The 115,343-nt window shown below is 52.5% G+C and carries 98 protein-coding genes and 1 CRISPR repeat array (1 of these 99 running past the window's edge); of the genes, 52 read left to right on the forward strand and 46 right to left on the reverse strand.

What is annotated here, in order from left to right; all coding sequences use genetic code 11:
• The 5 genes from ON072_RS03210 to hemC all read right to left on the reverse strand — a co-directional run.
• A partial coding sequence (locus ON072_RS03210; RefSeq protein ID WP_274625944.1) for a retention module-containing protein occupies positions 1–4,282 on the reverse strand: 4,282 nt, incomplete at its 3' end.
• Positions 4,283–4,557: 275 nt separating this feature from the next.
• Positions 4,558–5,727: a heme biosynthesis HemY N-terminal domain-containing protein gene (locus ON072_RS03215; RefSeq protein ID WP_025011361.1), complete on the reverse strand. Its 1,170-nt coding sequence runs from the start codon at positions 5,725–5,727 to the stop codon at positions 4,558–4,560.
• Positions 5,724–6,833, reverse strand: coding sequence for a uroporphyrinogen-III C-methyltransferase (locus ON072_RS03220; RefSeq protein ID WP_144226281.1), 1,110 nt, complete (start codon positions 6,831–6,833; stop codon positions 5,724–5,726). The genes ON072_RS03215 and ON072_RS03220 overlap by 4 nt, the downstream gene beginning before the upstream one ends.
• 52 nt (positions 6,834–6,885) lie before the next feature.
• Positions 6,886–7,614 (reverse strand): uroporphyrinogen-III synthase, encoded by a 729-nt coding sequence (locus ON072_RS03225; protein WP_025889834.1) that lies wholly within the window; start codon positions 7,612–7,614, stop codon positions 6,886–6,888.
• A 12-nt stretch (positions 7,615–7,626) separates the two neighbouring features.
• Positions 7,627–8,556 (reverse strand): hydroxymethylbilane synthase, encoded by a 930-nt coding sequence (hemC, locus tag ON072_RS03230; RefSeq protein ID WP_025011358.1) that lies wholly within the window; start codon positions 8,554–8,556, stop codon positions 7,627–7,629.
• A gap of 202 nt (positions 8,557–8,758) precedes the next feature.
• Between hemC and ON072_RS03235 the strand changes: the two genes are divergently transcribed.
• Entirely contained in the window at positions 8,759–11,182 is a 2,424-nt protein-coding gene (locus ON072_RS03235) for a class I adenylate cyclase (protein WP_274625967.1), read from the forward strand.
• Between the two features lie 14 nt (positions 11,183–11,196).
• Here ON072_RS03235 and cyaY read toward each other — a convergent pair whose 3' ends face one another.
• On the reverse strand, positions 11,197–11,526 hold the full coding sequence (gene cyaY, locus ON072_RS03240) for an iron donor protein CyaY (protein WP_025011356.1): 330 nt from the start codon (positions 11,524–11,526) through the stop codon (positions 11,197–11,199).
• Positions 11,527–11,606: 80 nt separating this feature from the next.
• Between cyaY and lptM the strand changes: the two genes are divergently transcribed.
• From lptM to ON072_RS03280, 8 genes are all read left to right on the forward strand, one after another.
• Positions 11,607–11,756 (forward strand): LPS translocon maturation chaperone LptM, encoded by a 150-nt coding sequence (lptM, locus tag ON072_RS03245; RefSeq protein WP_162887842.1) that lies wholly within the window; start codon positions 11,607–11,609, stop codon positions 11,754–11,756.
• Entirely contained in the window at positions 11,757–13,001 is a 1,245-nt protein-coding gene (lysA, locus tag ON072_RS03250; RefSeq protein ID WP_071238619.1) for a diaminopimelate decarboxylase, read from the forward strand. It abuts the gene before it with no gap.
• A 49-nt stretch (positions 13,002–13,050) separates the two neighbouring features.
• The gene (gene dapF / locus ON072_RS03255; RefSeq protein ID WP_025889830.1) at positions 13,051–13,878 is read left to right on the forward strand and encodes a diaminopimelate epimerase; all 828 of its coding nucleotides are present in this window, start codon (positions 13,051–13,053) and stop codon (positions 13,876–13,878) included.
• On the forward strand, positions 13,875–14,510 hold the full coding sequence (locus ON072_RS03260) for a DUF484 family protein (RefSeq protein WP_025011355.1): 636 nt from the start codon (positions 13,875–13,877) through the stop codon (positions 14,508–14,510). Before dapF ends, ON072_RS03260 begins: the two co-directional genes overlap by 4 nt.
• A complete protein-coding gene (xerC, locus tag ON072_RS03265) occupies positions 14,510–15,406 on the forward strand; it encodes a tyrosine recombinase XerC (protein WP_025889829.1) in 897 nt (298 codons plus the stop codon). Before ON072_RS03260 ends, xerC begins: the two co-directional genes overlap by 1 nt.
• On the forward strand, positions 15,406–16,122 hold the full coding sequence (locus ON072_RS03270; RefSeq protein ID WP_274625945.1) for an HAD-IA family hydrolase: 717 nt from the start codon (positions 15,406–15,408) through the stop codon (positions 16,120–16,122). Before xerC ends, ON072_RS03270 begins: the two co-directional genes overlap by 1 nt.
• Positions 16,123–16,201: 79 nt before the next feature.
• On the forward strand, positions 16,202–16,672 hold the full coding sequence (locus ON072_RS03275) for an Sbal_3080 family lipoprotein (RefSeq protein WP_274625946.1): 471 nt from the start codon (positions 16,202–16,204) through the stop codon (positions 16,670–16,672).
• A 120-nt stretch (positions 16,673–16,792) separates the two neighbouring features.
• Positions 16,793–17,377, forward strand: coding sequence for a HupE/UreJ family protein (locus tag ON072_RS03280; protein ID WP_274625947.1), 585 nt, complete (start codon positions 16,793–16,795; stop codon positions 17,375–17,377).
• On the opposite strand, the gene ON072_RS03285 is transcribed toward ON072_RS03280, so the two are convergent.
• The 8 genes from ON072_RS03285 to ON072_RS03320 all read right to left on the reverse strand — a co-directional run bounded on the left by ON072_RS03285 (position 17,347) and on the right by ON072_RS03320 (position 23,531).
• On the reverse strand, positions 17,347–17,862 hold the full coding sequence (locus ON072_RS03285; RefSeq protein WP_028781403.1) for an AlbA family DNA-binding domain-containing protein: 516 nt from the start codon (positions 17,860–17,862) through the stop codon (positions 17,347–17,349). The genes ON072_RS03280 and ON072_RS03285 overlap by 31 nt on opposite strands.
• 64 nt (positions 17,863–17,926) lie before the next feature.
• Positions 17,927–18,628 (reverse strand): iron-sulfur cluster repair di-iron protein, encoded by a 702-nt coding sequence (ric, locus tag ON072_RS03290; RefSeq protein ID WP_044735343.1) that lies wholly within the window; start codon positions 18,626–18,628, stop codon positions 17,927–17,929.
• A 127-nt stretch (positions 18,629–18,755) separates the two neighbouring features.
• Positions 18,756–19,952, reverse strand: a complete 1,197-nt coding sequence (locus tag ON072_RS03295; RefSeq protein ID WP_144190956.1) for a hypothetical protein — start codon at positions 19,950–19,952, stop codon at positions 18,756–18,758.
• Entirely contained in the window at positions 19,936–20,595 is a 660-nt protein-coding gene (locus tag ON072_RS03300; protein WP_025889824.1) for an energy transducer TonB, read from the reverse strand. Before ON072_RS03300 ends, ON072_RS03295 begins: the two co-directional genes overlap by 17 nt.
• Complete coding sequence (locus tag ON072_RS03305; RefSeq protein ID WP_025011347.1) at positions 20,564–20,971, reverse strand: ExbD/TolR family protein; 408 nt, start codon at positions 20,969–20,971, stop codon at positions 20,564–20,566. Before ON072_RS03305 ends, ON072_RS03300 begins: the two co-directional genes overlap by 32 nt.
• Before the next feature lie 3 nt (positions 20,972–20,974).
• Entirely contained in the window at positions 20,975–21,469 is a 495-nt protein-coding gene (locus ON072_RS03310) for a MotA/TolQ/ExbB proton channel family protein (RefSeq protein WP_274625948.1), read from the reverse strand.
• Positions 21,466–22,794 (reverse strand): MotA/TolQ/ExbB proton channel family protein, encoded by a 1,329-nt coding sequence (locus tag ON072_RS03315; protein WP_274625949.1) that lies wholly within the window; start codon positions 22,792–22,794, stop codon positions 21,466–21,468. Before ON072_RS03315 ends, ON072_RS03310 begins: the two co-directional genes overlap by 4 nt.
• Entirely contained in the window at positions 22,791–23,531 is a 741-nt protein-coding gene (locus tag ON072_RS03320; RefSeq protein ID WP_208136245.1) for a DUF3450 domain-containing protein, read from the reverse strand. The genes ON072_RS03315 and ON072_RS03320 overlap by 4 nt, the downstream gene beginning before the upstream one ends.
• Before the next feature lie 205 nt (positions 23,532–23,736).
• On the opposite strand from ON072_RS03320, the gene ON072_RS03325 reads away from it, so the two are divergent.
• From ON072_RS03325 to cas6f, 10 genes are all read left to right on the forward strand, one after another.
• Complete coding sequence (locus tag ON072_RS03325; protein WP_274625950.1) at positions 23,737–26,199, forward strand: TonB-dependent receptor plug domain-containing protein; 2,463 nt, start codon at positions 23,737–23,739, stop codon at positions 26,197–26,199.
• 58 nt (positions 26,200–26,257) lie between these two features.
• A complete protein-coding gene (locus ON072_RS03330; protein ID WP_274625951.1) occupies positions 26,258–28,024 on the forward strand; it encodes an ABC transporter ATP-binding protein/permease in 1,767 nt (588 codons plus the stop codon).
• 1 nt (position 28,025) lies between these two features.
• Positions 28,026–30,875, forward strand: a complete 2,850-nt coding sequence (locus ON072_RS03335; protein WP_274625952.1) for a M16 family metallopeptidase — start codon at positions 28,026–28,028, stop codon at positions 30,873–30,875.
• 215 nt (positions 30,876–31,090) lie between these two features.
• A complete protein-coding gene (locus ON072_RS03340) occupies positions 31,091–31,927 on the forward strand; it encodes a WYL domain-containing protein (RefSeq protein ID WP_208243300.1) in 837 nt (278 codons plus the stop codon).
• 113 nt (positions 31,928–32,040) lie between these two features.
• Complete coding sequence (gene cas1f, locus ON072_RS03345) at positions 32,041–33,006, forward strand: type I-F CRISPR-associated endonuclease Cas1f (protein ID WP_101058356.1); 966 nt, start codon at positions 32,041–32,043, stop codon at positions 33,004–33,006.
• 382 nt (positions 33,007–33,388) lie between these two features.
• Positions 33,389–36,763 carry a type I-F CRISPR-associated helicase Cas3f gene (gene cas3f / locus ON072_RS03350; protein WP_274625953.1) on the forward strand — a complete coding sequence of 1,125 codons (3,375 nt, stop codon included), beginning with the start codon at positions 33,389–33,391 and terminating at the stop codon, positions 36,761–36,763.
• Between the two features lie 14 nt (positions 36,764–36,777).
• Positions 36,778–38,040 (forward strand): type I-F CRISPR-associated protein Csy1, encoded by a 1,263-nt coding sequence (csy1, locus tag ON072_RS03355; protein ID WP_198556922.1) that lies wholly within the window; start codon positions 36,778–36,780, stop codon positions 38,038–38,040.
• Complete coding sequence (gene csy2, locus ON072_RS03360; RefSeq protein ID WP_123117057.1) at positions 38,037–38,924, forward strand: type I-F CRISPR-associated protein Csy2; 888 nt, start codon at positions 38,037–38,039, stop codon at positions 38,922–38,924. Before csy1 ends, csy2 begins: the two co-directional genes overlap by 4 nt.
• Positions 38,925–38,935: 11 nt before the next feature.
• Positions 38,936–39,967 (forward strand): type I-F CRISPR-associated protein Csy3, encoded by a 1,032-nt coding sequence (gene csy3, locus ON072_RS03365; protein WP_071475679.1) that lies wholly within the window; start codon positions 38,936–38,938, stop codon positions 39,965–39,967.
• 9 nt (positions 39,968–39,976) lie between these two features.
• A complete protein-coding gene (cas6f, locus tag ON072_RS03370) occupies positions 39,977–40,615 on the forward strand; it encodes a type I-F CRISPR-associated endoribonuclease Cas6/Csy4 (RefSeq protein ID WP_274625954.1) in 639 nt (212 codons plus the stop codon).
• Positions 40,616–40,765: 150 nt separating this feature from the next.
• A CRISPR array of direct repeats spans positions 40,766–45,474; the repeat unit is 28 nt; unit sequence GTTCCCTGCCGCCCAGGCAGCTTAGAAA.
• Between the two features lie 142 nt (positions 45,475–45,616).
• Here the strand turns inward: cas6f and pbpC are convergent.
• Positions 45,617–47,902 carry a penicillin-binding protein 1C gene (gene pbpC, locus ON072_RS03375; RefSeq protein ID WP_274625955.1) on the reverse strand — a complete coding sequence of 762 codons (2,286 nt, stop codon included), beginning with the start codon at positions 47,900–47,902 and terminating at the stop codon, positions 45,617–45,619.
• Complete coding sequence (locus ON072_RS03380) at positions 47,899–53,424, reverse strand: MG2 domain-containing protein (protein WP_274625956.1); 5,526 nt, start codon at positions 53,422–53,424, stop codon at positions 47,899–47,901. The genes pbpC and ON072_RS03380 overlap by 4 nt, the downstream gene beginning before the upstream one ends.
• A 619-nt stretch (positions 53,425–54,043) precedes the next feature.
• On the opposite strand from ON072_RS03380, the gene ON072_RS03385 reads away from it, so the two are divergent.
• The 13 genes from ON072_RS03385 (at position 54,044) to ON072_RS03445 (ending at position 70,373) form a co-directional block, all read left to right on the forward strand.
• Entirely contained in the window at positions 54,044–55,255 is a 1,212-nt protein-coding gene (locus tag ON072_RS03385) for a tyrosine-type recombinase/integrase (protein ID WP_107005245.1), read from the forward strand.
• A gap of 161 nt (positions 55,256–55,416) precedes the next feature.
• Positions 55,417–56,754, forward strand: coding sequence for a type II toxin-antitoxin system HipA family toxin (locus ON072_RS03390; protein ID WP_274625957.1), 1,338 nt, complete (start codon positions 55,417–55,419; stop codon positions 56,752–56,754).
• Positions 56,751–57,206, forward strand: a complete 456-nt coding sequence (locus ON072_RS03395; RefSeq protein ID WP_107005243.1) for a helix-turn-helix transcriptional regulator — start codon at positions 56,751–56,753, stop codon at positions 57,204–57,206. The genes ON072_RS03390 and ON072_RS03395 overlap by 4 nt, the downstream gene beginning before the upstream one ends.
• A gap of 360 nt (positions 57,207–57,566) precedes the next feature.
• Positions 57,567–58,910, forward strand: a complete 1,344-nt coding sequence (locus tag ON072_RS03400; protein ID WP_274625958.1) for a hypothetical protein — start codon at positions 57,567–57,569, stop codon at positions 58,908–58,910.
• Between the two features lie 2 nt (positions 58,911–58,912).
• Positions 58,913–59,728, forward strand: coding sequence for a hypothetical protein (locus ON072_RS03405; protein WP_107005241.1), 816 nt, complete (start codon positions 58,913–58,915; stop codon positions 59,726–59,728).
• A gap of 248 nt (positions 59,729–59,976) precedes the next feature.
• Positions 59,977–60,252 (forward strand): hypothetical protein, encoded by a 276-nt coding sequence (locus ON072_RS03410; protein ID WP_181316330.1) that lies wholly within the window; start codon positions 59,977–59,979, stop codon positions 60,250–60,252.
• Between the two features lie 897 nt (positions 60,253–61,149).
• The gene (locus ON072_RS03415) at positions 61,150–62,874 is read left to right on the forward strand and encodes a type I restriction-modification system subunit M (protein ID WP_274625959.1); all 1,725 of its coding nucleotides are present in this window, start codon (positions 61,150–61,152) and stop codon (positions 62,872–62,874) included.
• Positions 62,867–64,114, forward strand: coding sequence for a restriction endonuclease subunit S (locus tag ON072_RS03420; RefSeq protein ID WP_274625960.1), 1,248 nt, complete (start codon positions 62,867–62,869; stop codon positions 64,112–64,114). The genes ON072_RS03415 and ON072_RS03420 overlap by 8 nt, the downstream gene beginning before the upstream one ends.
• Before the next feature lie 12 nt (positions 64,115–64,126).
• Positions 64,127–64,279, forward strand: a complete 153-nt coding sequence (locus ON072_RS03425; RefSeq protein WP_274625961.1) for a hypothetical protein — start codon at positions 64,127–64,129, stop codon at positions 64,277–64,279.
• A complete protein-coding gene (locus ON072_RS03430; RefSeq protein WP_274625962.1) occupies positions 64,276–67,437 on the forward strand; it encodes a type I restriction endonuclease subunit R in 3,162 nt (1,053 codons plus the stop codon). Before ON072_RS03425 ends, ON072_RS03430 begins: the two co-directional genes overlap by 4 nt.
• 11 nt (positions 67,438–67,448) lie before the next feature.
• Complete coding sequence (locus ON072_RS03435) at positions 67,449–68,156, forward strand: M48 family metallopeptidase (protein ID WP_274625963.1); 708 nt, start codon at positions 67,449–67,451, stop codon at positions 68,154–68,156.
• 118 nt (positions 68,157–68,274) lie between these two features.
• Positions 68,275–69,126 (forward strand): hypothetical protein, encoded by an 852-nt coding sequence (locus ON072_RS03440; protein ID WP_274625964.1) that lies wholly within the window; start codon positions 68,275–68,277, stop codon positions 69,124–69,126.
• A gap of 56 nt (positions 69,127–69,182) precedes the next feature.
• Complete coding sequence (locus ON072_RS03445) at positions 69,183–70,373, forward strand: hypothetical protein (protein ID WP_144128551.1); 1,191 nt, start codon at positions 69,183–69,185, stop codon at positions 70,371–70,373.
• 138 nt (positions 70,374–70,511) lie between these two features.
• On the opposite strand, the gene ON072_RS03450 is transcribed toward ON072_RS03445, so the two are convergent.
• The 8 genes from ON072_RS03450 to prmA form a co-directional block, all read right to left on the reverse strand.
• On the reverse strand, positions 70,512–70,667 hold the full coding sequence (locus tag ON072_RS03450; RefSeq protein ID WP_181316328.1) for a hypothetical protein: 156 nt from the start codon (positions 70,665–70,667) through the stop codon (positions 70,512–70,514).
• 451 nt (positions 70,668–71,118) lie between these two features.
• Positions 71,119–71,970: a YagK/YfjJ domain-containing protein gene (locus ON072_RS03455; protein WP_107005230.1), complete on the reverse strand. Its 852-nt coding sequence runs from the start codon at positions 71,968–71,970 to the stop codon at positions 71,119–71,121.
• Between the two features lie 189 nt (positions 71,971–72,159).
• On the reverse strand, positions 72,160–72,381 hold the full coding sequence (locus ON072_RS03460) for a helix-turn-helix transcriptional regulator (RefSeq protein ID WP_107005229.1): 222 nt from the start codon (positions 72,379–72,381) through the stop codon (positions 72,160–72,162).
• Between the two features lie 11 nt (positions 72,382–72,392).
• Complete coding sequence (locus ON072_RS03465; protein WP_107005228.1) at positions 72,393–72,596, reverse strand: AlpA family phage regulatory protein; 204 nt, start codon at positions 72,594–72,596, stop codon at positions 72,393–72,395.
• 102 nt (positions 72,597–72,698) lie between these two features.
• Positions 72,699–73,505 carry a DUF6387 family protein gene (locus tag ON072_RS03470; protein ID WP_274625968.1) on the reverse strand — a complete coding sequence of 269 codons (807 nt, stop codon included), beginning with the start codon at positions 73,503–73,505 and terminating at the stop codon, positions 72,699–72,701.
• Between the two features lie 124 nt (positions 73,506–73,629).
• On the reverse strand, positions 73,630–73,935 hold the full coding sequence (gene fis / locus ON072_RS03475; protein ID WP_025011339.1) for a DNA-binding transcriptional regulator Fis: 306 nt from the start codon (positions 73,933–73,935) through the stop codon (positions 73,630–73,632).
• A 14-nt stretch (positions 73,936–73,949) separates the two neighbouring features.
• The gene (gene dusB / locus ON072_RS03480; RefSeq protein WP_274625965.1) at positions 73,950–74,921 is read right to left on the reverse strand and encodes a tRNA dihydrouridine synthase DusB; all 972 of its coding nucleotides are present in this window, start codon (positions 74,919–74,921) and stop codon (positions 73,950–73,952) included.
• Positions 74,922–75,073: 152 nt separating this feature from the next.
• Complete coding sequence (prmA, locus tag ON072_RS03485; protein ID WP_274625966.1) at positions 75,074–75,955, reverse strand: 50S ribosomal protein L11 methyltransferase; 882 nt, start codon at positions 75,953–75,955, stop codon at positions 75,074–75,076.
• A 351-nt stretch (positions 75,956–76,306) separates the two neighbouring features.
• Between prmA and ON072_RS03490 the strand changes: the two genes are divergently transcribed.
• From ON072_RS03490 to ON072_RS03505, 4 genes are all read left to right on the forward strand, one after another.
• Entirely contained in the window at positions 76,307–77,032 is a 726-nt protein-coding gene (locus ON072_RS03490) for a fumarate reductase cytochrome b subunit (RefSeq protein WP_025889945.1), read from the forward strand.
• A 130-nt stretch (positions 77,033–77,162) separates the two neighbouring features.
• Positions 77,163–77,828: a fumarate reductase cytochrome b subunit gene (locus tag ON072_RS03495; protein WP_025011335.1), complete on the forward strand. Its 666-nt coding sequence runs from the start codon at positions 77,163–77,165 to the stop codon at positions 77,826–77,828.
• Positions 77,829–77,893: 65 nt separating this feature from the next.
• Positions 77,894–79,921 (forward strand): fumarate reductase flavoprotein subunit, encoded by a 2,028-nt coding sequence (locus ON072_RS03500; RefSeq protein WP_261752710.1) that lies wholly within the window; start codon positions 77,894–77,896, stop codon positions 79,919–79,921.
• The gene (locus tag ON072_RS03505; RefSeq protein ID WP_261752709.1) at positions 79,918–80,646 is read left to right on the forward strand and encodes a fumarate reductase iron-sulfur subunit; all 729 of its coding nucleotides are present in this window, start codon (positions 79,918–79,920) and stop codon (positions 80,644–80,646) included. The genes ON072_RS03500 and ON072_RS03505 overlap by 4 nt, the downstream gene beginning before the upstream one ends.
• 137 nt (positions 80,647–80,783) lie before the next feature.
• Here the strand turns inward: ON072_RS03505 and purD are convergent, their stop codons facing one another.
• Together purD and purH are read right to left on the reverse strand one after the other, a co-directional pair.
• Positions 80,784–82,079, reverse strand: a complete 1,296-nt coding sequence (gene purD / locus ON072_RS03510) for a phosphoribosylamine--glycine ligase (protein ID WP_261752708.1) — start codon at positions 82,077–82,079, stop codon at positions 80,784–80,786.
• Between the two features lie 134 nt (positions 82,080–82,213).
• On the reverse strand, positions 82,214–83,803 hold the full coding sequence (purH, locus tag ON072_RS03515; RefSeq protein WP_028781381.1) for a bifunctional phosphoribosylaminoimidazolecarboxamide formyltransferase/IMP cyclohydrolase: 1,590 nt from the start codon (positions 83,801–83,803) through the stop codon (positions 82,214–82,216).
• Positions 83,804–84,079: 276 nt separating this feature from the next.
• Here purH and zntR point away from each other — a divergent pair, with 276 nt between their 5' ends.
• Positions 84,080–84,571 (forward strand): Zn(2+)-responsive transcriptional regulator, encoded by a 492-nt coding sequence (zntR, locus tag ON072_RS03520; protein ID WP_028781380.1) that lies wholly within the window; start codon positions 84,080–84,082, stop codon positions 84,569–84,571.
• Entirely contained in the window at positions 84,565–85,899 is a 1,335-nt protein-coding gene (locus ON072_RS03525; protein ID WP_261752707.1) for an SO_0444 family Cu/Zn efflux transporter, read from the forward strand. The genes zntR and ON072_RS03525 overlap by 7 nt, the downstream gene beginning before the upstream one ends.
• Before the next feature lie 83 nt (positions 85,900–85,982).
• On the opposite strand, the gene ON072_RS03530 is transcribed toward ON072_RS03525, so the two are convergent.
• The gene (locus ON072_RS03530; protein ID WP_096141150.1) at positions 85,983–86,114 is read right to left on the reverse strand and encodes a hypothetical protein; all 132 of its coding nucleotides are present in this window, start codon (positions 86,112–86,114) and stop codon (positions 85,983–85,985) included.
• A gap of 427 nt (positions 86,115–86,541) precedes the next feature.
• A complete protein-coding gene (locus ON072_RS03535) occupies positions 86,542–87,429 on the reverse strand; it encodes a DMT family transporter (protein ID WP_261752706.1) in 888 nt (295 codons plus the stop codon).
• Between the two features lie 137 nt (positions 87,430–87,566).
• Here ON072_RS03535 and ON072_RS03540 point away from each other — a divergent pair, with 137 nt between their 5' ends.
• Positions 87,567–88,370 carry an AraC family transcriptional regulator gene (locus tag ON072_RS03540; RefSeq protein ID WP_107352849.1) on the forward strand — a complete coding sequence of 268 codons (804 nt, stop codon included), beginning with the start codon at positions 87,567–87,569 and terminating at the stop codon, positions 88,368–88,370.
• Positions 88,371–89,002: 632 nt separating this feature from the next.
• Here ON072_RS03540 and ON072_RS03545 read toward each other — a convergent pair.
• Positions 89,003–89,380: a GreA/GreB family elongation factor gene (locus ON072_RS03545; protein WP_028781376.1), complete on the reverse strand. Its 378-nt coding sequence runs from the start codon at positions 89,378–89,380 to the stop codon at positions 89,003–89,005.
• A gap of 243 nt (positions 89,381–89,623) precedes the next feature.
• Positions 89,624–90,598 (reverse strand): LysR family transcriptional regulator, encoded by a 975-nt coding sequence (locus tag ON072_RS03550; RefSeq protein ID WP_208128944.1) that lies wholly within the window; start codon positions 90,596–90,598, stop codon positions 89,624–89,626.
• A 100-nt stretch (positions 90,599–90,698) separates the two neighbouring features.
• On the opposite strand from ON072_RS03550, the gene ON072_RS03555 reads away from it, so the two are divergent.
• The 4 genes from ON072_RS03555 to ON072_RS03570 all read left to right on the forward strand — a co-directional run bounded on the left by ON072_RS03555 (position 90,699) and on the right by ON072_RS03570 (position 94,238).
• Positions 90,699–91,748 carry an HlyD family secretion protein gene (locus ON072_RS03555; RefSeq protein ID WP_109247134.1) on the forward strand — a complete coding sequence of 350 codons (1,050 nt, stop codon included), beginning with the start codon at positions 90,699–90,701 and terminating at the stop codon, positions 91,746–91,748.
• 13 nt (positions 91,749–91,761) lie between these two features.
• On the forward strand, positions 91,762–93,342 hold the full coding sequence (locus ON072_RS03560) for a DHA2 family efflux MFS transporter permease subunit (protein ID WP_261752705.1): 1,581 nt from the start codon (positions 91,762–91,764) through the stop codon (positions 93,340–93,342).
• A 110-nt stretch (positions 93,343–93,452) separates the two neighbouring features.
• A complete protein-coding gene (locus ON072_RS03565) occupies positions 93,453–93,920 on the forward strand; it encodes a GNAT family N-acetyltransferase (RefSeq protein ID WP_261752704.1) in 468 nt (155 codons plus the stop codon).
• On the forward strand, positions 93,921–94,238 hold the full coding sequence (locus ON072_RS03570; protein WP_025011549.1) for a putative quinol monooxygenase: 318 nt from the start codon (positions 93,921–93,923) through the stop codon (positions 94,236–94,238).
• Positions 94,239–94,296: 58 nt separating this feature from the next.
• On the opposite strand, the gene ON072_RS03575 is transcribed toward ON072_RS03570, so the two are convergent.
• Positions 94,297–94,548: a hypothetical protein gene (locus ON072_RS03575; protein ID WP_025888228.1), complete on the reverse strand. Its 252-nt coding sequence runs from the start codon at positions 94,546–94,548 to the stop codon at positions 94,297–94,299.
• 206 nt (positions 94,549–94,754) lie between these two features.
• Between ON072_RS03575 and ON072_RS03580 the strand changes: the two genes are divergently transcribed.
• On the forward strand, positions 94,755–95,633 hold the full coding sequence (locus ON072_RS03580) for a radical SAM protein (protein WP_261752703.1): 879 nt from the start codon (positions 94,755–94,757) through the stop codon (positions 95,631–95,633).
• On the opposite strand, the gene ON072_RS03585 is transcribed toward ON072_RS03580, so the two are convergent.
• Positions 95,634–96,479, reverse strand: a complete 846-nt coding sequence (locus ON072_RS03585) for a mechanosensitive ion channel family protein (protein WP_261752702.1) — start codon at positions 96,477–96,479, stop codon at positions 95,634–95,636.
• A gap of 123 nt (positions 96,480–96,602) precedes the next feature.
• Between ON072_RS03585 and ON072_RS03590 the strand changes: the two genes are divergently transcribed.
• Positions 96,603–97,094, forward strand: a complete 492-nt coding sequence (locus ON072_RS03590; protein WP_107005215.1) for a hypothetical protein — start codon at positions 96,603–96,605, stop codon at positions 97,092–97,094.
• A 19-nt stretch (positions 97,095–97,113) separates the two neighbouring features.
• Here the strand turns inward: ON072_RS03590 and ygiD are convergent, their stop codons facing one another.
• On the reverse strand, positions 97,114–97,893 hold the full coding sequence (gene ygiD / locus ON072_RS03595; protein WP_107005214.1) for a 4,5-DOPA-extradiol-dioxygenase: 780 nt from the start codon (positions 97,891–97,893) through the stop codon (positions 97,114–97,116).
• A 420-nt stretch (positions 97,894–98,313) separates the two neighbouring features.
• Here ygiD and ON072_RS03600 point away from each other — a divergent pair, with 420 nt between their 5' ends.
• On the forward strand, positions 98,314–99,489 hold the full coding sequence (locus ON072_RS03600) for a type III PLP-dependent enzyme (RefSeq protein WP_044735318.1): 1,176 nt from the start codon (positions 98,314–98,316) through the stop codon (positions 99,487–99,489).
• Positions 99,490–99,562: 73 nt separating this feature from the next.
• Here ON072_RS03600 and ON072_RS03605 read toward each other — a convergent pair whose 3' ends face one another.
• Positions 99,563–99,775, reverse strand: coding sequence for a YdcH family protein (locus ON072_RS03605; RefSeq protein WP_025011556.1), 213 nt, complete (start codon positions 99,773–99,775; stop codon positions 99,563–99,565).
• A 307-nt stretch (positions 99,776–100,082) separates the two neighbouring features.
• Here ON072_RS03605 and udp point away from each other — a divergent pair, with 307 nt between their 5' ends.
• Positions 100,083–100,841 (forward strand): uridine phosphorylase, encoded by a 759-nt coding sequence (gene udp / locus ON072_RS03610; RefSeq protein WP_025011557.1) that lies wholly within the window; start codon positions 100,083–100,085, stop codon positions 100,839–100,841.
• 59 nt (positions 100,842–100,900) lie between these two features.
• Here the strand turns inward: udp and ON072_RS03615 are convergent, their stop codons facing one another.
• Complete coding sequence (locus ON072_RS03615) at positions 100,901–101,653, reverse strand: outer membrane protein OmpK (protein ID WP_144190976.1); 753 nt, start codon at positions 101,651–101,653, stop codon at positions 100,901–100,903.
• Positions 101,654–102,065: 412 nt separating this feature from the next.
• On the opposite strand from ON072_RS03615, the gene ON072_RS03620 reads away from it, so the two are divergent.
• Genes ON072_RS03620 through ON072_RS03630 form a run of 3 tightly spaced genes read left to right on the forward strand, consistent with a single transcriptional unit; the run spans position 102,066 to position 104,420 of the window.
• The gene (locus ON072_RS03620; RefSeq protein WP_025888236.1) at positions 102,066–102,527 is read left to right on the forward strand and encodes an NfeD family protein; all 462 of its coding nucleotides are present in this window, start codon (positions 102,066–102,068) and stop codon (positions 102,525–102,527) included.
• A gap of 22 nt (positions 102,528–102,549) precedes the next feature.
• A complete protein-coding gene (locus tag ON072_RS03625; RefSeq protein ID WP_025011560.1) occupies positions 102,550–103,476 on the forward strand; it encodes an SPFH domain-containing protein in 927 nt (308 codons plus the stop codon).
• Entirely contained in the window at positions 103,473–104,420 is a 948-nt protein-coding gene (locus ON072_RS03630) for an SPFH domain-containing protein (protein ID WP_044735315.1), read from the forward strand. Before ON072_RS03625 ends, ON072_RS03630 begins: the two co-directional genes overlap by 4 nt.
• Positions 104,421–104,485: 65 nt before the next feature.
• Here ON072_RS03630 and rho read toward each other — a convergent pair whose 3' ends face one another.
• Both rho and trxA read right to left on the reverse strand, forming a co-directional pair.
• Positions 104,486–105,751 carry a transcription termination factor Rho gene (rho, locus tag ON072_RS03635; RefSeq protein WP_025011562.1) on the reverse strand — a complete coding sequence of 422 codons (1,266 nt, stop codon included), beginning with the start codon at positions 105,749–105,751 and terminating at the stop codon, positions 104,486–104,488.
• Positions 105,752–105,963: 212 nt separating this feature from the next.
• Positions 105,964–106,290: a thioredoxin TrxA gene (trxA, locus tag ON072_RS03640; RefSeq protein WP_025011563.1), complete on the reverse strand. Its 327-nt coding sequence runs from the start codon at positions 106,288–106,290 to the stop codon at positions 105,964–105,966.
• A 153-nt stretch (positions 106,291–106,443) separates the two neighbouring features.
• Here trxA and rhlB point away from each other — a divergent pair, with 153 nt between their 5' ends.
• Both rhlB and ON072_RS03650 read left to right on the forward strand, forming a co-directional pair.
• Positions 106,444–107,757, forward strand: a complete 1,314-nt coding sequence (gene rhlB, locus ON072_RS03645; RefSeq protein WP_025011564.1) for an ATP-dependent RNA helicase RhlB — start codon at positions 106,444–106,446, stop codon at positions 107,755–107,757.
• Positions 107,758–108,687, forward strand: a complete 930-nt coding sequence (locus ON072_RS03650; RefSeq protein WP_025888238.1) for a Ppx/GppA phosphatase family protein — start codon at positions 107,758–107,760, stop codon at positions 108,685–108,687.
• A gap of 86 nt (positions 108,688–108,773) precedes the next feature.
• On the opposite strand, the gene ON072_RS03655 is transcribed toward ON072_RS03650, so the two are convergent.
• The 9 genes from ON072_RS03655 to ubiB form a co-directional block, all read right to left on the reverse strand.
• Positions 108,774–109,310 (reverse strand): thioredoxin family protein, encoded by a 537-nt coding sequence (locus tag ON072_RS03655; RefSeq protein ID WP_028781367.1) that lies wholly within the window; start codon positions 109,308–109,310, stop codon positions 108,774–108,776.
• Between the two features lie 203 nt (positions 109,311–109,513).
• Entirely contained in the window at positions 109,514–110,524 is a 1,011-nt protein-coding gene (gene hemB, locus ON072_RS03660) for a porphobilinogen synthase (RefSeq protein ID WP_025011566.1), read from the reverse strand.
• Positions 110,521–112,422: a sensor domain-containing diguanylate cyclase gene (locus ON072_RS03665; protein ID WP_123117031.1), complete on the reverse strand. Its 1,902-nt coding sequence runs from the start codon at positions 112,420–112,422 to the stop codon at positions 110,521–110,523. The genes hemB and ON072_RS03665 overlap by 4 nt, the downstream gene beginning before the upstream one ends.
• Positions 112,415–113,218: a TatD family hydrolase gene (locus ON072_RS03670; protein WP_261752701.1), complete on the reverse strand. Its 804-nt coding sequence runs from the start codon at positions 113,216–113,218 to the stop codon at positions 112,415–112,417. The genes ON072_RS03665 and ON072_RS03670 overlap by 8 nt, the downstream gene beginning before the upstream one ends.
• Entirely contained in the window at positions 113,215–113,718 is a 504-nt protein-coding gene (locus ON072_RS03675) for a hypothetical protein (RefSeq protein WP_025011569.1), read from the reverse strand. Before ON072_RS03675 ends, ON072_RS03670 begins: the two co-directional genes overlap by 4 nt.
• A 48-nt stretch (positions 113,719–113,766) precedes the next feature.
• Complete coding sequence (gene tatC / locus ON072_RS03680) at positions 113,767–114,522, reverse strand: twin-arginine translocase subunit TatC (RefSeq protein WP_025011570.1); 756 nt, start codon at positions 114,520–114,522, stop codon at positions 113,767–113,769.
• Positions 114,523–114,532: 10 nt separating this feature from the next.
• Positions 114,533–114,940: a Sec-independent protein translocase protein TatB gene (tatB, locus tag ON072_RS03685; protein ID WP_028781365.1), complete on the reverse strand. Its 408-nt coding sequence runs from the start codon at positions 114,938–114,940 to the stop codon at positions 114,533–114,535.
• Positions 114,941–114,946: 6 nt separating this feature from the next.
• Complete coding sequence (gene tatA, locus ON072_RS03690) at positions 114,947–115,192, reverse strand: Sec-independent protein translocase subunit TatA (RefSeq protein ID WP_044735310.1); 246 nt, start codon at positions 115,190–115,192, stop codon at positions 114,947–114,949.
• A 59-nt stretch (positions 115,193–115,251) separates the two neighbouring features.
• Positions 115,252–115,343 carry the 3' end of a ubiquinone biosynthesis regulatory protein kinase UbiB gene (gene ubiB / locus ON072_RS03695; protein ID WP_107110731.1) on the reverse strand. The gene runs 1,558 nt beyond the window's last position, so 92 of the gene's 1,650 nt are visible here — the last part of the coding sequence; its start codon lies off the right edge, out of view — the gene reads right to left on this strand; the stop codon is at positions 115,252–115,254.

Genomic DNA, 115,343 nt, shown 5'->3' on the forward strand with positions numbered 1-115,343 from the left:
GGCCGTCGTTGATATCGACATCGGTGAAGCTCAAATCGCCGCTGTCGCTGAGCATGCCATTGATGACATCGGCATCCTCGGTCACCGCGCCGCTCATATCGATGCTCAGCACCGGCGCATCATTGGTGCCGGTGATAGTGACGGTGACGGTGTCGGTATCGGTGCCGCCGTTGCCGTCATCGACCGTGACATCAAAGCTCAGGGTGATGGTCTCGCCGACGGCGAGGAACTGCACCAGGCTGTTGGCAATGTCATAGCTCCAACCGGCGTTGTCGACACTGAAGCCGGCGGCCAGTGCATCCTGGGTGGCCTGATCCAGGGCGCCGCCGTTCCAGCTGGCATCGCCGTTATAGCTGCTGCCGACGCTGTGGCTGTCGTTGATATCGACATCGGTGAAGCTCAAATCGCCGCTGTCGCTGAGCATCCCGGCCACGACATCGACATCCTCGGTGACCGCGCCGCTCATATCGATGCTCAGCACAGGTGCGTCATTGGTGCCGGTGATGGTCACAGTGACGGTGTCGGTATCGGTGCCGCCGTTGCCGTCATCGACCGTGACATCAAAGCTTAAGGTGATGGTCTCGCCGACGGCGAGGAACTGCACCAGGCTGTTGGCAATGTCATAGCTCCAGCCGGCGTTGTCGACACTGAAGCCGGCCGCCAGCGCATCCTGGGTGGCTTGATCCAGGGCGCCGCCGCTCCAGAGTACATCGCCGTTATAGCTGCTGCCGACGCTGTGGCTGTCGTTGATGTCGACATCGGTGAAGCTCAAATCGCCGCTGTCGCTGAGCATCCCGGCTACGACATCGACATCCTCGGTGACCGCGCCGCTCATATCGATGCTCAGCACCGGTGCATCATTGGTGCCGGTGATGGTCACTGTGACGGTATCGGTATCAGTGCCGCCGTTGCCGTCATCGACCGTGACATCAAAGCTCAAGGTGATGGTCTCGCCAACGGCGAGGAACTGCACCAGGCTGTTGGCAATGTCATAGCTCCAGCCGGCGTTGTCGACACTGAAGCCGGCCGCCAGCGCATCCTGGGTGGCTTGATCCAGGGCGCCGCCGCTCCAGAGTACATCGCCGTTATAGCTGCTGCCGACGCTGTGGCTGTCGTTGATATCGACATCGGTGAAGCTCAAATCGCCGCTGTCGCTGAGCATCCCGGCCAGCACATCGACATCCTCGGTGACTGCGCCGCTCATGTCGATGCTCAGCACCGGCGCATCATTGGTGCCGGTGATGGTCACCGTCACGGTATCGGTATCAGTGCCGCCGTTGCCGTCATCGACCGTGACATCAAAGCTCAGGGTGATGGTCTCGCCGACGGCGAGGAACTGCACCAGGCTGTTGGCAATGTCATAGCTCCAGCCGGCGTTGTCGACACTGAAGCCGGCCGCCAGCGCATCCTGGGTGGCTTGATCCAGGGCGCCGCCGCTCCAGAGTACATCGCCGTTATAGCTGCTGCCGACGCTGTGGCTGTCGTTGATATCGACATCGGTGAAGCTCAAATCGCCGCTGTCGCTGAGCATCCCGGCCAGCACATCGACATCCTCGGTGACCGCGCCGCTCATGTCGATGCTCAGCACCGGCGCATCATTGGTGCCGGTGATGGTCAGAGTGACGGGTTGTGAATCACTGGCGCCAAAGGCATCGGTGACTGTCAGTGTGAAGCTCAAGGTGATGGTTTCGCCGACGGCGAGAAACTGCACCAGGCTGTTGGCGATATCATAGCTCCAGCCGGAGTTGTCGGCACTGAAGCCAGCAGCCAGGACATCCTGGGTGGCTTGATCCAGGGCGCCGCCGCTCCAGCTCGCATCGCCATTGTAGCTGCTGCTGACAACATGGCTGTCACCAATATCCACATCGGTGAAGCTCAAGCTGCCGCTGTCACTGAGCATACCATTGATGACATCAACATCTTCAGTAATGCTGCCGCTGCTATCAGCGCTGAGAATAGGTGCGTCATTGGTGCCTATGATGGTAATAGTGACCAGTTGTTCGGCGCTGGCGCCATACTCATCTGTCACTGTGACAGTGAAGGTTTCAGTGCGAATATCGCCTTCCAGTAAACCATCAACGGTGGCGTTATCGAGCTGATAATTCCAGGCGCCGGTGGCGGCATCAACACTGAAGCTGCCAAGTGGGCTGTCGGCACTGCCAGACCAAGTCAGATCTGCGCCGTTATCCACATCGCTGGCACTGAGCTGGCCACTGACACCCGGAGTTCCGGGATCGACGCTGCTATCGTCAAATTGACCGGCTTCACGCACAGTGCCGTCGGCATCGCCCTCGCCAGGAGGGTTAATTATCGGGCCATCGTTGGTGCCATTGATAGTCAGAGTGACTAGCTGTGAATCACTGGCGCCAAAGGCATCGGTGACTGTTAGTGTGAAGCTCAAGGTGATGGTTTCGCCGACTGCGAGGAACTGCACCAGGCTGTTGGCAATGTCATAGCTCCAACCAGAGTTGTCGGCACTGAAGCCGGCAGCCAGGGCATCCTGGGTGGCTTGATCCAGGGCGCCGCCGCTCCAGCTTACATCGCCATTGTAGCTGCTGCTGACAACATGGCTGTCACCAATATCCACATCGGTGAAGCTCAGGCTGCCGCTGTCGCTGAGCATGCCATTGATGACATCGGCATCCTCGGTGAGACTGCCGCTGCTATCGGCGCTGAGAATGGGGGCGTCATTGGTACCTATGATGGTAATAGTGACCAATTGCTCGGCGCTGGCGCCAAACTCATCAGTTACAGTAACAGAGAAGGTTTCGGTGCGAATTTCGCCTTCTAGCAGGCCGTCGGCTGCAGCGTTATCGAGCTGATAATTCCAGGCGCCGGTGGCGGCATCTATGCTGAAGCTGCCAAGTGGGCTGTCGGCACTGCCGGACCAAATAAGCACGGCACCGTTGTCCACATCGCTGGCGCTGAGTTGGCCACTGACACTAGGGGTGCCAGGGTCTATGCTGCCGTCATCGAACTGGCCGGCTTCTCGCACAGCACCATCGGCCTCACCCGGCTGGGGGGTGCTGATCACAGGCACATCGTTGGTGCCAGTGATAGTGATAGTCAAGGTCTGGACGCTGGTATCACCATCGGCATCGGTCAGCAGATAGGAGAAGACTTCCGCCAGGGATTCTCCCTGAGCGAGCGCCTGAACCGCTTGTGCTGCAGAATTGATTTGATAGTTGTAACTGCCATCGGCATTGAGGGTCAGCAGGCCGTAGCTGCCTGAAACCTGGCTTTGATTGGATACGGCATTATCAAGGTTGCCGCCACTGCCAGCGGCTGTTACCTGTGCGGTATCACCACCCTGAACATCGTTGTCGAGCAGATTGCCACTAATGGCCAGTAGTGAGTCTTCATCTACACTGTTGATGTCGTCCTGACCGCTTGGAGCGTCATCCAGTACCGAGATGGTAAGGGTATTACCGACACTGTTTCCTTCTAGATCGGTCAATATCAGGTTGAAAGCCTGGGAGAAGTCATCACTTGAGCTGTGGTCAACCGCGGAATTGAGGGTAAAGCTATAGCTGATATTGCCGTTTATCAGGTCAACGGCGTTGATGGTGAGCACGCTGTATTCGGTATTGATACTGACAGGGCCATTAAAAACTCCGCCCGAGACAATAGCAACCCCATCCAGGGTTAAGCTTGCAACGCCGGCCGCGGCACTAAAGCTCAAGTTACCGGTTTGGGTCAAGGCGGCGGGTGATGGAGTGGTTCCTGTTGGCAGGTTGGCATCTGAGAGTGTGGCAGCGCCGCTAGTGAGCGTGGGGCCTGTTAGGGGAAGGTCCTCAAGCAGTGTTTCTTCTTGAGTGGTAATGGCGGTTTGGTCAAAGCCACTGGTGTCGTAGCCTGCGCTGGCCAATAACTCAGACCCGTCCCTGTCTACGGCAACATAGCCGAAATCACCTTGGTTACCGGCTGTTCCGGCCCCGGCTGCGGTAGCAGGCAGATTTGCAGTAGGGTCGTCACCTGCAAGTATCTGAGCCTGCAGTGCGGCTATCTCGGCATCGACTCCACTGTTGGCGAATTGGGCGACATCTGCGGCCGCGCTATCCGGCTGAGGTTGAGCGCTGGGCTGTGCATTTTGCTCTGTCAGCCTTGTACCATCGGCATATTCGATAGTGAAGGTATCGTTTGCGGTGAAGATGATCTCTTCACCATTGCGGATGAGATCCCCGATACTCAAATCGCGGATATTGCCATTTTCGTCCTTGGCCTTGAGTTGCCCAACCAAATTGGTGACAACCGCGTCTTGCTTACTGATTGCGACGCCCATAACTCATACTCCTTTGCACGCAAATACTGACGGCAAGGTCACTCTGTGCTCACGAGCGTCAGCTAAAGGTATTAATTATTAAGTCTGGGGTTGAAACTGAGGCTGTCAAATATGTGACATTGATCGCGGTTGGAAGGTTGTTAAGAGACAATTTGTCCGCTTTGGAGAATCTATCTCGCATTCATGCGGTTACGGTATGTGTGCAGGTAATCTTGTGATGGCTAATAAAAAAGCCACTAAATAAGTGGCTTTTTTATTACGAAAAGGTCTAGCGATTAGTCGCTCTTGGCGGCTTGCTTGTAGCTATTGAAAGCCCCTTGATGATCGGCCAACTGCTCTTGAAGTCTGGCCAAGGCCAGCCAGTATTCTTTACGTGGCAGTAAGTGACACAAGCGTTCCCATGCGGCTCGGGCCAGACTGAATTCACGGCAGAGTTCATGAATTTGGGCCATGCAGTGTTGGTAATCGGCATGGTTCTCTAGCTTGGGTTCCAAGTTCTTCAGCAGTTTCAGGGTTTCACTGTCCTGGGCTTCAAAAACCTTCGGCAAAACTTCAAGTACAGAGGCGCAAGGTTCCTTCTTTAGCGCCTTGTTCAGTAGTTTCAGGGCTTCGTCACGGCGGTTGAAGCTGGCAAGCCCCAAGGCATATTGTGCCATATTGGCTTGTTGGCTGCGTTCTTGGCGGCTAAGCCAGTGCCAACACTTTTCCAGTTCCTGCTCGCTGCGAAGGGCTGCCTGGGCCAGCAAAGCATTATTTACCCTCTGGTTCAGGAGCTCGTATTCTTCATTATCCAGGATCTGCTTTTTGCGCAGCGCCGGCAGTAACAGTTTCAGAGCCTGCCAGTCAAGCTGGCTCTGGTAAAGCTCCAGTGCCAGTTGCAGTACCGGAGCCTTGCTCTTGCTGCTGGGTTGCAGTTTATCCAGCTGCTCGCGGGCCTTTTCCAGCTCGCCTTGCTGCATGTAGTAGCGCACTCTGGTGGTGGTTACCGCCTGGGTCGCCAGTGGCAACTGGGCAGCCTTATTCAGGTAGTCGTCCCGCTCTTCATTCTTGAACTGTCTTTGGGCCGCTCTGGCGGCAGCCAGATAATTGAGAGCCGGCAGTTCACCGGCTTCGGCGCCTTTTTGCATCGCTTTTTCGGCCGCAGGCCAATCCTCTTCTGCCAACGCCAGTGCGCCGGTGAGCGTGTACTTGCGGGCGGCATTGCGGCGCCAGCGCCGCGGCAGGTAACGACTGCTTAATACCAGATTCAGCACAGTGACCAGTAGCCATTCCAGCAACTGCAGTAGAGCAAAGAAGATGATGAGTGCCATAACGGCAAACAGCAGATTGGTTTCCAGCTGCCAGTCCAGAAAGGCGATATAGACATAGCCTGTTTTGCCGGCAAAAAGCGGACTCAGACAGGCACCAGCCAGAATAATCACCAGATAGATGAGTACTCTTATCATAGTTCAGCCCCCGGCATGAGTTCGCCATAGGTGACCAACTGTTTGAGTTGAGCACTGGATTCAAATTTTGTCAGATTGATGGGATCCAGTTGCAGACTGGACAAAGCATTGATTGCAGTCAGCACCTCTTCAGTGCGTGGATCGTCGAGATCGAAATATTGCTGGATCCACTTGCGGGCCATGGCCAATGACTGGCGGTAGTTGAGCTCATCATATTGATAGAGGGCCAGTTGCGACTGCAGCAGCTTATTGCGGATATTCTCGAATAAATACCATTCCTGCTGGGGAGACAGCAGCGGAGTGATATCCGAGCTTATCTTGCGGATAGTGAAGAAATCTTCCTTCAGTGCGCTCCAGGTCTTGGACAGGTTGCTCTGCCAATCACCTATGGAGTCAGACATCTTGTTTTCTGCTTCCGGCTCCATTTGCTGGCTACCGACACGATTGAGTGGCAACTTGTCCAGCTTGGTGATAATGCCATCGAGGGTGAACACTGTACCTGCGATATCGGTATTCTTGATGGCGCTGACCGCCGCCATATCGTTGGCGAGGGCGCGACGCAGAGGCATGAGTGAAGGCTCCTGCATGGCAGCAATACGCTCATCGGCAGCCTGTAACAGGCCGGTTGCCGTTTGCGGATCTTTCTCCAACCACAGTTTACGTCCCGCCATCCGCACCAGATATTCGGCTTCTGCCGCCATCCAATGGTTGGGGTTACGCTGTGCCAGAGTGGCGATACGGGTTTGCATCTGCTGCTGGGCATCGCTCAGTTGTTCTATGGCACCTTGCTGCTGTTGATTTTGCTGCCGGTCGCTTCTCAGTTGCTGCTCCAGTGCCTGCAATCTGGCCTCTGGAGCTTGTTTGACTTGTTCTAGAGTGGTTGCCAGTTGCGCATTGGCGGCTTGCTGTTGCTGCAGTTGCCAAAAGAGATAAGCACCCATGGCGCAGGCCAGCAGTGCCAGCAACAGGCTCAATAGCAGCGTCAGTCTCAGGGGCCATGAGCTGCGCTTGGCTGTCGCCGCTGGGGTTTCTTGCTCTGTGGTACCCAAGGGTTGGGTAGGCAGTGCGGGGGTATCGCTCCCGACTTCTGGCTTACTGTTATCCATTAATGCAGTCCTTTAACGCGACAATAGGGCTGGAAATCGGGAGGGGGGAAAACTAGAGCCTCAATGCCTTGAGTACGGCTTTACTGTTGGCTGCCGTGGCATCGGTCACTTGAGTTAATCCGGCGACCACTGCCTTATCTACCACCCGAATACTGGGAACTATAATATGACATGCTTGCAGCCAAGCAAAATACTCTTTTGGCAGCAGTCGGATAAGGTTCATCAGGCTCTCGGCGCTGCTGAGTACTATGGTATCTATTCCAAAGTCTTGCCATTCCTTGACCAGTTGTACTGCATCATAGGCAGGACAAGTGCGGCGGTAGACTTCCCAGAATTGAACCGACGCCCCATATTGCTGGAGTGTTTGTCCCAGTACTTCCCGGCCACCGTTGCCGCGAATAATAACCACTTTCTTGTGTTTTACCGCTTCGGGTTGCAAACCCGGCAGGGTTAACAGGCCTTCAGTCTGTTGATTGTCATCCGGCGCTTTATGGCCCCGGATGCCATACTGTGCAAAGGCCTCGAAAGTGGCTTCGCCGACGGCAAAATATTGAATATGTGACGGCCAGGGAGCATTGAGTGCCTGAGTACCGAAATGCACCGCATTGGTGCTGACAAACACAATAATGTCGGCATCAAGGACCTCGGCAGGGGAAATACCTTTATCCTCCATGGCCTCAACAGCCAAGAGAGGGGTCACCATAAAAGGTATGCCCCTTTCTGTCAGCGCCTGTTCCATGGCGTGATTGCGCCCCTCGGGGCGCGTCAACAACACTCTCATGGTGCCGCCTTGTTATTTGCCGTAAACGGCATCCAATATGGTTTTGGCGCCTTTGCTCAGCAGTTCTTCTGCCAGGGCGTTACCCAGGGCTACGGCCTCGTCTTGGTGACCGCTGACTTGACCTGTGATCACCTCGGAGCCATCCGGATTACCTACCAAGCCTCTGAGGCTCAGTTGTTCGCCCTGGATTTCGGCATAGGCACCAATGGGGACCTGGCAACCCCCTTCCAAACGAGTATTCATGGCCCGTTCTGCCAGTACGCGATAGCGGGTTTCTTTATGCTCAAGCGGTGCCAACAAGGCTTTTACCCGCTCATCGTCGGTGCGACATTCGATGCCCACAGCGCCCTGGCCGTTGGCCGGCAGTGATTCTTCGGCGCTGATAAAGCTGGCGATACGCTCTGATAATTTCAAGCGGATAAGCCCGGCAGCAGCCAGAATGATGGCATCATATTCACCGGCATCCAGTTTACCCAGACGGGTTCCCACGTTGCCGCGCAGATCTTTGATGATAAGGTCCGGGCGACGTGCTCTGAGCTGACATTGACGACGCAGGCTTGAAGTACCCACAACCGCGCCTTGAGGCAGTTCATCTATACTCTTGTAGCTGTTGGAAACGAAGGCATCACGGGGATCTTCACGTTCGCAGATCACTTCCAGCCCCAGCCCTTCGGGAAACTCAACCGGCACATCTTTCATGGAATGCACAGCGATATCCGCCTGGTCTTCCAGCATGGCGACTTCCAGCTCTTTAACGAACAGCCCCTTGCCGCCCACTTTGGCCAGAGGAGTATCCAGGATGACATCACCCTTGGTGCTCATTGGCAGCAGTTCTACTGTCAGCCCGGGGTGAATGCGTTCCAGCTCGGCTTTGACAAATTCTGCCTGCCACATGGCGAGAGGGCTTTTACGTGTTGCTATGCGAATGCGATTTTCTGACATGCCAATCTTTTCCGTGAGAGTACGTTAAATGCGCCAATGCTAACATTGCCCATTGGAGAATGGCACCGAACGCTGCTCAATCTTTGAAGTGGGCACGTTAAATTTTCGCCAAATAGTGTGATCTTGATCTCATTACTTGCCTGCTACCTTAAAAGTGTTAGCATGATCATCTAACTGGTTCAGGGATAGTGAAATTCGGATGATCGAGCGTCAGCGACAATACGCCGAATACGCCGAGCGCCTCAATCGAGTGCGTTTGGCCCGTGCTCAGGCGCTGTTTTCCCCACTGCAAAGGCATCTGTTTAACCTGATCCCTCTGTTGTTGCATCAGCATCACAACCGCTTGCCCGGATACAACGGCCCCATGACGCCCTGCGGTATCAAGGGGTTCCACCACTCTGTCGAGCTCAAAGAATCGCTCGCTACTCTCAAGTTGCCACTGCTCGAAGACTCACAGCATGCCAGTCCTGTACTGGAAGGGGTTTACGTAATGGGCAGCACCGCCAGTTTTGGCCAGAACCCCAAGAGTGATGTAGATGTCTGGTTGGTCTATGACGCCGGGCTAACCCAGGAGGAAGTGGAACTGCTGCGGGAGAAGAGCCTAAAACTCACCCGCTGGTTTGCCGGCTTTCAATTCGAGGTGAACTTTTATCTGGTACACCCGCGGCAGTTTTGCCGTGATGACACTTGCTATCAGGACGCCGAATGGGAGCTATTGGGGCATGAACACAGCGGCAGCGCCCAGCATTGGTTGCTGTTGGAAGAGTTCTATCGCAGTCATATCCGCCTGGCCGGCAAGACTGTCGCCTGGTGGCCCAATGCCCAGCCCTGTAATGACTTTCTGTTCCTTGGGGATGTGCACCAACTGCCGGCCAATGAGTATTTTGGTGCCTCTTTATGGCAGCTCTATAAAGGTCTGGACAAGCCACACAAGGCCCTGCTCAAGGTGCTGCTGCTGGAAGCCTATGCCAGTAATTATCCACAAACCAATCTGGTCAGCGAATGGGTGTGGTTGAGAACTCTGGCCGGTGACTTTTCCAATGCCAACGATGCCTATCTGCTCCTGTATCAATATATCGAATCTTATCTGCTTAAAGTGGGAGACGAGCGTCGGCTGGAGATAGTGCGCCGCTGCTTTTACCTCAAATGTGGTATCAGGCTCAGTGATGTCGAGCAGTGTCACGATTGGCGCTACCACAAGCTCAAGCAGTTGGTTGAACAGTGGGAATGGCCCCAGAGCCTGCTGACCACCCTGGATGATTGTGAACACTGGCACAGTGGCCAGTTGCAGTGGTTCAACGCCCAGCTCAACGAGTTGATGTTGGCCAGCTACCAGACCCTGCTGCATTTCGCTTCGACCCACAGGCTGAGCGAGTACTTTAAAGTGGAAGATTTGGGGCTGCTGACCCGTAAGCTGCACACCTATTTCAGTGAGGACAAGCAGCAGATCCTGCGGCTCAACCGGCTTTGGAGTCAGTCGCTGGCAGAGCCGAATCTGACTATAGTCCGCAGCGAGCAGGATGGTCGCTGTCATCTCTATCGTCTGTCACCTGAGCCGCGGCAGTTTATGGGCGAAGTGGCCATCTATCAGGCCGATAATGCCGCCTCCTTGATGATTTGGGCTTGTCTCAATGGGGTGGCCACTGTCAATAGCCGCTGGTTTGAATACGGCGCGGGTCGTCTGCGGTGCCGGCGTCTTAACCAGGTGGCTGAACGGCTACTGCCTTACACCGAAGACAAGAAGTGGCGGGTGTCGAAACTGGATCTGTGCCAGCCTTGGCATTATCGCAAATTGGTGTGGATCCTCAATCTGGAGCAGGATCCCAGCGAGCATTGGCAGGGCCAGACCTTGATGCTGGAACTCATGGGCAGCAACCTGCTGGCGACAGGAAAACCGGCAACCAGTTTACTGGGGTCGGTGCAACTGATGAGCCTCAACTCCTGGGGGGAATGGCATTGTCACAGCTTTGTCGGTGAGCAGGCGCTATTGGAGGCCATCGCCTTTGCCACTCCAGGCATGAGAAGGGCGCCACAACAGGTGGCCTTCGATGTCGTCAGTGCTTCGCAAAAGCTGCAGTCCCAGCTGGAACAAACTGTAGTGGATATTCTCAAGCAGGTGCACCGACTGATAAAAGATGCCTGTCCGTCAAAGACCCTGGTGCAGCCACTGCAACTGGGTGAAAAGAAATATGGCCTGTTTTTCGATGCCAAGGGCATGAGTTACCGGGATCTCAGCGATGTGAAGTCCCTCTATCGTCAGTTGGCCAGGGGCGAGTTACAGAGTTTGCCAAGGCCTGAGCTTGCCAATGACCCTTGGGTCAAGGTGCCTGAGGTTATCCAAAATTATGCGGTGAAAGGGGTGATACAGTATTTTCTGCGCAGCCGGGAAGACGAGTTGGATGTGTTCGTACTGGATGAAGGAAATGGCTTGAGCCACTATGTGCACAGCAATCCGGATGTCAGTGAATTGGTCAATACCGTTACCCAGCATTACGCCTTTGGCGAAGTCCTGAGCCTTAAAAATCACTTCAACTTTCCGCAGTTTTTCCGCCTGGTGCGCCAGAGTGGTAATCTGGATGTGGTGCCTTTCGGGGTCACGGCAAGGGCGGCGCAGACAGAGTTCTGACCGCCCCTAAATCATCAGAACGACAGTTCTATTCCGCCCTGGCGGCTGATGGACTCTCTGACGAAGGGCATAAATTCGCCGCCGTTGCGCTCATCTATCCATTTACCGTCGACATAGCCAAAGTGATAACCACCGAAACGGGTTGCTACCCAGATCTGGTGCAGCGGCTCCTGCTTGTTGATCACGATTTTGGAGCTGTCGGCGAACTCGAGTTGCAGCACGTTGCCTGAAGCGTCGATATCAACATCGGCATCCTGCTCATCGATTGCATTCTCAATTGCGGTTTCTATCCGGTCGAACATTTCATCGGCGAGCTGATGATATTCGGTATCTGTCATTGCCATGGAATATCTGTCCTTTGCTTTCATCAAGATGAATGCGATTATAAGGCTAATGTAATCCTGCTGCCCAGATGTTGAGTAAAATGAGACTGTTTTTATCCCTGATGCTTGCTAGCCTGTTGCTGCTTGGTTGTGGTCAAAAAGGCGCGCTATACAAGAGCCCGGATCTGCCGGACAACCAATCCCAGGCGGAACAAACCGAGCAACCCCAGCAATCGACAGAGGAAAACTAATTGGATCATTTTCAGTATCAAGCTCAGGCTCTGTATGCCGAAGACTGTGCCGTGGCCGATTTGGCGGCTCAATATGGTACGCCTTTGTATGTTTATTCGCGGGCGACACTGGAGCGCCATTGGCATGCCTTTGACAGAGCCGTGGCCTCTCATCCGCACCTTATCTGCTATGCGGTCAAGGCAAACTCCAATCTGGCGGTGCTCAATGTGTTGGCGCGTCTTGGAAGTGGCTTTGATATTGTCTCAGGCGGAGAACTGACCCGGGTAATCACCGCAGGTGGCGATCCGGCCAAGGTGGTGTTTTCCGGTGTTGGCAAGACAGCGGCGGAAATGAAACTGGCACTGGAGTTGGGCATATATTGCTTCAATGTTGAATCCCGCGCCGAGCTTGAACTGCTTAACGAAGTGGCAGGCTCTTTGGGTAAACAGGCGCCAGTTTCCTTGCGGATCAACCCGGATGTAGATGCCGGTACTCACCCCTATATCTCTACCGGCCTGAAAGAAAACAAGTTCGGTATCGCCATGGATGAAGCCGAGGAAGCCTTCCTGCAGGTGCAATCCTTGCCGCACCTGGCCATCAAGGGCGCCGACTGCCATATCGGCTCACAGCTTACTGAACTCAGGCCGTTTCTCGATGCTATGGATAGAATGCTGGCATTGATCGATAGACTGGCAGAAAAAGGCATAGTGATTGAGCATCTTGACGTGGGCGGTGGCCTGGGGGTCACTTATGATGAAGAAACCCCGCCACAACCGGACAAGTATGCCGCCGCATTGCTCGAGCGTCTGGGTGAACGACCACTGAAGCTAATTTTCGAACCGGGCAGGGCGATTGCCGCCAATGCCGGGATCTTTGTCACCCAGGTATTGTTCCAGAAAGAGAATGCGGGCAAGCATTTTGCGATAGTGGACGGTGCCATGAATGACCTTATCCGCCCGTCACTCTACAGTGCCTGGCAGCAGATTATCCCGGTGCAGCCAAGAGAGGGTGAAAGCCGGGAATACGACATAGTCGGCCCCGTGTGTGAAACCGGGGATTTTCTGGGTAAATCGCGCGCCTTGGTGCTGCAAGCCCACGACCTGCTGGCGGTGCGTTCCAGCGGTGCTTATGGCTTTGTGATGTCCTCCAACTACAACACCCGTCCGCGAGCGGCTGAAGTCATGGTCGATGGCAGTGAACATTATCTGGTGCGTGAACGGGAAAAGCTGGAACAACTGTGGCAAGGTGAGCACTTGCTGCCGTAAACTAGTGTGAGTACTTTCCCGCTGTAGGCGTTGGAACCTAGGAGTAATCTTGATCCACTTCACTAAGATGCATGGTCTGGGCAACGACTTTATGGTCGTCGATGGCGTGACTCAGAATGTGTACTTTTCGCCGGAGCAGATCCGGCGCCTGGCCGACCGCAACTTCGGTATCGGCTTCGATCAACTGCTGCTGGTCGAGCCGCCCTATGATCCGGATCTGGACTTTCATTATCGTATCTTCAATGCCGATGGCAGCGAGGTCGAACAGTGCGGCAACGGCGCCCGCTGCTTTGCCCGCTTTGTTCGCAACAAGGGCCTGACTCAGAAATACAAGATCAAGGTCAGCACCTCATCCGGCAAGATGACCCTGCGCCTGGAGCGCGATGGCAATGTCACCGTCAATATGGGCGTACCTATCTTGGATCCGGCGCGGATCCCCTTCAAGGCCAAAAAGGCCGAAAAGACCTACCTTTTGCCAACCGAAGGGCAAACCTTCCTCTGCGGTGCAGTCTCCATGGGTAACCCCCACTGCGTGCTGGAAGTCGAGGATGTGGCTGCCACAGATGTCGATGTTATTGGCGCGCAGCTGACCAATCACGAACGCTTCCCCAAAGGGGTCAATGTCGGCTTTATGCAGGTGCTCAACAAGGGCCATATCAAGCTCAGGGTTTATGAGCGCGGCGCCGCTGAAACCCTGGCCTGTGGCAGTGGTGCCTGTGCGGCTGCTGTGGTGGGCCAATTGCAGGGCAAGCTGGGCAACACTGTGCAGGTCGACCTGCCCGGCGGCACCCTGACAATCAAATGGGACGGTGAGGGCAAGCCGTTGTGGATGACAGGCCCGGCCGAACAGGTATACGACGGACAGATACAGATATGACAGACGCCAAAGCTAAGCTCAATCCACCTTTTGATGAGCAGATCATCCGTGAATATCTGTTGGATAACCCGGAGTTTTTCTGCCGTCACCCCGAGCTGCTGTTGGCTATGCGTCTGCCCCACGGCGAGCGTGGCACAGTTTCTCTGGTAGAGCGGCGGCAGGAACTGCTGCGCAGCCGGGTACAACAGCTGGAAGAGGAGATCACCGCGCTGCTTGGCATGGCCAGCCGCAATGAGAAAATCTTCCGCTTCAACACTCAGCTTTCATTGAAGTTACTCGATTGCGAAGATATGGGCGAACTGAGACAGGTGCTGTGCGCCGAGCTTAAAGAAGCCTTTAACTTTAGCCATGTCCGCCTGATTACCGTGCATGATATCGACTCAGAACTCTCGGCCATCTGGCGTAAGCGCCTGCAGCACGGCTATTACTTTGGTCGCCTGACCAAGGAGGAGTCCAAGCGTTTGTTCGGCTCTGAAGTCGGCTCAGTGTCCCTGGCACGGCTGTCGGAACAAAATGGCCAGGTGATCTTTGCTATCGCCAGTGCCGATGTAACTCACTTCCATCCGGAGATGGACAATATGCTGCTGGATCAGTTGCGGCAGCTGTTGGACCATCTGCTGCCCAAGCTCTGATGGCCGTTAAACAGGATTCTCCCTGGCTTAGCCGCTTCGAGCGCCATCTCAGTGCCGAGCGTCAGCTGTCTCCTTACACAGCCCGCAACTATCTGCGCGAACTGCAACGGGTTGCCGGGCTGTTGCCGCAGGATATTGATTGGGACCAGGTAACCGATCCCCAGTTGAGTGCTGTGTTGGCCAAGTTACATCGCCAGGGGCTTAGCCCCCGCTCTTTGTCTCTGTGCCTGTCGGCGGTCAAGCAGTTCTACGAATTTCTGCTGCTCGAAGAGCTGGTCAAGAGTAATCCCGCCCGGCAACTGAGCGCCCCAAAACAGAATAAGCCGCTGCCCAAAAATCTCGACGCCGATAGCATCAGTCATCTGCTGGATATTGAGGTGACAGATCCCCTCAGCGCCCGTGACAAGGCGATGATGGAGCTGTGTTACTCCTCAGGGCTGCGTCTGGCCGAGTTGGCCTCGCTGGATGTGCCGCAACTGGATTTCGCCCAGCAGCAAATCAAGGTGATGGGTAAAGGTGGCAAGGAACGGCTGCTGCCTGTGGGCTCGGTCGCCATTGCCGCATTGCAACAATGGCTGGATTACCGCCGGGATATTCCCTGTGAAGATCAGGCGCTATTCGTGACCGCCAAGGGCAAGCGCTTGGCGCATCGCAGTATTCAGGCGCGCATGGCGCGCTGGGGGCAGGAGCAGGTGTTATCCGCCAGGGTGCATCCCCACAAGCTCAGGCATTCCTTCGCGACCCATATGCTTGAGTCCAGCGGCGACTTGCGGGCGGTGCAGGAGCTGCTGGGACACGCCAATCTGGCGACCACCCAAATATATACCAGTCTGGACTTTCAGCATCTGGCCAAGGTGTATGACGGCGCTCACCCCAGAGCCAAAAAGGACAAGTGATGCAGGTGTTTCTTCGCCCCGGCGCTATCGAAGCCATCAGTTTTGATCTTGACGATACCCTCTATGATAACCGGCCAATTATCGCCGCCGCCGAAGGCGCATTGCTCGAGTGGCTGGCCAAAGAGTACCCCCGGAGCGGTAATTGGCAGGCCGCAGGCTGGCGGGCGTTGAAGCGCCAGCTCTTGCTGCAGCAAGCCGAGCTGACCCATGACACCAGTGCCGCGCGATTGGCGCTATTGCAAACCGGGCTGGAGATGCTGGGATATGATAAGCACAAGGCAAAGCTTGGCGCGAAAGCGGGTCTGGCCTTGTTCCTTGAGCGGCGCAGTGACTTTAAGGTGTCACAGGAAGTGCTCGCCTTACTTTCGCAATTGGCTGAGCGATTTCGCCTGGTCGGGATCACCAATGGCAATGTGGATGCCGGCAGAATTGGCCTGGGAGAGATGTTTGAGTTTGTGCTGCATCCGGGCAATGGTGTCAGACGTAAACCCTGGGGGGATATGTTCCAGTTGGCCGCCGAGCGCCTGGCTTTACCCTCTGAGGCGCTGCTGCATGTCGGCGACCACCCGCTGACAGATGTCGAAGGTGCCCGTAAGGCCGGCTGTCAGGCTGCCTGGCTCAATCCGGCGTTTGCCGGTGATAACTGCAGAGCAGCCAACACCCTGCTGCCTCACATTCGGCTCCATTCTCTGAGTGAATTGGCACTTCTATTGTGATTTTGTTGCGTTTTTGTGTTTTCTGAGTAGATTGGCTGCGCCCGGCCGGGCTGTAACCATCTCTATGGATAAGAAGAAAATGACAAAACGACTCGCCATACTACTGCTTACATCTTTTTTGGGGCTCAGTGCTTGCTCCATCAAACAACAGGTCGATCCTGTGGCACTGCATCAAGATGCAGGCCTCTGTATTCTGGAAAACCCACAGGTCAGGGAAGGTTTCTTGCAGGAAGTGGAGAAGGTGCTGCGTGAAAAACAGATACGCTATCGACTGGTTCAAGAGTTAAACGCCGCCGAACAATGTGATTGGACTGCAACCTACAGTGCGAATTGGGCATGGGACTTGGCGCTTTATATGGTATACGCCGAGATTAAGGTGTATCACCAGGGTAGACTCGATGGTCAGGCTATCTATGATGCTCGGATGGGTGTAGCCAATATGAACAAGTTCATTGATGCCGAACCTAAGATCCGTGAACTGATCAATCAATTGATCCAACAGAAACAGGCGCGTGTTTCCTGGGCACAGCCACTGACTCTGGCTCCCTGAAACAATTTCTCACCATTAAAGCGTGCATCAAAGCGCGCTTTTTTAGTTTCTTATCATTTTTTTAACATCGACTTGGTGCTAGTGTATAGCTCCTTGCCGTTGTGCTCTGAGGTTTAACCTATGCCATCCCGAATAATCATGCTGTTGTTGTTGCTGTTGAGCCTGCCGGTCTCAGCACACGAGCTGCATGCGGATGGTGGTTTCTGGGATGGTTTCAATCACCCTGTATTGGGGTTCGATCATCTGTTGGCCATGCTCAGTGTCGGTATTCTCAGTACCCAGTTGGGGCGCAGTGCCATCTGGTCTGTACCTTTGGCATTTCTGTTTTTCATGACCCTGGGCGCGGTTGCCGGTATGTCACTCATGCCGATCCCTTTTGTTGAATCGGGTATTGCCCTGTCGGTATTGCTGCTGGGGCTTGCCATTGCGCTCAACCGTGAGATGCCCATCTCTTTTGCCATGGCCTTTGTCGGCGTCTTTGCCTTGTTTCACGGTCATGCTCACGGCGTTGAAATGCCTGAGTTGGCCAGGCCAAGCATTTATGCCATGGGCTTTTTGTTGGGAACGGCGGCCATTCATGTTGCTGGGGTGATCATCGGCAGTTTGATAAACCCGGATGGCAAGCGCAAACGTGTGGTGCAACTCATGGGCTCAGTTATCGCTCTGGTGGGAAGCTATTTGACTCTGGAACTCTGGCTGGCTTGAACACTGTGTCTCTGTTTGCGTCTTAGCATGCGTTTCACCTGCGCCGGACTGGCGCGCATATCGGCATCTCCGACCCTGATATAGGTGCCACCAATTGCTTCTGTCCCCAGATAGACGGGCTGCTGACTGTAGTCGGCTTGGGGAACCCGAAAGCGGATCAACTGCTTACCGGCCAGTTCTATCAGCTGAATGTCGGCCGGGCCAAGAATATTGGCGCTGATCTTTTGTGAATTGTTGAGTATCTTCCAGGCTTCATCGATAAGGGGCCTGGGTTCGGCTATTCCTTCGATAAAAAACTCGCCCTTTTCCTCCCTGACACCAAGAATGATCTCGCCGCCATTGGTATTGGCAAAGGCGCTGTAGCTTTCCCACAGCGCCAGCGGTAGCGCACCCTTGCCATGGCGTCCGGCGGCGAGCTTGAACTCCACCGCGGCGGACTCACGCAGATTTTCAATATCGTCCAGAATGAAACCTGTAGCCGGCATGACTGACTCCTTGTTTACTGCTGTTACTGCAGTTGTAGCAAGTCAGCCAGGATTTGAACAGCCCTCAGTCCACCAGTGCCAGGGCTTTGGGAAACAAGAGGTTATTTTCCAGGTGGATGTGGCGGTGCAGATCGGCTTCAAACTCGGCCAGGGTGGCATAACATACCCGCCAGGTAGTGCAGGCATGCTCAGGGGCCTGGTAGTGATTGGTCAACTGCTGCAGCTTGGCCAGAATTTGCCCTGCCTCATCATGCTCATATTCCATTGCCCGGATAGGATTGCCTATATGGCCGAAACAGGCGTTGAACTCTTGCCCTTGACTCAGGGCACGAATGGCCGGAAACAGTATCTGTTCCTCTTTTTGCAGGTGGGGCAAGAGGTCATCCATCAGGGCGCGGATCCAACCGGCCAAGGGTTTGATCTCTTCATAATGCTCACCGTGGGCTCGCACCATCTTCTGGGCATATTCCAGCAGCAGCGGTGCGGTATCGCGTATGTACTTGTGGTGGGTCGCTTCGATATGGTCGATAAGCTCACCAAGTGGCAATTTGGCCAAGGCATCGTCCGGCGTGCCCTCTGCGGCCAGTTGGCTCAGGGCGTGCAACACCTCGGTGGGCTCGGCGCCGGCTCGCTCGCAGGCCGATGCCAGTGAACGGCCACCGCCACAGCAAAAGTCGATACCAAAACGGCTGAAAACATGGGCGTTACGGAAGTCTTCGGCGACCAGTTCGCCGACTCTGCGTTCGAGGGAGATTTGCGCTGACATAGGATGCTCTCTGTATTATCAATTTACATGCATAATAAAAGCATCTTTAATTTTAGCCAAGCTTAGGCTAATAAAACTTGACTGTTTTGCTTGGTTAATCACATTTTGCAGCAAACCTGATAGAGCCTCAGGGGGCGTCCGTGAGGTAGTTTATCTGATTCAGCCACTGAGCCGCCGTCGTCTGGTACTCTCCCTGGTTGATCGCTTTAAGCAAGGTTTTGGCTTGTTGTAACTGCCCGGCTTCGTAGTGGCTCAGGGCCAGCAACAGCTGCCAGTAGCGGTTATCTGCATCTTGCTGCCGTAGCTGTGACAACAGTTGTTGTGCCAGTGGCCATTGCCCCAGGCTGTAAGCCAATTGTGCCCGCAGCGGCAGGGATTTTTGTCCTTGGGTTTGGCTTGATTTCTGCAGCAGGCTCAGCGCCTTGTTTCTTTGACGCGACAACAAATAGGCCTGAGATAACAGCGGCTTATAGCTGGAGTGTTGTGCCAGTGCCTCGCTGTGTTGCTCCAGCAGATCTGCCGCTCGGCCGGGGGCCTGATGCAGCATCAATAACTGTGCCAGCAGTGGAATACTGCGAGTGGGCAACTGCCCGGCCTTATAGGCCGAGCTGAGGACATTGAGTGATTCCTGCTCTTGCCCCTGTTGCTGCAGGTTATGGCCCAGGCGTTCCCAATATAGGGGGCGATCCGGATAGGCGGCGATCATCTGTCTCAACAGTTGCTCTTCTTCCGGCAAACGCTGCTGCCTTTGATACAGGGACTGCAGAAAGTGTTGCCGGGTTTCGGTGACTTCCCAATCCAGTGCCAGACGCATCTGCTCAGTGGCCTTTGGTAGGTGCTGCAACTGAAATTCGGCGTAGGAGGCCAGCGAGTGCATGGTGGCAAATTCAGTGGCGCCGGGTTTGAGTTCTTGTTCCTGTTGTTGCTCTTGGAGATTGGCCGCCAGTTGCAGCCACTGCTTACTGTATTCGAGGCTTTGGCGGTATTCGCTTTGCTGATAGTTCAACTGGGCACCCAGCTTATAGAGATCCCGTTGCTGCAATGCCGTGACGGGTAAAGCCAGCAACAGCCGGGTTTGCTGCGCGGCGCACTGATAGTCCTTGAGACTGATGCAGGCCTGCAGATGCAGGTAGGCCGCCATCTGCTGTTCGTTGTCGCTGCCTTCGGCATACTGACGCTGAAAGCTTTCAATCGCCTTGAGCGCCGCAGCTGGATCCCGCTGCAATTGAAATTGCAGTTGTTGGTAACGTTGCAGTGCATTGCTCGCCAGCAGCGGCGTGCTGAACAGAATGCAGCAAAACAACAGGCTATTTTTCAAGTTCATATCTGATCACTATCCGTTGCCATTGGGTCTGCTTGGGCGCCGCGAAGCGCCACCTGAGCACGGCTCTGGAAGCCGAGCGGTAAAACACGCCGCTGGGGGTTTCATCCACCAACTTGATATCTTCCACTCTGCCCTCCGGGTTGATCGCCAAATCCAGGGTCACCTGTCCTTCAATGCCCCGCTGTTTGGCCTGCAGCGGGTATTCGGGCGGCATTTGAAATACCACCTGCGCCATGGCGATACTGGCCTGCATGGTACTGCCGGGGGCGCTGCCGCTTTGGCTGAAATTCAGCGTCGGTGGCTGGATTTGCTGAATATCATCCGGCGTCGGCCACAGGGGATCCGGCACAGGAATACCTGTGTTGGCATCCAGCGCGCTGAGATCCAGTGTCATGGGCGGAGGTGGTGGCGAGGAAGTCAGCGGCGCCGAGCTGAGGCGCACCTCAGGCAAGGGCTCTTGCGGTTTGCTATCCTGCCGCTCGGGAAAGTAGACTCCGCCTAATGTGACCCGTTTAACTGGTGCTGTGCTTTGGCTCAGAGTCAGGGCATAGATCAGGCTGGCCAACGCCAAATTGATCAGTATGGCACTGGTGAAAATCAGTCCTGTTTGGCTAGCTGGGGTCTTGGGTTGCGACGGCCACATTATTGACTCCTGCGATGCGTACTTTGTCGACCACTTCGATGAGCTTGCCGCTGGTGACATGCTTATCCACTTCGATAATGGCCGAACTCTGCTCTGAACTTGCCAGCGTGTGTTTCAGCCGGGCGGGTAGTTCAACCGCCTTGACGGCTTGCTGCTCCAGCCAGATCACATTGTGTTTGTCTATGCTGATTAAGATGGCGCGCTTATCCTGATTGTCTTGCACCTGAGCCGTGGGGCGTTCCAGCTCCAGCGACTGGGTCTTCTGAAATGACGCCGATAAAATAAAGAAGATCAACAGGATAAATACCACGTCGATCAAGGGAGTGAGATCGACATTGGCTTCTGTGCCTTGATCATCTGTGTGTTTGAATTGCATCAGTTACTCCGAAAGTATTCGGCGCAGCTCCGCCAGCAACCGCTGATTGCTCTGCTTGAGCTGATAGGCCAGATAGAGTCCGGACAGAGAGGTCACCAAACCGGCCAATGTGGTCAGCAGTGCCGAGCTGATCCCGGATGACAGCTGTTTTTGGACATCGAGTTGCCCAAGCTCGGCAAAACTGCTGATCATCCCATCGACAGTGCCCAAGAGCCCCAGCAGCGGCAGTATCCTTATCAATGAATCTATCCAGTCGAGTCCGCGGTTCAAATTCAGGGCGGCGCGGCTGAGAAAGGCCTGTTGCAGCTGTGCCTTTTGCCATAAGTCATAGTGCGTAAGCCTGACGCTCAGCTGATTTGCATCATCCAGCCAGCGGGGGCTCAGGCGGCGAATACGGCTAAAGCCCTTCAGCAGCAGATACCACATCAGACAAGAGAGCAGCAGTATCAGCCAAACAATGACGCCGGCCTGCAGCACAAAATCATAGAAGGCGCTCATTGACCGGGGTTACCTGTGTCGCCAAAGCGCTGTAATACCACCAGGGCAGCCGCTTCCTGCTCAAGCATCTGGGTCAGTTGCCGACTCTGGCTCTTGACCGCGCAGTGCAGTAACAGCAGCGGAATGGCTGTCATCAGTCCCAGCTGGGTGGTCAGCAGCGCCTCGGCAATACCACCCGAGAGCAGCTCTGTGTTGTTGCTGCCGAAACGGGTGATCACATCGAAGGTTTCAATCATGCCGCCAACCGTGCCCAGAAGCCCCAGCAGCGGCGGGATCCCCGCCAATACCGCCAGGGTGCCAGTGCCACGGGTCAGGCGGGGGACTTCGCTGAGTACGGCAGCGTTGAGCCGCGCTTCGAGTTGCTCCTCGGGGCAATCGGTTGCCGCCAACATCACCCGGCCGAGGGCATTGTCACTCTGCACTTGCTGGCTGGCCTGTTGTTGGGTCAGCCGCCGTTTTTCGCGGCGCAGTATCCACAGGCGGTTCAGGGCTATGCCTGAGGCTATCAGTGCTATCAGGCCGATAAAGATGCCGACTATCCCAGCCGGTTTGAGCTTGTCGAACCAGCCGTTACCGTTTGCCGCCTGTTGCAGCAACTTGCCAAACGAGGGGTCGAGCCAGACACTCCCCTGGGTGGGCGATAGCTTTGGCTGCTCTGCCAGCAGTTGCCAGCTTTGCTGCGCCGGCAAGTAGCGTACCCAGCCTTTGTCGCTGAGGGCATTGAAAGGCCCATATTCGGTGACATTCAATAGCACTGGGGTGCCATCGGCATTGAGGCCTTCGCTGCTTTGCACTATGGGTTTGGCAGCCAATACGCTTTGTTCTGTCAATGCGGTCCAAAGCGCCTGCAGTCGCTGCAGGCCAAGTTGGTCAGTGGGTATCTCAGCGAGGCCGCTGCTGTCGTGGCGCCATAGGCTGTGGGGTGCCACTGTGGTGAGCAGCAACTGCTCATGTTCCTGGATGGCGCGAAACACCCCGTCGAGACTGGCTTTCTCGGCGTTGAGCTGGGCCTGTTTGTCCTTGAGGCTTTGCTGCAGCGCCAGCAGTTGGTCTTCAAGTTCCAGGTTATTTGCCTGAGTCCGGGTGAGTTGCTGCTGCAGTTTCTTATGGTTGCTGCGCACCAGCTCCAGGCTCTGACGACTCAGGTTCTCTTGCCGCTCGGCGGCCGCTTGTTCCTGGCGACTGCCACTGCGAACCTGTTCCAACACCTGTTGCAGACTCTCGGCCTGGCAGGGGAGGGACAATGAGAGCGACAACAGCGATAGCGACCACAGTAATGCGGGACGCATCATGGTCTGGCGAGTGAGGGAAGACAAAAAGCTCATGATGCCTCCGCTATCAGAGGCAGTTGCAGCAGTGCCGGTATGCCATCTCCGGAGGCGACTCGGATGGCAGCGGCGACATTGCCAAGCTGCTCAGGCGCCAGCGCCTGCCAATTATCTCCCTGCCAGCGGCCACCGGCCTTGCCATCCAGGGTAAGGAAAAAGTACCCCAGGCGCCCGGCGCGCAGAAAATTCACCAGCCGACCGTCGCCGAGTTTGCCCTGCCAGCTCTCCACACTGTAGCCGTAGCTGAGCTCCACCTGGTAGGCATCCAACAGCCGGGTCAGTTTCTCGCCCTGGTTCAGCTCGGCGCTTTGCAGCAAGAGTTGCAAATTATCGAGACGCTGCTGCCGTTCCTGCTGCTGAAATGGCAGATCGGCCCGCACCAGTTGCGTGAGCGACAGCAGCATTTCGTCCATCATCGGGGCCAGCTGCATCCGGGTCTGGCGCAGTTGCCGGCGCTGCTCGCCCAGCTCCTCCAGAGAAGATTGCAGCTGCCCTATCTGCTGTTGCAACTGCTTTTGGTAATGGCTGGCCAGTTGGATTTCATGCTTGAGTTGGCGGCTTTCCTGGATCAGGGATTGCTGCTCATCATCGAGTTTTTCTATGGCTTGCTGGGCTTGTTGGCTGGCCTTTAATCCCTGATGGTCGGCCCTGTGGATCTCGTTGAGGTCACTCGGCGTGGCCGCCACCTGTAATACCCAGGCGGCCAAGACAGATACTGCTGTTTTAGTAAACATCTGAATGAAAATATTTTTTGTCTGGAATGCTGTGGTTTTGCGCACATCATCACCAGAATGTTGACATGATTTGAGACATTATCAGCAAATAGTAATGATAACAATTGTCATTTGTATTTGATCAAGTTATTTTGGCCAACCTCACACTTTAGTGGTGCGGGTTCAACTCCTGCATCGCTGTTTTTTAACAATAAAGGGATTGAGGATGAAGAAACACGCGGCTGTAGTCTGTGGTCTGGCATTGATGCCGGTAGCTCAGGCGCAACAGGTTGATGTGGCTGATCAACAGGAGATAATCGTCAGAGAGCAGGCCGACAATGGCCTGACCCAACATGAAACCCTGACCCGGGAAGATATCAAAAAACGCCCAACCGGTGACGGTAACCTGACCGACTTGCTCAGGTCCAATCCGGCGGTGCAGTTTTCCAACAGCGCCAACAGCAGTCTGAATCAGGGGGAGATCAAACCCGCCGACATTTCCATTCACGGCAGCAATGCCTATCAAAATGCCTTCCTGCTCGATGGCATGAGCATCAACAACGACCTGGATCCGGTCGATGGCAGCGTGGTCACCAATGCCCGTCTGTCCAGCGACGAGCAGGGCTTGTATGTCGACAGCCGCCTGATAGACAGCGTGACCCTTTATGATGCCAATATCCCGGTGGAATTCGGTGGCTTTACCGGCGGGGTAGTGGATGCAACAACCCGCAGTTGGCAAGGGGAAACTGCCGCCAGCGTCTATTTCCGCCAAACGGATGCCAGTTGGAACAAGGTGCATATAGATGACAAATTGCAGTTTGACTCGGCCAATAATGACCTGTCACAACCGGCCAGATTCCAGACAGATTACAGCAAGCGCAACTATGGCCTGAGCTTTGAAACCGGCATTACCGACGACTTGGGTTTTGTGGCTTCGGTTTCCCGGCGTGAGTCGAAAATCCCCATGATGAATGTACCTGCTACTGCAGTGGGACTGGATGCCAACGGTGAGCTGGTGGCCTTCAAGACCGGCGGCGGTCTCAAGCATCAACGGCGCACCTCAGACAATCTGTTCAGCAAGTTTACCTGGTACGCTTCACCACGCACCACGGCGCATCTGTCGCTGGCCTATTCGGCCTATGAGGCGGACATGTTCTTCAACGGGGTGGCCAATTCAGACTACCGCGATGAACACAAGGGCTACAGTTCTACCCTGGAGATAGAGCACGGCTTTGACGCTTCGACACTGGAGTTGTCGCTCAACTATAACCGCATGACAGACAAGCGTGCCGGCGAGCAGACTTACTGGGTGCAATTGATGGACTGGCAGAGCAATCGCTCCTACTCCTCCGGAGGCCCGGGCGATCTGGACTCTACCCAGGAAACCAGTACCGCCAAGTTGAAGTGGAAATGGGATCCCCTCAAATGGGCCGGTATGAGCCACACCTTTACCCTGGGGGGCGAAGCCAGTTACACCGACGCCGCATTCAACCGGGACAAGACTTACTACCGCAACAACTACGACGGCAGCCTGGAGATGATGGGCTGGTCACAACTGCGTCTCGATGCCTTCCTTGAAGGCCGATACAAGAGCACTCACAGCCAGTACGCCCTCTATGTTGAAGATGTGATCAACTGGGGCGATTTCAGCTTCAGGCCTGGTCTGCGACTGGATCACGACGGCTTTGTCAATCGCAATAATCTGGCTCCGAGACTCAGCAGCAGCTGGAACCTGTTTGGCGACGGCAACACCCTGCTGACCGCCGGGGCCAACCGTTACTATGGGCGCTCCATGTTGACTTACGCCCTCTACAGCGGCCAAAACGGTGGCCTGGTACATTGCTACTTTGACTGTAAACCCAACTCTGCCGACAACGACTGGATGCCGACCCGGGATTATGAGGGGATGGAAGAGCTGCAAACGTCCTATAACGACGAGTTTACCGCCGGTGTTCAACAGATTTGGGGCAACAGCATCTGGAAGCTGAACTATGTGCACCGTAACGGCCGTGATGAAGTGCGCAGTCGTTACAAGTATCCCGGCACTGATGACTATGAGCAGCGCGCCATTCGAACCTTCGATAACAGCGGCAGCACCAGCCATGACAGCGTGATCTTCACCCTGATGAATCGGGAAACCCTTCAATTCTTGGGCGCGAACCACCAGGCCAAGTTCTCTGTCGCCTGGCAGGAAACCAAGAGCAACACCCCAAAAGATCAGGGTTACAGCTATTTCGAATCCGGTCTCAATGTGGATGCCGACAAGGTTTGGTATGACGGCAAGGTCATTGCCGCGGCCGATTTACCGGCTACTGACTTCAATGCGCCCTGGAAGATAGATCTGGAACTGACCCACGAGTTCGATGACTACGGCCTCACCTGGTATAACCTGCTGCATTGGACCTCCAGCCGTGAGCAGGCCAGTCGCGATCAGAACGGTTATTTCCGCGATCCCGAGACCGGCAAGGATCTGGTTAAGTACGCCAAAGTGGATTACGCCTCAACCTTCCGTTGGGATACCAAGGTGCAATGGCAGCCCGAGTTTGCCAAGGGCGCCTCTGTGTCGGTGGAGATCTACAACCTGCTCAACCGCAAAAATGCCAACGACTCCTTTGTTTACCAGGATCAGCTCTATTTCAACTATGAGCCGGGACGTCAGTTCTGGTTGCAGTTGAACTACGAATACTAAGCTGACTCTTCGGCGGGCGGCCCAGCGGCCGCCCGTTGCTATTGATGGATTTTCCGATATGAAACATCTGGCCATGTTCTGGCATTTGATAAAACCCTTTTGGTGTAATCGGCAACGGCTGCCGGCGTTGGCATTGCTGCTGGTGGTGTTGACCTTAAGCCTCTCTTCGGTGTGGTTCAGCGTGCAGCTCAACCAGTGGAACGGCGACTTCTTCAACGCGCTGCAGCAGTTGGATGGCAGCCTGATTTACCCCCTGTTGCAGCAGTTTATGCTGATCATAGTCGCCTTGGTGCTGGTGTTGGTGTACGCCGACTACCTGAAGAAAAAGCTCATCATACAGTGGCGTGAATGGATGACCCGGGATCTCTGTAGCCGCTGGCTGTCGCCGGACAGTCGCCATTACCGAATCCAGCTGGGGCAGCAGGAGCCTGACAACCCGGATCAACGCATCGCCGAGGACGTTTTCCTGCTGGTGGACACTTCGCTGGATCTGCTGTTGTCCTTCCTGCGTTCTGTACTCACCATAGGTTCTTTTGTGGTGATCCTCTGGACGCTGTCCGGCGAGATCAGCATTCCCTTGGGCGATGCCGAGCTGACCATACCCGGCTACATGGTGTGGGTCTGCCTGCTCTACACCCTGATAGGCACCCTGATCACCCACAAGGTGGGTAAACCATTGCACCGGCTTAACTTTCAGCAGCAAAAGCGTGAGGCGGATTTCCGTATCGCCCTGGTGCAGCGCCGTAACCACAGTGAAGCCATTGCCGGTCAGCGAGGTGAGGACTGCGAGCAGCAGGTACTGGCGCAAAGCTTCTCCCGGGTAGCCGGTAACTGGTACGCCTTGATGTCGAAGGAGCGTAATCTTGCCTTCTTCACAACAGGGTACAGCCAGGTCACCATGCTGGCGCCGATATTCTTTGCTCTGCCCAAGTTTCTTGCCGGGGCAATTCAGCTCGGCGGTTTAATGCAGATAAAGATGGCCTTCACCCAGGTGGCCAGTGCCCTCAGCTGGTTTATCTACGCCTATAAAGACCTGGCGCGCTGGAGCGCTACGGTCGAGCGTCTGAGTCATTTTGAAGCCAGTCTGTTTGCCGATACGCCGCGGCCCGAGGCGGCAGTCGCCGCCAAGCCCTCAGCTGCAACCGATAGTGTCCCAGATAAAAGTGTCAATGTGCTTGAACCTCAGGCAGTGCCGCTGTTGCAGGCCAGTCTGGATCTCTTGTTGCCGGATGGTCGGCCGCTGCTGCAAAGACTGCGCCTTTCACTCACACCGGGAAAGCTGCTGGTACTGCACGGCCGCTCCGGTATCGGTAAAACCAGTTTACTGCGAACCCTGGCAGGCTTCTGGGATGGCTATTGCGGGGAGCTGGCGACTCGGGTCAGCCCCTGCTGGATATCCCAGCGCCTTTATCTGCCGGAGGGTTCACTCAAGTCGCTCATCTGTTATCCGGCTGCCACCCAGAGGTTTAGTGATGAGCGTTGCTGCCAAGTGTTGCAGCAGGTGGGGTTAGGGGAGCTGCAGGACATGCTCGAACACACAGACAACTGGCTGCAGCGGCTATCGGGTGGCGAGCAGCAAAGAGTGATGTTTGCCCGGTTGCTGCTCAACGCCCCTGAGCTGATCCTGCTGGATGAAACCACCTCGGCGCTGGACATTGCCGCCGCCACTTCACTGCTGCAACTCTTGCGTGCCGAGTTGCCCAAGGCCTGCATAGTGTTGGTCAGCCATCAATTGCCACTGCATCAGCTGGCCGATGAGATTATTTCCCTGGAGCAGGATGAACAATCTCAACCTGCCAACATCACCCGCCTGAGGGAGGTCTGAAATGAAACCCTTGATAGTATGTTTGCTGGCCGGTTTGCTGCTGGCTTGCCAAAGCACTACTGAGCCGAAACCAGAGTCACAACAACATTCAACTTCACAGCAACCACTCACCGAGGGCAGCTTGCCACTGAGGCCAGATCTGCAAACTTATACCTTGGCCAACGGTTTGCAGGTGATGCTGCTGCCCAGGAAAGATCCGCGGCAAAATGTGGAACTCAGGCTGCTGGTCAAGGCCGGCTCGCTGCAGGAAACCGACGCCCAGCAGGGCTTGGCCCATTTCGTTGAACACATGGCGTTTAAGGGCACAGAGGCGTTTGCGGATCAGCAAAGCTTTAAACAGTTGGAGCAGCAGGGGATCAGCCTTGGCAGTCATGTCAATGCGGTCACCAGCTTTGCTTCCACCGTCTATAAGTTGTCTTTACCCGCCGCCGATGAGCAGCAAGTGGCGTTGGGACTGAAAATCTTATCCCAGTGGGGCCATAAGCTGACATTCGATCCCCAGGCGTTTGAGCGCGAGCGGGAAGTGATCATCGAAGAGTGGCGTTTGCGTCAGGGGCTAGGGCAGAGGATCAATAGCGCCCTGGAGCAATTGCGTTATCAAGGCAGCGAACTGGCCGAGCGTAATCCCATAGGCCTGCCCGAAGTGATCCGCACTGCGCCTGTGACCCTGGCCAAGCAGTATTATCAGGACTGGTATCAGCCGCAGAATATGGTGCTGATGATGGCCGGTGAGTTCGATGTCGAAGACGCTCGGCAGCATATCGAGCACTTATTCGGGCCTATGGCTAAGGGCGACAGTAAAGTCGCCGCTGACTGGGGCAGTTTCGATTCCTCTGCTGCCGAGGTGCAACTGCAAACTGTGTTGGATCCCGAGCAATCGCAGCGTTTCATCCAACTCATGTTGCAACAGCCCTTGCCCGCGCCGCTCAATAGTGTCAACGGTCAATGGCGGGATCTGCTCGACAGGCTCTGGCTGGCGGTACTGAACCGTCGGCTTGGCCTGATGGTGGATGAACAGCTGTTTGCCAAGGCGCAGCTCGGCGATCAGAGCGCGGTGCTGTCGCCCTCGCGAATTCAGCATCTGGCGATTCTGCACCCGCTCGATGCCGACTATGGCACAGCGTTGCAGCGCTTTGCCACTGAGCTTAAACGTTTGGCGAGCCAAGGGGTGAGCCAAGCTGAGTTGGATGCCGTCAAGGCGCCCTTGTTGGCGCGCTTGCAACAGCAGGCGCTGAGCGAGTCGCGCTATGACAGCGATTATCTGCTCGAGCAACTGATCAATGCCGTCAGCTTTCAAATGCCTATGCTGAACAAGCAGCAAGAGTGGCAGATGACCCAGACCTTCCTCGCCGAGGTCACGCCCGAGCATCTGCAGGCGGCGGTACAGTCTTTGCTGCAACAGGCCGAGGTCAAAATTGCCCTGATAGGGCCGGACACAGACGCCGAAAAGCTGAATAAAAATAGCTTGCTAACCGCCTGGCAACAGGGGCTGGAGAGCGCGCCAGGCGCCTTTGCGATCAAACCCAGGCAACTGACACTGGACTTAACGCCACCGGCGATGAATAAGGTTGTGGATAGAGCATCACTGCCGGCGCTTGGCGCCTTGCCCAAGGTTCGCAGCGAGCGCTGGCAACTGGCCAATGGCCTGACCTTGCTGCTGCACAGCGATCCTATGCTGACCGATAACATTCAGCTGGATCTACGCCTTCCCGGTGGCCGCTCTCTGGAGAACCACAACACCAAGGGCTATGTCAGCCAGGCGCTTTACCTGCCATCCTCCTGCGGTATCGGCGAATATTCGGGTCGGGATCTGCTGGCCTTGCAGAAGCAATACGGCATCAGTATCACCCCCTATGCCGAGCTGCTGCATCATGGCCTGCGTGGTCAGGCATCCGCCGATACCCTGGCGCCGCTGCTCAAATTATTTGCCCTGCGTTTGACCCAGCCCAAGTATTGCCAGGAGGCTTTGAGCAGGCAGCGGCAGGCCATTCAGCAACAGCGGAATCATATGCCCGCCGAGCGGCGCTTTATGGATGCCATCACACAAGCCGCCTTTGAGAACGGAGAGCTGCTCTTGATGCAGGGCAGTGACCCTGCATCAGAGCTGGCAAAACTTGAGCAATTAGATAGGCAACTGCTGGGTGACCCGGGCGCCATGGTGCTGAGCATCAGCGGCAATCTGCCGCTCAAGCAATTGGGCGAGCAGGCCAACCTCTGGTTCGGTCATCTTGCCAAACAGGATGGCAAAACAGCGCAGAGCTGGACTGATCGCAACATTCGCCCCAAGGCCGAGTCCATGGAGCGCCGTTACCCCTGGAGCAGCAGCCCGAAAACCATGGTGCAAATCCAATACAGTCAGGATGCGAAGTGGAGTGCGGCAAACAGCATGGCGATGCAACTGATAGAGCAGGTGCTGAACCAAAGGCTGCGGCAGAAACTGCGCACCGAGGCTTCCGGTGTTTATGTAATCCAGATGTCGCAGCTATTGGCGCGTGACCCGGCGGCTTATTATCTGGGACGGCTCAATTTCACCGCGGCGCCTGAGCGGGCCGAGACGCTGGCCGCAGACGCCGACGCCGTAGTGCAGCATCTGGTGCGCGAAGGCATGAGTGTGGCCGAGTTCAAACAGGCCAAGCAAACCCTGGCCGTGTTGCAGCGTCAACAGCGCCAAAGCGCCGCCTTTTGGAGCGCCGCTCTGGCACAGACCATGGCCGATGACGGGCGACTTCAGGAGCTGGCCGAGACTGAGAACACGCTGAATAAGCTGACGCTGGAGCAGACCAATCAACTGCTGCAACAACTTTTGGGACAGCAGAAGAAGGTCTTTATGCTGGAGCCGGCAGAGGTTTAATACCCAAGAGCCGAGGTATCTAACAAGACGGCCATTCGGCCGTCTTCTTTTACTAAACAATATGTTGAGGGCATTTATCAGAGTGATTTTTACCGAATTATATATTGTATGAGCTGTGTCGAATATTTCGCCATCAGGTCTACTCGTTGACATGGGGCTATGGCAGACTGAATTTATGTTCAGGTGACGACAGCTAAATGTCCATGGAGGGGAAGGTGAGCAATTGTAAGTTGCCGATAGAGCGATTTGCTTTTCTCGAGATGTTGGCCTTTTGGAAAGGGAGAGTCCGCAATAAAGATATCGAACACCAATTTGCCATTACCCGTCAGCAAGCCCACAAAGATTTGGCCAAATACCGGGAACTGCACCCAGGCGCCTTGATAAAGCTCGATAAGGCCTGTTTCGGGTTTGCGGAGCACGCCAGTCTCAGCTACTCATCTGCTTCCCTAGATGATTTTTTCCTCTGGTACGAGACAGGTTACTTTGCTCAGCCCCGCCCCTTGAATGGCTCCTGTGCCACCCGAATGGCATTGCCGGAACGCAACATTTGCCGCCATGTCCTCGCCGGTTTGATTAATGCCATCGAGCAAAACCTCAGGCTTGAGGTGGAATATGTCTCTCTGTCCAATCCCGAAGATGAAGGCCGAATTTTTACCCCTCACACCTTAGTCAAAGCCGGCAGCCGCTACCATGTTCGGGGCTACTGCGAAAAGTCAGCGGCTTTCCGCGATCTTGTTCTGAGCCGCTTTCGGGGAATTCCTGTTGTGGAGGGCATCGCCCATCAAACTGTAAAAGAAGACTCTGCCTGGCAGACCATGCTGGCGGTAATTCTGGCTCCGGATCCCCGCCTGACAGCACAGCAACAACAAGTGCTGGCCAAGGATTATCAGATGGAAGGGGGACAACTCATTATTCAGTGCCGGGCAGCCTTGGTGGATTACCTGCTCAGGGAGATGCAGGTCAATACCAAGTATCTGGATGGCACTCCTGAGGCTCAGCAGTTGGTGCTGGTAAACCGAAATGACATCAAGCAGTGGTTATTCAATAGCTAGGACCGACATGGTTTGAGCCAAGGTAAACTCAGTTAACCTGAGTGTCTGTACAGTATTGGTGGCAATAGGAAAGTTGGGTAAAAGTAACTCATATCTGACGCCGAGGTATTTAAATGGACGATTTCTCACCCTCTGATCTTAAAGTGATTCTGCACTCAAAACGCGCCAACATGTATTACCTCGAATATTGCCGCGTAATGCAAAAAGATGGCCGAGTACTCTATTTAACCGAAGCTGATAAAGAAAACCTCTACTTCAATATCCCTATCGCCAACACCACAGTCTTGCTGCTTGGCAACGGTACATCAATTACTCAGGCCGCAATGCGTATGCTCTCGCAGGCAGGAGTACTGGTAGGGTTTTGTGGCGGTGGTGGCACACCGTTGCATATGGCGACTGAAGTGGAATGGTTTACACCGCAAAGTGAATATCGCCCTACCGAATACCTGCAAGGCTGGCTCTCATTTTGGTTTGATGATGAAAAGCGCTTAGCCGCTGCAAAACAATTTCAAAATGCCCGAATCGACTACTTACAAAAGGTGTGGCGCACTGACCGTGAACTCGCTCTGGAAAAGTTCAATGTTCAGGATCAGGTTATCCAACAATCACTTGAAACCTTCCACAAGCGCACAGTGGCAGCCAGTCAATCCTCAGAGCTGCTGCTTACCGAAGCGCAATTAACCAAAGTTCTATACAAATACGCGGCCAATAATACCGGCAAAGAGGGTTTTTCTCGCCAACAACAACCCGACAAAAAATGTACCGACAAAGCCAACGACTTTTTAAACCATGGCAACTACTTAGCTTATGGTTTGGCAGCAAGCTGTTTGTGGGTATTGGGTATACCCCATGGCTTTGCCGTGATGCATGGTAAAACCCGCCGCGGTGCTTTGGTGTTTGATGTGGCCGATTTAATCAAAGACGCCATTGTGCTGCCCTGGGCCTTTGTTTGTGCCAAAGAAAACGCAACCGAACAAGAGTTTCGCCAGCAAATATTGCAAGCCTTTATTGAACACAAAGCACTCGACTTTATGTTTGACACAGTAAAAAAGGTTGCGCTGGAAAAGAGAACAGAATAGTGCGGCTTAGCGCCGCACTTGCTACCTGCATGGCAGTGAACATGAATGTGAGTACATATTATTTCTAAGCTGCTATAACGCAGTGAAAGGATGGTAGCTACCTATTACGATAAAGACAAGTTTTTCTTGATTCTATGTAAGTACTTATTAGGTTGATCTTTCGTGGGGTTCATGTATTGTATGTTTTGTGAACTTTGAAACGTGTGGTGTTTTGATGAAAAGATTGATCAGTATTTATTGCTACATAAAGAATTGCTTATGGATATTATCTCTCCGGCTAAAGGACATGATGTCAAAGCCGGAGAACACTGCAACTTTTTTAATGCTACTAAAAATTATTAATGAAATTAAGCGATTGCTATATTGATTTTGGACTAACAATATGATGGTCACCTTTGTCTCTCAGTGTGAAAAAAACGCGCTTAAGAAAACCCGTCGCGTACTGGATGCTTTTGCCAACCGGATTGGCGATAACACCTGGCAAACCCTGATCACCGAAGAGGGATTGTTAACGGTGAAAAAAATGCTACGCCAAACCGCCAGTCGCAGAACTGCCGTCAGTTGCCATTGGATCCGCTCCCGTTCGCGTAGCCAGTTTTTATGGGTGGTGGGGAATAAAAAGAAATTTAATTTGGAAGGTGTGGTGCCAGTTAACAGTACTGAGAAAGATTTACTCAACAGCGACTATGAAAGTGATTGGAAATATTTACCCTTGGTTAAGGCGATCACTGGCATGGCTGCTTTGCTGCACGATTGGGGTAAGGCTTCTTTACTTTTTCAGGAAAAATTAAATCCAGAAATTAAAACCCAGCATAAAGGCGATCCGCTACGCCATGAGTGGATCTCTTGCCTGTTATTTCATCAGTTCGTTACAAGCCAGATGAGTGATAGTCACGATGAAGCATGGTTGAACTTTCTGATCAACCAAGGCATTGATGAGTCGCGATTGACTTACCAGAGGTTACAAACGGCAAAGCCACTAAGCGAACTGCCCAACGCAGCAGCATTGATTAGTTGGTTAATTGTTTCTCATCACAGATTACCGCTGCCCAAAAAAGAAGATATGTGTCGGGAGCAGCGAGAGAATCGTAATAGTTCGCTTGGTGATTTGTTGGCCAGAATCACTTCGGCATGGGGATATGAAAACCAATTTGAGGATTACAACAGGCTGTTACCCAAATGCTTTGAATTTCCTTTAGGGCTACTTTCTCAATCACAAACTTGGCTAACGGCATTGCAACGCCGTGCGAAGGATTTATTGCATCAGTTGCCTTTGTTAGATCAAGCGATGAATGACGGCAGCTGGCGCGTGGTTTTACATCATGCACGGTTGTGCTTGATGCTGGGCGACCATTATTACTCCTCGCAAGCCAATGATCCTAGTTGGAAGGTTTCAACCGAGCTGTACGCCAATACAGATCCAGAGACCAAAGAGCGTAAACAAAAGCTGGATGAACATTTGGTTAATGTCGCCAGGGTGGCGGTGAATACGGTGAAGTTACTGCCCTTTTTTGAATCTGAGCCGCTAAAAGCGACTGAACTCACCGAGCTGGCACCCAAGGCAAACACCCCCAAAGCGTTCCGTTGGCAAGATAAAGCGGTACGTAAAATTATCGAGTGGCGTGAGCATACTGAAGATAAAAGCCAAGGTTATTTTGTGGTCAACATGGCGAGTACTGGCTGTGGGAAAACCATGGCTAACGCCAAAATCATGCAGGCGCTCTCGGAGGATGGTGAAAGTCTGCGTTTTATTCTCGCGCTTGGTTTGCGCACCCTTACTTTGCAAACTGGTGATGAATACAAACAACGGCTCAAACTGCAAGATAAAGATCTCGCTGTGCTCATTGGCTCTAAGGCGATTTACGAGTTACATCACCAGACTGGTGCGCAAGTCGATAAGGAGGAAGTGGAACTTAATCAAGCTGAGCTTGGCTCTGAATCGATGGAAAGCTTGCAAGAAGAAACTGATGAACTGCATTGGCAGGGCGTATTGCCCGAAGAAGAGCTCACTACAGTTTTAATCAAGGAAAAAGATCGCAAGTTGCTTTATGCCCCGGTACTGGCTTGCACCATAGATCATATTATGGCGGCTACCGAAACCAAACGGGGTGGGCGTTATATATTGCCTTGCTTACGGTTAATGTCATCCGACTTGGTGATAGATGAAATCGATGATTTTACTGGCGACGATCTGATTGCGATTGGCAGACTCGTTCATTTGGCCGGTATGCTGGGGCGAAAAGTCATGATTTCCTCTGCCACCATCCCGCCGGATTTAGCACTCGGTTTGTATAATGCCTATCGCCAGGGGTGGGCAGTATTTGCCGCCAGTCGTGACCGAAACGCCAGCATTAATTGTATTTATATTGATGAATTTACGGCACATACTCAGTTGGTGGGGAGCAATGATTATGACTTGGAGGCTTACCGGGCCTTGCAACAAGGCTTTATCAATAAACGGGTCGAGAAGCTCAAACAGCAAACCGCCAAACGTAAAGCCGAAATTATCCCCTGCCTCAAACAACCTGATTTACCGCTTGATACTCAGTATTTTGCAACGGTAAAGCAAGCGGTGCTGGCTAAACACCGGCACCACTTTACCTTAGATCCCCAAAGCCAAATTCAAGTTTCCTTTGGTGTGGTGCGCCTTGCCAATATTCAACCCTGTGTCGAGCTAACCAAGTACTTGCTCAGTTGTGATTGGCCTGCAGATACCGAAGTACGTTGTATGGCTTACCACAGTCAGCAAGTGTTGTTGCTGCGCCACGAGCAAGAAAAGCATCTAGATGAGGTGCTTAAGCGCAAAGAGAAATCGGGAGAATTACCCAAAGCGTTTGCTCATCCCGTGATACGCGAACACCTAACCGCTTGCCAAGCAAAAAACCTGATTTTCATTCTGGTTGCCACCCCAGTTGAAGAAGTGGGGCGCGACCATGACTTTGATTGGGCGGTGATAGAGCCCTCTTCTTTTCGTTCGATTATTCAAATGGCAGGCCGTGTACGCAGGCACCGTGATGGAGAAATTCCTGTGCCCAATATTGGCTTGTTGCAGTACAACCTCAAAGGGTTCAAGGGGAGAGAAGAGCGAGTATTTAACCGTCCTGGCTATGAAACCGACCGAACTACTCAGCTCGTCACTCATGACTTAACCCAGTTGGTGGACGAAAAGCCATTGCTGCAATCGGTTAATGCAGTTGCTCGAATTCAGAAGCGAGCGACGTTGGAGCCACAAAAAAACTTGGCGGATTTAGAGCACTTTGCCACCGCCAAAACATGCGGCACGGATCAAATCGGCAAGCCAGAAGTAAGCGAAGTTAACCGCCGGGATAGATTCAGCCGCAACCGTCGGGAAAGCCAGCGCCAGTCTTGTTGGTGTGAGCATTTACACGGTCATATTCATGGCTACTGGTGGCTTACGGCATTGCCGCAATACTTCAAACGCTTTCGCAAAAGTGAACCCTCAGTACAGGTCTACTTAGTCAAAAAATCGCGCAGTATCGAGTTTTGTATCCCTAATGAGCGGCAATGGCCTGCGATTGAGCAAGTGTTAAATATTCAGCATCAACCGCTTGCGCCAGAACAACAGCAGAAACTCTGGCTGCAACGTGATTACGGTGAGTTAGTTAATCAATACAGCACAAGTGCTGAGCAGGAGTTTGCTACGTCAGTGCGATACGGAGAAATCAGTTTTATCTACCGGGAAGGAAGTCAGCAATACAGTTACAACGACCAATTAGGCTTGGTTAAGGTTAAATAGTGGAGGGATTTACCGTGTTAGATCCAGCAATAGTCAGCTTTTTTGCCGAGCGCAAAGAAGCCTGGCTTAAGAAAAATGTCAGTACCTCGATGCAAGAATCAGAAGTATTGGAAAAACAGCGGGAGTGTAAGCAAAACTTTCTGTTGGCAAATTGGTTACCCGATGCTGCTAAAAGGGCAGGGCAAATCTCAATAGCCTCACATCCCTGCACCTTTAGTCATCCGAGTGCGCGAAAGAACAAAAATGGCTATGTCTCATCGATAATTTCCAAGAATAAACCGAGTGCCGATGGCTTTCTGCGATCAGGCAATGTGGCGGTAGAGCCAGATGCACTAGGTAATGCAGCGGCATTGGACGTGTATAAGTTCCTGAGCTTGCCGATGAGCGATCAACGCTCTCTGCTCGTGCATATTGAACAAGAAAGTGAGTTGGCTCGCCAGTTGCTTGAGGTGCCAACCTGTGATTATCAGACGCTACGAGACGGTTTTTTAAAAATGATCGATAGCGATCAAGCTTCGGTATCCAGCTCGAAGATTAAGCAGGTCTATTTTCCGGTAGCCGAAGGTGAATATCATTTATTGTCGCTATTGACCCATTCAGGCCATCTTTTTGAATTACGCAAACGACTTGATGCAATGCGATTTGGGGAGCTTGTCAAAGAGGCCAGAGAGTGCAAAAAAGCCAATCGATTTCACCCAGAGGGTTATCAAGAAATATTTGGTCTAACGACCATTGGCTTTGGCGGTACAAAACCTCAAAACATCAGCGTGCTCAATAACCAAAATGCGGGAAAAGCCCATCTTCTTCCATCCATTCCGCCTAACTTAACACCCAGAGAAATCCGCTTGCCTAAGACGGACTTTTTCAAAGAGTGTTTTACCGCTTGGCAAGCCAAGGAGGTGTTGGAAGCGTTGCATCGACTGTTTAAGACTGACTATAACAACATCAATATCCGTGATGGACGTGATTACCGTATTCAGCAATACGTTGATTTGGTTATTGAAAAAATGTGGCAAGTGCGCCTGTTTCTCACTGGCCATCAAGGCGATCTACCAAGCGAATTGCCATTGGAGCAAAAAGTTTGGTTGTACCCTGAATTTGAGTCGCAGCGAGAACAAGAGAATGAGTGGCTCGATAAAATCACTCGTCAAATTGCCCGTGGTTTAATCAACCACTACAGCCGCAGCAAAGTCATCAGCAACCCCTTATTACTGGCCGATCAAGAACTCTTGGCCATTGAGACAGTGGTTGCCAGCAATAGGGAGAACTTTCGATGAGAGTGCTGATTTTGCCCCATATTAAAATTCACAACGCCAATGCACTCTCAAGCCCTTTTACCATAGGTTTTCCGGCCATGACAGCATGGTTAGGGTTTGTCCACGCTTTGGAGCGCAAATTGAACCAAGCCGGTCTGTCTGAGTTAATGCTGCACAGTGTCGCCGTTGTCAGTCATTGCTGTGATGTACAAACTCACAAAGGTGAGGGCGATTTTGTCCATTCAATTATTGGTACAGGTAACCCACTCGATAAGGACGGTTCGCGTTCGGCATTTATAGAAGAAGCACGCTGTCATTTAGACGTCTCTTTAGTGATTGAGTGGAGTGGCGATGAGGAACAGGTGCAAAATCCTGATTTTGCAGGGCAATTGCAAGCGGTCATCGCCACCATGAAAGTAGCGGGTGGTGATGTCATCTGTATAGGAAAGCCCGCAATCGGCTCAGTGGTGACAGAAGAGGATACGACGCGAGTTCTACGCCAACTGATGCCGGGCTATGTACTGCTAGAACGGCGCGATCTAATGATAGAGGCCATGCAGCAAGACAATGATGCATTAGATGCACTGCTTGGCTACCTCAGCGTTAACCACAATTGTGAACAGCTTGAAGATGGCAGTGTTGTTTGGCACAGCCAGCGCAAAACCCATGGTTGGATTGTACCCATAGCAACCGGGTTTCAGGGCATTTCACCATTAGGTGAGGCGAAAAATCAACGGGATCCCACTACGCCCCATCGTTTTGCCGAAAGCGTGGTCACGCTAGGTGAGTTTGTTATGGCGCACAAAATTAAAAACCTCGATGACGCCCTTTGGCAATACAACTCCGATTTAGAAAACGATCTTTACCTTTGTCAGCAAGTTAACGCTATCAACGAATATGAATAAGGAACAATCTCATGGCTAAAATTAACGACACCGCTTCAGTATTGGCATTTGAGAAGAAACTAGTCCCATCAGATGGCTATCTATTTGGCACTAGCTGGGACGCTAAAGAACAGGTCACTCCTTTATCGTTACAAGAAAAATCGGTACGTGGAACCATTTCTAACCGTTTAAAAGCGGCAGTAAAAAATGATCCACTTAAGTTAAATGCCGAAGTGGAGAAAGCAAACTTACAACGTGTCGATGCCTGTGCTCTGGGGCAAGATCAAGACACTCTTAAACTCCATTTCACCCTAAAAGTGTTGGGTGGTTTAGCTCAACCTTCGGCTTGTAATAATGCGCAATTCAAACAGAGCTATAGTGCCGCAGTTGAGCAGTACATTGCCAAGCATGGTTGTTTTGAATTGGCAAAACGCTACGCCACTAACCTGGCAAACGCGCGTTTCTTATGGCGTAACCGAGTGGGTGCTGAAGAAATCGAAGTGCAAGTTAAGGCGCTTAATAAAGGGGCGGAGCAAACTTGGACGTTTGACGCCAAAAAGTTCAGCACCCGTCATTTCGATCATAACGATGAACAAGTGAGTAGTTTGGCTGAACGCATTGCCAAGGCCTTGGCCAGTAAGTCCGAACACCTGATGCTGCAAATTGACTGCTATGCAAAAGTGGGTAAAGCGCAAGAAGTTTATCCAAGTGAAGAGCTAGTGTTGGATAAAGGCAATAGCAAAACCAAGAAAAGTAAAATTCTTTATGCCGTTAATGAACATGCAGCAATGCACTCACAAAAAATAGGTAATGCATTGCGTTCTATTGATACTTGGTATCCAGAATACGCTTTGGCAGAACAAAGTGCAGGGGCGATTGCCATAGAACCTTATGGCGCAGTGACCAATTTGGGTAAAGCATTCCGCACTCCGAAAGATAAGCAGGATTTTTACAGCTTCTTTGACAAGTGGGCTCGTGGAGAACCACTACCGCGTGAAGAAGATGAACATTATGTGGTGGCCGTGTTGGTGCGCGGTGGGGTATTCGGCGAAAGTGATAAATAGGTGGCGGTAATGAACTACTACCAAGAAATTACCTTACTACCGGATGTCGATATCTCGCTTGGTTTTCTTTGGCAAAATGTATTTCAACAAGTGCATATTGCACTTGTTGAACACAAAGTGGATGCAAATCAGTCTAGTGTTGCGGTTGGCTTTCCTGATTATCTCCGGGCTAAGTTTCCCCTGGGTGGTAAATTGCGCCTCTTTGCCAAAGAACAAGCGTCATTGGAAAAGCTAGCCATTCACCAATGGCTGAATCGGTTCGAAGACTATGCGCATATTAAAGGGATCAAACCCGTACCGAGTGATGTTTCCTACGTGAGCTTTGTACGCAAACAGGTGAAATCGCCTGAGCGGATTGAGCGGGCTATGCAGCAAAAGGCGGCATTATGGGCGGCAAAGTCGGGCAAGCCGCTGGCCGAGTGCTTAACCGATCTTGAAAAAAGCAAACCGACTGGGCAGTGTGATTTGCCATTTATCTTCTTGCACAGCCAGCAAACGAAACAACGTTCGCCGGACAAAAACAGCAAGTTCCCGCTGTTTATCGAAAGATATCCGCAAAGTACACCTGTGGATGGGCTTTTCGATTGCTACGGGCTGAGTCGTAAAGTTAATGGTATTGCATCGTTTGGAACAGTACCGCACTTTTAAGCATCAAAGGGTGAGTTTTACCCTTTATTTTTGCTCTTTAAAAATAAGCTTTATATACAATCAGTTACAACAGGTGGTATTCAACAGGGTAAAAATAGGTTTTTTATCCTAACCACCTGTTGTGACTTTCTTTTATTGCTTTATTCTATTGTTCCCTGCCGCCCAGGCAGCTTAGAAATGACGAGATGGCGATCATTACAGAATCCACTCGTTCCCTGCCGCCCAGGCAGCTTAGAAACCTTTCGGCTTGCGACGTTTCGGGGCGCTCAAGTTCCCTGCCGCCCAGGCAGCTTAGAAAGCGCCGGTGTATGCCGTTGTTGCGGACGTGCTGTTCCCTGCCGCCCAGGCAGCTTAGAAAGTCCAGCAGCGCCATCTGGATGCTTGACTTCAGTTCCCTGCCGCCCAGGCAGCTTAGAAAAGATAACCGTTGAACTATCCAAACTTGGTTGGGTTCCCTGCCGCCCAGGCAGCTTAGAAAATGGTTATACGCCGGAACAGATTGTCGAATACGTTCCCTGCCGCCCAGGCAGCTTAGAAACACAGCCGGGGCACGCCGGGCCGAACGTGTAAGTTCCCTGCCGCCCAGGCAGCTTAGAAAGACTTGGAGAGGGCGTTACGTATTTACGACGAGTTCCCTGCCGCCCAGGCAGCTTAGAAATGATCCGCTATTATTCACAAACGAGACGGTACGTTCCCTGCCGCCCAGGCAGCTTAGAAATGTATTGATGCGGCAGCGTTTAAAGGGTACAGGTTCCCTGCCGCCCAGGCAGCTTAGAAAAATACATCCTGGAATTTAACGTCTGGACAGCAGTTCCCTGCCGCCCAGGCAGCTTAGAAAGCCGACGAGTCGTGTGTCGAGTGCGGTTACATGTTCCCTGCCGCCCAGGCAGCTTAGAAACGTAAAATCTGCGACATTCCGGCTGAGGATATGTTCCCTGCCGCCCAGGCAGCTTAGAAATGTTAACCTACGCCGCCCGGCCAACTAGCGACGTTCCCTGCCGCCCAGGCAGCTTAGAAAATCAACAGCGTCCCTTTCTTCATCCAAAAAGAGTTCCCTGCCGCCCAGGCAGCTTAGAAAGTTAGGCTGTGGTGTATTAATTGGTTATGAAGGTTCCCTGCCGCCCAGGCAGCTTAGAAAAGCTCGAATGACTCGTTAATATCGACCCGGGTGTTCCCTGCCGCCCAGGCAGCTTAGAAAAAAACTTGAAGCCGGCGATTGATTTTTGATATGTTCCCTGCCGCCCAGGCAGCTTAGAAAGACAGTTGATGCAGTAATAACTGCACCAGTTTGTTCCCTGCCGCCCAGGCAGCTTAGAAACTTTTGGACGGCCAGCGCCGGGGCGTGAACCACGTTCCCTGCCGCCCAGGCAGCTTAGAAACACAAGGAACGCCAGCCCGCAACCCACTGAAAGTTCCCTGCCGCCCAGGCAGCTTAGAAATTTAAAATCAATATCCTAAGCACTTCGGTCTCGTTCCCTGCCGCCCAGGCAGCTTAGAAATCGCGTGACTCAACCGCCTAGACCGTCTGATTGTTCCCTGCCGCCCAGGCAGCTTAGAAATCATAAAGACTTTCAAGCCAAGGTAAATCCTTGTTCCCTGCCGCCCAGGCAGCTTAGAAAAAGAAGTTTAAGCAGTGGAATAAGGTCGCTGCGTTCCCTGCCGCCCAGGCAGCTTAGAAACGGCTCAATGTTCGGCTTGCGCGGCTTAACCCGTTCCCTGCCGCCCAGGCAGCTTAGAAATTGCCTGGGCTGATTCATCCATTCAGGCATCTGTTCCCTGCCGCCCAGGCAGCTTAGAAATTGATGCCGATAAGTGACATAAGGATTTTTATGTTCCCTGCCGCCCAGGCAGCTTAGAAAATTAGGGAATGTGTAGGCTGGCTGCTGTTCGAGTTCCCTGCCGCCCAGGCAGCTTAGAAAAAGCGTGAAAGCCTGGGCATGAGCCGGGGTGAGTTCCCTGCCGCCCAGGCAGCTTAGAAAATAAGAGTCAAGACACTTCCAAGTTTCATCCGGTTCCCTGCCGCCCAGGCAGCTTAGAAATCCAGAATTCCCTAGCTACACTTATGAAAAAGGTTCCCTGCCGCCCAGGCAGCTTAGAAATATGCCGCAACCTGAAACATGCACGAAAATGAGTTCCCTGCCGCCCAGGCAGCTTAGAAATATCAAAGTTTCAACCAGCGCTAGGCTTCGACGTTCCCTGCCGCCCAGGCAGCTTAGAAACGTTTCAGTGGGAGGTTGCGCAAAATTGCCTTGTTCCCTGCCGCCCAGGCAGCTTAGAAAAATAACAGGCTAATGTTGCAATGTTGGAAAATGTTCCCTGCCGCCCAGGCAGCTTAGAAATAATCCCTGGTCAACAAGCACAGAGACTTCACGTTCCCTGCCGCCCAGGCAGCTTAGAAAGTCAATCAGGCCGGAGTCAGGCCGTGCGATTGGTTCCCTGCCGCCCAGGCAGCTTAGAAAACAAGTGCAGGCGGTGGATTAAACGTGTACAAGTTCCCTGCCGCCCAGGCAGCTTAGAAAGACAGTCAGAATATACCCTGAAAGGTATAATAGTTCCCTGCCGCCCAGGCAGCTTAGAAATTCTGAGCGCAGACCCATATCACGACGATAGTGTTCCCTGCCGCCCAGGCAGCTTAGAAAGTCATAACAATAGCGCCATTAGGTTTGATAATGTTCCCTGCCGCCCAGGCAGCTTAGAAATCTTTGGGCGTTACTATTGACACCAGAATATAGTTCCCTGCCGCCCAGGCAGCTTAGAAATGCTCGCTGTCGCTTGCTGGCTTCGCGTTATTGTTCCCTGCCGCCCAGGCAGCTTAGAAACTGAAGATGTTGCCGAGTCAGCACTCGCCAAAGTTCCCTGCCGCCCAGGCAGCTTAGAAATCATGTAGCTCTGATTATGATACCAAGTAACCGTTCCCTGCCGCCCAGGCAGCTTAGAAAGTCTAGGTGAAGATGTGTCGCTCTGCCCTGCCGTTCCCTGCCGCCCAGGCAGCTTAGAAAGACCCAATCGGTTTGACCATCAGACTCGACAGGTTCCCTGCCGCCCAGGCAGCTTAGAAAGACAAAAAACCGCCGCCCGGGCGGTTTTTTACGTTCCCTGCCGCCCAGGCAGCTTAGAAAAGTTACGTGAAAGCGGAAATCAAGCGGCTCAAGTTCCCTGCCGCCCAGGCAGCTTAGAAATTTTCATCAGATAGCATTTTATCTGCAATGATGTTCCCTGCCGCCCAGGCAGCTTAGAAATGCAGAGAATGAGCGCTCAACCGCCTCATAAGGTTCCCTGCCGCCCAGGCAGCTTAGAAATTCTCCAGCGTTCTGAGGGCTTCCTCCATTTGGTTCCCTGCCGCCCAGGCAGCTTAGAAAAAAGCCAAAGGCGGCAAGCCGGTAGAAAAGAAGTTCCCTGCCGCCCAGGCAGCTTAGAAAGCCAGGTTCATTCGCAATGCAATCAATCAGTAGTTCCCTGCCGCCCAGGCAGCTTAGAAATTGCTTGTTGGGCGACCGTGGCGGGTTTTACTGTTCCCTGCCGCCCAGGCAGCTTAGAAACCTAAGCCTCCCGGTGAAAAAGTTTGTTTTACGTTCCCTGCCGCCCAGGCAGCTTAGAAAATTCGTAGAGCTGGCAACCGAGAAAACTTGTTGTTTCCTGCCGCCCAGGCAGCTTAGAAATTCAAGGCGTTGACTGAGTTGTAAAAGGTGCTGTTCCCTGCCGCCCAGGCAGCTTAGAAAGTTTTCAGGCACCAGCGTAGATAACTCACATCGTTCCCTGCCGCCCAGGCAGCTTAGAAAAAACAACGGTATGTCAAATACTCCTGTATACCGTTCCCTGCCGCCCAGGCAGCTTAGAAAGTTTGGATATCGTGCTACAGTCCACAATTGATGTTCCCTGCCGCCCAGGCAGCTTAGAAAAGTATTCAATACCGCCTTTTACGCGACTTGGTGTTCCCTGCCGCCCAGGCAGCTTAGAAAAGTCCGCCAGAGTGCGCGACAGGCTCTTGCATGTTCCCTGCCGCCCAGGCAGCTTAGAAAAGTCGTGATTGTTTTCTGGAACGCATGGGTAGGTTCCCTGCCGCCCAGGCAGCTTAGAAAATGCAGGTTTCTAACGCAAATGCGGTCATAGCGTTCCCTGCCGCCCAGGCAGCTTAGAAAACTGGGTCATTTCTTCCGGCACACAGCCTGTTGTTCCCTGCCGCCCAGGCAGCTTAGAAATGGCCAACTGGCAGAACGGCGCCATGCAACGGGTTCCCTGCCGCCCAGGCAGCTTAGAAAAAAGTGGTAGTTACGCCAGCTCCAGTTGTCACGTTCCCTGCCGCCCAGGCAGCTTAGAAAAAAGAACCGTGGAATGACTCATTCAATGAAGCGTTCCCTGCCGCCCAGGCAGCTTAGAAATCAGCAGGGCCGGGATGATTAAGCCGAACTTGGTTCACTGCCGCCCAGGCAGCTTAGAAAATTCCATGCGCTTGGCTCTGTCTTCATCAGTAGTTCACTGCCGCCCAGGCAGCTTAGAAATGAGTATCGACAATCAGCATGTTGCTGATATCGTTCACTGCCGCCCAGGCAGCTTAGAAAGTAGATCTCCCCCAGGAACACTGCAGCAGAAAGTTCACTGCCGCCCAGGCAGCTTAGAAAGTTTGGGGTTCCGGCGCCGTTGAGCATCCTGAGTTCACTGCCGCCCAGGCAGCTTAGAAAACTACACGGTTCCAGTTCAATTAACTGACAGTGTTCACTGCCGCCCAGGCAGCTTAGAAATCGACTCCATCCCTACTATGGTGCCTACCGCAGTTCACTGCCGCCTAGATAGCTTAGAAAAGCGAGGGATTTTAAATCCCTTTTTCAATACAGTTCACTGCCGCTCAGGCAGCGTAGAAAGGTTTTCTGGTGAATTACCCTTGAACCTTGCCGTGCTCCCTCCACAACGGGGATTTATCACTCGGCCCCAGCAAAATCCGAACGTCCTGCATTTGTGGGGCTGAAGAGGCCGAAACTGAGGTGATCTAAATAGCGGCCCGGCTCAAGGCAGCATATCTACTCGAAGTAGTCTGCTGGCGCTGCGGCCTTTGTCGTCGCTGACCGATAACTGGAAGCGTCCTGCTCTGGGCGGGCGCCATTCCAGGGTTTGGCCCGGCAGGCTCTGGCCGAGCAGGCTGTTACCGGCAAACCAGTAGAGTATTTGGCTGTCGGAGGCGGCGTCGGCCTTGAGGGCGATGTGTTCATTCGCCACGCTTTGGCGCAGGCTGTAGGTGACGCCCTTCAACGGGGAGCGGATAAGCGGGGCCGAGTAGCTGACCGCGACTCTTTGGCTGCAGGCGACCGGAAGCTCCGGCGGCCTCCTGCGGGGTAAACCTGCCTGTTCGAACAGGGCCGCCAAGTCTGATGGCCAGAAGGCAAACACCTCCTGGTGGTGAATTGCCGAGTCGTAGGGCGGGCAGACGGCGGCGCCGGTTTTGTTATCCAGCCACACGGGGCGATGCAAGTTGGAGATCTTGATGGGGGAAACTCCCGGGATATACCAGCCATCGACCAATTTGGGGCACCAAGGGTTGGGCAGCTCGCCGGAGGCGGCGCAGAAGGCTACCTTTTTCACCGTATCCGGTGGCGTATTGGCCATGTCGGCCGTGCCGGGCAGCGCGCCCTGCAAGGCATCGCTGAGGGCGAAGAACAGGGGCCCGGCGGTACGGACGCCGACAAAGGCCGGGTTGGGGGTGGCATCGAAGTTACCCACCCAGACCACCAACACATAGGGGCCTGTGATACCGGCGCTCCAGGCATCGCGATACCCCCAGGAGGTGCCTGTTTTCCAGGCCACTGTCCAGTTGCTGCCGGGCAGGCCGTCGGCGCGGGGGTTGTCCTTGAGTATGTCCCGCACCATAAAGGCGGCGGCAGGGCTCAGCAAGCTCTTTCCTTGCGGGCTGATGGGCTGGCTTTGTTGATCCCGCAGCGGGTAGTCATGGCCCTGGCTCGCCAGCATCAGGTACAGCCGCGCCAGCTCCGCCATGGTCAGCTCGCCGCCGCCCAGCGCGAGGGATAAACCATAATGACTTTCACCCCTGAGCCCCTGAATGCCGGCCTGGCGCAGAAAGCCGTAGAGATTGGGTTGGTTCACTTGTCCTGCCAGCCACACGGCCGGCAGATTGCGGCTCTTGACCAGGGCGTCGTGGGCGCTGATGGGGCCGGTAAACCTGTGGTCAAAGTTCTCCGGTTGGAAACTGCCAAAGGCGGTGGGCGCATCCTTGAGTATGCTCAGCGGGTGTATAAGCCCCTGATCTATGCCCAGGCCAAACAGAAATGGTTTCAGGGTTGAGCCCGGCGAGCGGCGGGCGGTGACGCCGTCCACCTGCCCTTGGATATCGGTATCGAAGAAGTCTGCCGAGCCTATCCAGGCCTTGATGCTCTGATCGCGGCTGTCCACCAAGATTGCGGCGGCATTCTTGACCCCCAGATGGCGCTGGCTTTCGATATACAGCCCAAGGCGCCGCTCCAGCAAGGTCTGCAGGCTGATGTCCAGGGTGCTGTGAATTAGGGTGTCACTATTATCCCGCAGCAGGCGGCGGCTGAAGTGCGGCGCCAGAAATGGCAGCTCAGTGCGGTCATGGCCGATGGCGGTGAGGGTCAACAGGCCGTTGTTGCGGGGATCGTCGCGATAGCTTTGTTGCCAGAGCAACGCCAGACGGTCGCGGGCATCCTGAAAGTCGGCACCGAAGCGGGCGCGGCGCGCCGGGCTTTGCGGCATGACCGCCAGGCTGAGGGCTTCACTGAGTGAAAGTTCACCGGCGTCTTTATGAAAGTAGATGCGGCTGGCAGCGCCAACACCTTCAATATTGCCGCCCATGGGCGCCAGATTGAGATAGGCCTCAAGAATATCATGCTTGGAGTAACGCAGCTCCAACCAGAGCGCCGCCAGCATCTGCTGCAATTTCCCGGCAACCTGGCGGCTGTTGATGTTGTAAACCCGCCGGGCCAGCTGCATGGTCAGGGTCGAAGCGCCCTGGCGATCATCCTTAAGATAGGTAGCGACTATCGCCCTGGCGGTGGCCGCCGGGTTGATGCCGGGGTGGAAGTAAAAATAGCGGTCTTCCTTGAGCAAGATGGCTTGCACCATGTTGTCTGAAACCCCTTCCAGGGGTTGCCAGAGCCGATACTGGCCATCACTGGCCAGCGTCAGCCGCAGCAGACTGCCATCGGCGGCCAACACCATGCGGGAGCTGGGCGCCAGCTTTGAAAAAGGTTGTGCCGGCCAGAGTCTCAGCCCCAGCAGCAAGGCTGCCAGGGCCAGCAGGCACAAATAGCGGCGTTTCATGGCGCTTCGATCACCAACTCACCACTTGGGCCCTGAGCCTGAACCAGGGGATCATACAGCCCCTCGGCGTAGGCGGGCGGCACCTGGAACTGGCCGACATTGGTGGCCCGTACCTTGTAGACAAAGGTTTTGGCATCGCGCCAGGCGGTACCGTAGAGCACCAGGCGGTCTTCACGTACATTGAGCCACTGTGGCGACCAGTCGCTGTGCTGAGCCATCCCCACAGGCGGCTGCCAGCCATCGAAGCTGTCATCCTTGTCACGATAAACCGGCTCCACGCCGCCGGGCAGCAGATCTATTACTACCACCTGCTGCAACTTGTCCATATCTGTGGCGCGCAGCCGCAGCCTGACCAGGAATTCATCCCCGACCTTGACCTTGCCAAGAGGTTGCTGCTCCAGGGTCAGATAGTCGCGGCTCACCTCCAGCCCCTGGCTGAAAGGCTTGGCCGGGCTTTGGTCAAATCCCTGCTGGCTGAGAAGATAGAAGGCATCATTAGTGCCGGTTTTCTGGTATTTCACCTCTTCACTGCCGAGGGGCAGCTTAGCCTTGGGTAGACTCAGTGCCTGCCAGGCCTTATCGACCAAGGCTTGCATGGCCAGCCCCTGATCGCCGCGGGAGTTATCCAGAGCGGTCAGCGCCCGCACCAGAGTACCGGCAGACAGCGAGCTGTAACGCTGCTCGCTGAGCCACTGGCCCATGCGCGGCAGCAACTGTTCCGGCAGGTCATCCAGGCGCTGTGGCGCCTGACGGGCGATGAGTGTCAGCAGCTGGGCATCGTGCACCATGGGATCCAGGTAGAGGCCGAGGCGCTGGGGCTTATCCTCAAGCAGCTGCCACTCCTGCGCTTGCCACAGCGGCTCGGCCAATTGTTGCTGCTGCATCAGGGTAAAGCTGGCGGCCAGCCAGGCACTGGCGATGTCTGCTTGCCAATCCTTGGGATAGTAGCGCTGCAAACGCTCGCGGATGTCGGCCAGGGCGCCGCTCACCTGCACCCCCTGGCGGGCCAGCAGATACGCGCCATAGGCACGCTCGCGCAGCTCATCCAGGCCGCTGCTGGGGCCGGAGCTCACGCTCGATAGATAGCTGTTGGCCTTGTCCAGTAGATCCTGGGGCACGGGGTAACCCTGGGCCTTGGCGTCCAGCAGCATGTCTACCACATACAAGGCCACCATAGGCTCGACTATCGGGTTGGCGGCCCAGAGACCGAAGCCGCCGCTGCTGTTCTGGCGGCTACGCAACTGGCCAATGAGTTGGTTAAAGTCATTGAGATTATCCTGGGGCTTGCCCAGCAGCAGCGCCGGTACGGCTTTGGATACCAACTGCTCGGTACAGGCGTGAGGATAGTTGTCCAGATAGTGGCTCAGCCCCTGAGCCCAAACCAGCGGGCTGTTGCCGAGGGCCGCTTCCACCTTGCTGAACGGCGTAAACAGCTGACGGTCAAGTTGGAGCTTGGCTTCGGCGCGGTCGAGCACAGCCGTGGCCAGGGTCAAACGGTGGGGCGTTAACGGCCGTACCGAGATGCTCTCACTGATCTTGAGCTCGCCTTCGCTGGTGGCGAGCTTCCAGTGGAGCTCCCCTTGACCCAGATTTTCGCCTGCCTTGACGGCAAAGTGCGCCGTGGTTTCACGGCCCGGTTCGATATGGAATTGCTGCGGTTGCAAGTCGCTGCGAAGGGCGCCGCTCAGGCTGAGGGTCAGGGTAACATCCTGCGCCTCGGCTTCTGTGTTATAGAGTCCCACAGTCACATCGGCGCTGTCGCCGGGTGCCAGGAAAGCCGGCACATTGGGGCTCATCACCACAGGCGCCTTGACCGCGACACTGGCCTCGCTGGTGCCTATGCCGCTCTCGGTGGCACTGACGGCAAAGAAGCGGATACTGCCGTTGAAGCTATCGGGCACTGTATATTGCAGCCGCTGCTCTCCGGCGGCCAACTCACGAATACCCGACCAGTAGACCACAGGCTTGGCGCGCTTGCGCTTGAAGGGGTTGAGGTTGGCTGCCAGCAGCGCTGCGGCGTCACCTCCGGGGGCGGCCTGGCGCATCAGCACCTTGAGATCCGGCAGCAGCAGGTCGAGAATTTGGCTCGAATCTACGCTGAGAGCCTTCTTGTCGAAGAAGTGCGCCAGTGGATCCGGCGTTTCATAGCGGGCCACCTGCAAAATACCGGCATCAACCCCGAATACCACGACTCTGGCTTTGCTTGGCAGCTTGAGGTCGATATCCAGTTGCGTCCCGGGTTTAACCTTTTCCGGCAGGCTCAGGGCGATGGCCTGACGTCGCTCCCCGAGATCCACCTTAAAGGGTTTCACGGCATAGGACAGCGGGCTCATAAAGACTTCTTCCGAGTCCGGTGCCCGCAGGAACTGCACATTGATATAGGCATTGCCCTCAATGCCTTGCGGCAGGGTAATGCTCTGCAACGAACGGGTGCTGTCGGCCTTGAACCATTTGAAGGCGTAAACCTTGTCTCTCTCTATGGTGATGAGTCCGGCGCCGCTGTAAGGGGCCTGAATCGCTACCTGAATGCTTTCACCCGGCAGATATTCTGCCTTGTTTAGCGTCAGTTCCAGCTCGGCGTTGCGCTCCAGCGTGCGACTGGCGTTGCCGCTGCCGGCAACGCTGTAATCTATTTGGTTCAACTGGCGGCCGTTTTCATCCAGCAGTCGCAGGCGGTAGTCACCCGGCTCCCTGGTGTCGAGTTCCAATTGGCCCCCGCTTGCGGCCAGACTCAGGGCAGTGCTGCCCAGCAGTTTGTCTTTGCGGCGCGATTCATAGCGGTAGGTGCCGTCATTCTGTTTCACCAACACAGACACCCAGCGCCGGGCGATACGCTCGACTTTGAGCTCGGTAACCACACCTTGAAGGTCCTGGCCAACGGCTTGCAGGTTGAGCACACGCTTGCCGTCTTTGCTGATGAAGTCCAGATCGCCATCGCTCTTGTAGCCCAGTAACCAGTCGGCATCGGATACCAGTAGCTGGTTTTGGGCGCTGACACCGTGGCCTGAACCGGCTTCAAATACCCGAGCCAGCAAGTGCAGCTTGTAAGTGCTGCCGGCAAAGCGGTCCAGCGCTAAGTCCAGGCTGACCTTGCCTTCGCCGTCTGTGGTGGTTTCGCTCAAGTCTTCGCGGAACGATTCCTTGAGCTTGCCCAATACCCCAAAGCGATAGCCGGGCCAGGCTTTGAAGCTGATATCGGTTGGTGACAGCACCATCTCGCCGCTGACTCGGCGATCGCTCGCCGGGCCACCGAAGAGTTGCTCGGCCAAGACCTCGGCCTTGAGTTGCTGCGGTTTGCGCCAGCCTTCAAACTGCTTGTCGGTGCCCAAGTCGGTGCCCAAATAGACTCGCACCTTGATGCGATCCGGCTCGAAGTCACGCACCTTGAAGGTGACATCACCGAGACGCGTGAGGCGGTATCTGTCTTTGATGAGGGACAGAGTGGCGAGATAGTCACCGGCAACCGCGGTTTCGCCGGCGCTGAAGTCCAGGGTGTCAAAGCCGCTGCCATCGAGTTTGAAGGTGCGATCCAGCACGGTTACCCCGCGGGGGTCGGTGATCTGCATTTTCACCGGCAGGCCACCCAGGGCGGTACTCCAGTCCTGCCCCCGCACCAAACTGGCGATATGGGCCGTCTCACCGGGGCGATACAGCCCGCGGTCGGTGAAGAGGTAGGCTCTCAGGGCGCCGGGATCGTCGCTCTCATAGCTGCCGCCGGTATCGAAACGGGACAGATTGAGCTGGCGACGCCAATCAGCCAGCGGCAAGAAGGAGAGATCGCCATCTTTTTCGACCCGATAGTAGAGCGGGGTCTTTTCCCGGCGCAGATCGCCAAGCTTGGCAAAGCTTGCGTGACCGCGTTCATCTGTTAAAGCCTCGGCTACCGGCAAACCGTTGCGGCCGATGACGGCCACCCGGGCGCCGGCCACCGGAGTCCCCTTACCGAGGGATTGCACGAACAGATCTTGGCTGCCATCACGGCTACGTTTGGCGAGTATGCCCAGATCTGTCACGACCACAAAGCGCAGATCGTGGGCCTCGGTTTGGTAATAGTCGAAGGTTTGGCTGTCTCTTTCATCGGCCGGAGTCAGCTTGACCACAAAGATGCCGCGCTTGTCCTTGAAGAAGGGCTTGAGGTCGACGCTGCCGTAGAGCGTCTTGCTGGGATCGCGCCCGGCAAGCTGTTGCTTGAACACCTGACGGGTAACCAAACGGTCGAAATCTGTGTTGTTGAGGTAGGGCTCGGCAAAGCTGCCCGAGCTTTGATCTATCAGGGCATTGAGCTGATCAGGCAGTAGCTGGGCGACCTCAATCTGCACCTTTTGCACCCCACGGGCCAAATAGCCGAGGCGTTGATCGTCGTCCAGAGTCAGCAAGGAGCCTTCGCCGAGGAAGTTGAGCGCCTTGGGATATTGCGGCATTCGCAGCACAGTCAGCACGGCATCGCGGGACAGATAACCCCCTTGGCCCTCGACTTCCTTATCCACCATTACCGCCACGTAGCGATCGACCGGAGCTTTCAGCTTGAAGCTGTGCAACTGGTTGAGGCCTTCGGCACCGGGGATCTGGGTCAAGGTCAGCTTGTCGGCCTTGGCCAGTACCTGTTCGGTGACATTTTCCTGATACCAGTGACGGCTTCCCTTGGGATTTTTCACTGGCAGCAACCAGGCATGTACCTTGCCTTGAAGCGCTTCGTCGTTGACCGGACGTGAGCTTTCCATTGTCAGTACCGGCTCGGGTTCATCCTTGTCGTTGTAGGCGAAGTTGACCTGAGCCTGTTTAAAGCTCAGCTGATAACGGCCGGGAACCTCTACTTGCCATTGGCTCTTGCCGGCCTTGTTGCCGCCGCTGGCCGCCTGGATCCCTTTGCTGACTTCCAGGGTTACAGTGCTCTGCTCCAGTGGCGTGGCGAGCGCAGGAGAATGTATGTAAGCGAACAGATGCTTGTCATCGAAGGTGACTTCGGTGTCGCCATTGCCACTGTAGGTCAAGCCGGGGCTCAGCAATATCGCCAGTTGAGGTTTGACCGAAGCCGTGTCCACCGGGTGGCTGAAGGCCAGGGTGGCGACCAGCTTTTGAATACTCGGCTGGGCCGGATCCTGGTACAGGCGCCCCTCAGAGATGGTGGCCGTGAAGGCGGCTGTGCTGAATTCGCTCTGGTATTTATCCAGTAAGATATGGTCTGCCAGCAGTTGTTTCTTATCCAGGCTGACCGCGAACTTTTCCGCAATCGGCCAGTCGTTATCCGGAGTAAATTGCAGATGTTTGTCACTGGCCCAGCGCCACTGTCCGGCGAGTTGGGGGCTGAGACTGACGCCCTTGGAGACAGGTTTGCCTATGACATCCAAAGGCGCGACCGAACCACTGAAGGTCAGGGTCAAGGGAGCGACCTGAGGTTTGGCCTGGTGGTAATCGGTCAGCCGCGGCGCCTTGAGCGTATAGTGCAGGGTATAGGGCTTGGGTAAATTCTGGTACCAATACCAGCCGCCCCAGCAAAGCACAGTCAGTACAGATAGCAGCATTAGGCTTCCCAAGGCTTTAAAGGGATGCTTTATGCACCAATGCATCCAGGGCGGAGCTTGCCAGTGGCCAAAAACGGCAGCGAGAACTCGCCAAACTACCGAGAAGAAATTTCCTATAAGCTGTCTCATCAGTCCATGTCCTTGCTGTGTCTCGTAGCGCTATCGCCAAGTTGGGTGACGTTTTAAAGATGTCAGTCGCCGATGTCAATCAGACCGGGCCGATGCTGTGATGCCTTATTCGATATCGCCTCTGCAACTGAGACTCCATGGTACAACAATCGGGCTGATTTTTATCCGTGTTACTTTGATAAGTCGGTGGCGATCAACAATATAGTGTCTTTATGGAGGGTAAAACAAAAAAGGCTTACCGTTTTATGGGTAAACCTTTTTAGTTACAGCATCTAGCGAACTGGTTATCAGTTCATGCCGTATGATATAAAACGACGTTTTGGCACGTTTTTTGTTGTCCTGGGTTGCATGTTTAACCTATTGAATTTATGTTATTTTATTTCTTTTCTTGTTCATGTTTGTATTGAGTTGTTTTGGTTCTTATGGTTAACTCGGGGTACATGTGGGGGTACATGGAATTGCTTCATGTACCCCAGAAAAAGAGGTCGACATGGGCAAGTTATACGACAAACATTTGAAGGTTCTTTTGAATAAACCTCAGGAGAGTATTAAGACCCTTTCTGATGGTGAAGGGCTGGGTGCTCGAGTCTCGTTGCAAGGAAAAATTCGTTGGCAGTTTCGCTATAAGGTTGATGGTAAGAATAAGCGAATAGATTTAGGTGATTACCCGGAAATTTCGTTAGTGAAAGCTAGGGACATCGCTATGCAATGTCGTATGTGGTTGGCCGACGGGTACGACCCAAAACTCCAACGACAGGTTGAACGACAAGCCACTTTACAACCTGTAACCGTTCAAGAGGCCATCGATTATTGGTTTGTTAACTATGCTAATGATAATCGTGTCAATGCCGCTCGCCATCGAGCTCAGTTTGAAAAGCATATTTATCCCTACATTGGCCATTTGCCGCTGGAGCAAACAGAAACCAGACATTGGCTAGAATGTTTTGACCGCATACGTCGTGGTGTACCAAAGCGTAAACAACGTCCGGCGCCAGTTGCTGCTGGCTATGTCTTCCAGAATGCCAAGCAAGCTTTAAGGTTTTGTCGAGTAAGACGATACGCGGTTAGTCGTGAGCTTGAAGATTTGACAATTCCTGATGTGGGTGCCAAGCAACGTAAGAAAGACCGGGTGTTATCTGAGGTTGAGCTCAACGACTTGATCGCTTTTATCCAAACACGTAAGTGCAATCGCTATTACGCTGATTTGATCTGGTTGTTGCTGGTCTTTGGTGCTCGAACGCAAGAAGTCCGTTTATCAACATGGGATGAGTGGGACTTTGATAAAGGGCTTTGGACTATTCCACGTGATAACAGTAAAAACTCAGAAATCATCCTTCGCCCCATCCCTGACGCATTGCGTCCGTGGTTGTTACAGCTTAAAGCTAAAAACCAGAAGAGTGGCTACTTGCTTGGTGAATTGAAGAAACCGGAGGCTGTCAGTATGTTAGGTAGCAATATTTGGAAGCGTCTAGACCATGATGAAAAGTGGACTCTGCATGATTTACGACGCACCTTGGCAACTCGTTTGAATGACCTTGGTATATTGCCTCATGTGGTTGAACACCTCTTGGGACACACGATAAGTGGGGTTGAGGGGATCTATAACCGCAGTCAGTACATGAACGAAAAGCGTGCCGCGCTGGATCTCTGGGTAAGCACAATCACGCCCGCCTCATGGGAAGGGTATCGGGCATTCGCTTAATGGCATTTGTCTATTGATTTAAGCTTATTGTTGTTTATTGCTTATAAAAGCTTTGTATATCTTCTAGGCTAAAGTAGAATTTGAGTAATTAGTTACTCATTATCTGTCTTTTTTTGGATTTAATGAGTACTTAGTTACTCATAATGTCTTTAGGAGCGCTCATGGAACATTTAACCATTCAGGCTTTTATCAATAGCCAATGGATAGATATTGCAAAGCTCTCTTTTCCAAACAGCGAACAAGGTCATTATCGGCTTACTTCATTAGATTACGAGCAAGATTATGCCCTGGCAGAGCTCAATAAAGACGACATGCATGCCGTTTCGATAAACCACCCTGTCAGCCTGTTTTTTGATGAGCCGGGGTGGCTTTGTTTCCTCGATGACATCATGCCTAGCGGTGCAAGTCGCCGCTACTGGCTTAAGTATCTCGATATCGCAGATCTGAGCTTAGATGAGCAAAATTTTATCCTGTTAAAGTTTGGCACTATCGCGCCGGTAGGTAATTTACGGGTCAAGGAATCATTGCCTGAGCGCTCAGTCATTGCTGACAGGCTGACATTCACCGTGGATGACGTTAAAAATCGCGCGGCTGATTTTCTGGATTACGCACAATACCGAGGCGCTGCTGCTGGTGGTGCAACAGGAGCTGGCGGGGAAGCGCCCAAGTTGCTGTTACGTTGTGACGATGAGCAAAACATCTGGATTGATAGCTATCAGGACGACCAACAAAACCGAGACCTGCATTATTTGGTGAAATACCCAAGAGGCTCACGTTCACCCGTTGATTGTGACATCTTGCGAGCAGAGTACCACTATTACCACGAGTTGGCAGAAATGGGCTTTGAGACTATTCCAACGGCCAATATGCGACTCGAGGAGGGCCATTCCTATCCATCATTGTGGCTGCCGCGTTTTGATATTTATTTCAATGAACTCGGCCAGCAGCGTTACGCGATGGAATCGGTTTACTCGATACTGGGTAAAGCTGCCGGAGTTACCTTAGATCATGAGCAAACCATAAGAACGCTCGTCCACAAGATCACTCATAGCCATATGGTCTTAGAGCAAGGTTATCAGTTTGATATTCAGGCTTTTGTGCTTGAGTGGGTTCAGAGAGACTTACTCAATATCCTATTTGGTAACAGCGATAACCACGGGCGTAATACCGCATTTCTTAAAGGTGATGGTTGGATAAAGCTTGCCCCTGTCTATGACTTTGCACCAATGAAGGCTGATCCTGAAGGGGTAGCCAGAACCACAAAGTGGCAAGCACCGCTCGAAGTTGGGGGTGAGTATGACTTTCAAGGTATTGCCGATTCGTTGGCCGATTTGGTGCCTGCTCAAGAGTTAATGGCAGCATTAAAGCTCTCCGCCCAGCAATGTTTTAACTTGAAGCAGCGCTTAATTGCGCGTGGTGTACCGGAACGGATTATCGATATGCCTGCGATTGGCTTTACTTATATCGAAGACAAGCTAACAAGGTGGGGATTGGTATGAGTGATAAAACATCTACCCTTGAGTCTGCTAAAGAGGCTATTGCTCGTCTTAGAGCTAATCGTCGGCAAGCTGGTGACGTTGTAATTGAAGCGTCACAATATCAGCTCTCACTAGACGCTGAAGAGACTCACGCAAAGCAAGCTCCCCCTCCCCAACGCGCTTCCAAGCATAGCGGGAGGGTGAGTACTGTTGAGAGACGTAAGGCCATCGAAGGCGTTACCCAAAGGCTATTACGCGGAGAACTTACTCAAGGGCAAGCTCTTAAAACTTTACGTATTGAGGTTTTAGGCCTAACCCAAGACGAGTATGCAAATTTGGCTAAAGTGTCACGCAAGACCCTCTCTGATGTTGAGAACGATCGGGGGAGCTATAAGACTGATATTCTCGACCGATTGTTTAAACCCTTTGGCCTGAGAGTGGGGATTGTGCCTATCTCTACCGGCATCAAATAGCGACTATGGTTGTGCCTTTGTGGGGAGAGTAAATACAGTATCATACTGTATTTTTTCTCGATTACCCGGTGGTTCCCTTGTTCAATCGTTATCGAAGCGGTCGTTAGCATCCAGCTACTGCATAGCCTTTAAATGGGCCTGATTGCTCCAGCTAGGTTCACTGTGCATGGTCATGAGCCGCCACCAAATTCAGGTTATCGTCGTCTAGCTCACCATTCGCCCAATGATGTGAGAATTTTCGTATTCGTCGCCAAAACTATCGCCTAATGAGCTTGCAGGCTTTAGTATGCGGAATGATTCTCCCGATTTGGCATGTCAAACGGGTCAGGGAAGAAAGATAAATGCTCAAGGAGTCGAAGCATGCGAATAGTGCATTTCCGTGACGCTTACCAGGAAGATATACCCAAAATCGTCAAACCGGATAAGGCGGCCAAATATATCCGCGAATATCTGAGCCGTCGTCCGGGATTTTATGAAACCGTCTTTGGTATTGATACCTTCCTACGAGATTCTGGTATCACATATTTCCAGGGGGTACACCAAATTGAGTCTATCGTTGAGCGGCTCTCTTGGCGGTTGGATTCTGGCGATTTTCTTCTATTGGGAGACTGGGAAGATGGATTTGACACTATTCTGTTTTTCGGTGATATAAGCCCTTTTGTATCGACCACTTTCAGGGAACGCGTCAAGCGTTTACCTCCCCGGCCTCAGTTCGGGCATGGCAACTATTCCAAAGCCTCTGAGCCCATTGTAGAGCCCTACATCACCCCAGCACTGGAAGCCCCGGCCGAGCTGAAAGAAACCGGGATAACCAAAGCTATTAACGCCATGATGGGCGGTGCTAAACAGGTCATTAATGATTACATTGACGAGCAACGCGCATCACAAGCCGAGTGGCTGGCCGATAAAGGGATCATTCAAGCCAAAGATGAAGCGACAGGCCAAATCCTGACTCCGGAAGAATTAGGGGAACGCTATCGGGGTAATCCAACTCTGCTACTTGCGGATAATGAGTTGGCCGGAGCGGAAGCAGTACAATCGTTTGTTGGTTATGAAGCCGCACTATTGGTGCTTGAGGCTGCCACCAATCGCAAGAAGCTTGTCACTGACTTGGCCGAGTTCAAAGAAGAAGCCGGTAAAATCCTATCCCAAATCAACACCAAATCCCCTAATGCCCTGAGTGAAGCCCTGGGACAATATGGTGCCGAGCAGGTATACAAGGACTTGGGACTAAAGCAAAATGAGGGCTTTATCCACCGTTATCACGGCTGCGACAATATGATGGATTGTAAAAAGCGCGGTCTGGTTGAGATTGAGCACAAAGGTTACAACAGCGATAGTACTAGCCTCAGCCGCAATCAATTTGGAGAGCGACAAGGATCCGATGACAAAAACAAGCGCTGGGCAAGAAGGATGAAGAGAAAAGCCCCCAAAGTCGGTCAAGCATCCAACCGTAAGGGCGGTCCCTATCAACAAAAAGAGCAGGCGCTGTGGCAAAGCATCCTTGACAAGAATGGTGAGAAGAATCACCTGGCGATATTCACCAACACTGAAAGCGGTCAGGTGCGTTATTTTTGGCAAGACGATAAAGGTAACCTGCTGCCGCCTAAAGACGGGGCGAAGCAAGAGTTCACCATCCCTGAATTTGATACGGTCAAGAGCACCTTTGCCGATGGATTAAAAGCATTGAAAGGAAACAAATAACCATGACAAAAAAAATCCCGCAACTCTCGGCAGAGCAGCTTGCCAGTGAACTAGAAATCGATTTGGAAACCATTGCTCGAGCCAAGGCATTGGATGAAGCTGGCTTTTATCAAGATTCTAAGAAAGAAGGTTATTACTGGGGCCGTGGTTTTGACTATGCCAGTCTGGCTATGTCCTACGCATTGAACCAAAAATTTGATGAAGCCAAGGCCGCTTTCAAAAAAGCCGCTGAGTATCAGTTACGACCACTTAAAATGGCTTTTGCTCCCCAAGACCCGGAGTTTATCGGCGAAAAGGTGTCTCGAGGAAATCAAGCTATCAATGTCGCCAGTTGTTTCAACTATGCCATGGCCGCCGGTGAGCTGGCTATCGCCAAAGAAGCCTGCTTGCTGTACCCGGAAGGGCACTTTCCCGGCAACCCCAAACCGGATACTGCAGATGATTTGGTGCATGCGCTAAAAGCCTGGTTTAACGGCGACCATGATAAAGCCAGTGCCCATTGCCAAAAACGTCTGGATGAATACACCGCCAAGCCCAGCAAAAAAATTACCTTCCGCAGCAATTACTTTACCCTGCATCTGGCGCTGTGGGGGATCATTCACAAAGATGCGCTGAGCTTTGAAGATGGTATTAAACGCAACTTGGCCATTTGGCACCATGGCGCCCGTTACGGCGAAGAAAGCGGCACTGTTCGTGGCCATTATGCCGAGTTTGCTGTTGCGCTGACCAACTTGGGGATCCATGCTGGAATGGAGCAGCCGGTCGTTGACCCATTCATCCCCCAAGGACTGGTGTGGAGCAAGTCGGTTCGGGACTGAGTAGTACAGTTAATATCAATGTTAAATTCAGATTGATGTTAACTACCCGCTTTTGTTGTTGGTATATCGTTTTTCATGTAGAGGTCTCCATTGCCCCCCAGTGTATTTGAAATTTCGTCAATGTCATGGTCTTAAATTCGGTGAAAGGTCACTGTATTCACTTTCAATCTTGCGTACTTGCTGAGCCAGTTATGGGGCGCTGAAAAAATCGTCAATGCCATAGTCTTAAATATGGAAAGGTGTTCGCTGTGAAGATGAAAATGAATGTTCAGGAAAAATTTGAACTACCGGGAGGAGTTACAATCTTGGCTTGCGCCGGTTATGAGAAGGATTTTGATGTTATTGGCAAGAAACTCAACCTGATTTGTGATGGTGAGGTTAGACAAACCCTAACTATATCCGGCGAAAAGAAAATGATTAATCAGAAGGCCAATTTTGAGCAAAAGGCATTCGAAACCCATGATAAGGTTTTGTTGTCACAGGAAGAAGCCCAGAGTGGCAAATGGCAGCTAGTCGGTGATTGACTCATAGGCTGATGAGCGCTCAAGGGCAAGCAGAGCTTTGAGGGTGGTATTAAACGCAACTTGGCCACTTGGCACCATGGCACCCGTTACGGCGAAGAAGGTGGCACGACACTAAACATAGAAAAGTGACCCAGCTAATACCTGGAGGCCAGGGAAACGTTATGCTCATTGAGTATGAGGCTTTATTCCTCTCCAACAGCCTCAGAAATCGAAAGAAAAATGGCCAAACATAGCCATTGGATCTAAGGGATAACAGTATGAATAAGTTAACAGAATCTCGATACAGGCTGTGGCGGTCACTCGAAGGAGTGGCCGCCCGATTTAGGTAATGCCAATCGGAGTTTATTCAATGAAAGATATGTCTCGTGCCTTAAGGCGTCATCATCAACAACGTTTGCAGTGTGTGCGTAAACGCTATTGGGGGAGCGTTGCAGGTAATTCTGTTAAGGCTTTAGGTATATGTGTCACAACACCTTGTCCCTGCTCATGTTATTTGTGTGGTCATCAGCGCAAAATATGCGGGCCTAAGGCCTCAGAAATAAGACAAAAAGCCAAATACAGTTAAACCATATTGGGGAGGGCTGTCTGCCCTCCACTCGTTTTTATGATGAGGATTTGCAGGTAAGTTAACGTAGCGCAACGTGGGGTGAATAAGTTATCGAATCGCCGTTAACCATAAGCAAAGCACGACCCTATTGCCAACATACTGCGCCAACGAGGCATAGATGATGAGGACATAAATAACCAATTAATTTAGCCAGTTATTGACTCCCTTCCTTGATGGCGTCATTTGTGACCATTGGCGTGCGAAGGTGTGAACGCACTGTGGTACATTCCAGTCTACTGACATGTTGATGTTAAGATACGCTCAGAATCATTTTAAGGTTGTATTGATTAATGACCCAGAAACTCACTCTCCAACAGCTTGAATCCTTCCTGTGGGAAGCCGCTGATATCCTGCGCGGCAATATGGACGCCTCAGAGTACAAAGACTACATCTTCGGCATGATGTTTTTAAAACGCTTGTCTGACGCCTTTGAAGAGGCGCAAGAAGGCGTGGTGCAGTATTACCTCGGTAAAGGCAAAACCAAAGAGCAAGCCGAGGCGCTGGCGCAAGATGAAGACGAATACGATAAAACCTTCTTCGTGCCTAAAAGCGCCCGTTGGTCAGCGTTGAAAGACTTAAAACACGATATCGGTGCAACGCTCAATAAAGCCACCGAAGCGATTGAAGAGTACAACGGCAGCCTTGAAGGCGTGTTGGTCACTATCGACTTCAACATCAAAAACAAGCTGTCAGATAAAAAGCTGCGTGACTTACTGTCGCACTTCAGCAAACACCGCCTGCGTAATGAAGACTTTGAGCGGCCTGACTTGCTCGGCACTGCCTACGAATACCTGATTAAAATGTTTGCCGATAGCGCGGGCAAAAAGGGCGGTGAGTTTTACACCCCAAGCGAAGTGGTCTCTTTGCTGGTGGCCTTACTCAAGCCTAAAGCGGGTATGCGTATCTACGACCCAACCTCCGGCTCTGGCGGTATGTTGGTGCAAACCCGTAACTACCTCGCCGCCCATGGTGAGAACCCTGCTAACCTGTCGCTGTTCGGCCAAGAGATGAACCTGAATACTTGGGCCATCTGTAAGATGAACATGTTCCTGCATGGCGTGCTCAGTGCCGATATTCGTAAGGGCGATACCCTGCGCGAGCCTAAGCACACCGAAGGCGGTGAGCTGATGCGTTTTGACCGGGTGATTGCCAACCCGCCATTTTCACTGGCTAAGTGGGGTAAAGACGAATGCGATAACGACGGCTTTGGTCGTTTCCCTTATGGTACGCCGCCGAAAGATGCCGGCGACTTAGCCTTTGTGCAGCATATGATTGCCAGCACCAATGCCGAAGGTATGGTCGGTGTGGTGATGCCCCATGGGGTGTTGTTCCGTGGTTCCAGCGAAAAGGCGATTCGTAAAGGCATTCTAGAAGACGACTTGCTCGAAGCCGTCATTGGCTTGCCATCTGGCTTGTTCTACGGCACAGGCATTCCCGCTTGCTTGCTGATCATCAATAAAAATAAAACGCGTGATCGTAAAGGCAAGGTGCTGTTTATCAATGGTGAGCTGGAGTATGAAGAGGGCAAAAACCAAAACAAACTGCGCCCGCAAGATATAGAGAAAATCGTCACCACCTTTGACAACTATCAAAACATCAAGCGTTACGCGCAAGTGGTTGAAATTAGAGAAATTGCCGATAACGACTACAACCTCAATATTCGCCGTTACGCCGATACCGCGCCACCAGCAGAGATCTTTGATGTGCGCGCCATCCTCCATGGTGGTGTGCCTGTGCGCGAGGTCGAAGACGAATATATTCAAGAAGAGATCCTGCAAGGCTTCGATGTCAGCCGCGTGTTTACCCTGAAATCTGAGGGTTACTATCAGTTCCGCACCGATATCAGCACCAAAGAGCAGATCCGCGAGTTTGCCAAGGATGCTACCCCCGCCATCATCAGCCAGTTAGAGCGCTGGTGGGATAAATACCAAGTGTCACTCAAGCAGCTGGATGATGAGGTCGCTACTGCCGAGAGCGTGATGCAGAGTTATCTCAAGGAGCTGGGGTATGAGTAATCAGGTTCCTGAAGGGTGGTCAATTAAAAAGATATCAGATATCAGCAACGTGGTAGGTGGCGGTACTCCCGAACGAGCTAAGTCGGAATATTGGGGCGGGGATATACCTTGGGTTTCCCCCTCTGAAATTACAAAGCTTAAAGGACGCTATTTAGGCAACACTAAAGAACATATAACGACTATAGGGTTAAGTAAGAGCTCAGCTAAGTTGCATCCGATTGGAACAGTTCTGATGACGAGTAGGGCTAGTATAGGTTACACCGCAATTACGACTGTTCCATTAACAACAAATCAGGGATTTCAGTCCTTTCAATGTAATGAAGAAGTGTTTAATGAGTATCTTTATCAGCAGATATCTTGGTTAAAACCTAAGCTAGAAAATCTCGCGGCAGGGAGTACTTTTTTAGAAATATCAGCAACAACAATAAAGGGGCTAAAAGTACTTCTCCCCCCGCTCCCCGAACAACAAAAAATCGCCAAGATCCTGACCTCTGTGGATGAGGTGATTGAGAAGACACAGGCGCAAATCGACAAGCTCAAAGACCTGAAAACGGGCATGATGCAGGAGCTGTTGACCCAAGGCGTCGGCGTCGATGGCAAGCCACACACCGAGTTTAAGGATTCCCCTGTCGGCCGGATTCCGAAGGTGTGGGATTTAGAGCCTCTCGCAAATTTCACAACATTTATATCTTATGGGTTTACAAACCCAATGCCAGAGGCTGAAGTCGGCCCGTATATGATCACGGCCAAAGATGTTAATGACCTTAAGGTTCAGTACAGTACGGCGCGTAAAACTACCCAAGAAGCTTTTGATAATTTGCTTACTCGTAAAAGTCGCCCACAGGTCAATGATATATTGTTGACCAAAGATGGAACATTGGGGCGTGTTGCTTTAGTAAGTGACAGTAATTGCTGCATCAATCAATCTGTTGCGGTTCTTACACCAAATGAGCGAGTAATCCCCAAGTTTCTTCTCTATCTACTTGCTTCACCCCGGTATCAGCAAGAGATGTTAGAGAATGCTGGTGGTTCAACCATCAAGCATATTTACATAACCGTTGTAGACAAAATGTTGGTTGGGGTTCCTTCGCTCATAGAGCAGCAAAAGTTAGTAGATATTTTTGATAGTGTTTTTCGAAAACTAGAATTGACAGAAAATAAGTTGTCAAAACTTAAAGATACGAAAAAAGCCCTCATGCAGGATCTATTAACAGGCAAGGTGCGGGTAGCCATCGACTAGCAAGGACGAGCAATGTTACAGGCCATTATCCATGGAAAAGCGGGGCGAATAGACGGCGACAAAGGCCAGTCGATAAGCTGGCGTGAGGTATTCAAGGGACGGGAAGACCTGATGACGGCGGCGGTGTTTGGTCGCGTTGTTATCGCGCATGGGGGAGCATTATGAGTAACGACGAATTCGACAAGGTAGAACGCCCAACCATTGCACAGCTCCACCAGCTAGGTTGGCGTTACGTTCCCGGTAAAATGCTGGCACCAGAGCACAGCAACCAAGAGCGTGATTACTTGCGCGATGTGGTATTGGTTAAACGCTTAACTCAGGCGATTGAGCGCATTAACCCGTGGATCAATGAAGAGAACTTACGCAAGGTTGTCCGTGAGGTCACGCACCCGCAGTGCACGGGATTGATGGAGTATAACCACGGCTTTTATCAAACCATGGTGGGTTATCTGTCAGTTGAGCAAGACCTTGGCAAAGGCAAAAAAGGCCAAACCGTTAAGCTGGTGGACTTTGATAACATCGACAACAACGAGTTTATCTGTACCAACCAGTTTAAGGTTGAAGGCCCCAATCAAACCATTATCCCCGATATCGTGTGCTTCGTTAACGGCCTGCCGTTGGCAGTGATTGAGTGTAAATCGCCTTATATTTCCACGCCTATTTATCACGGCATCGACCAACTTCGCCGTTACGCAAATCAGCGTCATCCCGAGCAGTTTGAAGGGGCTGAAAAGCTGTTTTGGTACAACCAACTGATGGTCTCAACCTGCCGTGATCTGGCGCGAGTCGGTACGATTAGCTCACCCGCACAATACTATGGCGATTGGAAAGACGCTTACCCACTGACTGATGCAGATATTGCCCAGCAGGATAGCGATAATGTGCTGCCGCTCGCCAATAAGCTCGATGTCGAGTTGCCTGTTGCCACGATTGACGCCGCTGATGATGAACTGAAGCAAGTGGCCGAGCCAGCAGCCGATTACCAAGTGGCCAAGGTGACGGCGCAGCAGCGCTTATTGGCCGGTATGTTTAGCCCAGAGAACTTTCTCGATATCGTGCGCAACTTCATTCTGTTTGAGCCGGATGATGGCCGCTTGATTAAGAAGGTTGCGCGCTATCAACAGTTCCGCGCCGTAAACAAGGTGATTAAACGGCTCAAAACCGGCCAAACCCGTAAAGAGAAGTCGGGCGTGGTGTGGCATACCCAGGGGAGTGGGAAATCGCTGACCATGGTGATGCTGGCGGTCAAAATGCGCCACGACCCAGAGCTTAAGCAATACAAGCTGGTGTTCGTGACCGATAGAACCCAGCTGGATGAACAGCTCTCAACCACCTTCCAAGGTGCGCAAGGTGAAACCGTTTACAACGCTGACTCTGTGGCCTCGTTGCGTGATCTGTTGAAAAAAGACAGCTCAGACCTTGTAACAACCATGGTGCAGAAGTTCCAAGACGCCGAAAAGGAAGCTGAGCAGCAGGGCGACAATAGCTTTGTTGACCTTAATACCTCTGACAAGATTATTGTGCTGGCTGATGAAGCGCACCGAACCCAATTTGGCGGCCTAGCAACCACGATTAATGCCGCGTTACCTAACGCCCCTAAAATTGGTTTTACGGGCACGCCACTCCTTAAAACCCAAAAGATGGATACCGCCTTTGGTGGCTACATTGATAAGTACAAGATCAATGAGGCGGTAGAGGACGGTGCCACAGTAAGGCTGTTGTATGAAGGCCGTGAGGTGAAAACCGCCGTGGCGGGTGAGTCGCTTGATGCGCTGTTTGAAGAGTATTTTGGCGAATACACCAAAGAAGAGCAGCAGGAGATTAAGCGTAAATATGGCGTTGAGCGCGCCGTGCGTGAAGCCCCTGCGCGTATTCGCTGGGTGTGTATCGACCTATTAAAGCATTACCGTGAGCGCGTTCGGCCTGATGGCTTTAAGGCTATGATAGTGGTGGGCAGTCGCCATGCGGCTACCGTCTTTAAAAAGACCTTGGACGAGCTCGGTGCACCGCCATCAGAAGTGATTATTTCCGGCGATCATAACGACCCGCAATATATCGCTCAATACACGGACAAGGTACATCAGAAGAAGGTTATTGCTAACTTCAAGAAGCCATTTGGCACAGATGCACCGGGCACGGACGAGAAACAACGTAAGTTTGATAACACCGCCTTTTTGATTGTGAAGGACATGCTGTTAACGGGCTTTGATGCGCCGATTGCGCAGGTGATGTATATCGACCGCAAGCTACAAGACCATACGCTGATGCAGGCCATTGCGCGGGTTAACCGTAACTATAAGGGCAAAGAGTGCGGCTATGTGGTGGACTACTATGGCTTGGCTAGTTATCTCACAGAAGCGCTGGAGCTGTTTAGCAGTGATGACGTTGAAGGCACTTATCAAAGTCTGAAAGATGAACTGCCCAAGCTGGAAGACGCACATCGGCGAGTTAAGGCGTTCTTCAAAGGCGTAACCAGCGATGATATTGATGACTATGTGTTGGCGCTAAAAGACGATGCAGTGCGGGCGCAATTTGAAGTCGCCTATAAGCGTTTTGCCAAGCAACTCAACGTGATTCTGCCGGATGTCTCTGCTAAGCCGTATATCCCTGATATGAAGCTCTGGGGCAAGGTGCATCATGCGGCGCGTAACCAGTATCACGATGATGGTATGGATTTGATCGATGTCGGCGAGAAAGTACGCCAGCTGGTGGACGAGCACATATTGAGCACTGGGGTTGATCCGAAAATCCCACCGATTGATTTACTGGCGGCCAACTTTAAAGAGCACGTGCTCAAGAAAAAATCGGCCGAATCCAAAGCCTCTGAAATCGAGAGCGCGCTGAAGCACCATATCAATATCAAGCTAGACGATGACCCCGAGTATTACCGTTCGCTGAGCTTGCGGCTCCGAGACATTATTGAAAAAACCGCCGGTAATTGGGAACGTCAGCTGGAGCTGTTGCTGGAAATGACGGACGACCTTAGTGCGGCGCATAAGCAAGCGGCGCAAGAGGTTGGTCTGAGCGAAACCGAATTTGCCTTTTACAACATTATGATGGTTGAAGTAGCTAAGGCTAGAGACGGTGAAGTGATCGACGAGCAGCTACATGAAGAGATTAAGGCGACAACTCAAGAGCTGGTGCAGATGTTTGATGAAGCGACTCAGATAGTCGACTTCTTCAAAAAAGACGATGAAGTGAAGCGTATGAAGAAAAACATCAAGCGCGTAGTTATGGATCAATCCTTTGGTGATAAGGTGCTAGTGGCGATTCTGCAAGAGCGTTTTATCGAATTGGCTAAGCACAAGTTCGGCAATAAGTGATGACCCCGGTAATGCAAGATAACGAGGTGATTAAACAAGCGGGCTACGAGGTTACTGTGGTTCGTACTGCGCGTCGTAAATCCGCCACTATTAAAGTAGAAGAGGGCTTTGTTACCGTTGTGGTGCCCAAAGCGTTACCCATGGAGAAAGTCCACCAGCTGGTAGCCGCAAAACATCAATGGATTATAGAGAAGCTCGCAATCCACACCGAAGCACAGCCATCGCGTGGTAAAGAGTATGTGTCTGGTGAGGCCTTCCCTTATCTTGGGCGTAACTACCGTCTAAAAGTGGTTCAGGGAAAGGTGACGCCAACCCGATTAGTCAACGGCAAGATCACTGTAACTGTGCCTGAATATGCCAAGCAAGAGACGTTTGTTCGCCGTTCGTTAGTCCACTGGTATAAGCGCAACGCCGATAAGAAAATCCGCGAAAAGGTGGAACGCTATCAATCGCTTGTTGGGGTAGAAACGGCAGTCGTTCGGATCAAAGACTTTAAGAGCCGTTGGGGCAGTTGTACTCCCTATGGGGACTTAGAGTTCAATTGGCTAATTGTGCTCGCCCCGAATCGTATCGTCGATTATGTGGTGGTACATGAGCTTTGCCATCTGCTGCACCATGATCACTCACCGCAATTCTGGCGCGAGGTTGAGCGCGTGATGCCTGACTACCGAGAGTGCAAAGAGTGGTTGAGAGATAACGCGCAATTGCTGGTGGTGTAATGGTTAATTCTCACAGAGCATCCTGCATAAAAAGGGACATATCATCAATAGATTTGTACTCATCTCAGGGGTAAGGTTAGCCGCTAGGGCTAAATTTTCTGAATAGAAGGTGTCGGTTATGGTTTTGGACAATATCCCTAATATTAAATCTCTTGTCTCACAAGAGGCCATTCGCTTCACCGGACATAAGCCTTATATAAAAACATTTTATGATTTATTACGTAGTGAATACGAGTTTGCAGAACCTATTCCAATAGAGAGCGGCGAGAGAGTTGAGCTTTCCCCCGAACCAATAGTCAGGCCGCATCAAGACAGCCTTGAGACTAATTTTGATATGCCAGAGTTGCCAAGTAGCATATCGGTTCCTATCGATGAGCAAACTTTGTATCACATTCATCTAGGGGATGACTTTGAGCTCTCAGCCTTGGTTCATTCTTCAACAGGAATCGAGCGTAAGCTTATGTATCGTAAGTCACAGATAGCAAGTCGTAAAGCGCCACAAGCCTTGCGTGATATACATAGTGAATTGAATACTTCTCAGATATTTGCCATTTGTCCTAAATGCCATCTCTTGGTTGCTGCTAGTTTGTCTGGCCATGAGAGTAGAGCAAGTGCTTCCGACTGTGAGGAGCATTTTGTACAGCCTTACGATGTCAGCCAAATGGATCGTGTTACAGACCGAAAAAAAGGAAAGGTTTGGGCTAGGAAAACTGCTCATGGGATTGAGATTTATCTTTCTGAAGTGATTTGGCCCCATCCACACGAATGGGCATACAGAGATAGGTTGATACAAGTACTCCCTAAGGACACAGTACCAGCCCTGGTTCGGGAGGTGAAGTCGGCAATTTATCATCAATCCAAATCCTCACGAGTATGTGGGCAGTGTGGTTACACAGACGATGCTGCATTCTTTTTCAATGAAGATACTTGCCACGAGTGTGCAACCAAGGTTTATGCCGTGAGGTACTAAGTATGTCGTGGCGTAATGAGTTTAGTCACCTATCTGAAGAAATGAAGTGATGAAATATGCAGCCTAATAGTGATGGTAAATATATTGTTAAGGTTATTGATTTTAAAAGTGTGTTTTTGCCATCACCTGCTGATGTTTTACAATTGCTGGGTTTGCCAAATAATTTTGTAAAACTTATTCCGTCACTTGAAGATAGATATGATCAACCTTTAAGAGTTAGTCGAAGTTCTAGAGCTGAGATGTCAAAAAAAGGCGTTGCTAGGCCAACGATTAAAAAACTGCTTAATTGGTTTGAATTTCTGCCTATTCCAATTAAAAGATTCCTGAGTGTTCCCCATGTGTTGAAAACACGTCGTGCCATGAACGTTGGTTCTAATGCAGGTCTTTGGAACGCACTATCTTATGGGTATCGGATATCAGCCCAGGACGATGAGTTCACTCTTTTGCTTGATTTTATTGATGCAAGAGCGAAAGTAGACTATCAAATGGTAAAATCTATAAAATCTGAAATTAGAAAGGGGGTAATAAAGGAAAATGATCTGAATGCTATTTGGTTGGCTCAGGTTGATATCTGGATTGAATATAGTGGTGTGCCCGCAGATCAACTGGTTTTTTATTCTCTATATGCTGCTTCGGAGAATACTCAATTTTCTAGATCAGAAAAAGAAAATAGTGCTATTTTAAAGGCGTTTTTCCACCTGTTTTTTGACTTCTATTTTTCAGCAATAGCACATTATGAACTAGGTCTTTCTCTTTATTACATGCGATGTGGGGCAAAAGAGATAGGCGAACCTCATCGGAGTTTTTTTTCTTCAGTTATAAATGGTTATAATGATAATGGAAGGGCTTGCTTTAGCTCTATGCTAAGTGAGCTACGTACTATTTTAGCAAAGAATGAGTTGGGTTCTAGTTGGCGATCACTAGCTGCTTATATAGATATTGATGAGTCTGGTGAGTGTGCTGAAACTTTAAATGATAAGCAGTATAAACAACTCAAAGATTGGCGTAATGGGAAGAATATGCCATCTGCGAATAAACTGAGAAAGTTTGTATCTAACTATATGAATGCATTAGGAGGTAATGATGTTGATTCAGTTTTGATTTATCTCCGTATCGCTCGTGGGATAGATGAGTTAGTTGTAAGGCTTTGTGAGCAGGTGAAAGATGAAAGTGTCGTTTCGATAATAGCTGAAGTATTAGCTGAATACCCCAAATATTTTGAGCGTTACAAACAGAATTTAGTTTAGTTGCTAAAGACGCGCAAAAACTTAAGTCTTTGCGCGTGTACTTCACAAATCAATAAAGTTAATTATCAGTTTGATTTGGCCAGTATTCGGGACGTTCATCTTCATCACGGCTCTGCCTGTAAGTATCGCTTGGACATACTATTTTCCTCCCTTGGTATTAGAATTGTTAGCTGCGCTGCTTTGGGCCCTTGCTGAAAAGCTTCCTTTGGTGACGGTGCCACCATTTTGTTTTGCTGTAGAACTTTGAATACGTGCAGCTGCTTGAGATGTCATTGGGGTCTTACTTTTAGTCATTCTCTATCTCCTTGATTGGGTGTAGTTGGCCGAAATGTCGGTCAACGATGGATATATTGCCAAGACCTCAATGCTCTGTGGTGGGGGGGGGAACGTCCAAGTTTGTCATTGGGAGGAGGTAGGGCTAAGCCCCTCATCATTGATACTTGCTATACGCTGAGTCCTGGTAGTGTATTTGCGAGAATGAATGTAAATATGTTGCTAGCGACCGAAGTTTTGTATGCTGTGCTCGCATATGTTGATCACCCAATTAGGACGAGGATCACTTGGTGATCACCTATAAAGTGATCAGTGAGTAGGTGATCAGGTCATGCCGTGGGTGATCACCTGCCTAGTTAAATAACAATATCTTATTTATCAAATCGTTAATTGGAAATTCGCCGCCCGAACAATCTATAAAGTCTTCACGGAATACTGTCAATATCTTCATTTTGATGAAACGGTTAACATTTTAGTCATATTCGACAGAGTGAAACACTCGTCTCCCCAAGGTTATCAGATACGGCAATTGAAGCCGCTGCTTATTGATAGGTACTCGGTGTATGTTGGCGACGTGAATAGGTGAGTTATTACTATCCATCACAACGGCTGTATCTTTATAGGTGTAGACCTTCGGTTTGACACCTATGGCTTGCGCTTCAGCGGCTTTAATCAAGCGTACTTGCCGCATCTGTTTGTCCACCAGCAATAGATAAGGTAAATCAATCGACGCTCTGCGTTGCTTCTCTGGCATGATGCCGGAGCATAGGTAAGAGGTAGCCCTGGGATTTAGCTGTTTTGAGCTGGACTTAGCCAGATAGGTCAGGCGGTAGATAGCTGGATCTATGCTGTCTTTGTCGCCTCGTCGCAATGTGTAATACGGATGCTTTACCAAGTAGCAACTGCCTTGGGTTTCACGTTGCCAGCGTTCGCTTATCTTCTTTTGGAGCGCTTCAGGGTGTTGTAGTTTATGACCGCTAATGAACAGGGCTAAGTGGTAATGCTCTTTATCTGAGCTGTTTTGTTCCCGAGCGCAGAGATAACCCACGTTAGACTGATATTGCTGAGTCAGTGCGATTTGAAGACCGTGCAGGAATTGCTTAATCAGTTTGTTGTCTGCGTTGAAGCTACGGGGTTTTAAGTCAATTCTGACCATCACTACACGAGAGTAACGTGCGAGCATTGATTCAACGAGCTCGAATGATTTCTTGAGTATTCTTTTACTACAAAGTGATTGGTAGCTGTCTTTGTAAATAGGCCAAGAGTGATCATTATAGACATACCGTTGTGAGTTATGTGGCGTGATGTTAAATGGATGACTCATTAAGATCCCCCTAAGTTTGCTTACCTATATTCTTTAATATCCGCCGAATTTCTGGGTGAATACGGAGTGCAAAACCCCATTAGCTATGAACTGTGAGCTCATGCCGCTTTGTGTGACATGTGGTGGCATGTGTCAGTGTGTGTCACCAATAGGTGAAAAAAAGCAGGGTCGGTATCCCTGCTTAACGTTCTATTTATGGTGCTTAGCTAGCCAGTCGTCATAGTCTTCTTTATGCCAGAAGGCGATAGCGCCATGTTGATCAACTGGTGGCGGGAAGATGCCTTTTTCTATCCATCGATAAAGTGTGGAACGGCTAATACCTAAGAGACGCTGAACCTCGGTTCTACGTAGGATGCGTTTGTTATCGATGTAAATCTCTAGAGGGTCTTGGCGGTACTTGCAGTTGCTCATATCTGTCCCTCCTACGCCACTTGTCGATTTTTAACCCATTCCATTAATTCTGAGAAACGCCATCCGACGGAACGAGAGCCAATGAGAATACGTTTAGGGAATCGACCCAGCTTTTCTAGCTGATAAGCTTGAGAACGAGAAATAGAGGTGATCCGTTTACGTTCATCTTCGCGGACGATACGCTCTTGGAAAATTTGGGTTTCAGTAAGTTGCATTATGTCTCCAACTGTTTTCGTTTAACTTGGTGAACATGATGCAGATGAGGGGGATTAATTTCGGGGTAAAGATGAACACGGCATTTTTACCCCAGGTGTTGGTTAGAGATCTTTTACCTGTGTATTTGCCAGCACTTTGTCGTTTCGGATGGCTGAAAACAGCATTGCTAAAAATGGTTCGTCAGCTTTGTCGCCAATTAGTTTGTTGTAGAAGCTTTTATAGGTTTTTTTGAATTTTTCTGCTTCAACTGCGTCATTTAAAAGCAACTTGGACAACATGGGGAGGCTAAATTCTAGCGGTTGCCAGTGTTCGTCATTTGGCAGGGCATTGTGGCAATACAGCATCAAATCCATATACGGAATTGCTTTATAAAAGAGCAACTTCTTGAACGACTTAATGTTTGCTTTTGCTAAGCGGGGGAACTTAGGTTCTTCGATTTTATCGCGTGCTCTGACTTGATTGATGAAATGCGTAAAGTTACTTAGCAGTAGTGCATCATCTGCGTTGGCTAAATCGATGGCTAATAATGCTATCCCTTTGCCATTTGATGGGAACAGGTAGTCAGGTTCAATTGGGAGGCCGTTGCTAATCAAGAAGTCTTGGTAAAGCGCTTCGATGTCTGCGGCATTCAGTTCTCTGACTGCTTCACAATCAGGAGACTCTTGAGTGGTATAGCCCAACAGTACATCTCCCCGCTTAATAGCCCGCCATTTGCGATCATCTGTGAGCCTTCTGCCTTTGCTATCACATGGACAGTGCAACAAAGTCAGGCGTTCTTGAAGTTCGATGATGAACTGTTTCGCTGATAGAGTTTCAAGGCATTTGTAGTTTTCTAAGTCGAACCAGTCGGGCCAATAGCGATGACTTTCGTATGTGACTTTTTCAACTTTGCTGGTGGGCGATGACATCACAATGATTCCATTTTAGAAGGTCTAGCATTTTCCTCGGGGTACATGTGGGGGTACATGAAAAGTAAAAAAGCCCTTCTTGTTAAAGAAAGGCCTTTTTATTTCAATACATTATGAATTTATATCAGTTCATGCCGTATTTTTTCAGCTTCTTGCGCAGTGTGCCGCGGTTGATGCCCAGCATGTTGGCGGCGCGGGTCTGGTTGCCACGAGTGTGCTGCATAATGATATCAAGCAGAGGTGCTTCAACTTCGCATAGCACCATTTCATAAACTTCCTGAGCTTCTTGACCGTCCAACTGAGCGAAGAAGTTGCTGACAGCGCGCTTTACAGCGTCGCGCAGTAACTGGGGCTTGATGGTGCCGTTAGCGGTTTCGATTTTGCCTACGGTAAGCTGATGAGCTTCTGTGTGAGTTGTCTGATCAAACATTCGTATTCTGCTCTTTATTTATCTAGTACACATTCATCAAAAAAACGTTCCACCATGGAACATTGTTCTGCAGCGGTTTCCAGCCGGTTAAAGTCGGCACGGAACTGGCGCTGTTCTTCCTGGTCCAGGTACCATCCCATATGTTTTCTGGCGAAGCGGACGCCCTTTACTTCCCCATATAAATCATACAGTTTGGTTAGGTGTTCCAGCATCACTTGACGCTGCTCTGCCATCCCTATGGGCGCTAGCTTGCTACCTGTGTCCAGGTAATGCTGGATCTCTCTGAAAATCCAAGGCCTTCCCTGGGCACCCCGTCCTATCATCAGGGCATCGACACCTGTGTAATCCAGCACGAAACGCGCCTTCTCCGGACTATCGATGTCCCCGTTGGCGACAACAGGAATCGAGACATTCTGTTTGATTGCCTTGATGGTGTCGTACTCGGCATGACCCTTGTACATGCATTGGCGGGTGCGGCCATGAACCGCGAGCGCCGTAATGCCACTCTCTTCGGCAATCCGGGCGATTTGAGCACCATTTCTGTGTTCTGGGGCCCAGCCCGTGCGAATCTTCAGCGTTACCGGCACATCCACTGCGGCAACCACGGCATCCAGTATTTTCTTTACCAGTTCCGGCGATTGCAGCAGGGCAGAACCCGCGAGCTTTTTATTCACTTTTTTTGCCGGACAACCCATGTTGATATCTATGATTTGGGCGCCTTGCTCTACATTGTAGCGGGCGGCCCAAGCCATATTATCGGGGTCAGCCCCGGCGATTTGTACTGAGCGTATGCCTTCTTCACCCGAGTGCGTCATTCTCTGGCGGCTCTTGTCCGTGTCCCAAAGGTCGGGATTGGACGAAAGCATCTCTGACACTGCCATGGCAGCACCATAACGGATACAGAGATTGCGGAAGGCCTGATCGGTGACACCTGCCATTGGTGCCACGATCAGCTGATTCTTCAGTTGATAGGGTCCAATCTGCATTTTGCTGTTTCACCTTGCTCTTCAAAGGGGCGCTATAGTACGCCTTTTTGACAGCGGTGAAAAGGTCAATAAATGACCTGAGCAAAACTTTTTTACTTGACTTTTGATTGGTGGGAAGTCAGCGCCAGTGCGCTCTGGCGCCGCCTTTACCGCTATTTGCGTACTCCTGTCAAGCGGCTCCAATCTTCTTTGTGAACGGCTTCGTCCATCTCGAACCATTGAGCGTAAAATTCGCGGATCTCTTCGGCTTGTTCCTGCAGTAAACCGGACAGCGCCAGTTTGCCACCCGGACGAACCAACTCGGCGATCAGGGGGGCCAGTTCCCGCAGCGGTCCGGCCAGAATATTGGCTACCAACACATCGGCCTGAATACCTTTGGGTTGATCTTCAGGTAGATAGAGGCTGAGTCTGTCATCTACGCCGTTGCGCTTGGCATTGTCGCGGGAAGCGTCTATCGCCTGGTAGTCTATGTCTATGCCTATGGCGTTGGTTGCGCCCAGCTTGAGACCGGCGACCGCCAGAATGCCGGAACCGCAGCCGAAGTCGACCAGCTGTTTACCTTGCAGCTCCAGGCCATCGAGCCACTCCAGGCACAGGGCCGTTGTGGGATGAGTGCCTGTGCCAAAGGCCAGGCCGGGATCCAGGATCACGTTGACGGCTTCGGGATCCGGGATTTCACGCCAGCTGGGACAGATCCACAGACGCTTGCCGAACTGAATGGGGTGGAAGCTGTCCATCCATTCGCGGACCCAGTCTTTATCTTCTATCTGCTCTATCTTGTAGTTGAGCTTGCCTTCGAGGAAGGGCAGTTGCTTGAGCATCTCGACTGTGGGCGTCAGATCTGTGCCGGCATCGAACAGAGCGACCACCACAGTGTCGGCCCAAAGTGGGGTTTCTCCCAGTTTGGGCTCAAAAATCGGCGTATCTTTACCATCTTCAAAGGTGATGGACACGCTGCCTTCCTCCAGCAACAGGTCGCTGAGTGTCTCGGCGTGCTCGCTGCTGCTGTGGATGCGTAACTGGATCCAGGGCATGGAATCTTCTCTCGTGGGGGACAATAAAGCGCTATTGTAAGCCATAGGCTGCCGGCCTTGCCAGCACACCGGGGTAAAGAGGGCGGAGTGAAACCCGGTTTCAGGTTTACTCGGTCAGCGGTTGGATTTACGGTAATTTGCTGTCTTTTTTGTTTTAAAGTTTCAAATAAACGTTTGATTTGTAGTGGATAATTGGTATTACCTCTGTTTTGCTGCAAGTGGTTTATTTGTGAGCGTGATCAGATAATCCCCCACTTTCGATTGAGGCAGGTCACATTCAGACTCCTTGGGCATTGGCGCAGTTTGGCTGTGAGTTATGTTGTAGATCCCAAGGATCTGTACCCAAAAAACATGCTGACAAAATATCACATCCCCGAGCGCTGGCTCGGTCATGCCAACAGCCACCACTGGTCGGCCAGAGCCGATCGCCTGCAGAGTGCCAGCGGCATTTTGCTGGGCATGTTTCTGTTGGCGCATCTTCACTTCGAATCCAGCATCATGCTGGGTAAAGAGGCTTTCTATAAGGTAGTGCAGGTGCTGGAAGGCGGTTGGTTCAGTGCCAGTGGCCACGGTTACCCACTGCTGACGCAACTCTTCTCTGTGTTTATTCTGCTGGTGGTGATACTGCATGCCGCCATGGCGCTGAGGCGCTTTCCGGCGCAGCTCGGCCAATGGCGGGCGCTGCGAAGCCATCTGCATCTGATCAAACACCGCGACAGCCACGCCTGGTTCTGGCAGTTGGCTACCGGCTTTATCCTGTTCTTCCTGGTGCCCATGCACCTGGTCACCATGATAGCCAATCCGGAAATCGGCCCCAATATGTCGGCCTACCGAGTCTGGCACGACAACACCTGGCTGCTGTATATCCTGCTGCTGCCTGCGGTGGTGATCCACGCCATGATAGGTCTGTATCGGGTGGCGGTGAAATGGGGCCTCAGCTTTAACCGCACTGGCCTGAGGAAAATAGCCAAGCTATTGATTGTATACCTTATTGTGCTTGGTTTAGGCAGTTTGGTGACCTATATGCTGCTAGGCAATGAGCTGAGCCTGCCGTTGCAGCCGTTTGTTCCCGGTTAACTCAATATCAGTTAAAGGTAAATTAACCGGCAGAAGTTTGATCTGCCTCAGGGTTCGTTCGCCATTTGTGATCCACATTGGTTTTACTATCTTTAAGCGGTTAAGCCATTGGATGACAGGGGGAATACGGATGATACGACTGAGTGAGCGCTGGGGCGGCTGGTTGGATCTGGGGCAGAGTGCTTCAGGCGTGTTGTTGGCGCTGTTTTTGTGGACTCACCTGTTGCTGGTGTCTTCAATATTGCTGGGGGCACCGGCAATGGAATGGGTGGCCCGCAACATGGAGCTGAGTTTTCTCAGTGACGATGGCCACGGCTATCCCTGGGTGGTGAGCCTGATAGCCATAGCCGTTGCAGGGTTGGCGTTACTGCATGTGTTGGTGGCCTTGCACAAGTTGCCTCTGTCGCTCAGGCAGCAAAAGGCTCTGAAACAGCAACTAGTGCAAATTGATCATGGCGATACCCGCTTGTGGGTGTGGCAGGCCGCTACCGGAGTGGTGATTTTGCTGCTGCTTCCTGTGCATCTTTGGTTGGTGGGTTCGGCCCCGGAAACCATAGGGCCACAGGGCTCGGCCGACAGGATTTGGAACCAGTATGCCTGGGCCTTGTACCTGCCACTGCTGCTGACAGTGGAGTTGCATGCCGCCATAGGACTGTACCGGGTGGCATTGAAATGGGGCGCGGCGCGGGATCTCAACAGCCGGGCGCGTCTTAGAAAAATTAAAACCATACTCAGTGTGGCGTTTGTCGCCGTAGGTCTGGCGTCCTTGCTGGCCTTTTGGCCCCACGCGAGCTGAGTATCGATAACCCAAACAGATAGCTTTAGGGCAAACGGCATTGTGCCGTCCCATAAGGAGTGTGTGTGAAACTCATCTATACGGATTCGTTGGTTGTCGGCGCCGGATTGGCGGGTCTGCGGGTAGCCATCGCTTCCAAAGAGCGTGGCCTGGATACCCTGGTACTGTCGCTGATCCCTGCCAAGCGTTCCCATTCGGCCGCGGCCCAGGGCGGTATGCAGGCCAGTCTCGGCAATACCGTCAAGGGCATGGGCGACAGCGAAGATGTGCATTTTCAGGACACGGTCAAAGGCTCAGACTGGGGCTGCGATCAGCAGGTGGCGCGAATGTTCGCCCACTGTGCTCCCAAGGCGGTACGTGAGCTGGCCAACTGGGGCGTACCCTGGACCAGGGTGACTGCCGGGCCGCGTCAAGTGGTGGTCAATGCCGAAAAGGTGACTCTGGAAGAAGCCGCCGAGGCTCACGGGCTGATCAATGCCCGCGACTTTGGCGGTACCAAGAAATGGCGCACCTGTTACACCGCCGATGGTACCGGCCATTCGCTGCTGTATGCGGTGGACAATAAGGCGATCTCCATGGATATCCCGGTGCATGAACGGGTCGAGGCGCTGAAACTCATCCACGATGGCAACCGCTGCCATGGGGTTATTGCACGCTGTTTGATCACCGGTGAACTCAGGGCCTATATCGCCCGGGCCACCACCATAGCCACAGGCGGCTATGGCCGTATCTATGAAGTGTCCACCAATGCAGTGATCTGTGAGGGTATAGGCCAGGCGCTGGCGCTGGAAACCGGGGTCGCGACCCTTGGTAATATGGAAGCCGTACAGTTCCACCCCACGGCCATAGTGCCCGTGGGAATTCTGACCACTGAGGGCTGCCGCGGTGACGGTGGCTTGCTGCGGGATAAAGACGGCTACCGCTTTATGCCTGACTATGAGCCGGAAAAGAAAGAGCTGGCCTCCCGTGACGTGGTATCACGGCGGATGACAGAACATATGCGTAAGGGCAAGGGAGTCGACAGCCCCTATGGCCCGCACCTGTGGTTGGATATCACCCTGCTGGGGCGCAAGCATGTGGAAACCAACCTGCGGGAAGTCAAAGAGATCTGTGAGAACTTCCTCGGCATAGATCCGGCTGAAGAGTGGATCCCGGTGCGGCCGACCCAACACTATTCCATGGGCGGTATTCGCACCAATCATACAGGAGAGAGCCCGCAGCTCAAGGGGCTGTTCAGTGTCGGCGAGGCGGCCTGTTGGGACATGCATGGCTTTAACCGTTTGGGCGGTAATTCGCTGGCGGAAACTGTGGTCGGCGGCATGATCATAGGCAAATATGTGGCCGACTTCTGCGAGCAGGAGGAGCTGGTGCTGGATACGGCGTTGGTGCAGCGTTTCCGTGATGAGCTCAACCAGGAGATAGACGAGCTGCTGGCTCGGGAGCAGGGCGAGAGCCCGTTTGAGCTCAAGCGCCTGATGCAAAGAGTGATGATGGACTATGTCGGCATCTTCCGTAACGGCCCTGAGCTGGAAAAGGCGGTGGCCGAACTCAAGGATTTGCTGGCTCGCTCGCGCAATATTGTCGTCACCTGCAAGAAGCGCCACGCCAACCCCGAGTTGGTTGAGGCCCTACGGGTCAGGCGTATGCTTAAGGTGGCGCTGACTGTGGCCTGCGGCGCCCTGGCGCGCACCGAGAGCCGTGGTGCCCATGCCCGCGAGGATTACCCGCAGCGTAACGACAAAGACTGGCTCAGCCGTACCCTGGCCAGCTGGCCGGACGCCGATGCGCTGGAGCCTGTGCTCAGCTACGAGGCGCTGGATGTGATGCAGATGGAACTGCCGCCCGGCTATCGCGGCTATGGTGCCGACAATGCCATTGCCCATCCGGATACCGCCAAACGCGAGCAGGAGATTGCTGCCATTCTCGCGTCTTTGGGGCCGGATGCCGGCGCTGAAGACAAGCAGCGGGCACTGATGCCGTTCGAACTGCCGGAAAGCCTGCGCCCCGGCAACGAGCGCCTGAGCGACCGCCTGGCTTGCCCACAGACTTCAATTCCTTCTCAGCCTAACCCTGCCGGAGATGACAACGCATGAGTGGCCGCACTTTAACCTTCAGGATCTTCCGTTACGACCCACAGCAAGCGGGAGACAAGCCACAAATGGTGGACTATCAGCTGCAAGAAACTCCGGGGATGACGGTATTTATCGCCCTCAATCGCCTCAGGGAGGAGCAGGACCCATCGCTGCAGTTCGACTTTGTCTGTCGCGCCGGGATTTGCGGCAGCTGCGCCATGGTGATCAACGGCTTTCCTACTTTGGCTTGCCGCACCTTGACCGCCAAATATCCAGATGGACTGATCACCCTGATGCCGCTGCCAGGCTTTGAGCTGATAGGGGATCTGTCGGTCAACACAGGCAAGTTTATGCGTGAGCTGGCTGAAAGGCTCAAGCTGTGGCTGTATCCCAAGCCGGATCAGCAGGATATCCACCATCTGGAAGCCCCGATGGACCCGGAGGAAGCCGCCAGACTCTATGAACTGGAGCGCTGTGTGGAGTGCGGTGTCTGCGTCTCGGCCTGCGCCACCAAGCAGATGCGCGACACCTTTGTCGGCGCCGTCGGCATGATGAAGATCGCCCGCTTCGAGCTGGATAGCCGCGATGCCCGCAGCGCCGAGGACTTCTATCATGTGATAGGCAATCAGGATGGGGTGTTTGGTTGTATGACCCTGCTGGGATGTCAGGATAACTGTCCTAAAGACTTGCCCCATATGCAGCAGATAGCCTACCTGCGCCGCAAGATGGCCAGTACCTTGCTTTAAAGTGATTAAGCAATCAGAAAACTATGCCTTCAGAGAACTAAGCCCTTAAAGAGCTAAGCTGAGGTTCAAACAGAAAAGCCCGGAATTTTCCGGGCTTTTCTGTTGACTGTTGAGTCTGGCTAACTGAGTGAAAGCCGTTATGCCTGCTCGCGGGCGATGGCGCGATAGCCTATGTCGGTTCTGAAATAGACATCGTCCCAATGGACTTCATCCACCAGGGCATAAGCGGCCTGTTGGGCCTCGGTCACTGTGTTGCCCAAAGCCGTGGCGCACAATACCCGGCCGCCATTGGTGACTACATGGCCATCGACCATCTTGGTACCGGCGTGGAACACCTTGGCTTCATTGTTGCCGAGTGACAGCCCTTCGATAATATCACCCTTGCGGTAATCATCCGGATAACCCCCGGCGGCCATGACCACACCGACGGCGGCGCGCTGATCATATTCGGCGCTGACCTTGTCCAGCTCACCACGGCAGGCGGCCAGGCAGAGCTCCACCAGATCCGACTTGAGGCGCATCATGATAGGTTGAGTCTCGGGGTCGCCGAAGCGGCAGTTGTATTCCAGCACCTTGGCGCTGCCATCGGCGGCAACCATCAAGCCGGCATAGAGGAAGCCGGTGTAGACATTGCCTTCGGCGGCCATGCCGTCAACCGTTGGCCGGATAACATTGGCCATGACCCAATCGTGCACTGTTTGGGTGACGACCGGCGCCGGGGAGTAAGCACCCATGCCGCCTGTGTTGGGGCCGTTGTCGGCGTTGTCACGGGCCTTGTGATCCTGGCTGGTGGCCATAGGCAGAATATTGTTGCCGTCGACCATCACGATAAAGCTGGCTTCTTCGCCGCGCAGAAACTCCTCAACGACCACTCTGGAGCCGGCTTCGCCGAACTTGTTGCCTGCCAGCATATCGTCGATGGCGGCATTGGCCTCGGTTTGATCCTGGGCGATGATCACCCCTTTACCTGCGGCCAGACCATCGGCCTTGATCACCACAGGGAAACCTGTGCGACCGGCAAGTTCGGTAACATAGGCCTTGGCCGGGGCAATTTCAGTGAAGTTCTGGTAGTCGGCGGTTGGGATCCGGTGGCGGGCAAGAAAGTCTTTGGTAAAGGCCTTGGAGCCTTCCAGTTGCGCTGCCGCTTCGGTGGGGCCAAAGATATTCAGGCCTTCGGCGCGGAAGGCATCGACTACACCCAGTACCAGAGGGGCCTCTGGGCCGACTATGGTGAGGGCTATCTGTTGTTGCTTGGCAAAGGCCAGCAGCGCCGGGATATCCGTGGCTTCTATCGCCAGGTTTTCCAGTTTGGGCTCCAGCGCCGTGCCGGCATTCCCCGGAGCAACAAATACGGTTTCCACAGCGGGAGATTGCGCTGCCTTCCAGGCCAGGGCATGTTCACGACCACCACCACCAATCACGAGTACTTGCATCTTCTTATCCTTTTTCGCTTAACGCCTTGCGGGCAGGTTCAGGCCGGGCAGGGCTTTGTTACGGCGAATCGCCGGAGGTTATTCCGGCGATAAGTTCATTGCATCAGTGCAGGCCGGTTTGGGCCTGCTGACTATCAGTGACGGAAGTGGCGCATATTGGTAAATACCATGGCCATTCCATGCTCGTCTGCAGCGGCAATCACCTCTTCATCGCGGATGGAGCCACCGGGTTGAATGATGCAGCTGATACCGGCAGCAGCAGCGGCATCGATACCGTCACGGAAGGGGAAGAAGGCATCGGATGCCATCACAGAACCTTCCACGACCAAGCCTTCATCGGCGGCCTTGATACCGGCGATTTTGGCGCTGTAGACCCGGCTCATTTGACCTGCGCCCACCCCTATGGTCATGCCGTCTTTGGCATAAACAATGGCGTTGGACTTAACGAACTTGGCGACCTTCCAGCAGAACAGCAGATCTTTGATTTCTTCGGCAGTAGGTTGACGCTTGCTGACCACCTTGAGGTCGGCCTCGGTCACCATGCCCTGATCTCTGTCCTGGATCAGCAGACCACCGTTGACCCGCTTGTAATCCAGGCCCTTGGTCCGGCCTTGCCACTGACCACATTCAAGCAGACGGACATTGGCTTTCTTGGCAACCAGCTCGCGGGCTTGCTCGCTGACCTTAGGAGCGATGATCACTTCAACAAACTGACGCTCGACAATGGCCGCCGCAGTGGCGCCGTCCAGCTCACGGTTGAAGGCGATGATGCCGCCGAAGGCCGAGGTAGGGTCTGTCTTGAAGGCGCGGTTGTAAGCGTCCAGTAGATCGCTGCCCAGGGCGACACCACAGGGGTTGGCGTGCTTGACGATAACGCAGGCGGGTTGCTCAAATTCCTTGACGCATTCCAGCGCGGCGTCGGTGTCGGCGATATTGTTGTAAGACAGCGCCTTACCCTGCAGCTGCACGGCAGTGGCGACCGAGGCTTCGTCTGTGTTGAGGTCAACATAGAAGGCGGCACTCTGGTGGCTGTTCTCGCCGTAACGCAGATCTTGCTTCTTCAGCAACTGAGTGTTGAAGGTGCGCGGGAACTTGGAATCCTGATGACACTCGTCCTTGCTGTGGGCCGGAACCTGAGTGCCGAAGTAGTTGGCTATCATGCCATCATAGGCGGCCGTATGTTCAAAGGCGGCAATGGCCAGATCGAAACGGGTCGCCAGAGTGGTTGAACCCTGGTGGGCCGCCATTTCTGCCAGTACGCGTTGATAGTCAGAGGCGTTGACCACTATGGTGACATCTTTGTGGTTCTTGGCCGCGGCGCGCACCATGGTCGGGCCGCCGATATCGATATTCTCGATGGCGTCTTCCAGGGTACAACCCGGCTTGGCAACGGTTTCGGCGAAGGGATAGAGGTTAACGGCCACCAGGTCAATCGGGCCTATGCCGTTGGCTTCCATGACGGCTTCGTCCTGGCCTCGACGGGCGAGAATACCGCCATGCACTTTGGGATGCAGTGTCTTGACCCGGCCATCCATGATCTCTGGGTGACCTGTGTAGTCTGAAACTTCAATGACAGGTACAGCGTTATCCGCCAGCAAGCGGGCGGTGCCTCCGGTGGACAGCAGTTCAACGCCCTGGGCATGCAGCGCTTTGGCGAACTCCAGGATTCCGGTCTTATCAGATACGCTCAAGAGCGCGCGACGTATGGGTCTGGCATTATTCATTTGGGTACAGTATTCCACTTTTTTATATTCAAGGATCTTTCGGAAAACCAGGCAGTGCTGATTTGCCTTGTTTTCCAAAAGTCCCTCGAATGGTCCGGGAACCCTCAAGGCGCGCCGTATTTTAACGTAAAACGATTTGCCGCGGTGTTTTTTCTACGCGTTTCACAATATTGCTCTGCGAACAAGCCAAAACCCCGAAGCGGGATAAAAAACACTTGACCTTGGATTAAGCTCTAAGCTTTATACTTGAATAGGAATTATTAGCAGGAACTGCATATGTACAGGATAGGTGAACTGGCCAAGCGCTTTGATATCAAGGCCGATACCCTGAGGTTTTACGAGAAACACGGCCTGCTGGCACCCTCTATGCGCACCGACTCCGGTTACCGGGTCTACAGCGACAGGGATGCCGAGCGGCTGAAGTTTATTCTCAGGGCCAAGGCGGTGGGTTTTACCCTGGGGGAGATAGCCGAGCTTTTGTCCATTGAACTGGATAAGTCCAACCGTGCCTGCAGCGATGTCAAAGGCATGGTGGACGACAAGTTGGATAAGGTCCAGCAGAAAATTGCCGAGCTTAATCAGTTCCGCCAGTCTTTGCAGTTACTGTCGGATACTTGCTGTGGCGGCCCTGAAAGTGCCGAGCATTGTTCGATTTTGGAGGCGTTGGAGTCCTGTGACGATGAGCTGTCCCCCAGAGTCGAAACCGGCAAGGGTCACAATCACAGTCATGCCAATAGCCGTGTAAGTAGGGGCGCAAAATCATGTTGATGGATAATTTTATTGAGCTGTTTCTCGAGTCGGCACCCTGGCTGCTATTGGGGCTGGTGCTGGCGGGGCTGCTGAAGGTTTTTGTTCCCATGAGCTGGATGCAAAAACAATTGGGGGGCCATGGCCTCAAGACCACTGTCAAGGCGGCCCTGCTGGGCGCGCCTTTGCCGCTGTGTTCCTGCGGCGTTATCCCGGCCGCAGTTGGCCTGAGACGCAGTGGTGCCTCCAAGGCGGCCACCACCTCTTTTCTGGTATCGACCCCTGAAACCGGTGTCGATTCGGTCACTGTGTCCTATGTTCTGCTCGGCCCCTTTATGGCGATTGTCAGACCTATTGCCGCGGTATGCAGTGCCATAGTGGCGGGTTTGCTGGTTGGCCGCGATGATGAGCCGGTTTTGCCCTCTGAGGCAGTGAAGAAGAGCGAGCCGGAGAAGGCTCAAGCCAAAACAGTGGCCCAGTTCAAGCCGGCAGCCGCTGCCAACTACAGTCCTCTCAAGGCCGCGCCGACACAAGCTCAGAGTTCCTGCTGTGCCCCGGCCAAGGTGCAAGAGGCAGACTGCTGCAGTACGGCTAAGATCAGTACCGCTAAGGCCAGCACCGTCGGCGGGTCTTGTTGCTCTTCGGTCAAGGAGGAAGCCACTCATTCCTGCTGCTCTCAACCTAAGGTAGAGGCGGCTTCATGTTGTTCATCATCACAATCGGCCTCAAGCTGCTGCGACAGTGACGACATGGCAGCTGAACTCAAGTCGAAGTCTGTCTTGCATAGAGTGCTGGCCGGTCTCAAGTATGCCGCCACGGATCTGGTGCGTGACACCGCCATCTGGTTGCTGGTGGGGTTGTTCTTTGCCGCACTGGTACAGACCTATGTGCCGGGAGACTTCCTGGCCCAATGGGGCGGCGGTATTCTGGCCATGTTGGTGATGGTTCTCATCTCCATCCCCATGTATATCTGTGCCACTGCTTCGACGCCGATAGCCGCAGGCTTGCTGCTGGCCGGGGTTTCCCCGGGCGCCGTGTTGGTGTTTATGCTGGCGGGACCTGCCACCAACATAGCCACCCTAGGCGTAGTCGCCAAAGAGATGGGTAGACGGGCGCTTTACGGCTATCTTGGCGGGGTGCTCGGGGTGGCGCTGCTGGCCGGAATGCTGGTGAACTTGCTGGTGGCGAACTTTGGTTTTGAAGTGATGCCGCAGATAGGGGAAGAGCACCAGTTACTGCCACAGGCTGTGGTCAACTGGTCGGGGATTATTCTGGCGCTGCTGATGGCCAAGGTAATTTACGACAAGATCCCCAGGCGTTGGCTGCGGCGGGATTGCTGCTCCGGCTGACACTCCACTGCACAAGGGAAAGGCGCTCGATTGAGCGCCTTTCGTTTTATCTAATGCCAAACAGGGGCTGTGAAGGGAGAGGGTCATTTGCCTTGTTTGATATTCTCCACAGGATTGAGTTTGGCCTGCTTCTTGGCCATTTTGGCGGCCCGCTTCTCCTTGGCAGAGTGCATGGGTTTCTTCTTTTGCTCTTTGCTGTTTCTGTGCTCTTTCATGGTGTTGATTCCATTGATAGCGAAAGCCTGGCTGGGGTTATCTCCCCGCTTCCTGCAATTTAAGATCCACTTACAGCTGGCATACCGGTCAGTCAGACACCGGCGTGATTCAACCAGTTGGTCGGCCTGGGCCGACCCGGATATTTTACGCCTGTTGCCGAAATACTGCTGTCGGCTTCAATAGAATATTTGAGAATAAGTTTTTGTTTTTGAGATGGTATTTGACTAAGGAGCGCGAACAAGTTTTATCTGTGCTCTGCGTCGGCTTGCATACCTGGACGCAAGGCATGTTTCGCAGCCAATGGCCCTGGCCCTTTGCGAGAATTTCCTAAGAGTATTTCACTACAAAGTGGCCAGGGCCGTGCGAAAGATTGTGTGAGAGAGCGAGTGAAAGCCTGGGCGAATCAGTCGCTGCCACAACCCTTCTTTAAAGTGCTTCCGCCTTGAGCATGGCTCTTGGGCGTCTGGCACGATACTGCACCAGGCTGACCCCGGTCAGCACCAAGGCACCGCCGACATAGTGAGGGACTCCCAACTGCTCACCCAGTAACGTGGATGCCAGCACGGCAGTGAAGATTGGCATCAGGTTCATAAAGATGGCGGTTCTCTCTGTGCCCAGCAGCGCAATCGCCTTGATCCAGGCCCAGGGCGCCAGAATCGAGGCACAGATAGCGGCATAGGCTATCAAGGGCAGTGAAGCCTGGGTGATGCTGATACTGCTGGCAAAGAGCAGCAGGGGTGACAGCATGAACACGGCGAACAGTATCTGCATATACAGCAAGTCCCAGGTCGGCAGTTGCAGCGACCAGCGTTTTAATAGCACGCCGTAGAGGGCGTAGACCACGGCGGCCAGCAGCAACAAGAGATCGCCGGGTACCACTGAGGTAGACAGCCTGGCCAAGTCGCCTTGGCTGAGCATAAACAGCAAACCGCTGAAGGAGACAAAGGCGCCAAGCAGTGCCAATTTGGAGAGTCTCACTCCAAGCAAAGGCACTGCCAGCAACAGGCTGAGAACCGGCACCAGAGAAGTGATCAATGCCATATTGGTGGCGCTGGTGGTCGCGGCGGCAAAATACGCCAGGCTTTGGTTCAGCACCATTCCCAGGCTTGCCAGCACGGCAAGTTTGCCAAGATGGGGACGGATCATGGCGCGGCGGCGCCAAACCCCGGGGAGCAGCACTGGGGTCAAGAGCAAAAGTGCAAAAGCCCAACGGTAGAAAGAGATGGCTTCCGGCGCTATGACACTGGCGGAGAGTTTATTGACCAGACTATTGCCGGCCCAGATGGCTACGGCCAACAAGGGAAACAGATACAAAACAGGGCTCCTCAGAACTACGAGCAAGGCTCAACAGACAAACCTGGGTTGGATAATACGGGGCAGATTATTTCACGTCTTATGTGATATACATATCTGTTATCAGACAAAGTCAACCCGCCTTCGGACATTTGTATATGGCCAATATCTATCATCCACCTGAGCAGCATCCCGGTGACGGCTCGCAGGTATTCTTCTACTACCAGCAATTCTCACCCGATACGCTGACGCCTATGCACAGTCATGTCTGGGGGCAACTGCAACTGAGCCGCGGCGGTTTGATGGAGCTGGTGGCTCAAGGACGGCGCTTTATGTCGTTGTCGCAGTGCGGTATCTGGATCCCGGCCGGAGTAAAGCATGAGAGCTACATGCGCCGCTGCGTGCAGTACAGTTCAATGAATGTGCCACTGGAACTGGCTGCCGGGTTGCCCAAGCATATCTGCCTGCTGGAGTTGAGCCCGATAGCGGAAGCTATTTTGATGGACTTGAACTCAAGAGGTGTCGAGCTGGCACATACACCTGAGGATCAAAGACTGCTTAAGGTGTTGTTGGATCAGCTGAGTCAGGCCAGGGAAGTGCAACCCTTTTTACCGGTAACCGACCATCCCATGTTGCAGGCCATAGCTGCCGAGCTGGAAGCCGAGCCTGAGGGCGGGCGCAGTTTTGCCGCCTGGGCCAATACCTTAGGTACCACAGAACGCACTTTGGCGCGCTTGTGCCAGGCAAGGCTTGGAATGAACTATACCGAGTGGCGGCAACGCTATCGCTTTATCCACAGTTTGCAGCTGCTGCGACAAGCGATTTCAGTGAAGGAGGTGGCACTGACGTTGGGTTACCACCAGACTTCGCCCTTTATCAGCCTGTTTCGCAAGTACGCAGGTTGTACACCGCAGGCCTACAGGCAACAGCTGGCCCAAGGAAGTGCGCTTGTCTTGCCTTGAAAAAAGGGGCGCCCTAAGGCGCCCAAAAGGTGGCTCGAAACTAAGGAAGGTGCGAACAAGTCCTCGTGGCCTTCTCTTTTGTAGAGAGTGGCTTACACAACTATTGGCGTTCAAGGCATCTGACTGAAGGCATGCCGGGGCCTGTCGAAGTCGGATAACGCAGAGAGCCCGTTGCTGTGAAAGCCCCGAAGGGCGTGGCTTACAGGCCTGCCTGCTGTGTTGTGTTTCTTGCAAAGGACTAGGGCCATTTGCTGCGAACCACGCCTTGCATTCAGGCCTGTAAGCCGACGCAGAGCACACATGGGACTTATTTGCACCTTCCCTAAGGAGTAGTTTGGGATTACTCCTGATCTGCGCGTTTTTCGCGTTTTTCCCGTCGTTTTTCTTTCAGGGATTTAGTCGGTTTTTTCTTTGCTTTTTCTTTACTCATGAGCGTATCTCCTCTTCAATGACCTCTCTCTACGCCGCCGCTTTGCCAGAGAGAGGGCTGTTTCCCCTTCGACCGACCGGGAAAGAGGCGGTGGCCGTCGAGGATTAAGCCAAACCCCGGATCATCCTGTCCGGGCCATTCACGGCTGAGTTAAACACTTCAAGGCACTGTCTCCTCTTGTTAAGCGTCAATAAGCATGCAATCAGGCCGGCAGGCAGGGCCTTGGCTGGTTCAGGGACAGGATCTGAAACAGCACAGGGCCACCCGGTACATCCACTTCAATCAGATCATCCAGCGTACATCCGAGCAGGGCCTCACCCAGATCGGACAATACAGAGTAGCGGCCGGAGTCGGGATCATGTTGTTGTGGATAAACCAACTCCACCTCCAGAAACTCGCCGGTTTTCAGGTTTTGCAGACGCGCCTTGGTTCCCGGGTGCACCACACCGCCGCCGGGACAGGGCTGTGCCAGCCTGGCGATCACCGATGCCAGGGTCAGTGGCCTCAAAGACACATTGAACGAGTTTTGCAGATAGAGCTGCGATGTTTTGAATGAAAATAGATCTGCCAGTGCAGACAAAGATTTATACACCACCACAACCTCACAGGCTGAAACGGAAAATGAATAGAAAACTTTGCTACTGCCGGATGCGTGGCCGCACCCGGCTTACACTGGAAATGTCAGTGAAGTGCTCTTGAGAGGTAAAGTGTGACTGTACATAATGAGACTCCGCAACATCAATGCAAGTGCAAGCACTTAAAAATAAGGGAAAAAATCTAACTGGCCCTCACCATAGCCCAAGGAGATCGGAAAAGCAAACCCTCATTGGTCACAGCAGATATTGGCCGGGGTCATCTGGGCCAAATTCTCCGGGGGAATGACATAGGGAGGGATGTCCAGTACCAGGTTGCCCCAACGTTGGAACAAGGCCTGGTAGAAATATTCGACAAAGGTGCGGCACTTTCTCGGTAGATAGGCGCGTTTGGGGTAGATGAGATTAACAGTGACATGTTCCATGGGAAAATCCTGCAGTATCGGCAACAAGTCTCCCCGCTGCAGCGCATCATGGGCGATCATCATAGGTAGGCTGGCGATTCCAAGGCCATCTATGGCGGCTTCTCTGGCCAGGGTGATATTGTTGACCTGCAAGCGACAGTTGGGGATTATCTCTTGCCACTGCTTGCCATCAAAAATCCGCCAATTGCCATCTATGTAAGGCGATGCCAGGCGTATTCCTCTGTGGTTAAGCAGTTCATCGGGTGTCGTTGGCGTGCCAAACCTCTCTAGATATTCCGGGCTGGCCATCAACACCTTGTGGGCATGTACCAGGCGAAAGTGTTCCAGTCTGGGGTCATCCAATCCCTGGACATGAAACATCACATCGACACCTTCTTCGACCATATCCACCTTGCGGTTGGTCAGCTCGGCTTCTATCTGCATTTGCGGATAGTCTTCCAGAAACCTGGCTATCACAGGGCCGAGTGCCTGTTGGCCAAACTCTATCGGGCAAACGATACGCAAATTACCACGGATTGTCTGTTGGCTGGCGCTGAGTTGATCTTCGGCGCTGCGTAAATCTGTGAGTATTTTATTGACTTTGTTGAAGTAAATTGAACCTGCCTCAGTCAGTTTCAGGCTGCGGGTGGTGCGCAACAACAGCTGTACCCCTGTGCTGTGCTCCAACTCGGCTATCTTACGGCTGACGGTCGCTTTGGTGATGCCCATCGCCTTAGCTGCGGCAGTAAAGCTTCCTTTATCAACAACTTGCGCAAAAATCTGTACCCGATTGAGATCCATATTATTGTTACACCTGTGAAACAGTGGGTTGAGTGTATGGCATCTAATAAATCTGCTGAGACAGTTGTAAAATACCACTCCAAAATTCAGGAGTCTAATTATGTTGAAGCCCAAGATGCTGATTGGGGGATCTGTGCTGCTGGTGGCCATCTTGGGCGGCGGTTGGTACTGGTATCAGCAACTCAGATTTATCGAAACCACAGACAACGCTTATGTTGAAACCGACATTTCTCACCTGAGTGTAAAGGTGCCGGGTTATGTGGTTAAAACCGATATTACAGACAACCAGCACGTAGAAGCAGGGCAGTTGCTGGCACAACTTGAAGACAGTCAGTATCAGGCCAAGTTGTCGCAGGAGCAGGCGGCACTGGACAGTGCCAAAGCCGAATTGACCACTTTGGCTGCCAAGGTCGATCTGCAGCAGGCTTTGATCACTCAGGCCAAGGCTGGAGTGGTCGCCGCCGAGTCAGATTTGCATCGTGCCCGTCAGCAATTGGAGCGCTCCGAAAAACTCAGACAGAAAAATTACAGTTCCCAGGATGATGTGGATCAGCTGACGGCCGCTGCCGATTCTGCCGCGGCTCGTCTGGATGAAGCCAAAGCCGCACTCAATGCCAAAGAGCGGGAACTGGCAGTGTTTAATGCCCAATTAACCCAGGCCGAGGCCAAGAGTCAGGAAGCGGGTGCCAGTTTGGAACTGGCTAAGATTCAACTGGCAGATACTCAGGTGCGGGCTCCATTTTCTGGAGTTGTGGGCAAACGCGGCGCCATGGTGGGGCAATACGTCCAGCCGGGGCAGTCGCTGTTCAGTTTGGTGCCGGATGGGGCCGTATGGATCACGGCGAACTTCAAAGAGACCCAGATCCAGCATATGCAGCCCGGTCAGCCGGTGCAGGTAAAGCTCGATGCGTTTCCCGACAAAACCTTTACTGGTGTTATCGATAGCCTGTCACCGGCCTCCGGCGCCAAATTCAGTCTGTTACCGGCGGAAAATGCCACGGGTAACTTTACCAAGATAGTTCAGAGGATCCCGGTAAGGATCCGCCTGCAGTTGGCAGAAGAAGATGCCAGAGTGATGCCCGGACTCAGTGCCGTTGTCAGTGTTGATACCGAGACCGGTGGCACCCTTGATGCCATCGCCCGCCGCTGAAGCTTGAACTCAGATGACTCAAGTTGCAATCACAGCAGCCACTGCCGCGCCGCAGGATGACAGCTATGGACCCGGCTCGCGCCGCGCCTGGATAGCCGTATTCGGCGGCCTGATTGGCGCCTTTATGGCGATTCTGGATATTCAGATCACCAATGCGTCGATGAAGGAGATCCAGGGTAGTCTGGGGGCCACGTTGGAAGAGGGATCCTGGATCTCGACTGCCTATCTGGTGGCCGAGATGATAGCTATTCCCCTTTCAGGCTGGTTGAGCACAGGTCTGTCGGTGCGGCGCTATCTGCTTTGGAACGCGCTGGCCTTTATTGTGGCTTCGCTGCTCTGTTCATTTGCCTGGAATTTGGAGGCGATGATCGCCTTTCGGGCACTGCAGGGCTTCTTTGGTGGCGCCCTTATTCCCCTGGCGTTTCGCTTGATTCTCGAATGCTTGCCCACTGAAAAACGCGCCGTCGGTATGGCATTGTTTGGGGTAACGGCAACTTTTGCGCCTTCCATAGGCCCCACTCTGGGCGGCTGGTTGACCGAACACCTCAGCTGGCACTATCTGTTTTACATTAATCTTCCCCCTGGCTTGGTGGTGATGGCCATGTTGGCCTACGGTTTGGAGAAGAAGCCGATTCTTTGGGACAAACTCCGCAACGCCGACTATTCAGGAATAGTGACTATGGCGCTGGGGATGGGATGCCTGGAAGTTGTATTGGAGGAGGGTAATCGCAAGGATTGGTTTGGCTCGGATCTGATCCGTAATCTGGCCATCATAGCGGCAATCAATATCTGCCTGTTTATCTGGATCCAGCTGCGCAAGTCTGCACCTTTGGTGAATTTAAGGCTTCTGGGGCAGAGAGACTTTGCTATTTCTACCTTAGCCTATTTCCTATTGGGGGCGGCGCTGTTTGGTGCCATCTATATGATCCCGCTGTTTCTGTCGCAGCTACATGACTACAGTCCGTTGGAAATCGGTGAGGTCATTATGTGGATGGGATTTCCGCAGCTCCTGGTGTTGCCTCTGGTGCCGAGACTAATGCAGAAAGTTGACGGCCGTTACCTGGCGGCGTTCGGTTTTGCCATGTTGGCGCTCAGCTATTACATGAACAGCCATATGACCATGGATTATGCCGGACCGCAAATGATAGCGTCGCAGGTGGTTCGAGCCTTGGGACAGCCCTTTATCATGGTGCCGATTGGGATCCTGGCGACCATGCATCTCAAGCCTGAGCAAACGCCATCGGCGTCGACCGTGCTCAATGTGGTGCGCAACCTGGGCGGCGCCTTTGGGATTGCGCTGGTGGCGACTCTGACAGACAACCTTTCCAGAATACATCTGGCGCATATCAAGGAAACCGTGCCCGCAGTGAGTGCCGGAGCCTATGAGGCGCTCAACGCCAACGCGGCGCTGTTGCAGGCAGCCGGCTCAGATCCGGTCACGGCTTCGGCACAAGCCAAGGCCTTATTGGCGCAGACCATGACCCAACAAGCCTATGTACAGGCCTACAACGATGTGTTTTTTATCATGGGCTGCCTGTTGGTTCTTGCCGTGGTGGCCGTGCTGTCTATCCGTAAGGCGGCACCTCAGGCGTAATCCGAAACATTTTCTTCATACCCTTTGGCCCGCCCCGTTGCGGGCATTTTTTTGCGCCGGATTTCAGACTGGTGTAGGCTGAGTTCCCGATAAATAACAGAGTACTATCCGTGCAGTGGCAATTATTACCCTTTGCTGAGTTAACCTTGGACACCCTCTATGAATTGATGAAACTCAGGGTGGATATCTTTGTGGTAGAGCAAAATTGTCCCTACCCAGAGTTGGATGAAAAAGACAGAGCGGCTGGGGCCATGCACCTGCTTGGCCGCAGCAGTTCCGGGGAGCTGTTGGCCTATGCCAGGCTGCTGCCTGCCGGGGTCAGTTATTCCCAGGTTAGTATCGGCCGGGTGGCCGTTGCGGCCAAGGCCCGAGGTGGTGGCCGTGCCAGACAGCTGATGCAGGAAGCGATTGGCGGCTGCCATAAGCTGTGGCCCGCTGAAAATATCAAGATTGGTGCGCAGGAGTATCTGCGGGCGTTTTATCAGAGTTTGGGGTTTGAAGCGGTTTCAGAGGTCTATCTGGAAGATGGCATTCCCCATCTGGATATGTTGTTGCACTCTCAAAAGAAGGACACTTGAATGTCGTTATATCGTATAAACCAGCGTCAAATCGTTTGTGTGGCCAGCTTTCTGGCCAAGCCGGGTAAAGAGCAGGCCTTGATTGAGGCTCTGGGAGCGCTGATCCCGGACACCCGCAAGGAGGATGGCTGCATTCGCTACGAATTGAATCAGAGTCGCGATGAGCCGCGCAGGATCACTTTCGTTGAGAAGTTTGTCGACATCGAATCTTTCGACCAGCACTGCGCCAAAGACGCCATCCAGCACTATTTCCATCAGCAGATGCCTGAGCTGGTAGAGTCCCATCATGTAGAGACTTATCAGGAAATCATCGTCTGATATTTCTGGTATGAGTTGAAAACAGCTGCAACTAAAAATGCCCCATTAGGGGCATTTTTCAGGCTCGGAGGCGAATGTCCGGCTGCAGATCCAGCTCACCTGCCGAGGAGATGGTCGCCAGCTGCGCATGCTGGGCTATGATGGCCAAAGGGCCACTGAGCAGGTTACGTACAAACAGCAAGCGATAACCATATCCCTGTAAGCGATAAAAGGCGAGTTGTTGCTCGGCAGTCATGGCATGCCAATGAATGCTATTGCTGACCTGCTCGGCATCCGGCTTTCGTCTGTCAGGTACTTGTGTGGCGATCATAGTGACTCTTACCCCAGGTTGGCACTCGCGGACTATAAGGCGCTGCAGTTGTTACGTATTCGGCTAATATAACAGGCTTGCACGGGGTAAAATATGACTTTGGGCAAAAAATATGCAAATTAGTGCTTCGGAGTTAACCTCAAGGCTTAAGTCTGCCGCCTCCGGTAACAGGGGCAAAATCGATTGAGTCATAAACAAGGAGCAGCATGTTGTCATATATTGAACCTGTGTTTCGGCCGCCATCGGAGTGGAAATCTCTCATACTGCAGGTGACCAATGGTTGCAGCTGGAATCGCTGCGCCTTTTGTGACATGTATACCCAGGAGCAGAAGCGCTTCAGGGCGTTCAAGTTGGAAAAGGTGGAAGTAGACCTGCGCCGGGTTGCGGCCTCCGGCGTCGAGGTGAGCCGGGTGTTTCTGGCCGATGGTGATGCCATGACGTTGCCGTTTGCCAGGCTGGAACAGATTTGTGAGCTGATTCATCACTACTTGCCCAATGTCAGTCGCATCAGTAGCTATTGTTTGCCGCGCAACCTAGACAACAAGAGTGTGGAGCAGTTGCAGCGGCTGCGGCAACTCAAGTTGTCCTTGCTGTATGTCGGTTGTGAGAGTGGCGATGATCAGGTGCTGAATCGTATCGGCAAGGGAGAGAGTTACGCCTCCTCATTGGCAGCGCTGGAGAAAATTCGTGCCGCCGGAATAAAGTCATCTGTGATGATACTCAGTGGTCTGGGTGGCGTGGATTTATCGAAGCAACACGCACTTAATTCGGCGCGGCTGATGAATGCGGCGCAGCCGGATTATCTCAGCACCCTGGTGGTGACTCTGCCACTTGGCAAGGAAAGAATGGATAGTGCGTTTGATGGCGACTTTCAAATGCCGGACCAAAGACAACTGTTGCAGGAGATGCGTTATTTGCTGCAGGCGCTGGAGTTAGAGCAGACCATTTTCCGCTCGGATCATGCTTCCAATTACTTGGTGTTGAAAGGCATACTTGGCCGGGACAAGGCCAGATTGTTGGCGACGGTTGAGGAGGCGCTCGCAGGACGCTTCGCCCTGCGAGCCGAGTGGCAAAGAGGCTTGTGATCAGTCCTCTTGCCGCTTCGTGATCCTTATGTCCCGTGCCGGGCAAGGGATCTGGATCCCTGCTTGTTGCAGACCTTGCCAGATTTGCAGATTTATTTGGTACTTATCCTGAAAATAGCTGGCAGTTGGGACCCAATAGCGCACACCTATATCTATGCCTGTGCTGTTGAAACCATTGATACCCACCTGTGATGGGGAGTTGGCATCGACACTGGGATGGCTGCCGAGCACCGCCTGAGCTATGGCTATCGCCTGCTGGGGATCGGCTTTATAGTCGATGTTGAAGTGGGTTTCTACCAATTTGTTGGCAAAGGAGTTGTGCAGTATCTCGCCGATAATGTGTTTGTTGGGAATACTGATCTGCTCGCCCTCCTCGTTGGTGAGTATGGTCAGCCCCAGGCGAATATCCTTCACCAGGCCTGTGACTCCTTTGACCGTGATGGTATTGCCCACGATAAAGGGACGGGTGACTATAATGGTCACCCCGGCGGCATAGTTGGACAGCATGCCCTGAATTGCCAAACCGGCGCCCAGTGACGCGGCACCTATGGCTGCCACCATGGGGGTGACGCTGATCCCCAGTTTGCCCAAGGCGATGATGGCAATCATTATGATGATCAGTATCCGCACCAAATGAGTGACAAAAGTGGCCAGAGTGACGTCGACATTGTGTTTTTCCAACTGGCGGCTGACTGTGTTGGCTACCTTGGCGGCCAGCCACAGTCCCAGCAGAAAGATGATCAGTGCTCCCAAGAGTTGGAAGCTGTATTTCACCAAAAACTCGGTTATCAGATCATAGACATTTTGCAGCTGTGCCAACTCCAGCTCCAACCCGGTATTCTTCATTGCTTGGCTCCTTTCCTGAAATGCCGCAAGATATGGAAACAATATTCCTGAGTCATGTCACTCACTTGTATTCAATAACAGGGTATTCTGCCTCTTTGTTGTGGCAAATTAAAAGGGAACTATATGAGGTCTTTTGCAATACTGCTCTCTCTGTGTCTGACCATGCTGGTTAGCCCTATGATCCAGGCTTCCGAATATGCCGTGGGTGACACGCTGAAACCGATTTCACTGCAGGATCAGCATGAAGCCGCCATGGTGTTGGACACTTCAGCCAAGTATCTATTGTTTGGCCGCAGCATGAAAGGTGGTGAGATCATCAAAACCGCACTCGAAGGCCGCGATAACCAGGCGTTGCAGCAGGCGGGTATCTTTTATCTGGCCGATATCAGCGGTATGCCATCCTTGATTGCCAAATTTGTTGCCATCCCACAGATGCGGGATCTGAGTTTCAGTATTGCCCTGGACAAAGAGGGTGAGATCAGCAAATTACTGCCCGCGGCCAAGGATGCCGCCAGCCTGATCTCTCTGGACCAGTTGACCATCACCAAACTGCAATACTTTGATGACGCCGAAGCCCTGAAGCAGGCTCTCAAAGACGCCGGGCTGCAAGACTGAGCCCTTCGCAGCTCAAGCCTCAGCCTAGCTGCAGACTCAACATACTGATAGCCCCCATCTCCAGGCTGTTGTTGAACAGCAGCCTGCGCTCTCCCGGGAAGGCGCTTCCCAACAAATAAAACAGTGGCTGCAGATGCTCATCTGTTGGATGACACAGCTCGGCCGTCTTGACATCGACCAAGGTTTTGTAGTCCAGCAGCGCCGGATCTTCTTCAGCTATTAAACCCTCGGCAACCGCCTGATTAAACCGGGATGCCCAAGGCAATGGTGGGCTGCCTGGTGCCAAGGCGCGTAGATTGTGGACCACATTGCCTGAACCTATGATCAGTACGCCTTGCTCGCGCCAGCGCCTTAACTCGCGTCCAACCTGGAACTGCTGCTGCGCTCTGAGGTTTTGATCCAGACTCAATTGAAATACCGGAATATCGGCCTCGGGATAAAGGTGAACCAAGGCCGACCAACTGCCATGATCCAACCCTTGCGAGTCGATACGAGTGACAGGAATGCTCAGACTGGCAGCAATTTGCTCCGCCAACTCCGGCGCGCCGGCGGCCGGGTACTGCATGGCAAAGAGCTCGGCGGGAAAACCGCCGAAATCATGTATGGTTTGCGGCCGACTTGCAGTGGAAATTGCGGTGCCCCGTGTCAGCCAATGGGCCGAAATTAACAATATCGCTCTGGGCCTGGGGAGTGTTTGTCCCAGCTCTTGCCACTGCTTTGTGGTGGTGTTGTTTTGCAAGGCGTTCATCGGGCTGCCATGGCCCAGAAACAGCGCCGGCATTATCTGTGTCGCGGACATAGAGTCTCCAAATCAGTGGTAGGATGCAGTATGCAGTTCCTGACATATCTGCATTCAGCTTACCCGGATGCTCGATTGAAAATAATCGCAAAATACTCGCCATACTCTTCCATTAAATCGAATATCCCCTGCTCTCTTGCTTGCCGCTATGCTTTAGGTAGTTCCTGTAGCCGTTTGCTTTGAAGCGCCTTCAAGCGAGTAGCAATCATGGTTTGTATTTGAGGGGGAAAGTAGTAATTGCATGATTCTTAATGCTTTTATTTTATAGTTGCTACGGCTTGAATTTTCGGAATAAAAAATTGATTTTAATGTATAAAAATTCATTGCGTGAGGGGCGGAAATAGCGTTTACTGCGCTGGATTTTAACCCGCTTCGGCGAGGCTGTTCGCCGCACTTGAATGTCGAGGAGACACAGGGCCAATGAGCCAATTTCAATCTATTGATGTTGCTGATTACTATGACAATGAAACCTTTGAGCGTATCAAAGCTTTTGCCAGTGATAAGGTGACACCTTTTGTGGTGATAGATACCAAGATCATCGCGAAACAGTATGATGATATGGTGCAGAGCTTTCCCTTTGCCAGCGTTTATTATGCAGTGAAGGCCAACCCGGCACCTGAGATCCTCAGCTTGCTGCGTGATAAGGGAGCCAATTTTGACATAGCTTCCATCTATGAGCTGGATATGGTGATGGAGTTGGGTGTTTCCCCTGAGCGGATAAGCTATGGCAACACCATTAAAAAACGCAAGGATGTCAGAGCCTTCTACCAGCGTGGCGTGACTATGTTTGCCTCCGACTCAGAGGCCGATCTGCGGATGATTGCCGAAGAAGCCCCTGGGGCCAAGGTCTATGTGCGGATCCTTACCGAAGGTACAGAAACCGCCGATTGGCCGTTGTCGCGTAAGTTCGGCTGTCAGAACGAGATGGCCTATGAGCTTTTGGTGCTGGCCAAGGAGTTGGGGTTAAAGCCCTACGGCTTGTCGTTCCACGTGGGTTCACAGCAGCGGGACATAGGGGCTTGGGATGCGGCAATCGGTAAGGTTAAGGTGATCTTTGACAGGCTCAAAGAGGAACATGGCATAGTGCTGGAGATGATCAATATGGGCGGCGGCTTTCCGGCCAACTATATCGACAGGACCAATAGTCTCACCACTTACGCCGAGCAGATCATTCACTTCCTCAAAGAGGATTTTGGTGAGCAGTTGCCCAAGATAGTGCTGGAACCCGGGCGCTCCTTGATTGCCAATGCCGGTGTGCTGGTCTCTGAGGTGGTATTGATCAGCCGCAAGTCCAACACGGCACTGGAGCGCTGGGTATTTACCGATGTCGGTAAGTTTTCCGGGTTGATTGAGACTATGGACGAAGCGATTAAGTTTCCGATTTACACTGAGGCTCAAGGGGAGCTGCAACCTTGCGTCATTGCCGGGCCTACCTGTGATAGCGCCGATATTATGTATGAACAGTACAGTTACGGTTTGCCAGAGGATCTGGCCATAGGTGACAGGCTCTATTGGTTAACCACAGGCGCTTATACCACCACATATTCGGCGGTGTGCTTCAATGGTTTCCCACCCTTGCAAGACTACTATTTATAATCTCGGCCAAGAGTGAGGTTTTTGCTGAGATTGATTTAAACAGGGCGCCAAGTGGCGCCCTGTCTGTTTTGGATTAACCGTTAGCTTTGAGAATGTCGTACAGCTGTTCTTTCAGCTCCAGTTTGCGCTTTTTCATCTCTTTGACTTCTTGGGTATATTCACTGGAAAGCTGCTGCTCCTTATTCTTTATCTCTTTATCCAGCAGATTGTGTTCATCAAAAAGCTTCTGAAAATGGCTATCGCTGCTCTTGAGATTGGTGATCAGATCGCGGTATTCCGGAAACATTGGCGCACTCCTGTTGGCTTGGGGATTATTGTTAACCCTAACCTGTTTGGGATGACGAATATGTGACCTTGATCAATGGAAAGATTAACCGTTTGGTGGAGGTGAGTGAGGCCTTTTACTGCTATGCTTTCGAACAATCTGTTGTAAAACCAGTCAGACAATCGTAGCAAACTTGGTAACTCTGTTACGGCTGATTATTTAATTATTGCCGTAAAATCTGTGATCAAGTTAATCTTATCCGCTTCCATACTGGGATAGAGTCTCGGTAAGACGAATTTTATAATCAAAATTGAAAGGGGTTTTCACTATGGCTGATGTATTTCACTTGGGTTTGACCAAGCAGATGTTGGATGGCGCCACACTGGCTATCGTGCCTGGCGATCCTGAACGAGTTAAACGTATCGCTGAACTGATGGACAAGCCGACTTTCCTGGCCAGCCATCGTGAGTACACCAGCTATCTGGCTTATCTTGATGGTAAGCCGGTAGTGATTTGCTCTACCGGTATCGGTGGTCCTTCGACTTCCATCGCGGTGGAAGAATTGGCGCAACTGGGAGTTAATACTTTCCTGCGTGTCGGTACCACAGGTGCAATTCAGCCTCACGTGAATGTGGGTGATGTGATTGTGACTCAGGCTTCTGTACGTCTCGATGGTGCCAGTTTGCACTTTGCGCCAATGGAGTTCCCTGCGGTGGCTAACTTCGAATGTACCACTGCCATGGTTGCCGCCTGTCGTGATGCCGGTATTGAACCACACATTGGGGTTACTGCATCATCTGATACCTTCTACCCGGGTCAGGAACGCTATGATACCGTTAGCGGCCGGGTAACCCGCCGTTTTGCCGGTTCAATGAAAGAGTGGCAGGAAATGGGCGTACTCAATTATGAAATGGAGTCTGCGACTCTGTTCACCATGTGTGCCTCTCAAGGCTGGCGCGCCGCTTGTGTCGCCGGTGTGATTGTCAACCGTACCCAGCAAGAGATCCCCAATGAGGCAACCATGAAACAAACTGAAGTCAGTGCGGTTTCCATTGTGGTCAACGCCGCCAGAAAACTGCTGGCCTGATTAGGTAAAAAATGGAAAAGGCGCTCACTGAGCGCCTTTTTAATGAACCATGACCCGGCTCAGAAATGATATTGAGCTATCACCGAATAGGTGTTCTGGTCGACACCGTCCACACCATACTTGTTCTGCCAGTAATCATACTCGATACCTACCAGAAACTTATCCTTCTTGGCTTCGCCAAAAAGCACTGCGCCCAGGTCGTATTTGATCTGGGGGTTGATATGGATATTTTCTTTATAGCCGTCTTCTTCGGCGGCAAATACCCAGTCGATAAAGCCATCGAAGACAATCTTGCTGTTGCCCACGGGAATGTCGATGCGGAACACAGGAGTCAACTGCCAGCCATCGCTGATATTGGCGCTGTTTTGGGCATCACGGCGATAGGTGTTCAGCTGGAAATAGGTGAAGTAGGGCAGCTTGAGGTCCATACCTATACCGTAGAGCAGTGTTTCCACCGGGCCTTCGCCCTCTTCGAGTGTCAGCGCCAGTGACAGGTCCGTCACTGGGCCAAAGCCCACAGGTTTGCCGAGAATTTTACCGGCGCTGAAGCGAGTAGAGATCTCGCCATAGGTGGTGCTGTCCTTACCGCCATTGTGGCCGTTGAAATTGATAAAGTCTTGAAACACAAACCAATCGCCGTATTTCCAACCGCCGGCGGTTTCCAGGGTAAAAGTGGTTTGCTTATCCGATGGTGCCAGGTCGTAATCCTGGCCATAGAGCGCAGTGATATTGACATCCCACCATTGCACCAGAGGTTCGCTGAATGCTTGAGGTGAGAACAACAGAGCTGCGCACAGGCAGATTTTTTTCATCTTAGAGTATCCCTTTGGTAGAGTCAGAAGCAGTTTGCTGTTGTGCCGGCGGCTATCTGTTGGCAAAACGTTTTACCAAGGCTGAATTCTGTGATTCGATTGCCGGTCAAAAAGCCATGGCAATATAGGGAAAAACGGCGTCGGACTCAAAGCTTTTTTAACCTGTTGAAACGGTCGTTGAATAATTACATTTTTTGATTTAATTCAATTGATTGGAAAGGTAAATCAAATAATTTCCAACAGCTTTGACTCACAAAGATGTAAAGAAAAGTTGAATTTTGTGAGCTGAAAGTCATTTGGTCAGCGAATCCTGAAGGTATCAATTGATTCAAGTTGACATATTATGTCGCCAAGGGATGCAACTGCTGATATAGTGCCAAGATGGACACTTGATTTCTGGGGGGAGGGATATATGGCGTCTTCGGATCCCATGCTTTATTGGGCCTTAATCGGTATAGTGCTGATGCTGGCTGAACTGATACTGCCTGGCGGGATAGTGGTATTTCTCGGTGCAGCCTGTTTATTGGTAGCCGGGGCTATCTGGGTGGGTTTGGTCGAGGGCTGGGCACAAAGCCTGACCCTGTGGTTTATCTCCTCAATCGTCTTGCTGTTGAGCTTCAGGCAACTGACTCAACGTTTGGTGGGAGGCGACTCTCACGTTGGCAATACCGACGAGGAGCTGGATCTGTTTAATCTGCCGGCCCGGGTCAAGGAAACCATTGGGCCGGGTGAAAAAACCGGTCGCATCGAATTTCAGGGGGCGGATTGGCCCGCACTGGGAGACGGCTCGGAGATCCCGGTCGGCACCAGAGTGAAGGTCATCTGTCGCGATAATATTGCTCTGGTAGTGGAACCACTCGACGACTCTGAATAATCAATCAAGCAGGAAGGACTCTATGTTTGCATTTACCATTTTTATACTTTTTGTTCTGTTCATTCTCTATAAGCTGATGTTGATTGTGCCCATGCGTGAGGTGCATGTCATTGAGCGTCTGGGGAAATTCCGTACTGTACTACAGCCGGGCTTTCACTTTTTAATTCCCTTCTTCGATCGAGTCGCTTATCGACACGATACCCGTGAGCAGGTGCTTGATGTACCGCCGCAGAGCTGTATTTCCAAGGACAATATCCAGCTGGAAGTCGACGGCCTGGTTTATCTCAAGGTGATGGACGGCAAGCTGGCCAGCTATGGTATTGAAGACTATCGTCTGGCGGCGGTAAACCTGGCACAAACCACAATGCGTTCCGAGATAGGTAAACTGACTCTGAGCCAGACCTTTTCCGAGCGTGATGCGCTCAACGAGGCGATTGTCCGCGAAATCGACAAGGCGTCCGATCCCTGGGGGATCAAAATGCTCAGATATGAGATCAAAAATATCAGCCCATCCAGGCATGTGATCCACACCCTGGAGAAGCAGATGGAAGCCGAGCGTCGCAAGCGCGCCGAAATCACCCTGGCCAGCGCCGAGAAAGAGGCGATGATCAACCTGTCTCAGGGTGAGCGTCAGGAAGCGATTAACATCTCAGAGGGCCAGAAGCAGAAGCGCATCAACGAGGCTCAGGGTACGGCGCAGGAGATTGCGATTGTTGCCAACGCCCAGGCCGAGAGTATGGCCATGGTTGCCAAGGCGCTGGCGGTCAACGGCGGCAACGAGGCGATGAACATGCAGCTGAAGGAACAGTTTATCGAACAGGTCGGTGAGATATTGCAGAAGGCAGATATCTCTGTGGTTCCTACTGAACTGGCAAAGATGGAAGGTTTTTTCGAGGGTATTCAGCAAGTCAGCAATACTGCTGCCGGTAGCAAAGGAGCGCGCAAATGAATCTGGGACAGATAGATACCGACATGATAGTACTGGGGATCTGGGGGCTTATCTTCCTGATCTTTATCGTCAAGCTGTTTCAGTCGATTCGCTTGGTGCCAACTAAATCTGCCTATATCGTGGAGCGTTTGGGTAAATACCATATGACTCTGGATGCCGGCTTCCACGCTTTGTTGCCTTTTATCGATAAGGTCGCCTATATCCATGACCTGAAAGAAGAAACCATAGATGTGCCGCCTCAGGAGTGCTTCTCCAGCGACGAGGTGAATGTCGAGGTGGATGGGGTTATCTATATTTCTGTGGTGGATCCGGTCAAGGCCAGTTACGGGGTAACCGATTACCGTTATGCGGCCATTCAACTGGCGCAGACAACCACCCGCTCTGTGATAGGCACTCTGGAGCTGGACCGCACCTTTGAAGAGCGCGACTTGATTAGTGCCAAGGTGGTAGAGGTACTGGATCAGGCCGGTGCCACCTGGGGGATTCGGGTGCATAGATATGAGATCAAGAATATTACGCCGCCGGAAACCGTGAAAAATGCCATGGAGATGCAGGTCAATGCCGAGCGTGAACGCCGGGCATTGCTGGCCAAGAGTGAAGGTGATAAGCAGAGTAAGATCAATCGTTCCGAGGGTTTGAAGCAGGAGATGATCAACCACTCAGAGGGTGAGATGCAACGCCGAATCAACGAGGCCGAAGGTAAGGCTGAGGAGATACTGGCGATTGCCCGTGCTACTGCAGATTCGATAGAGAAGTTGGCCGAAGTTATCGCTGCGCCCGGTGGCAAAAACGCGCTGCGGATGCAACTGGGTGAGCAGTATCTGGCGCAGCTCAGCGGTCTGAGTAAGCCTGGCAGCAAGATAGTCCTGCCGGGGAATATGGTGGACTTTGAATCCTGGATGGCCTCAATTGGGCTGACGGAAGAGAAGGCTCCTGACGCTTGATAAGCTAATTGGATCAAAAAAGCCGCTCTTGGAGCGGCTTTTTTTATGGTTTACTAGTCAGTCGATCAAGACTTGGTGCGTTTCATCGCAGTGAAGAACTCTTCATTGGTCTTGGTCATTGCCAGCTTATCGATCAAGAATTCCATCGCGCTGACTTCATCCATAGGATTGAGGATCTTACGCAGGATCCACATCTTCTGCAGCTCATCCGGTGTAGTCAGTTTCTCTTCACGGCGGGTACCACTGCGGTTGAAGTCAATGGCAGGGAACACCCGCTTCTCGGCGGCCTTGCGTGACAGATGCAGTTCCTGGTTACCTGTACCCTTGAACTCTTCGTAAATTACTTCGTCCATCTTGGAGCCGGTATCGATAAGCGCAGTGGCGATAATGGTCAGACTGCCGCCATTTTCGATATTACGGGCTGCACCGAAGAAACGCTTGGGTCTGTGCAGTGCGTTGGCATCTACACCACCTGTCAGTACCTTGCCTGATGAAGGCACAACTGTGTTGTAAGCACGAGCCAGACGGGTGATAGAGTCCAGCAGAATCACTACGTCTTTCTTGTGCTCAACCAGGCGCTTGGCCTTTTCGATAACCATCTCTGCAACTTGTACGTGACGGCTTGCAGGCTCATCGAAGGTGGAAGCGATCACTTCGCCCTGAACCAGACGCTGCATTTCAGTCACTTCTTCAGGACGTTCGTCGATCAGCAGCACCATCAACACCACTTCAGGGTTGTTGTAGGTGATGGACTGGGCAATATTCTGCAGCAGCAGAGTCTTACCGGCTTTGGGTGGCGCAACAATCAGACCTCGTTGGCCCTTACCCACGGGTGAGCAGAGGTCCAGAATTCGGGCGGTGATATCTTCGGTGGAACCATTCCCGCGTTCCATACGCAGACGTTCTTCTGCATGCAGTGGGGTAAGGTTTTCAAACAGGATCTTGTTGCGGGAGTTTTCAGGCTTGTCGAAGTTAACTTCGTTGACTTTCAGCAGAGCAAAATAGCGTTCGCCTTCTTTGGGGGGACGTATCTTGCCAAAAATAGTGTCACCCGTTCGCATGTTGAAACGACGGATCTGGCTTGGAGAGACATAAATATCATCGGGACCGGCCAGATACGAACCATCGGCACTGCGCAGGAAACCAAAACCATCCTGAAGTATCTCCAGAACGCCTCCACCGAAGATGTCTTCACCACTCTTGGCGTGGGCTTTCAATATAGAGAAGATGATATCCTGCTTGCGGGCACGAGCCATATTCTCCAGCTTCATTTCTTCGGCCAGTGCGACTAAGTCTGCAATAGACTTGTTTTTTAATTCAGTTAAATTCATTTTTGGTGGGTCTTGTTTCACGCGACAAAGCTTACGCGCTCAATCTCTCAAATTGGACTTGATGGATGTTGATTGAACAGCGAGAAGTGGGTTAGTAGAAAGAATCTGGTTATTAAAGTAGCACTATCAGGACAGGGCGTCCAGAAGTTTAACTGAACCCGGCACATTTTTATTTCGGGGCGTGCCGGGTGTCACTTATTTGATTTGAGTGATCAAATCTGGGCGTCGATGAACTCTTTCAACTGAGTCTTGGACAGGGCGCCAACCTGATTGGCAACCAGTTCACCGTTTTTGAACAACAGCAGAGTAGGGATACTGCGAACACCGTATTTAACAGGTGAAGCGTTGTTCTGATCTATGTTCAATTTGGCGATGGTCAGTTTGCCGGCGTATTCTTCGGCAACATCGTCCAGGATTGGAGCGATCATCTTGCATGGGCCACACCACTCGGCCCAGAAGTCTACCAATACAGGCAGTTCTGATTTCAGGACGTCATTTTCAAAGCTGTCGTCGCTCAGGTATACAATTTTATCGCTCATGATGTTCTCCAGTTGGGTTGCCATTGCTGGTCTGTTAATGGCTTAACCTGTATATTGGGTTGGATTAACGGCAATTCAAGTCACCGTTTTTTTCTTGTCGCTATTTCAAACGATCGAGTATCTTATTGCAACCCTAACTGGTATGCTTGCGCTATGAGCGAAACACATTTATCCCAACAAAAATTTGCCGAACTGCCACTCCATCCTGAAGTAATTCAGGCACTTGCAGAAAACGGTTTCGAATATTGTACGCCTATTCAGGCGCTTTCCCTGCCGGTACTTTTGCAGGGTAAAGATATCGCCGGTCAGGCGCAGACAGGTACGGGCAAGACCCTGGCCTTTCTGGTAGCAACTTTTAACCACTTACTTTCCACCGACATCCCCGCAGAACGCCAACTTAATCAGCCCAGAGCCATCATCATGGCACCAACCCGGGAATTGGCGATTCAGATAGCCAAAGATGCCACCTTGCTGTCCAAACACACCAAACTCAAGGTGGGGATTGTCTATGGCGGCGAAGGCTATGATGCCCAGCGCAAGGTGCTGGACAAGGGCGTGGATATCCTGATTGGTACTACAGGACGCATCATAGATTACGTGCGTCAAGGGGTTATCAACCTCAGCGCCATTCAGGCCGTAGTGTTGGATGAAGCGGATCGCATGTTCGATCTGGGCTTTATCAAGGACATTCGCTTCCTGTTCCGCCGCATGCCGGATGCCAAAGACAGGCTCAACATGCTGTTCTCGGCAACCCTGTCGATGAAGGTGCAGGAGCTGGCTTATGATCATATGAATGATCCGGTCAAAGTCGAAATTGCACCGGAAGAGAAGACCTCAAAAAACATCAAGGAAGAGCTGTTCTATCCTTCGATGAAGGACAAGATCCCACTGCTGCTTACCCTGATAGAGGAAGATTGGCCGGATAAGGCGATAGTCTTTGCCAACACCAAGCATCAGTGTGAGAACCTCTGGGGCTGGCTCGAAGGTGATGGTCACAGAGTCGGTCTGCTGACCGGTGATGTGCCGCAGAAGAAACGTCTTAAGATCCTGGAGCTGTTCACCAAGGGTGATCTGGATATTTTGGTTGCCACAGACGTAGCGGCCCGTGGCCTGCATATTTCTGATGTGTCCCATGTCTATAACTTCGACCTGCCTGATGACTGTGAAGACTATGTTCACCGTATCGGTCGTACCGGCCGTGCCGGTGCCAAAGGGGTTTCAGTCAGCTTTGCCTGTGAAGAATACGCCCTCAACCTGCCGGCTATCGAAGACTATATCAAGCACTCGATTCCGGTAACCTCTTACGATGCCGAAGCTTTGCTCGATGATATTCCAGCACCGGTTCGTATTCATCGTAAGCATGCCGGACCACGTAATACCCGTGATCGCGGCCAGGGACGTCCTCAGGGAGCCCATCGTAGCGGCGGTCGTCCGCCTCGTCACGACAGGACCCGCAGACATTCCTGAATGCCGAAACCCGCCTACGCAGCCATAACCCTTGGCTCCAATAGCTTCAATATGCTGGTTGCCCGTACTGTCGGCGGCCAGCCCAAGGTTCTCGCCAAATACAAACGTAAGGTGAGATTGGCCGAGGGAATCGAGGCCGATGGCAGTCTCAACCTGGCGGCATTCGAACGTGGCCTCGATTGCCTAGCCATGTTCGCCAATATGCTCGTGGAGCATCAAGTCGATGATGCCAATGTGGCCGTCATTGCTACCGCAACCCTTCGCTGTATCAGCAATGCCGATGAATTCAATCGTCGTGCTTTGCAAATATTAGGTCACCCGATAGAGATCATCTGTGGTATGCGCGAAGCCGAACTTATCTATCAAGGCATGGTGGCGACCACTCATGGTGAAGGGCGACGCCTGGTGATAGATATAGGTGGCGCCAGTACCGAGTTTATTGTGGGTGACGGTGAAAAGGTGCTGTTTAAAACCAGCCTGCCCATAGGCTGTGTCACCTACAATCAATGCTTTTTCACCTCAGCTCCCCTGCAACCGCTGGACTTTGACGATGTGCGAGACAGGGTGGATCAGACCTTGGCTGAACACAAATCGACTTTGAAAGCGCTGGGCTGGCATTCGGTGGTCGGTGCTTCCGGAGCAGTGCAGTCAGTGGTTGAAGTGTTGCAACACAGGCAGGAATCGGAAACTCTGACCCTGACGGTGTTGGAATCACTGAAGCAGGAGTTGTTGGCTCAGGAGAGCCTGACTCTGAATGGGATCAGCGGCCTGTGTCCCGAGCGGGCACCGACCTTTGCATCTGGTATCGCTATTCTGCTGGCGCTGTTTGAACTGCTGGGTATTGAACGCCTGCATTTATCCGGCGGCGCTTTGCGCGAAGGGGTGTTGCAGATGTTGGCCAAAAGGCAGTCTTTAGCACCGGCACAGTAAAAAGGACCTTCATCAGGTCCTTTTCTCATTTTTGGCTGCTACGGCCCGAGAGCACCATAGGTTACCCGGCATAGTGGCTTGAAAGATTACTTGAGGATCTTGGCCAGATCCTGCTCCAGAGAGACTTCCGGGCGTTCAACGATACGGCCAATCTCTTTGCCATCCTGAAGCACAATAAAGGTTGGGATCCGCTGGAAGTCATATTGGGCGGCCAGGCCCTCCGGATCCTTTTTCTGGCGATCTACCCCGATATAACGCACCTGGATATTAGGGTTGGCCACTTGCTCCATGATACGGATAAAGCGTGGTGTTTCTCTGTGGCAGTCCGGGCACCAGGTACCTATGATGACTACAATTTCTGTAGCTTTATCGACGGCTTTTATTGGGGCCAAGGCATCTGTCTCTACCTGATAACTCTGGTAGCCACTGCTGAATTCGGGTAATTCTGTCACCAGTTTCTGCGCTTCGACTGCGCCCGTTAAGATCACTTCCTGTTTCTCCTCGCTGCAGGTGGCGATAAAGCCTTCCTGTTTGTCTTCGAAACCACAACCGCCATTGGCCATAACCTGGCAACTGAAGAATAACGCGGTGGTGGCGAGTAACGCTTTTACATTCTGGTGCATCATACTACCTCGGGTGGGGTGACTCCATACCCTGATTCAACCATTGGTGAGGGATATGGCAAAGAGACAAACACTATGTATGTTAGCAAGATCACTAAATAATTTTGATCTGAACCAACAGGGGAGTCAGCGGGGGAATTAACTCATGCCGGGAATGGGGCAAATACAAAAAAGCCGCCTTGAAGGCGGCTTTGGAGTTCAATTTACTTGGCGTCTTTCAGCCATTGGGCGGCTTGCTTGGCAAAGTAAGTGAGAATGCCATCGGCGCCTGCGCGTTTGAAGCACAACAGAGATTCCATCACTATGGCTTTTTCTGCCAGCCAGCCGTTTTGAATTGCTGCCATATGCATGGCGTATTCACCGCTGACCTGATAGGCAAAAGTCGGCACACCCAGCTCGGTTTTGACTCTGCGCACTATATCCAGATAAGGCATGCCTGGCTTCACCATTACCATATCGGCACCTTCCTGGATATCCAGGGCGACTTCATGAAGTGCTTCGTCCGAGTTGGCCGGATCCATTTGATAACTGTGTTTGTTGCCGCCTTTGAGGTTGCCGGCAGAGCCGACAGCATCGCGGAAGGGGCCATAATAGTTAGAAGAATACTTGGCGCTGTAGGCCATGATCTGGGTGTTGACATGACCGGCGGCTTCGAGTGCCTGACGTATGGCGCCGATGCGACCATCCATCATGTCTGAAGGAGCCACCATATCGGCACCGGCAGCGGCGTGGGACAGCGCCTGCTTCACCAGAATTTCAGTGGTGACGTCATTGATAATATAACCGGTCTCATCGATGATGCCGTCCTGTCCATGAGTGGTGTAGGGGTCCAGCGCGACATCTGTCATCACGCCCAGCTGAGGGAACTCTGCCTTGAGCTCACGCACGGCTCTTTGCACTAAACCATCGGGATTGTAGGCTTCTTCGGCCATCAGGGACTTTTTCTCCGCCGGCGTGACGGGGAATAGGGCAATCAAGGGGATCCCCAGCTCTACCAGCTCTTCGGCTTCCTTGAGCAGCAGATCTATGCTGTAACGCTCAACGCCTGGCATAGAGGCCACCGACTCGGTACGTTTGTTGCCTTCGAGCACAAACATGGGGTAGATGAGATCATTGACCGTCAACTGGTTTTCAGCCATCAGGCGGCGGCTGAACTCATGCTTGCGCATACGGCGCATACGACGCTGTGGGTAGGCACTGGTAATTATGTTCACTTTGGGCTCCTGGCTGGATCTGAAAGGGTATCTTGCTCGGGATCGAAGGCGTAGACCCGATCCCTGCCTGAATTCTTGGCACGATACAGCGCCTTGTCGGCTTGCTCCAGCAACTGGGTGATGTGCATGTCCGACTCTATGATGGCGACGCTGACGCCGATACTTGCCGTCAGAGGGATAGTCTGTTTATCCCAACTGACATCCAAGGCCGAGATGGCGTGACGTATCTGTTCTGCCACTCTCAAGGCCCCGCTAGTATCAGTATTGGGCAATATAATAGCAAACTCCTCACCGCCAAAACGTGATACCAGATCACTTGGACGCCTGAGGATATTCTTGAGGGTATCGGCAATACTCTTAAGGGTTTGATCGCCGGCCAGATGGCCATGCTTGTCGTTAATGGTCTTGAACCTGTCTATGTCCAGCATCAGCAGTGCCAGCGGCGTCTGTTGCCGGCGGCTGATCCGCCCTTCGGCCTGCAGACGCTTGTCGAAGGTAGAACGATTTTTAACTCCGGTAAGGCTGTCTATTGTGGCCTGCTCGGTGAGCTTCTGGTTGGCTTCGTTCAGCTCTCTGAGCGCGATTTCCAGCTCCAGAGTACGCTCTTGCACCATACGCTCCAGCTTTTCGTTGCTCTCGGCTTCCATCCTCAGGGTTTCTTCCCTGGCTTCGCGGATCCGCTCTGCCTGTTTCAGGGCTTCCTGCTGAATTCTTTGCTTGGCCTTGCGCTCATCGTTGTAGCGTATTGCCAGCACCGCTGCCATAAACACTACCTCGAAAGTGAGCCCCAATAACACTGGCGTTTGTGGCATCAAGGGCAGTTTGATAAGACCCAGATACATGAGACAGGAGACGAAGATCCCCAGCGTCATTCCACTCCAGGAGACGGTGTAGAGCTTGGCGAGTTTATTGCCACGCATCGCTTGCAGGATACTGAAAATCAGCAACATTAAACTCACTGACATCACTGAGATTATCTCAATATAGATGGCGAGTGCATAATCGATAAGCACAGTCGCGAACATCAGCAGTATGGCGCAGGCCGCCGTGTAGCGACAGGCCCTCAACATGCGAATGCTGTGATATTTGAGCTGTAATACCTTCTCGGTAAAGAGGATCCCAAAGGCGATAACCAGAGGAACCAACAAAGGGATCACATACTGTTGCAACTGTGGCACATTGGGCCATAGGTAGCGAAATGCCGTGCCATTGATGCAGGCAACCAATAGGGTCATTGTGAGCACATAACCGGCGTAATAGCTGTAACTGAAGGAGCGGGTAGTCACTGCAATGAACAGTGCAAACAAGCCTATAGCGGCCAGGGCGCCTAACTGTATGCCATTGAGCATATTGCGGGTTTCATGGCTTTGCAGTAGCGCGTATGGCTCCCAGAGGTGAATAGGCAGATAGCTGCTGCCGGCCGTGGTCAGCTTCAACCAAAATTGGTGCTGTTCCTGCTGCCTGATGTCAAAGGCGTAGAGGAAGTCGGTACTCAATATGCTTCTGTGGCCAAAGGGTTGGGTATCTCCCAGAGTCAACTGACGTTTGAGACGACCATTGACGTAGTGGTAAACCTCCAGCCTGTCCATACTGGGGTTATTGAAGGCCAATATTCTGTTGAAACTGCCGGGTTCATCGGCGTAGAGGCTAAAGTTGAACCAGAGGCCATCGGTTCCCATGTCGACAAAGCTGTAGTCATTCGCTGGGTGCCAGGCCGAATCCGGCAGGTTGAGCACCTGGCTGAGGCGACTATCTGGGCCTTGCTCTGTTACTCGGGCACTGGGGCGCAAGTCCGAATCCAGCCCCTTTGAGGCTGAAACTTCGACGCTGGGCTCGGCGTTAACCGCCAGAGACAGCAAACTACAGAAGAGCAGCAGTACAGAGTAAGCATTAGCCATGGGTGCTCTCCAGCTTAAAGAAACGCAAGCTGTTGCTATAGCACTGGTGTGCAAGACTGTCCAGCGACTGACCGCGGATGTCGGCGACAGCCTGGGCGATATAAGGCAGATATTTGGGCTCATTGCGGCCGGATTTGGGCTTGGGTCTCATGCTGCGTGGCAGTAGATAGGGACTGTCGGTTTCCAGCAATAATCTGTTATCCGGGATCAAGGACAGGGCGTTTACCAAGTCCTTCCCCCGGCGTTCATCACAAACCCAACCTGTCACGCCCAGGTACAGATCTCTGGCAATATAGTCTTCGGCCTGTTTGGGACCGTCGGTAAAGCAGTGCAGTAGCGCCGCCGGTAGTGCTTCCAGATAGTCATCCAAAATAGCCAAAAAGTCATCATGGGCATCGCGCTGGTGCATCAGTACCGGGTATTGCAGTTCTGCCGCCAGTGTCAACTGGGCCTCAAAAGCCTGGCGCTGCTGCCGGCGCGGCGAAAAGTCCCTGTTGTAGTCCAGGCCGCATTCCCCTATGGCAACGACTCCAGGTTGCCTGGCCAGTTGCCTCAGTTCGGCGGCGCTCTCCGTCTGCCACTGGCTGGCATGATGGGGGTGGACACCAGCTGTGGTGTAGATTTTTTTGGGGTATTGTCGGCAAACCTGGATGCAATTTCGGCTTTCATCCAGATGGCTGCCAATAAGGATGAGCGGCGAAACACCCTGGTCCGCCGCTTCATTGATAACTCGATTGAGATTTTGTTCCAGGTGGCTGCCAATCAGATTGACAGCGATATCCAGGTATTGATTCACTGCAGACGCTTGACCCTGATAGTGCTATTGCGCCCTTCAGTTCCCAACAGGAATGAGCCTAAGGCGGCTTTTTCGATATAAACTTTCTGCCCGGATTCCAGGCGGAAATTGCGGCTGTCGGTCTGTTTCCAAACCTGACCGTTACTGAAGCTGATCTTGAGGGCACCATAGGGGTCTTTACCGACCTCGCTGATGGTCAGGAAAATCTTCGCAACTTCGTTTTTCTTGCTGGCCTGGATAGTGGATTCCAGGTTGTCGGCACCGAAGTCGGCCACAGGATCGGCCTGGACACTCTTGGCCACAGGCGCAGCGGCAACCACTGCAGCCTCTGTAGGGGTGACTTTTGCATGGGTGACTTTGGCAGCCAGCTCATCGTAACAGATGAGCCGGTCAAGCTTGTCAGATAGGGAGGCACACTGAGCCAATTGCTGTTCTATTCCGGCCTGAGCCTGAAAACAAAGCAGTGCAGCAGTAGAGGCAGCAATCCAGGTTAAACGCATGAATATCATCCTTCTTTTATTCTTGTTTTTACCCTTGCTGCCCGCTGATTATGCTTGTTTTTCTTCGGTCTCGTCCTCGTCTGATTCATCCGAAGCCTTGCTGTAAAAACGGGCAGCCAAGAGTCCGCCCTCAAACAATAACAGCATTGGCACGGCCAGCATAGTCTGAGAGATAACATCCGGAGGTGTCAGTAACATACCCACCACAAAAGCGCCGACAACGATATAGGGGCGTTTGGCTCTTAGGTCTTCCGGAGTGGTGACACCGGCCCAGCACAGCAAAATCACGGCGACCGGGATCTCGAATGCCAAACCAAAGGCAAAGAACAGCTTCAGAATAAAGCTCAAATAACTGCTGATATCGGTCGCAACCTGAACCCCTTCCGGAGCCACACTGGTAAAGAAGCCGAATACAACCGGGAACACCACATAGTAGGCAAAGGCGATCCCCAAATAAAACAGCAGAGTACTGCTGAACAATAGCGGGACTACCAGACGTTTTTCATGTTTATACAGTCCGGGCGCAACAAAGGACCAGATCTGATACAGCACATAGGGCACAGCAATGAAAAAAGACAGTACCAGCGTCAGTTTAAAGGGAGCGAAAAACGGTGCGGCCACATCCGTTGCAATCATGCTGCCGGTATCCGGCAGTGACTGCATCAATGGGATCGCCATGTAGTGATAGATGTCGTTTGCCCAGTAAACCAGGGCGATAAACACGATGAGCACACTTGCTATAGCTCTGAGCAGTTTAGTGCGCAGTTCCAGCAAGTGGCTGATTAATGGCTGCTGTTGCGACATGCTTTACCCATTATTTAGTGTCAGTACCTGTCGGCTTGGGAGCCGTCTCGGTGGCAGGTGTCTTCTCCTCGACAGCGGCTTCTGCCTTGGGTGCTTCCTGGGCTGGAGATTTGCTGTCTTCAACCTGATAGGGACGGTTGACCGATTGGGCCGCCTCTCTCAGTTGGTCGATAGACTCCTGCAGTTCGGGAGACAGATTGCTGAGGCCCTTGCTCTCGGCCTTCTTCAGGTCTGCATGTAACTGCTCGATCTTGAGCTCCTGCTCAAGTTCATCTTTGACCGAATTGGCCATGCGTTTCATGGCACGGATCCAACCGGTAATTGAACGTACCGCTACCGGGAGACGTTCGGGGCCGAGAACGACCAGCCCCAATACCCCGATGAGCAGCAGCTCCATAAAGCCGATACCATCGAACATAGGGAATTACGCCTGTTCTTTGTCCTTGGACTCTGGCTTCTTATCAGCCGCCTGTGCTTTGGGGTCTGCCTGAGTGTTCTGTGCAGAAGTGTCCTCGATGGCCTTCTTGTCTTCGTCACTGGACATGGCGTTCTTGAATCCCTTGACTGCTCCGCCGAGGTCGCCGCCCAGTGAACGCAGCTTCTTGGTGCCGAACAGCAGCACTACAATTAACGCGATGATGAGAAGTTGCCAAATACTGATACCACCCATGAAGGTTTCCTCTTAGATAATCTTGGTTCAATTATGAACCTTTAATTAAAATGTACTAATTAAAATTTCTTAATTTTGGGCCTGGATCGCCATCCAATAAACCACAGGATTGCTCCGGCTCCCATACTGACATAGGAAGGCCACAGTGTAG

It is taken from the genome of Shewanella sp. K8 (assembly GCF_028823715.1).
Lineage (GTDB): Bacteria > Pseudomonadota > Gammaproteobacteria > Enterobacterales > Shewanellaceae > Shewanella > Shewanella algae.

Bases quoted from the DNA above. Each gene is read 5' to 3' on its own strand.
- ON072_RS03215 (WP_025011361.1), bottom strand. From the start codon at position 5,727: ATGATAAGAGTACTCATCTATCTGGTGATTATTCTGGCTGGTGCCTGT.
- ON072_RS03220 (WP_144226281.1), bottom strand. From the start codon at position 6,833: ATGGATAACAGTAAGCCAGAAGTCGGGAGCGATACCCCCGCACTGCCT.
- ON072_RS03225 (WP_025889834.1), bottom strand. From the start codon at position 7,614: ATGAGAGTGTTGTTGACGCGCCCCGAGGGGCGCAATCACGCCATGGAA.
- hemC (WP_025011358.1), bottom strand. From the start codon at position 8,556: ATGTCAGAAAATCGCATTCGCATAGCAACACGTAAAAGCCCTCTCGCC.
- cyaY (WP_025011356.1), bottom strand. From the start codon at position 11,526: ATGGCAATGACAGATACCGAATATCATCAGCTCGCCGATGAAATGTTC.
- lptM (WP_162887842.1), top strand. From the start codon at position 11,607: ATGAGACTGTTTTTATCCCTGATGCTTGCTAGCCTGTTGCTGCTTGGT.
- ON072_RS03260 (WP_025011355.1), top strand. From the start codon at position 13,875: ATGACAGACGCCAAAGCTAAGCTCAATCCACCTTTTGATGAGCAGATC.
- xerC (WP_025889829.1), top strand. From the start codon at position 14,510: ATGGCCGTTAAACAGGATTCTCCCTGGCTTAGCCGCTTCGAGCGCCAT.
- ON072_RS03270 (WP_274625945.1), top strand. From the start codon at position 15,406: ATGCAGGTGTTTCTTCGCCCCGGCGCTATCGAAGCCATCAGTTTTGAT.
- ON072_RS03275 (WP_274625946.1), top strand. From the start codon at position 16,202: ATGACAAAACGACTCGCCATACTACTGCTTACATCTTTTTTGGGGCTC.
- ON072_RS03280 (WP_274625947.1), top strand. From the start codon at position 16,793: ATGCCATCCCGAATAATCATGCTGTTGTTGTTGCTGTTGAGCCTGCCG.
- ON072_RS03285 (WP_028781403.1), bottom strand. From the start codon at position 17,862: ATGCCGGCTACAGGTTTCATTCTGGACGATATTGAAAATCTGCGTGAG.
- ric (WP_044735343.1), bottom strand. From the start codon at position 18,628: ATGTCAGCGCAAATCTCCCTCGAACGCAGAGTCGGCGAACTGGTCGCC.
- ON072_RS03295 (WP_144190956.1), bottom strand. From the start codon at position 19,952: ATGAACTTGAAAAATAGCCTGTTGTTTTGCTGCATTCTGTTCAGCACG.
- ON072_RS03300 (WP_025889824.1), bottom strand. From the start codon at position 20,595: ATGTGGCCGTCGCAACCCAAGACCCCAGCTAGCCAAACAGGACTGATT.
- ON072_RS03305 (WP_025011347.1), bottom strand. From the start codon at position 20,971: ATGCAATTCAAACACACAGATGATCAAGGCACAGAAGCCAATGTCGAT.
- ON072_RS03310 (WP_274625948.1), bottom strand. From the start codon at position 21,469: ATGAGCGCCTTCTATGATTTTGTGCTGCAGGCCGGCGTCATTGTTTGG.
- ON072_RS03315 (WP_274625949.1), bottom strand. From the start codon at position 22,794: ATGAGCTTTTTGTCTTCCCTCACTCGCCAGACCATGATGCGTCCCGCA.
- ON072_RS03320 (WP_208136245.1), bottom strand. From the start codon at position 23,531: ATGTTTACTAAAACAGCAGTATCTGTCTTGGCCGCCTGGGTATTACAG.
- ON072_RS03325 (WP_274625950.1), top strand. From the start codon at position 23,737: ATGAAGAAACACGCGGCTGTAGTCTGTGGTCTGGCATTGATGCCGGTA.
- ON072_RS03330 (WP_274625951.1), top strand. From the start codon at position 26,258: ATGAAACATCTGGCCATGTTCTGGCATTTGATAAAACCCTTTTGGTGT.
- ON072_RS03335 (WP_274625952.1), top strand. From the start codon at position 28,026: ATGAAACCCTTGATAGTATGTTTGCTGGCCGGTTTGCTGCTGGCTTGC.
- cas1f (WP_101058356.1), top strand. From the start codon at position 32,041: ATGGACGATTTCTCACCCTCTGATCTTAAAGTGATTCTGCACTCAAAA.
- cas3f (WP_274625953.1), top strand. From the start codon at position 33,389: ATGATGGTCACCTTTGTCTCTCAGTGTGAAAAAAACGCGCTTAAGAAA.
- csy2 (WP_123117057.1), top strand. From the start codon at position 38,037: ATGAGAGTGCTGATTTTGCCCCATATTAAAATTCACAACGCCAATGCA.
- csy3 (WP_071475679.1), top strand. From the start codon at position 38,936: ATGGCTAAAATTAACGACACCGCTTCAGTATTGGCATTTGAGAAGAAA.
- cas6f (WP_274625954.1), top strand. From the start codon at position 39,977: ATGAACTACTACCAAGAAATTACCTTACTACCGGATGTCGATATCTCG.
- pbpC (WP_274625955.1), bottom strand. From the start codon at position 47,902: ATGAAACGCCGCTATTTGTGCCTGCTGGCCCTGGCAGCCTTGCTGCTG.
- ON072_RS03380 (WP_274625956.1), bottom strand. From the start codon at position 53,424: ATGCTGCTATCTGTACTGACTGTGCTTTGCTGGGGCGGCTGGTATTGG.
- ON072_RS03385 (WP_107005245.1), top strand. From the start codon at position 54,044: ATGGGCAAGTTATACGACAAACATTTGAAGGTTCTTTTGAATAAACCT.
- ON072_RS03390 (WP_274625957.1), top strand. From the start codon at position 55,417: ATGGAACATTTAACCATTCAGGCTTTTATCAATAGCCAATGGATAGAT.
- ON072_RS03395 (WP_107005243.1), top strand. From the start codon at position 56,751: ATGAGTGATAAAACATCTACCCTTGAGTCTGCTAAAGAGGCTATTGCT.
- ON072_RS03400 (WP_274625958.1), top strand. From the start codon at position 57,567: ATGCGAATAGTGCATTTCCGTGACGCTTACCAGGAAGATATACCCAAA.
- ON072_RS03405 (WP_107005241.1), top strand. From the start codon at position 58,913: ATGACAAAAAAAATCCCGCAACTCTCGGCAGAGCAGCTTGCCAGTGAA.
- ON072_RS03415 (WP_274625959.1), top strand. From the start codon at position 61,150: ATGACCCAGAAACTCACTCTCCAACAGCTTGAATCCTTCCTGTGGGAA.
- ON072_RS03420 (WP_274625960.1), top strand. From the start codon at position 62,867: ATGAGTAATCAGGTTCCTGAAGGGTGGTCAATTAAAAAGATATCAGAT.
- ON072_RS03425 (WP_274625961.1), top strand. From the start codon at position 64,127: ATGTTACAGGCCATTATCCATGGAAAAGCGGGGCGAATAGACGGCGAC.
- ON072_RS03430 (WP_274625962.1), top strand. From the start codon at position 64,276: ATGAGTAACGACGAATTCGACAAGGTAGAACGCCCAACCATTGCACAG.
- ON072_RS03435 (WP_274625963.1), top strand. From the start codon at position 67,449: ATGCAAGATAACGAGGTGATTAAACAAGCGGGCTACGAGGTTACTGTG.
- ON072_RS03440 (WP_274625964.1), top strand. From the start codon at position 68,275: ATGGTTTTGGACAATATCCCTAATATTAAATCTCTTGTCTCACAAGAG.
- ON072_RS03445 (WP_144128551.1), top strand. From the start codon at position 69,183: ATGCAGCCTAATAGTGATGGTAAATATATTGTTAAGGTTATTGATTTT.
- ON072_RS03450 (WP_181316328.1), bottom strand. From the start codon at position 70,667: ATGACTAAAAGTAAGACCCCAATGACATCTCAAGCAGCTGCACGTATT.
- ON072_RS03455 (WP_107005230.1), bottom strand. From the start codon at position 71,970: ATGAGTCATCCATTTAACATCACGCCACATAACTCACAACGGTATGTC.
- ON072_RS03460 (WP_107005229.1), bottom strand. From the start codon at position 72,381: ATGAGCAACTGCAAGTACCGCCAAGACCCTCTAGAGATTTACATCGAT.
- ON072_RS03465 (WP_107005228.1), bottom strand. From the start codon at position 72,596: ATGCAACTTACTGAAACCCAAATTTTCCAAGAGCGTATCGTCCGCGAA.
- ON072_RS03470 (WP_274625968.1), bottom strand. From the start codon at position 73,505: ATGTCATCGCCCACCAGCAAAGTTGAAAAAGTCACATACGAAAGTCAT.
- fis (WP_025011339.1), bottom strand. From the start codon at position 73,935: ATGTTTGATCAGACAACTCACACAGAAGCTCATCAGCTTACCGTAGGC.
- dusB (WP_274625965.1), bottom strand. From the start codon at position 74,921: ATGCAGATTGGACCCTATCAACTGAAGAATCAGCTGATCGTGGCACCA.
- prmA (WP_274625966.1), bottom strand. From the start codon at position 75,955: ATGCCCTGGATCCAGTTACGCATCCACAGCAGCAGCGAGCACGCCGAG.
- ON072_RS03490 (WP_025889945.1), top strand. From the start codon at position 76,307: ATGCTGACAAAATATCACATCCCCGAGCGCTGGCTCGGTCATGCCAAC.
- ON072_RS03495 (WP_025011335.1), top strand. From the start codon at position 77,163: ATGATACGACTGAGTGAGCGCTGGGGCGGCTGGTTGGATCTGGGGCAG.
- ON072_RS03505 (WP_261752709.1), top strand. From the start codon at position 79,918: ATGAGTGGCCGCACTTTAACCTTCAGGATCTTCCGTTACGACCCACAG.
- purD (WP_261752708.1), bottom strand. From the start codon at position 82,079: ATGCAAGTACTCGTGATTGGTGGTGGTGGTCGTGAACATGCCCTGGCC.
- purH (WP_028781381.1), bottom strand. From the start codon at position 83,803: ATGAATAATGCCAGACCCATACGTCGCGCGCTCTTGAGCGTATCTGAT.
- zntR (WP_028781380.1), top strand. From the start codon at position 84,080: ATGTACAGGATAGGTGAACTGGCCAAGCGCTTTGATATCAAGGCCGAT.
- ON072_RS03525 (WP_261752707.1), top strand. From the start codon at position 84,565: ATGTTGATGGATAATTTTATTGAGCTGTTTCTCGAGTCGGCACCCTGG.
- ON072_RS03530 (WP_096141150.1), bottom strand. From the start codon at position 86,114: ATGAAAGAGCACAGAAACAGCAAAGAGCAAAAGAAGAAACCCATGCAC.
- ON072_RS03540 (WP_107352849.1), top strand. From the start codon at position 87,567: ATGGCCAATATCTATCATCCACCTGAGCAGCATCCCGGTGACGGCTCG.
- ON072_RS03550 (WP_208128944.1), bottom strand. From the start codon at position 90,598: ATGGATCTCAATCGGGTACAGATTTTTGCGCAAGTTGTTGATAAAGGA.
- ON072_RS03555 (WP_109247134.1), top strand. From the start codon at position 90,699: ATGTTGAAGCCCAAGATGCTGATTGGGGGATCTGTGCTGCTGGTGGCC.
- ON072_RS03560 (WP_261752705.1), top strand. From the start codon at position 91,762: ATGACTCAAGTTGCAATCACAGCAGCCACTGCCGCGCCGCAGGATGAC.
- ON072_RS03570 (WP_025011549.1), top strand. From the start codon at position 93,921: ATGTCGTTATATCGTATAAACCAGCGTCAAATCGTTTGTGTGGCCAGC.
- ON072_RS03575 (WP_025888228.1), bottom strand. From the start codon at position 94,548: ATGATCGCCACACAAGTACCTGACAGACGAAAGCCGGATGCCGAGCAG.
- ON072_RS03580 (WP_261752703.1), top strand. From the start codon at position 94,755: ATGTTGTCATATATTGAACCTGTGTTTCGGCCGCCATCGGAGTGGAAA.
- ON072_RS03585 (WP_261752702.1), bottom strand. From the start codon at position 96,479: ATGAAGAATACCGGGTTGGAGCTGGAGTTGGCACAGCTGCAAAATGTC.
- ON072_RS03590 (WP_107005215.1), top strand. From the start codon at position 96,603: ATGAGGTCTTTTGCAATACTGCTCTCTCTGTGTCTGACCATGCTGGTT.
- ygiD (WP_107005214.1), bottom strand. From the start codon at position 97,893: ATGTCCGCGACACAGATAATGCCGGCGCTGTTTCTGGGCCATGGCAGC.
- ON072_RS03600 (WP_044735318.1), top strand. From the start codon at position 98,314: ATGAGCCAATTTCAATCTATTGATGTTGCTGATTACTATGACAATGAA.
- ON072_RS03605 (WP_025011556.1), bottom strand. From the start codon at position 99,775: ATGTTTCCGGAATACCGCGATCTGATCACCAATCTCAAGAGCAGCGAT.
- udp (WP_025011557.1), top strand. From the start codon at position 100,083: ATGGCTGATGTATTTCACTTGGGTTTGACCAAGCAGATGTTGGATGGC.
- ON072_RS03615 (WP_144190976.1), bottom strand. From the start codon at position 101,653: ATGAAAAAAATCTGCCTGTGCGCAGCTCTGTTGTTCTCACCTCAAGCA.
- ON072_RS03620 (WP_025888236.1), top strand. From the start codon at position 102,066: ATGGCGTCTTCGGATCCCATGCTTTATTGGGCCTTAATCGGTATAGTG.
- ON072_RS03625 (WP_025011560.1), top strand. From the start codon at position 102,550: ATGTTTGCATTTACCATTTTTATACTTTTTGTTCTGTTCATTCTCTAT.
- ON072_RS03630 (WP_044735315.1), top strand. From the start codon at position 103,473: ATGAATCTGGGACAGATAGATACCGACATGATAGTACTGGGGATCTGG.
- rho (WP_025011562.1), bottom strand. From the start codon at position 105,751: ATGAATTTAACTGAATTAAAAAACAAGTCTATTGCAGACTTAGTCGCA.
- trxA (WP_025011563.1), bottom strand. From the start codon at position 106,290: ATGAGCGATAAAATTGTATACCTGAGCGACGACAGCTTTGAAAATGAC.
- rhlB (WP_025011564.1), top strand. From the start codon at position 106,444: ATGAGCGAAACACATTTATCCCAACAAAAATTTGCCGAACTGCCACTC.
- ON072_RS03650 (WP_025888238.1), top strand. From the start codon at position 107,758: ATGCCGAAACCCGCCTACGCAGCCATAACCCTTGGCTCCAATAGCTTC.
- ON072_RS03655 (WP_028781367.1), bottom strand. From the start codon at position 109,310: ATGCACCAGAATGTAAAAGCGTTACTCGCCACCACCGCGTTATTCTTC.
- ON072_RS03665 (WP_123117031.1), bottom strand. From the start codon at position 112,422: ATGGCTAATGCTTACTCTGTACTGCTGCTCTTCTGTAGTTTGCTGTCT.
- ON072_RS03675 (WP_025011569.1), bottom strand. From the start codon at position 113,718: ATGCGTTTAACCTGGATTGCTGCCTCTACTGCTGCACTGCTTTGTTTT.
- tatC (WP_025011570.1), bottom strand. From the start codon at position 114,522: ATGTCGCAACAGCAGCCATTAATCAGCCACTTGCTGGAACTGCGCACT.
- tatB (WP_028781365.1), bottom strand. From the start codon at position 114,940: ATGTTCGATGGTATCGGCTTTATGGAGCTGCTGCTCATCGGGGTATTG.
- tatA (WP_044735310.1), bottom strand. From the start codon at position 115,192: ATGGGTGGTATCAGTATTTGGCAACTTCTCATCATCGCGTTAATTGTA.